104 protein-coding genes and 2 pseudogenes (2 of these 106 only partly in view) are annotated in these 115,343 nt (G+C 53.8%); 56 read left to right on the top strand and 50 right to left on the bottom strand.

Going from position 1 to position 115,343, the window contains the following annotated elements; translation table 11 throughout:
• The 5 genes from ACN28Q_RS07720 to ACN28Q_RS07700 all read right to left on the bottom strand — a co-directional run.
• Positions 1-507 carry the 5' portion of a hypothetical protein gene (locus ACN28Q_RS07720; protein WP_095845814.1) on the bottom strand. It extends 12 nt beyond the left edge of the window, so only the first 507 of its 519 coding nucleotides appear in the window; it begins with the start codon at positions 505-507; the stop codon falls past the left edge of the window.
• 633 nt (positions 508-1,140) lie between these two features.
• Positions 1,141-1,593: an RcnB family protein gene (locus tag ACN28Q_RS07715; RefSeq protein ID WP_095845813.1), complete on the bottom strand. Its 453-nt coding sequence runs from the start codon at positions 1,591-1,593 to the stop codon at positions 1,141-1,143.
• Positions 1,594-1,723: 130 nt separating this feature from the next.
• Entirely contained in the window at positions 1,724-3,103 is a 1,380-nt protein-coding gene (locus ACN28Q_RS07710) for an efflux transporter outer membrane subunit (protein ID WP_095845812.1), read from the bottom strand.
• Positions 3,100-6,210: an efflux RND transporter permease subunit gene (locus ACN28Q_RS07705; RefSeq protein ID WP_095845811.1), complete on the bottom strand. Its 3,111-nt coding sequence runs from the start codon at positions 6,208-6,210 to the stop codon at positions 3,100-3,102. The genes ACN28Q_RS07710 and ACN28Q_RS07705 overlap by 4 nt, the downstream gene beginning before the upstream one ends.
• Complete coding sequence (locus ACN28Q_RS07700) at positions 6,210-7,331, bottom strand: efflux RND transporter periplasmic adaptor subunit (protein WP_095845810.1); 1,122 nt, start codon at positions 7,329-7,331, stop codon at positions 6,210-6,212. The genes ACN28Q_RS07705 and ACN28Q_RS07700 overlap by 1 nt, the downstream gene beginning before the upstream one ends.
• A gap of 607 nt (positions 7,332-7,938) precedes the next feature.
• On the opposite strand from ACN28Q_RS07700, the gene ACN28Q_RS07695 reads away from it, so the two are divergent.
• Positions 7,939-8,571 (top strand): TetR/AcrR family transcriptional regulator, encoded by a 633-nt coding sequence (locus ACN28Q_RS07695; protein WP_095845809.1) that lies wholly within the window; start codon positions 7,939-7,941, stop codon positions 8,569-8,571.
• A gap of 504 nt (positions 8,572-9,075) precedes the next feature.
• Here the strand turns inward: ACN28Q_RS07695 and ACN28Q_RS07690 are convergent.
• The 7 genes from ACN28Q_RS07690 to ACN28Q_RS07660 all read right to left on the bottom strand — a co-directional run bounded on the left by ACN28Q_RS07690 (position 9,076) and on the right by ACN28Q_RS07660 (position 15,059).
• Entirely contained in the window at positions 9,076-9,684 is a 609-nt protein-coding gene (locus ACN28Q_RS07690) for a PqiC family protein (protein WP_095845808.1), read from the bottom strand.
• Positions 9,684-11,330, bottom strand: coding sequence for a PqiB family protein (locus ACN28Q_RS07685; RefSeq protein WP_095845807.1), 1,647 nt, complete (start codon positions 11,328-11,330; stop codon positions 9,684-9,686). The genes ACN28Q_RS07690 and ACN28Q_RS07685 overlap by 1 nt, the downstream gene beginning before the upstream one ends.
• The gene (locus ACN28Q_RS07680; RefSeq protein WP_095845806.1) at positions 11,327-11,947 is read right to left on the bottom strand and encodes a paraquat-inducible protein A; all 621 of its coding nucleotides are present in this window, start codon (positions 11,945-11,947) and stop codon (positions 11,327-11,329) included. The genes ACN28Q_RS07685 and ACN28Q_RS07680 overlap by 4 nt, the downstream gene beginning before the upstream one ends.
• A complete protein-coding gene (locus tag ACN28Q_RS07675; RefSeq protein ID WP_095848951.1) occupies positions 11,940-12,566 on the bottom strand; it encodes a paraquat-inducible protein A in 627 nt (208 codons plus the stop codon). The genes ACN28Q_RS07680 and ACN28Q_RS07675 overlap by 8 nt, the downstream gene beginning before the upstream one ends.
• Positions 12,567-12,735: 169 nt before the next feature.
• Entirely contained in the window at positions 12,736-13,488 is a 753-nt protein-coding gene (locus tag ACN28Q_RS07670) for a MipA/OmpV family protein (protein ID WP_095845805.1), read from the bottom strand.
• A 51-nt stretch (positions 13,489-13,539) separates the two neighbouring features.
• Positions 13,540-14,202 carry a DUF3313 domain-containing protein gene (locus ACN28Q_RS07665; RefSeq protein ID WP_095845804.1) on the bottom strand — a complete coding sequence of 221 codons (663 nt, stop codon included), beginning with the start codon at positions 14,200-14,202 and terminating at the stop codon, positions 13,540-13,542.
• A 458-nt stretch (positions 14,203-14,660) separates the two neighbouring features.
• A complete protein-coding gene (locus ACN28Q_RS07660) occupies positions 14,661-15,059 on the bottom strand; it encodes a helix-turn-helix domain-containing protein (RefSeq protein WP_095848950.1) in 399 nt (132 codons plus the stop codon).
• 74 nt (positions 15,060-15,133) lie between these two features.
• Here ACN28Q_RS07660 and ACN28Q_RS07655 point away from each other — a divergent pair, with 74 nt between their 5' ends.
• Positions 15,134-15,628 carry a DUF2938 family protein gene (locus ACN28Q_RS07655; protein ID WP_095845803.1) on the top strand — a complete coding sequence of 165 codons (495 nt, stop codon included), beginning with the start codon at positions 15,134-15,136 and terminating at the stop codon, positions 15,626-15,628.
• An 81-nt stretch (positions 15,629-15,709) separates the two neighbouring features.
• Here the strand turns inward: ACN28Q_RS07655 and ACN28Q_RS07650 are convergent, their stop codons facing one another.
• The 3 genes and pseudogenes from ACN28Q_RS07650 to ACN28Q_RS07640 form a co-directional block, all read right to left on the bottom strand.
• Complete coding sequence (locus ACN28Q_RS07650; protein WP_230469455.1) at positions 15,710-15,838, bottom strand: hypothetical protein; 129 nt, start codon at positions 15,836-15,838, stop codon at positions 15,710-15,712.
• A complete protein-coding gene (locus ACN28Q_RS07645; RefSeq protein WP_230469454.1) occupies positions 15,832-16,029 on the bottom strand; it encodes a hypothetical protein in 198 nt (65 codons plus the stop codon). The genes ACN28Q_RS07650 and ACN28Q_RS07645 overlap by 7 nt, the downstream gene beginning before the upstream one ends.
• Positions 16,029-16,309: pseudogene (locus tag ACN28Q_RS07640) on the bottom strand (transposase); the annotation flags it as partial. The gene ACN28Q_RS07645 and the pseudogene ACN28Q_RS07640, both read right to left, overlap by 1 nt.
• 168 nt (positions 16,310-16,477) lie before the next feature.
• Here ACN28Q_RS07640 and ACN28Q_RS07635 point away from each other — a divergent pair.
• From ACN28Q_RS07635 to ACN28Q_RS07615, 5 genes and pseudogenes are all read left to right on the top strand, one after another.
• Positions 16,478-17,974 carry a DUF3375 domain-containing protein gene (locus ACN28Q_RS07635; protein ID WP_095845802.1) on the top strand — a complete coding sequence of 499 codons (1,497 nt, stop codon included), beginning with the start codon at positions 16,478-16,480 and terminating at the stop codon, positions 17,972-17,974.
• A 5-nt stretch (positions 17,975-17,979) separates the two neighbouring features.
• Entirely contained in the window at positions 17,980-18,729 is a 750-nt protein-coding gene (locus ACN28Q_RS07630; protein ID WP_095845801.1) for a DUF4194 domain-containing protein, read from the top strand.
• Positions 18,726-18,929 (top strand): annotated as a pseudogene (locus tag ACN28Q_RS07625) (ATP-binding protein); the annotation flags it as partial. The gene ACN28Q_RS07630 and the pseudogene ACN28Q_RS07625, both read left to right, overlap by 4 nt.
• Before the next feature lie 1,716 nt (positions 18,930-20,645).
• The gene (locus tag ACN28Q_RS07620; RefSeq protein WP_329957326.1) at positions 20,646-22,013 is read left to right on the top strand and encodes an SbcC/MukB-like Walker B domain-containing protein; all 1,368 of its coding nucleotides are present in this window, start codon (positions 20,646-20,648) and stop codon (positions 22,011-22,013) included.
• Between the two features lies 1 nt (position 22,014).
• Positions 22,015-23,166, top strand: a complete 1,152-nt coding sequence (locus tag ACN28Q_RS07615; RefSeq protein ID WP_095845799.1) for a DUF3322 domain-containing protein — start codon at positions 22,015-22,017, stop codon at positions 23,164-23,166.
• Between the two features lie 105 nt (positions 23,167-23,271).
• Here ACN28Q_RS07615 and ACN28Q_RS07610 read toward each other — a convergent pair whose 3' ends face one another.
• The 7 genes from ACN28Q_RS07610 to ACN28Q_RS07580 form a co-directional block, all read right to left on the bottom strand.
• The gene (locus ACN28Q_RS07610) at positions 23,272-23,700 is read right to left on the bottom strand and encodes a DUF3828 domain-containing protein (protein WP_095845798.1); all 429 of its coding nucleotides are present in this window, start codon (positions 23,698-23,700) and stop codon (positions 23,272-23,274) included.
• Positions 23,701-23,957: 257 nt separating this feature from the next.
• The gene (locus ACN28Q_RS07605) at positions 23,958-24,863 is read right to left on the bottom strand and encodes a carbohydrate kinase family protein (RefSeq protein ID WP_230469462.1); all 906 of its coding nucleotides are present in this window, start codon (positions 24,861-24,863) and stop codon (positions 23,958-23,960) included.
• A 29-nt stretch (positions 24,864-24,892) separates the two neighbouring features.
• Positions 24,893-26,275 carry a hypothetical protein gene (locus tag ACN28Q_RS07600; protein WP_095845796.1) on the bottom strand — a complete coding sequence of 461 codons (1,383 nt, stop codon included), beginning with the start codon at positions 26,273-26,275 and terminating at the stop codon, positions 24,893-24,895.
• Positions 26,276-26,351: 76 nt separating this feature from the next.
• Entirely contained in the window at positions 26,352-27,371 is a 1,020-nt protein-coding gene (locus ACN28Q_RS07595; RefSeq protein ID WP_095845795.1) for an ABC transporter permease subunit, read from the bottom strand.
• Positions 27,361-28,890: a sugar ABC transporter ATP-binding protein gene (locus ACN28Q_RS07590; RefSeq protein WP_095845794.1), complete on the bottom strand. Its 1,530-nt coding sequence runs from the start codon at positions 28,888-28,890 to the stop codon at positions 27,361-27,363. Before ACN28Q_RS07590 ends, ACN28Q_RS07595 begins: the two co-directional genes overlap by 11 nt.
• A 62-nt stretch (positions 28,891-28,952) precedes the next feature.
• Complete coding sequence (locus ACN28Q_RS07585) at positions 28,953-29,906, bottom strand: ABC transporter substrate-binding protein (protein ID WP_095845793.1); 954 nt, start codon at positions 29,904-29,906, stop codon at positions 28,953-28,955.
• A gap of 152 nt (positions 29,907-30,058) precedes the next feature.
• Positions 30,059-31,120 carry a LacI family DNA-binding transcriptional regulator gene (locus ACN28Q_RS07580; RefSeq protein WP_095845792.1) on the bottom strand — a complete coding sequence of 354 codons (1,062 nt, stop codon included), beginning with the start codon at positions 31,118-31,120 and terminating at the stop codon, positions 30,059-30,061.
• A gap of 602 nt (positions 31,121-31,722) precedes the next feature.
• Here ACN28Q_RS07580 and ACN28Q_RS07575 point away from each other — a divergent pair.
• On the top strand, positions 31,723-32,472 hold the full coding sequence (locus tag ACN28Q_RS07575; protein WP_095845791.1) for a helix-turn-helix transcriptional regulator: 750 nt from the start codon (positions 31,723-31,725) through the stop codon (positions 32,470-32,472).
• Here ACN28Q_RS07575 and ACN28Q_RS07570 read toward each other — a convergent pair.
• Together ACN28Q_RS07570 and ACN28Q_RS07565 are read right to left on the bottom strand one after the other, a co-directional pair.
• The gene (locus ACN28Q_RS07570; protein WP_095845790.1) at positions 32,444-33,076 is read right to left on the bottom strand and encodes an acyl-homoserine-lactone synthase; all 633 of its coding nucleotides are present in this window, start codon (positions 33,074-33,076) and stop codon (positions 32,444-32,446) included. The two genes, ACN28Q_RS07575 and ACN28Q_RS07570, sit on opposite strands and share 29 nt — an antisense overlap.
• Positions 33,077-33,903: 827 nt before the next feature.
• A complete protein-coding gene (locus ACN28Q_RS07565; protein ID WP_095845789.1) occupies positions 33,904-34,347 on the bottom strand; it encodes a VOC family protein in 444 nt (147 codons plus the stop codon).
• A gap of 233 nt (positions 34,348-34,580) precedes the next feature.
• Here ACN28Q_RS07565 and ACN28Q_RS07560 point away from each other — a divergent pair, with 233 nt between their 5' ends.
• On the top strand, positions 34,581-34,976 hold the full coding sequence (locus ACN28Q_RS07560) for a VOC family protein (RefSeq protein WP_095845788.1): 396 nt from the start codon (positions 34,581-34,583) through the stop codon (positions 34,974-34,976).
• 76 nt (positions 34,977-35,052) lie between these two features.
• On the opposite strand, the gene ACN28Q_RS07555 is transcribed toward ACN28Q_RS07560, so the two are convergent.
• The gene (locus tag ACN28Q_RS07555) at positions 35,053-36,036 is read right to left on the bottom strand and encodes a nitrilase family protein (protein WP_095845787.1); all 984 of its coding nucleotides are present in this window, start codon (positions 36,034-36,036) and stop codon (positions 35,053-35,055) included.
• Positions 36,037-36,129: 93 nt separating this feature from the next.
• Between ACN28Q_RS07555 and ACN28Q_RS07550 the strand changes: the two genes are divergently transcribed.
• The gene (locus ACN28Q_RS07550) at positions 36,130-37,032 is read left to right on the top strand and encodes a LysR family transcriptional regulator (protein WP_095845786.1); all 903 of its coding nucleotides are present in this window, start codon (positions 36,130-36,132) and stop codon (positions 37,030-37,032) included.
• A 60-nt stretch (positions 37,033-37,092) separates the two neighbouring features.
• On the opposite strand, the gene ACN28Q_RS07545 is transcribed toward ACN28Q_RS07550, so the two are convergent.
• Together ACN28Q_RS07545 and ACN28Q_RS07540 are read right to left on the bottom strand one after the other, a co-directional pair.
• The gene (locus tag ACN28Q_RS07545; RefSeq protein ID WP_095845785.1) at positions 37,093-37,734 is read right to left on the bottom strand and encodes a glutathione S-transferase family protein; all 642 of its coding nucleotides are present in this window, start codon (positions 37,732-37,734) and stop codon (positions 37,093-37,095) included.
• Between the two features lie 107 nt (positions 37,735-37,841).
• Positions 37,842-38,828, bottom strand: coding sequence for a helix-turn-helix domain-containing protein (locus ACN28Q_RS07540; protein WP_095845784.1), 987 nt, complete (start codon positions 38,826-38,828; stop codon positions 37,842-37,844).
• 126 nt (positions 38,829-38,954) lie between these two features.
• Between ACN28Q_RS07540 and ACN28Q_RS07535 the strand changes: the two genes are divergently transcribed.
• Positions 38,955-39,578 (top strand): cysteine hydrolase family protein, encoded by a 624-nt coding sequence (locus tag ACN28Q_RS07535; RefSeq protein WP_095845783.1) that lies wholly within the window; start codon positions 38,955-38,957, stop codon positions 39,576-39,578.
• A 99-nt stretch (positions 39,579-39,677) separates the two neighbouring features.
• Here ACN28Q_RS07535 and idnK read toward each other — a convergent pair whose 3' ends face one another.
• The gene (idnK, locus tag ACN28Q_RS07530; protein WP_095845782.1) at positions 39,678-40,238 is read right to left on the bottom strand and encodes a gluconokinase; all 561 of its coding nucleotides are present in this window, start codon (positions 40,236-40,238) and stop codon (positions 39,678-39,680) included.
• Between the two features lie 456 nt (positions 40,239-40,694).
• Between idnK and idnD the strand changes: the two genes are divergently transcribed.
• From idnD to ACN28Q_RS07475, 11 genes are all read left to right on the top strand, one after another.
• The gene (gene idnD, locus ACN28Q_RS07525) at positions 40,695-41,729 is read left to right on the top strand and encodes an L-idonate 5-dehydrogenase (protein WP_095845781.1); all 1,035 of its coding nucleotides are present in this window, start codon (positions 40,695-40,697) and stop codon (positions 41,727-41,729) included.
• A gap of 14 nt (positions 41,730-41,743) precedes the next feature.
• A complete protein-coding gene (gene idnO, locus ACN28Q_RS07520; protein WP_095845780.1) occupies positions 41,744-42,508 on the top strand; it encodes a gluconate 5-dehydrogenase in 765 nt (254 codons plus the stop codon).
• A gap of 37 nt (positions 42,509-42,545) precedes the next feature.
• Positions 42,546-43,538 (top strand): DNA-binding transcriptional regulator IdnR, encoded by a 993-nt coding sequence (idnR, locus tag ACN28Q_RS07515; RefSeq protein WP_095845779.1) that lies wholly within the window; start codon positions 42,546-42,548, stop codon positions 43,536-43,538.
• 32 nt (positions 43,539-43,570) lie between these two features.
• A complete protein-coding gene (locus tag ACN28Q_RS07510) occupies positions 43,571-44,524 on the top strand; it encodes a 2-hydroxyacid dehydrogenase (RefSeq protein WP_095845778.1) in 954 nt (317 codons plus the stop codon).
• 46 nt (positions 44,525-44,570) lie between these two features.
• A complete protein-coding gene (locus ACN28Q_RS07505; RefSeq protein WP_095845777.1) occupies positions 44,571-46,079 on the top strand; it encodes an MFS transporter in 1,509 nt (502 codons plus the stop codon).
• A 19-nt stretch (positions 46,080-46,098) separates the two neighbouring features.
• Positions 46,099-46,794: an RraA family protein gene (locus tag ACN28Q_RS07500; RefSeq protein ID WP_095845776.1), complete on the top strand. Its 696-nt coding sequence runs from the start codon at positions 46,099-46,101 to the stop codon at positions 46,792-46,794.
• 95 nt (positions 46,795-46,889) lie between these two features.
• Positions 46,890-47,360 carry a NanQ anomerase/TabA/YiaL family protein gene (locus ACN28Q_RS07495; RefSeq protein WP_183096685.1) on the top strand — a complete coding sequence of 157 codons (471 nt, stop codon included), beginning with the start codon at positions 46,890-46,892 and terminating at the stop codon, positions 47,358-47,360.
• Positions 47,361-47,591: 231 nt separating this feature from the next.
• Entirely contained in the window at positions 47,592-48,308 is a 717-nt protein-coding gene (locus ACN28Q_RS07490; RefSeq protein WP_095845773.1) for a GntR family transcriptional regulator, read from the top strand.
• Positions 48,309-48,493: 185 nt separating this feature from the next.
• Positions 48,494-49,468 carry a 6-phosphofructose-aspartate deglycase gene (fraB, locus tag ACN28Q_RS07485; protein WP_095845772.1) on the top strand — a complete coding sequence of 325 codons (975 nt, stop codon included), beginning with the start codon at positions 48,494-48,496 and terminating at the stop codon, positions 49,466-49,468.
• Positions 49,469-49,531: 63 nt separating this feature from the next.
• Positions 49,532-50,377 (top strand): fructoselysine 6-kinase, encoded by an 846-nt coding sequence (locus ACN28Q_RS07480; protein ID WP_095845771.1) that lies wholly within the window; start codon positions 49,532-49,534, stop codon positions 50,375-50,377.
• 58 nt (positions 50,378-50,435) lie between these two features.
• On the top strand, positions 50,436-51,755 hold the full coding sequence (locus ACN28Q_RS07475; protein ID WP_095845770.1) for an anaerobic C4-dicarboxylate transporter family protein: 1,320 nt from the start codon (positions 50,436-50,438) through the stop codon (positions 51,753-51,755).
• 91 nt (positions 51,756-51,846) lie between these two features.
• On the opposite strand, the gene ACN28Q_RS07470 is transcribed toward ACN28Q_RS07475, so the two are convergent.
• From ACN28Q_RS07470 to ACN28Q_RS07450, 5 genes are all read right to left on the bottom strand, one after another.
• The gene (locus ACN28Q_RS07470; RefSeq protein ID WP_230469453.1) at positions 51,847-52,773 is read right to left on the bottom strand and encodes a carbohydrate ABC transporter permease; all 927 of its coding nucleotides are present in this window, start codon (positions 52,771-52,773) and stop codon (positions 51,847-51,849) included.
• 3 nt (positions 52,774-52,776) lie between these two features.
• Positions 52,777-54,051 carry an ABC transporter substrate-binding protein gene (locus tag ACN28Q_RS07465; RefSeq protein WP_095845769.1) on the bottom strand — a complete coding sequence of 425 codons (1,275 nt, stop codon included), beginning with the start codon at positions 54,049-54,051 and terminating at the stop codon, positions 52,777-52,779.
• Positions 54,052-54,113: 62 nt separating this feature from the next.
• Positions 54,114-54,914 (bottom strand): carbohydrate ABC transporter permease, encoded by an 801-nt coding sequence (locus tag ACN28Q_RS07460; protein WP_095845768.1) that lies wholly within the window; start codon positions 54,912-54,914, stop codon positions 54,114-54,116.
• A gap of 13 nt (positions 54,915-54,927) precedes the next feature.
• Positions 54,928-56,052: an ABC transporter ATP-binding protein gene (locus ACN28Q_RS07455; RefSeq protein ID WP_095845767.1), complete on the bottom strand. Its 1,125-nt coding sequence runs from the start codon at positions 56,050-56,052 to the stop codon at positions 54,928-54,930.
• Between the two features lie 161 nt (positions 56,053-56,213).
• Positions 56,214-57,014, bottom strand: coding sequence for an SDR family NAD(P)-dependent oxidoreductase (locus ACN28Q_RS07450; protein WP_095845766.1), 801 nt, complete (start codon positions 57,012-57,014; stop codon positions 56,214-56,216).
• 151 nt (positions 57,015-57,165) lie between these two features.
• On the opposite strand from ACN28Q_RS07450, the gene ACN28Q_RS07445 reads away from it, so the two are divergent.
• The 5 genes from ACN28Q_RS07445 to ACN28Q_RS07425 all read left to right on the top strand — a co-directional run bounded on the left by ACN28Q_RS07445 (position 57,166) and on the right by ACN28Q_RS07425 (position 62,088).
• Positions 57,166-58,023: a DeoR/GlpR family DNA-binding transcription regulator gene (locus tag ACN28Q_RS07445; protein ID WP_095845765.1), complete on the top strand. Its 858-nt coding sequence runs from the start codon at positions 57,166-57,168 to the stop codon at positions 58,021-58,023.
• A 48-nt stretch (positions 58,024-58,071) separates the two neighbouring features.
• Complete coding sequence (locus ACN28Q_RS07440; protein ID WP_095845764.1) at positions 58,072-58,872, top strand: BtpA/SgcQ family protein; 801 nt, start codon at positions 58,072-58,074, stop codon at positions 58,870-58,872.
• A 25-nt stretch (positions 58,873-58,897) separates the two neighbouring features.
• A complete protein-coding gene (locus ACN28Q_RS07435) occupies positions 58,898-60,409 on the top strand; it encodes an FGGY-family carbohydrate kinase (RefSeq protein ID WP_095845763.1) in 1,512 nt (503 codons plus the stop codon).
• A complete protein-coding gene (locus ACN28Q_RS07430) occupies positions 60,406-61,038 on the top strand; it encodes an HAD family hydrolase (protein WP_165907072.1) in 633 nt (210 codons plus the stop codon). Before ACN28Q_RS07435 ends, ACN28Q_RS07430 begins: the two co-directional genes overlap by 4 nt.
• A gap of 198 nt (positions 61,039-61,236) precedes the next feature.
• Complete coding sequence (locus ACN28Q_RS07425; protein ID WP_230469452.1) at positions 61,237-62,088, top strand: DeoR/GlpR family DNA-binding transcription regulator; 852 nt, start codon at positions 61,237-61,239, stop codon at positions 62,086-62,088.
• Between the two features lie 169 nt (positions 62,089-62,257).
• On the opposite strand, the gene ACN28Q_RS07420 is transcribed toward ACN28Q_RS07425, so the two are convergent.
• A complete protein-coding gene (locus ACN28Q_RS07420; protein WP_095845760.1) occupies positions 62,258-63,637 on the bottom strand; it encodes a diguanylate cyclase in 1,380 nt (459 codons plus the stop codon).
• Between the two features lie 413 nt (positions 63,638-64,050).
• Between ACN28Q_RS07420 and ACN28Q_RS07415 the strand changes: the two genes are divergently transcribed.
• From ACN28Q_RS07415 to ACN28Q_RS07370, 10 genes are all read left to right on the top strand, one after another.
• On the top strand, positions 64,051-65,622 hold the full coding sequence (locus tag ACN28Q_RS07415; RefSeq protein ID WP_095848948.1) for an ABC transporter permease: 1,572 nt from the start codon (positions 64,051-64,053) through the stop codon (positions 65,620-65,622).
• On the top strand, positions 65,619-66,380 hold the full coding sequence (locus ACN28Q_RS07410) for an ABC transporter ATP-binding protein (RefSeq protein ID WP_095845759.1): 762 nt from the start codon (positions 65,619-65,621) through the stop codon (positions 66,378-66,380). Before ACN28Q_RS07415 ends, ACN28Q_RS07410 begins: the two co-directional genes overlap by 4 nt.
• Positions 66,381-66,508: 128 nt before the next feature.
• Positions 66,509-68,290 (top strand): aryl-sulfate sulfotransferase, encoded by a 1,782-nt coding sequence (locus tag ACN28Q_RS07405; RefSeq protein ID WP_095845758.1) that lies wholly within the window; start codon positions 66,509-66,511, stop codon positions 68,288-68,290.
• A gap of 560 nt (positions 68,291-68,850) precedes the next feature.
• Positions 68,851-69,939, top strand: coding sequence for an ABC transporter substrate-binding protein (locus ACN28Q_RS07400; RefSeq protein ID WP_095845757.1), 1,089 nt, complete (start codon positions 68,851-68,853; stop codon positions 69,937-69,939).
• Positions 69,940-70,336: 397 nt separating this feature from the next.
• Entirely contained in the window at positions 70,337-72,601 is a 2,265-nt protein-coding gene (locus tag ACN28Q_RS07395) for a TonB-dependent siderophore receptor (RefSeq protein WP_095845756.1), read from the top strand.
• A 10-nt stretch (positions 72,602-72,611) separates the two neighbouring features.
• Positions 72,612-73,934, top strand: coding sequence for an aryl-sulfate sulfotransferase (locus ACN28Q_RS07390; protein WP_095845755.1), 1,323 nt, complete (start codon positions 72,612-72,614; stop codon positions 73,932-73,934).
• The gene (locus ACN28Q_RS07385; protein ID WP_165907071.1) at positions 73,927-74,082 is read left to right on the top strand and encodes a hypothetical protein; all 156 of its coding nucleotides are present in this window, start codon (positions 73,927-73,929) and stop codon (positions 74,080-74,082) included. Before ACN28Q_RS07390 ends, ACN28Q_RS07385 begins: the two co-directional genes overlap by 8 nt.
• Positions 74,058-74,705, top strand: a complete 648-nt coding sequence (locus ACN28Q_RS07380) for an energy transducer TonB (protein ID WP_230469451.1) — start codon at positions 74,058-74,060, stop codon at positions 74,703-74,705. The genes ACN28Q_RS07385 and ACN28Q_RS07380 overlap by 25 nt, the downstream gene beginning before the upstream one ends.
• 11 nt (positions 74,706-74,716) lie before the next feature.
• A complete protein-coding gene (locus tag ACN28Q_RS07375; protein ID WP_095845754.1) occupies positions 74,717-75,421 on the top strand; it encodes a MotA/TolQ/ExbB proton channel family protein in 705 nt (234 codons plus the stop codon).
• Positions 75,422-75,435: 14 nt separating this feature from the next.
• Positions 75,436-75,837 (top strand): ExbD/TolR family protein, encoded by a 402-nt coding sequence (locus ACN28Q_RS07370; protein WP_095845753.1) that lies wholly within the window; start codon positions 75,436-75,438, stop codon positions 75,835-75,837.
• Positions 75,838-75,850: 13 nt separating this feature from the next.
• On the opposite strand, the gene ACN28Q_RS07365 is transcribed toward ACN28Q_RS07370, so the two are convergent.
• Entirely contained in the window at positions 75,851-76,789 is a 939-nt protein-coding gene (locus tag ACN28Q_RS07365; protein WP_095845752.1) for a LysR family transcriptional regulator, read from the bottom strand.
• Positions 76,790-77,301: 512 nt separating this feature from the next.
• Here ACN28Q_RS07365 and ACN28Q_RS07360 point away from each other — a divergent pair.
• From ACN28Q_RS07360 to ACN28Q_RS07330, 7 genes are all read left to right on the top strand, one after another.
• Positions 77,302-78,120: a winged helix-turn-helix domain-containing protein gene (locus ACN28Q_RS07360; RefSeq protein WP_230469450.1), complete on the top strand. Its 819-nt coding sequence runs from the start codon at positions 77,302-77,304 to the stop codon at positions 78,118-78,120.
• Positions 78,117-78,608: a FidL-like protein gene (locus ACN28Q_RS07355; protein WP_095845750.1), complete on the top strand. Its 492-nt coding sequence runs from the start codon at positions 78,117-78,119 to the stop codon at positions 78,606-78,608. The genes ACN28Q_RS07360 and ACN28Q_RS07355 overlap by 4 nt, the downstream gene beginning before the upstream one ends.
• 1,164 nt (positions 78,609-79,772) lie before the next feature.
• Entirely contained in the window at positions 79,773-80,285 is a 513-nt protein-coding gene (locus tag ACN28Q_RS07350) for a helix-turn-helix transcriptional regulator (protein WP_095845749.1), read from the top strand.
• A gap of 21 nt (positions 80,286-80,306) precedes the next feature.
• Complete coding sequence (locus ACN28Q_RS07345; protein WP_095845748.1) at positions 80,307-80,903, top strand: fimbrial protein; 597 nt, start codon at positions 80,307-80,309, stop codon at positions 80,901-80,903.
• A 55-nt stretch (positions 80,904-80,958) separates the two neighbouring features.
• Entirely contained in the window at positions 80,959-81,654 is a 696-nt protein-coding gene (locus tag ACN28Q_RS07340; RefSeq protein WP_095845747.1) for a fimbrial biogenesis chaperone, read from the top strand.
• 4 nt (positions 81,655-81,658) lie between these two features.
• Positions 81,659-84,091 (top strand): fimbria/pilus outer membrane usher protein, encoded by a 2,433-nt coding sequence (locus ACN28Q_RS07335; RefSeq protein WP_165907070.1) that lies wholly within the window; start codon positions 81,659-81,661, stop codon positions 84,089-84,091.
• Positions 84,082-85,161 (top strand): fimbrial protein, encoded by a 1,080-nt coding sequence (locus ACN28Q_RS07330; RefSeq protein WP_095845745.1) that lies wholly within the window; start codon positions 84,082-84,084, stop codon positions 85,159-85,161. The genes ACN28Q_RS07335 and ACN28Q_RS07330 overlap by 10 nt, the downstream gene beginning before the upstream one ends.
• A gap of 36 nt (positions 85,162-85,197) precedes the next feature.
• Here ACN28Q_RS07330 and ACN28Q_RS07325 read toward each other — a convergent pair whose 3' ends face one another.
• Both ACN28Q_RS07325 and ACN28Q_RS07320 read right to left on the bottom strand, forming a co-directional pair.
• Positions 85,198-86,403 (bottom strand): multidrug effflux MFS transporter, encoded by a 1,206-nt coding sequence (locus ACN28Q_RS07325; protein ID WP_230469449.1) that lies wholly within the window; start codon positions 86,401-86,403, stop codon positions 85,198-85,200.
• 336 nt (positions 86,404-86,739) lie between these two features.
• Positions 86,740-86,946, bottom strand: a complete 207-nt coding sequence (locus tag ACN28Q_RS07320) for a hypothetical protein (protein WP_095845744.1) — start codon at positions 86,944-86,946, stop codon at positions 86,740-86,742.
• 638 nt (positions 86,947-87,584) lie between these two features.
• On the opposite strand from ACN28Q_RS07320, the gene ACN28Q_RS07315 reads away from it, so the two are divergent.
• The gene (locus tag ACN28Q_RS07315) at positions 87,585-88,178 is read left to right on the top strand and encodes a fimbrial protein (protein ID WP_095845743.1); all 594 of its coding nucleotides are present in this window, start codon (positions 87,585-87,587) and stop codon (positions 88,176-88,178) included.
• A 241-nt stretch (positions 88,179-88,419) separates the two neighbouring features.
• Here ACN28Q_RS07315 and ACN28Q_RS07310 read toward each other — a convergent pair whose 3' ends face one another.
• From ACN28Q_RS07310 to ACN28Q_RS07265, 10 genes are all read right to left on the bottom strand, one after another.
• Positions 88,420-89,892, bottom strand: coding sequence for a cysteine desulfurase (locus ACN28Q_RS07310; RefSeq protein ID WP_095845742.1), 1,473 nt, complete (start codon positions 89,890-89,892; stop codon positions 88,420-88,422).
• The gene (locus ACN28Q_RS07305) at positions 89,879-90,823 is read right to left on the bottom strand and encodes a family 2A encapsulin nanocompartment shell protein (RefSeq protein ID WP_095845741.1); all 945 of its coding nucleotides are present in this window, start codon (positions 90,821-90,823) and stop codon (positions 89,879-89,881) included. Before ACN28Q_RS07305 ends, ACN28Q_RS07310 begins: the two co-directional genes overlap by 14 nt.
• A 56-nt stretch (positions 90,824-90,879) precedes the next feature.
• Positions 90,880-92,055, bottom strand: coding sequence for a molybdopterin-synthase adenylyltransferase MoeB (gene moeB, locus ACN28Q_RS07300; RefSeq protein WP_095845740.1), 1,176 nt, complete (start codon positions 92,053-92,055; stop codon positions 90,880-90,882).
• A complete protein-coding gene (locus tag ACN28Q_RS07295; RefSeq protein ID WP_095845739.1) occupies positions 92,052-92,342 on the bottom strand; it encodes a MoaD/ThiS family protein in 291 nt (96 codons plus the stop codon). Before ACN28Q_RS07295 ends, moeB begins: the two co-directional genes overlap by 4 nt.
• 55 nt (positions 92,343-92,397) lie before the next feature.
• Positions 92,398-92,826 carry a M67 family metallopeptidase gene (locus tag ACN28Q_RS07290; RefSeq protein ID WP_095845738.1) on the bottom strand — a complete coding sequence of 143 codons (429 nt, stop codon included), beginning with the start codon at positions 92,824-92,826 and terminating at the stop codon, positions 92,398-92,400.
• Complete coding sequence (locus tag ACN28Q_RS07285; protein WP_095845737.1) at positions 92,823-93,725, bottom strand: PLP-dependent cysteine synthase family protein; 903 nt, start codon at positions 93,723-93,725, stop codon at positions 92,823-92,825. Before ACN28Q_RS07285 ends, ACN28Q_RS07290 begins: the two co-directional genes overlap by 4 nt.
• Positions 93,726-94,060: 335 nt before the next feature.
• Complete coding sequence (gene epsC / locus ACN28Q_RS07280) at positions 94,061-95,026, bottom strand: serine O-acetyltransferase EpsC (RefSeq protein ID WP_095845736.1); 966 nt, start codon at positions 95,024-95,026, stop codon at positions 94,061-94,063.
• A gap of 235 nt (positions 95,027-95,261) precedes the next feature.
• Positions 95,262-95,990 (bottom strand): ABC transporter ATP-binding protein, encoded by a 729-nt coding sequence (locus ACN28Q_RS07275; RefSeq protein ID WP_095845735.1) that lies wholly within the window; start codon positions 95,988-95,990, stop codon positions 95,262-95,264.
• Positions 95,991-95,992: 2 nt separating this feature from the next.
• Positions 95,993-96,835, bottom strand: a complete 843-nt coding sequence (locus ACN28Q_RS07270) for an ABC transporter permease (RefSeq protein ID WP_095845734.1) — start codon at positions 96,833-96,835, stop codon at positions 95,993-95,995.
• A gap of 1 nt (position 96,836) precedes the next feature.
• Positions 96,837-97,814, bottom strand: a complete 978-nt coding sequence (locus tag ACN28Q_RS07265) for an aliphatic sulfonate ABC transporter substrate-binding protein (RefSeq protein WP_095845733.1) — start codon at positions 97,812-97,814, stop codon at positions 96,837-96,839.
• Positions 97,815-98,466: 652 nt separating this feature from the next.
• Between ACN28Q_RS07265 and ACN28Q_RS07260 the strand changes: the two genes are divergently transcribed.
• From ACN28Q_RS07260 to ACN28Q_RS07240, 5 genes are all read left to right on the top strand, one after another.
• The gene (locus ACN28Q_RS07260; protein WP_230469448.1) at positions 98,467-99,393 is read left to right on the top strand and encodes an ABC transporter substrate-binding protein; all 927 of its coding nucleotides are present in this window, start codon (positions 98,467-98,469) and stop codon (positions 99,391-99,393) included.
• A 56-nt stretch (positions 99,394-99,449) separates the two neighbouring features.
• Positions 99,450-100,157 (top strand): M24 family metallopeptidase, encoded by a 708-nt coding sequence (locus ACN28Q_RS07255; protein WP_095845731.1) that lies wholly within the window; start codon positions 99,450-99,452, stop codon positions 100,155-100,157.
• Between the two features lie 40 nt (positions 100,158-100,197).
• Entirely contained in the window at positions 100,198-100,968 is a 771-nt protein-coding gene (locus ACN28Q_RS07250; protein ID WP_095845730.1) for an ABC transporter ATP-binding protein, read from the top strand.
• Positions 100,961-101,758, top strand: coding sequence for an ABC transporter permease (locus ACN28Q_RS07245; RefSeq protein ID WP_095845729.1), 798 nt, complete (start codon positions 100,961-100,963; stop codon positions 101,756-101,758). Before ACN28Q_RS07250 ends, ACN28Q_RS07245 begins: the two co-directional genes overlap by 8 nt.
• Before the next feature lie 103 nt (positions 101,759-101,861).
• The gene (locus tag ACN28Q_RS07240; protein ID WP_095845728.1) at positions 101,862-102,914 is read left to right on the top strand and encodes a LacI family DNA-binding transcriptional regulator; all 1,053 of its coding nucleotides are present in this window, start codon (positions 101,862-101,864) and stop codon (positions 102,912-102,914) included.
• Between the two features lie 188 nt (positions 102,915-103,102).
• On the opposite strand, the gene ACN28Q_RS07235 is transcribed toward ACN28Q_RS07240, so the two are convergent.
• Together ACN28Q_RS07235 and ACN28Q_RS07230 are read right to left on the bottom strand one after the other, a co-directional pair.
• Entirely contained in the window at positions 103,103-104,251 is a 1,149-nt protein-coding gene (locus ACN28Q_RS07235; protein ID WP_095845103.1) for an integrase core domain-containing protein, read from the bottom strand.
• A 221-nt stretch (positions 104,252-104,472) separates the two neighbouring features.
• Positions 104,473-108,678 carry a sulfite reductase subunit alpha gene (locus ACN28Q_RS07230; protein ID WP_095845727.1) on the bottom strand — a complete coding sequence of 1,402 codons (4,206 nt, stop codon included), beginning with the start codon at positions 108,676-108,678 and terminating at the stop codon, positions 104,473-104,475.
• Positions 108,679-108,948: 270 nt separating this feature from the next.
• Between ACN28Q_RS07230 and ACN28Q_RS07225 the strand changes: the two genes are divergently transcribed.
• On the top strand, positions 108,949-109,524 hold the full coding sequence (locus ACN28Q_RS07225; protein ID WP_230469585.1) for an Exc2 family lipoprotein: 576 nt from the start codon (positions 108,949-108,951) through the stop codon (positions 109,522-109,524).
• 106 nt (positions 109,525-109,630) lie between these two features.
• On the opposite strand, the gene ACN28Q_RS07220 is transcribed toward ACN28Q_RS07225, so the two are convergent.
• Positions 109,631-110,614, bottom strand: coding sequence for a LysR family transcriptional regulator (locus ACN28Q_RS07220; protein WP_095845726.1), 984 nt, complete (start codon positions 110,612-110,614; stop codon positions 109,631-109,633).
• Between the two features lie 172 nt (positions 110,615-110,786).
• Here ACN28Q_RS07220 and argH point away from each other — a divergent pair, with 172 nt between their 5' ends.
• From argH to ACN28Q_RS07195, 5 genes are all read left to right on the top strand, one after another.
• Complete coding sequence (argH, locus tag ACN28Q_RS07215) at positions 110,787-112,229, top strand: argininosuccinate lyase (RefSeq protein ID WP_095845725.1); 1,443 nt, start codon at positions 110,787-110,789, stop codon at positions 112,227-112,229.
• Between the two features lie 15 nt (positions 112,230-112,244).
• Positions 112,245-113,111 carry an amino acid ABC transporter permease gene (locus ACN28Q_RS07210; protein WP_095845724.1) on the top strand — a complete coding sequence of 289 codons (867 nt, stop codon included), beginning with the start codon at positions 112,245-112,247 and terminating at the stop codon, positions 113,109-113,111.
• A 15-nt stretch (positions 113,112-113,126) separates the two neighbouring features.
• Complete coding sequence (locus tag ACN28Q_RS07205) at positions 113,127-113,891, top strand: amino acid ABC transporter ATP-binding protein (protein WP_095845723.1); 765 nt, start codon at positions 113,127-113,129, stop codon at positions 113,889-113,891.
• 25 nt (positions 113,892-113,916) lie between these two features.
• A complete protein-coding gene (locus ACN28Q_RS07200; RefSeq protein ID WP_095845722.1) occupies positions 113,917-114,744 on the top strand; it encodes an ABC transporter substrate-binding protein in 828 nt (275 codons plus the stop codon).
• Positions 114,745-114,807: 63 nt separating this feature from the next.
• On the top strand, positions 114,808-115,343 hold the 5' portion of the coding sequence (locus ACN28Q_RS07195; protein ID WP_095845721.1) for a polysaccharide deacetylase family protein. The gene runs 313 nt beyond the window's last position; 536 of the gene's 849 nt are visible here — the first part of the coding sequence; it begins with the start codon at positions 114,808-114,810; the stop codon falls past the right edge of the window.

Here is a 115,343-nt window from a genome sequence, read left to right as displayed (position 1 = left end):
CCACTGTACACTCATGGCGAATATGGTAGGTAAAATGATCCCGCCTTCAATAGCAAAGCGATCGGTAAAATTGTATTGGACCGCATGGTAGATATAGGGGGAGAAGCCTATGCCGGTCAATTTCTTGGCCGTCCTGTATGTCCCCGCATCCCCGCAATGGCTGAATGTACTAAAGAAGAACTCGCCGGTATATGCATATACGCCCTTAAACGTCCAGCCGCTATCCCATGATATCCAGTCCCGCCTGGCCCCCAGGGATAAACAACGATCGTCAAAACTGTTCTTCATCGTGCCAATTAATACGCTGTATTTTGAGTCTGCTGACAGCTTGCGCTCAACGGAGAAAAAGTGGTTGTTAAACATCTCGTTATACTGGCCATGATTCCCTGTCATATGATAGACAAACGAACCCGTATTGACTGAGTATAAATTTATCTCGTTTGCATCAGCTGGCGTCATTGAGAATATGAGTAAAGCATATATTGAACCACTCAATATCTTTAGCATTAAAAGCCCGATGAATAAACTTAGATAAGAATAAAATGCGATATTATCATATATGTTTTAAACAAAACCTCAACCACGGCCAGATACTATTTAAACCGTATAAAACCCGTGAAATAATCCGCGTGTGCTCCCGCATCACGCGGTTTTCGATTTCCCTTAGGACGATTCGCGTTGATTAACCCTAAAGACCGAATGCTTCATAGCTCTCACTGGCAGTATCAGCGCTTTCGGTCATCCGAATGATGGGGGGGATTTCCATGGTTGTCACCATGATGTCTGTCCGGATGGCCGTGCCCGCCGACTATGCAGCCACTCAACAAAAGCACTGAAGTCAGGCAGAGAATAGCGGTTAGTTTTTTCATGATTCTTCCCCGTATAAGGTCTTTATTATCCCATCGTCCAGAGAGTCAGTAGATGCATGATGTCAGTAATAAGCATCTGAACTGCTCGGTACAGTCTAGTCACTGTTTACTGAAAATCAACGGGCTCTGGGATATGAAAAGGAATATTGAGAATATTCTACGCGTGAAAATATAGGGCCACTTTGATTAGCGGCAGCAAATAAAAACGATCGTAGAAGAGGGAGGATGTTTGCGTAACCATCCTCCATCAGCCTATCTGTGATTGTTGCTGTTAATGCCCGTTGACGCTTTCTAACAGGATAGCCGTCACGATGCCGGTAGCGGCGGCGATCAGGACATAATTCCCGTTGATATACGCCCAGTTCTGGCCGCGTGGCGGTTGATAAAGCCCGCGTGCGCGCCAGTCTTTTACCCTGTAGTTATCCGCGCGGAAACCTTGCGGTACGGGTTTCCCTTTGCGGAAGTCATGGCCGCTCCAGGTGAAATGGTCCCTGGATTGTGGATGTTTTACATTTTGTTGCCGGTTATCGGCATGTTTCGGCGCCTGTTGATGTTGCGGAGCCTGTTGATGTTTCGAAGTCTGTTGATGTTGCGGAGACTGTTGATGTTGCGGCTGTTTGATTGGCTGATCGCCAGGGCCACGCCCATCGGCTTGCGCAGTGAACGTTGACAGCGATCCTGCCAAGGCAACACTCAGTATCAGTAGGGAAGCGACTTTCTTCATTTTTACCACCTCTTATTACTCTCACTAACGACCCGGTTTCTTTTGCGGGTCAGCCGATATTCAACACGAACTTCAATGGTAATGACCAGATCCTAGTACATGTCTGGCGTTTGGCTTAGCCAGGTTGTGCTTAGCTGAAACCGCCTCCCAGGGATTGCCAAAGGGTAATACGGTTTTCCAAGTCGGTCTGCTGCAGGGTAATCAACTGTTCCTGTGCTGACCATAGGGATCGCCGGGCGGTCAGAACGCTCAGGTAATCCGCAGAGCCGGCGCGATAAAGGCGCTCTGCTGAATCCAACGCTTGCTGTGCGGCCGCGACATAGTTGCGCTGGGCATCCAGTTGCTCGTTAAGCGTTTCCCGGCGGGCAAGTGCGTCAGCAACATCCCGGAAGGCAGACTGAATGGTTTTTTCATAGGTGGCTATCAGCCCCTGCTGCTGAGCTTGCGCATAACGCAACTGTGCGAGATTGCTGCCGCCGGCAAACAAGGGCAGGGTGACGGAAGGTGAAAATGCCCAGATGCGTGAGCCGTGGCTGAACAGGTTGGAGAGTGAATCACTGCCCACGCCGGCACTGGCGGTCAGGGTAATGCTCGGGAAGAAGCTGGCCCGCGCGGCGCCAATGTTGGCGTTTGCGCTTTTTAGATTGTGTTCCGCTTCCTGAACGTCCGGGCGGCGCAGCAGGACGGAAGACGACACGCCCGCAGGCACCAGAACGATGCTGTCATCTGTCAACGATTCCAGTAAACCCGGTAACAGCGAGGCCGGCACGCTGGCGCCGACCAGCAAATCAAGCGCATTTTTATCCTGCATGACCAGCGTCTGGTAGCTGGCCACGCTCGCCCGCGCCTGTTGATAGACCGTTTGCGCCTGCGCCACATCAGAACTGGCCGCTACGCCGGCCTGCTGGCGGCGCAGCGTGACGGCCAGCGAATCAGCAGCAGACTGCAGCGTGTTTTTCGCCAGGGCCAGGTTACTGTTGTCGGCGGCGAGCGTCAGCCAGGCAGTGGTAGTGTCGGCGATTAGGGTGAGGCGCGTACTCAATGCAGTATATTCGCTGGCAAGCCAGGTTTCCCGGGCGGCGCGCGTCAGGCTTTGATTACGGCCGAACAAATCCACTTCAAAGCTGGATATGGCCCCTTGCGCCTCGGCGCTTTCACTGACGCCGTATGCCAGCGTGCGGCTTCGGGTAAGGCTAAGATCGGCATCCAGCGCCGGAAACAGTGAACCGCGCTGTTCGGCATACAACGCCCGGGCGGCGGCGATATCAGCCAGTGCTTTCTGCAAATCCCGGTTGCTATGCAGGGCCTGGCCGACCAATGTCTGCAGGCGCGGATCGGCAATCACGCGTTTCCAGCCCGCCAGTTCAGCGGCGGCCGGGTTCGCCGATGCCTGCCCGGTGGCGCCCGGCCATACGGCCGGAACCGGTGGGGCGGGGCGTTGCCACTCAGGATCCAGGGAGACACAGCCCGCCAGAAACAGCGCCAGGAAAACAGGGGTGAAACGTATCATTGTGAACCTCCGCTAACCCGACGGCGGAAAACGCCTTTTACCAGTACAAAGAACAGCGGCACGAAGAAGATGGCCAGCAGGGTGGCGGTAAGGGTGCCGCCGATAATACCGGTGCCGATGGCGATACGGCTGTTGGCGCCGGCGCCGGTAGCCAGCGCCAGCGGCACCACGCCGGCGATAAACGCCAGCGAAGTCATCAGGATGGGGCGCAGACGGGCGCGGGCAGCGTTAAGCGCCGCTGAGCCAAGCGAAAGACCTTGCTGCACGGCAGCCTCCGCGAACTCAACGATCAAAATGGCGTTTTTCGCCGATAGCCCGATGGTGGTCAGCAGCGCCACCTGGAAGTAGATGTCGTTATTCAGGCCGCGCAGCGAGGTGGCCAGCACGGCGCCAAGGAGGCCGAGCGGGATGACCATAATGACGGAGAGCGGCACGGACCAGCTCTCGTAAAGCGCCGCAAGGCACAGGAAGACCACCAGTATAGAAATGGCATATAGGCTGATGGCCTGCCCGCTGGCCAGTTTCTCCTGCAGTGACAGGGCGCTCCACGCCCAGGTGGAACCCGGCGGCAACGCGTCGGCCAGCGCCTCCATTTTTGCCATTGCCTCGCCCGAGCTGAAGCCATCCGCATTTTCGCCCTGGATCTCATAGGCGGAAGAACCGTTATAGCGCGACAGGCTTTCCGGCCCCCAGATCCAGCGCGTCGTGGCGATGGCGGAGAACGGCGTCATTGCGCCCGATGAACCACGGACAAACCATTTTTCCAAATCGGAAGGCTTAGAGCGGAATTGGCCATCACTCTGAAGGTAGACGCGTTTTACCCGCCCCCGGTCCACAAAGTCATTGACGTAGGTACCGCCCCAGGCCGTCGAGAGCGTGGTGGTCACATCACTCAGCGCCAGGCCGAGCGCCACGGCTTTCGCGTTGTCGGTATCTACCTGCAACTGGGACGTTTCAGGCAGCGTATTGGCGCGAACGGCGTGCAGCTCCGGGCTTTGAGCCGCCTGCTGTATCAGTTGGTTACGCAGGTTCAGCAGTTCATCACGATCGGTGGAGCCGCTGGCCATCAGCTCAAAGGTGAAGCCGCTGCTCTGGCCCAGCCCCTGAACGGAAGGCGGGGTGAGGGCAAAAATGCGCGCGTCACGGATAGCGGCCAACTGCCGCGTGGCTTTTGCCGATATCGCGGCTGCGGAGTCTTCTTCACCCTTGCGTTGATCCCAGCTATTCAGTTTGACGAAGGCCATACCGGCATTCTGCGCGCTGCCGGTGTAGTTAAACCCGGTGATGGTGAAAATAACGTCGGTATTATCTTTTTCTTCGTTCAGGAACCAGTCGGTGATTTGTTGGTTTACCGCATCGGTGCGGCTGGCCGCCGCGCCGGCCGGCAACGAAGCCTGGAGCATGATTTCGCCCTGATCTTCGTTGGGCAGAAAGCTGGCCGGCAGCCGCCACATCAGCAGCGCCATCACCAGGCCCAGCGCTGCGTAAACCATCATCAGCGCGACCGGGCGCCGCAGCACCCGCAGAACGTTGCGTCGGTAGCCGCGTTCCGTTCTGTCATAAAAGCGGTTGAAGCGGGCAAAGAACCCTTTGCTGCGGGGCGTATTGTGCCGCAGCAACATGCCGCACAGCGCCGGCGTCAGCGTTAGCGCCACGACAACCGACAGCGTCATGGCCGCGATGATGGTGACGGAGAACTGGCGATAAATCACGCCGGTGGCGCCGCCAAAGAAGGCCATGGGAAGGAACACCGCCGACAGCACCAGGGCGATAGCCACCAGCGCACCGGAAATTTCCGCCATTGATTTTTCCGTGGCCGCTTTGGCGTCAAGCCCTTCATCGCGCATGATGCGTTCCACGTTTTCCACGACGACGATGGCATCATCAACCAGCAGGCCGATGGCCAGCACCATGGCGAACAGGGTCAGGGTATTGATGGAATAGCCAAACAGCGAGAGGACGCCAAACGTGCCCAGTAACACCACCGGAACGGCCAGCGCCGGGATCAGCGTCGCCCGGAAGTTCTGCAGGAACAAATACATGACCGCCACCACCAACACGATGGCTTCAATCAGGGTTTTGACCACATCCTCGACGGACAATTTGATAAATTCGGTGCTGTCCTTGGGATAGGCGACGGCATAGCCTTCGGGCATATTGCGCTGGTATTCGGCGATCTTTTCCTTCACCAGCGTAGAGGTTTGCAGCGCATTGGCGCCGGGCGCCAGCATCACGGCGAGCCCCGCCGCCGGGTGGCCGTTAAGCTTCGCCGTCATATTATAGGCCTGGCTGCCCATTTCGACGCGGGCCACATCACCCAGCCGGACGATGGCGCCCGCGCTGTCGTTTTTGATAATAATATTGCGAAACTGTTCCGGCGTCTGTAAGCGCGACTGGGCGTTCACCGTTGCCGTCAACTGCTGTTTCTCCGGCGCCGGGAGGCCGCCGATTTTCCCCGCCGATATCTGCACGTTTTGCGCCTGAATAGCGGCCGCGAGATCCCCCGGCATCAGCGAATACGAAGCCAGTTTGGTCGGATCCATCCAGATGCGCATGGCGTATTCGCCGCCGAATACCGTCAGCTCGCCGACCCCGGCCACCCGGGCCAACGGATCCTGAAGATTACTCACCAGCCAGTCGCCAATATCGGCGCTGGATGACTGATTGGTTTTGTCGTAGAGCGCCAGAATCAGCAGGTAGTTGGACTGGGATTTTGTCACGGTCACGCCAACCTGCTGCACCTCGGTCGGGAGCCGCGATTCCGCCTGCTGGATCTTGTTTTGCACCTGCACCTGTGCGGTGTCGGCATCGGTGCCTTGCGCAAAGGTCACGGTGATGGTTACCGTGCCTTCCGATGTGCTGCTGGAGCTGAAATAGAGCAGGTTATCCAGCCCGGTCAGCTGTTGTTCGATAACCTGCGTCACGCTGTTTTCCAGCGTTTGGGCGGAAGCGCCGGAGTAGGTGGCGCTGATGCGGATAGAGGGGGGCGCCACATCCGGATACTGTGCTACCGGGAGAATACGGATGGCCAGCAGGCCCGCCAGCATAATCAGGATGGCGATGACCCAGGCGAATACCGGATGATTAACAAAGAAACGGGAAAACATCAGGATTTGCCTCCCGCCTGTTCCGCGGCAACGGGGCTGACTGCCTGGCCCGCGCTCACCTTGTCGGTGCCCTCGATGATCAGGCGGTCGCCGTCCTGCAGGCCGTTGACGATCAGCCAGCGATCGCCGACGGCATCACCGGTGGCCACCTGGCGTTTTTCGACTTTATTCTCTGCCGTGACGACCAGCGCGGTCGCATTGCCTTTCGCATCGCGGGCAATGCCCTGCTGAGGGGCCAGAATGGCGTTTTGTACCATCCCTTCGTTAATTCTGGCGCGGATATACATTCCCGGCAGCAGCAGATGTTGCGGGTTGGGGAAGACGGCGCGCAGGGTAACGGAGCCGGTCGCTTCGTCCACCGCCACTTCCGTGAGCTCCAGGCGCCCTTTCTCTGGGTATTCCGACCCATCTTCCAGAACCAGGGTGACACTCAGGGTATCATTATTGGTCGCCAGGGCCTGTTTGCGCAGGCGCAGCAAATCCCCGCTGGAGCGGGTGACATCAACATACATGCTGTCCAGCGCCCGGATGGTGGTGAGCGCCGTATCTTGCTGCGCGGTGACCAGCGCGCCGGGCGTCACGCTGGAAATACCAATTCGCCCACTGATCGGGGCGCTGACCGTTGTCCAGGCCAGCTGGATCCGCGCGCTTTCCAGTGCCGCCTTCTTCTCGCTTTCACTGGCCTGATCCTGTTCACAGGCGGAACGGGCATCATCGGCATCCTGGCGGGAAACGTCGTTGGTTTTGACTAACTGCGCATAGCGGCGGGCTTTGGCGCAGTCACTGCGCAGCAGCGCCTGGGCATTTTTCAGAGCTGCGGCGGCTTGATCAAAAGAAGCCTGGTAAGTGGCCGGGTCAATCTGGTAGAGCGCCTGGCCCGCCTTCACATCATCGCCTTCGCGGAACAGCCGCTGCTGGATTAATCCACCCACTTGTGGGCGCACTTCCGCCGTCATGGTGGAGACGGTACGGCCGGGGAGTTCACTGATAACGTTAAAAGGGGCTGCACGGAGAGTCGCAATACCAACCTGAACCGGCGGCACCGATGAAACGGGAGCCTGCGTGTTGTCACAACCCACCAGCATGACCGCCGCCAGGAGGCAAAATTTTCGAAGAGCCATTAATGTTACCCATAAGCTGAATTGACAAAATCTTGCCCCGATAGCAGACAAAAAATACCTCGCATCGCGTTGTCATCGCGGGTGGTTCGGCCTCGCGGAAATGGCCGTTGCCTGCTTTGCCGGCGAATCGGCAAACTCTTTACCATACGGTACCGTACAGTTTTATGTGCGGGAGGAATTATTGTCAAGGGAAACATCGCGACACATACGTACACATTTTCCCCGGCTGGGGGAAGGTATGGTGTAACGGCTTGCAGATGCAGGAATAATCCTGTCTGATGAACCTTTTCACCGGTCGGCTTTTTTTGGGTTTTTAACGGCGGTGCAATCGGGGAATCGACGACAGCCGGCCGTGCCCTGATTGGTCAGGAGGCGTTTTTGTGCGCACGCCGCCAGGTAAATCTGCCCTCACGTTAAAGGCACGATGCCAGCGCTCACATCTCCGGCTGCTGCTTGCTGGTTTAACCCTTGGTTTATGATGGATAATGGGCAGGTCTTACCTCTTAACGCACAAATATGGCATACTTGGCCATATTAACTGCACTGTTTAGTTATTTATTTGACTTACTGCCGTCCTTGATCTCAGTAAAACAATAGCGAGAGACCGATGAGAAAATTAACAGAAGAACGGCGACAAGCCATCATTACCGCGGCTGCACAGCTTTTTCAGGAAATAGGGTATGAGCGTGCGTCGATGGATGCCGTCGCCAGACGCGTTGGGGGTTCTAAAGCAACCCTGTATAACTATTTCGCCTCGAAAGAAGCGCTTTTTGAAACGGTCGTACGTGCCTACAGCGCGCGTTTTATGGCCGATGCGGCGGATTCACTGACGGAACCCGGCAGTGAGGCGCTTTCTCTGGAACAAAAGCTGACCCGATTTGGTGAACGTATGCTGCAGGTGCTGGCCGGCGATAACCAGGCGCTGCAGATTTACCGGGTTGTGGTGGGCGAGGCCGGGCATTCCGATATCGGTAAACTTTTTTACGAATCCGGAATTCAGGACAGTATGGCAAAACTGGCTCACGTGATGGCCGATGCGATACAAAAAGGTGAGCTGGAGGACGGCGATCCGATGTTCCGGGCGATGCAGTTCGCCACGCTGGTGAAGGCGGAGACGGACATTTTACTGTTTCAGCGTGAATTGCCGCGTTATACCACGGCGCAGATCAAGCAAATGGTCAACAGCGGTGTCCGCTTGTTCCTCCACGGCGCCGTACCGCAGGGCGAAAGTAAAAACTAGCCTGTGGTGGGCTGGGTGAGTACCGGCCCGCCTGCTCTTCCCCATCGCAGGCACCCTTCCTGTCACTAACCCGACGTCAGCAATGCAGCCCAATGATTGATATCACACATGACGGCCTGTATAAGGCTTGACAATTTTTCCCCATTCAATAAACTGAACCGTACAGTTAATTAATCGGTTGGTTATGGAGTGTGGATATGAAAATTGTTGCGTTGGTAGGGTTGGTTTCATCCGTGCTGCTCCTGTCGGGCTGCGTGTCTCTGTTCTGATGAGCAGCGTATTTTTTATTAATCAGGAGCCAGTATGAAGATCCTTGGTTTGATTGGTGTCATCACCACCGTGCTGATGTTAAGCGGCTGCCTTTCTATCGGCAGCCATCTGTAAAAGGCGGCAAGTTGTGTTCTGGCCGGGCCGGGTTAACCTACCCGGCTTTTTTATGCCGTTAATTTGCTGTGTTGAGCGCTGCGCGAAAGGCTGCGCAACGCATTTTGGCTCGTTTTCCCGTTACTCCCCTTGGCAGGTTGCCGCGCTATTGGCTGACCAGCGCGCGGCGGTTTGCGCAATCTGGGTCGCCATCTGTGCCGTCAGGCCCTGCCAGGCGCTAAACAGCTGCGTATAGTCGCCGGTTGCGTTTTGCGTTAAATGGCTGCTGCATACGATCCGGCTGCGTTGCTCCCCGCGCCGGGTCGACAGGCTCCAGGTCGCATCCAGGCTGGCGGCATTGCCCGGCCAGCTATCAAAACGCCTGATTTGCACCAGGATCCGCACCACCGGTTTATCGTCCTCACGCGCCAGCCCCGAGACATCCTGCGTTGCCAGGCGCTGCGTGATGTGTGCCGACAGCGCCGTCTGGAGTTCATCGCCCAGCGGGCTTAGCCAGCGATCGTTATCCAGCACGGCAACGCTGCTGTCCCCCTGGCGGACGATCACCTGTTGCGTATCCAGTTGGGCCGGCACCCCAACCGGCAGCAGCTCAATGACAAACGGCGCCGGCGTGGCCATGCTGGCGAGCGGGGCCGGGCTGACCAGGGTGTGGTAACGCACCTGCGGTGATGAGCAGGCGGCCAGGAATAGCGCGCTGCTAATGATCCAGGGCCGGAACGGGCGTTTCATCAATGTTTTCCTCCAGCGGGCGCGGGGAGATTGCCCGCATTTTCCAATACGGCGGCATCGCGCGGCCGCCCCTGCAACAGCGATTCAGGATGGCGATCGAGTTGATCGGTCAGGCTGCGAACGGCGCGCAACGTCCGGGTGGCTTCCTGCAGCGTTTGCATGAAGTTAATCAATAACGGTGAGTCTTCCGCCAGCAGATCCTGGGCATTTTCCGTGGTCTTCTGCGTTTGCTTCATCAGGCGGTTTGCCGCCGGCAACGTCTGGTTGTTCACCATGCTGAGCGTTTTACTGAGTTCGCTTAGGGTGCCGTTTAAATTATTGCCGATGGATTCCAGCGGCATTTTATTGATTTTCGTTACGATGCCGGCCATCTGTTCCTGAATTTTATCGAAGCCGCCGCTGATGGTGGGCAGTTGCAACGGCTTGGCCGAGATATCGAACTTCACTTTTGGCGCGTCGGGAACAAAATCAATGGCGATATACAGTTGCCCGGTCAGCAGGCTGCTGGGCACCGCCTGTGCGCGCAGGCCGTTAGCGACCAGATCGCGGGTGAACAGGGCCGTCTCATGAGCGACATTGTCTGAGGTGGTCTGTGGCAGCTTGTTCAGCACGTTCCCCATGCGGGATGGATAAACCTCTATGCCCACCACGGTCGGGAACCGGTAACCTTTCGGGTTGTAGTCCAGATTGATGGAAACCACCTTGCCGATTTTTACGCTGGAAAACTCCACCGGCGCGCCGACGGTCAGGCCATGCACCGTGCGCTCAAAACGCAGTTGAAAGGAGATGGCCGGGCCGTCGGCCGGAGACATAGCGGTATCTCGGTCTGGCGCCAGGGTAAATGTAGTCGGTTTGTTTTCGCCGGCCGTTGAATCTGCTTCCGGCGTGGCGAAAGCGATGCCACCGGCAATGATAGCGGCGACGCTCTGGGTTTTTAAACGAAAACCGTCGCTTCCCACGGAAAGATCCACCCCGCCGGCATTCCAGAAGCGGGAATTGGCGGTGACCAGCCGATCATAGGGGGCTTCGATAAATACCCGCAGATCGACGCCCTTACCGTCTTTGCGCAACTGATAGGAGGCAATGCGCCCCACCTGAACCCGGCGATAATAAACCGGTGAGCCGATATCCAACGAGCCGAGATCGTTTGCCGCAATGATGAACTGGCTGCCCGGCGTATCGCTGATGATGGCTGGCGGAATTTCAAGCCCGGTAAATTCGGTGCGGCTGTCGGACGATTCACCGCGATCGACGCCGATATAGGCACCGGAAAGCAGGGTGTCGATACCGCTAACACCACTGACGCCGACGCGCGGCCTGACCACCCAAAAACGGGTGTCGGCACGGGTCAGGTTGTCCGCGCTTTTCGTCAGTTGCACCTTGACCAGCACCTGTGAATTATCGCTGCTTAGCGTAATTTCTTTGACGGTGCCAACGGTGACATCTTTATATTTGACGGCCGTTTTACCGGCTTCAAGCCCGGCGGCGCTGCGAAAGGCGATCGTGATTTCCGGCCCGGCGGCAAGCCGGGCCTGGATGAGCATGGAGAGGGCGATCAGCAGTGCAATCACCGGAACCAGCCAGATAAGGGCATTGCGCCAATGCCGGCGGGCAAGCACTGGTTCGCCAGGTTGCGGACGCATCATTCATCACCTTCCCAGATTAATTTTGGATCAACACTTAAGGCTGACAGCATGGTCAGTATCACCACCAGAGCAAAGAACAGGATGCCGGCCCGTGGCTCGGCTTCGCTCAACGAATGGAAGCGCACCAGCCCGCAGACCACCGCCACAACCACCACATCCAACATGGACCAGCAGCCGATCCACTCGGTAATGCGGTACAGCCGGGTGCGTTCACGCCGGGCCCAGCGGCTTTTTCGGCCGGCCGAGATCAGCAGTACGCTTAACGATAAAAACTTCATACAGGGGATCACTACGCTGGCGATAAAGATAATGGCGGCGATGCCATAGGAGCCGCCACGCCAAAACTCCAACACGCCAGACAGGATGGTGCTTTCGCTACCCCGGCCAAACAGGCTGGTGTACATCACCGGCAGGATATTGGCGGGAAGATAGAAAATCATGGCGGCAATCAGAAAGGCCCAGGCGCGCGTGTGGTTTTCCGCGTGCCCGCCAGCCAACAGGGCACCGCAACGGGGGCAATGTGGGGGATGGCTGGCGCCAGGTTGCGCATCGCAAACCAGCCCACAGAGGGGGCAGCCGCGAACCTGCATTTGCCGGGCAAAAGGGGCGTTATTCATGATGAGCCTCTTCGCGGATAGGCAACAGCGCCCACAGCGGGCGCAGATCTCGGCGGGTGACGAGGATAATCAGCACGGCCGATGCCGCTAGCGCCCAACCGCCGGCGGCGGGCGCAACCTCCAGCAAGGAGGACAGCTTGACGGCGGCGACCAGAAAGCCCAGTACGCCGACTTCCACCATGCTCCAGGGGCGCAGCCAGACCAGCGCTTTCATTATGGTGATAAACCCCGGCGCGGCACGGCGATAGTGGGCAAACAGCAGCAGCCAGGCCAGCAGAATGATCTGCAGGAAGGGGGCGGCAATCAGCAAAAAAAGGCTACACAACGCCAGCAACGGGAATGCTTCCCCTGGCGATAGCGCCCATGCGGCCTGCCAAAGCGTAACGTCATTGGTTACGCCATGAAAACCGACACGCATCACCGGGTAAATACAGGCGATGGAAAAAGCGATGGCGGCGGCCAGGGTCAGCGGCAGCGCACGGTATATGCCGCGGCCGTCGCCCTGCCAGAGTACGGCATGGCAGCGTTCGCACAGCGCGGTGTTGCCAGCCGTATACGGCCGATAGCGGTAGACGCTGTCACACTGTGGGCAGACGGTCAGATGCGGGTATGTTTTCATGTTCAGGCACGGAAAAGCCATTGTGGTAGACGATAAAAGCGCAGCCGGTTCAAAGAACCGGTCTGCCGCTGTGGTTTAATGATGACATTCAGTCATCGGCTTGCCCTGGTGTGGCGTTTTATCATTGGGCCAGCGGGGATAACCCCCGCTTTGCCCGCAACATGGCTGATTAGAAGCTGTAGCTGAAGCCGGCGGAAACCACGCCCACACCGTCTTTATCGACCATTGGGCTGTTTTTCACTTCGTCCGGCAGCGCTTCATAACGGGCAGAGACAAAGGTGGTCCACGCCGGTGTCACGTGGTAACGCACCGCCAGCTCGGCATACGGCGTGAAGCTGTCTTGCGGGTCATACGCGGCCAGCCCGCTGCGCTGCGATTCACGCTGGCTAACGCCAAAGTAATATTTGTTCTGGTCTTTGCTGTCCCAGCGCACGCCCACTTTAGGCACCAGTTCCCAATCGTTGAGCGTTATCGGGTACAGGTAGGCGGCATTGGCGGAAATACCATCGCTGTTGTCCAGGACATCGCCGGCAACCGAAGCGTTGAAATGGCCGAAATCGGTACGCAGGGTGTATTCCACGCCGGCAACGGCGGTGGAGTCACGCCGATCCAGCAGTTTCATGCGGCGATCGTCACTGTCTTTCGGCCTGAACTGGCGTGGGTCATAGGCGGCAAAGACATCAAGCTGATTGACATCATCCTTCCACAGATGCACACCGCCTTTGATGCCATGAAAAAACAGATAGTCGCTGTCATAGCTGATCACCGGGAAAGGGAATACGGTGGGATCCGTTTCACGATACGGGCTTTGGGCCACCCCGGCGGAAAGCCCCAGCGCCAGGCCATCGGCCAGCGCCGGTGCGGAACCGAGCACGGGAAGTAACAGCAACGCATGACATTTCCGAACAGAAAGGCTTTTCATGATATTGTCTCTTTACGCTTGAATCAGTGAATTTCAGCCCCCGATCGGGGGCTATTTCAATATCCCGGCTAGTTCTTCAGCACCTTTGTCGATCCCCACTTCGGCCGCGCTAAGCGAGCCGACGCTGGCGGAGACATTCATGGCGTTCGGATACTGTTTGGCGACATAGGCATGCAGCAGGGTGTTGGTCGCTGCGTCGTAAACTTCAACGGCATAGTTTACTGAACCGCTGAACATCCCCTGACCACCGCGGATTGACTGTACGATGTTATAGGGGCCGCCGGCCAGATCGAATTTGGTTACCGTGCCGACAACCTGGGTGGTGGTATCGGCCCCGGTGAGGGTCAGCTTCAGGCGCAGAGTGCCTGGTGCGGGGGCGGATACTTCGCGAAAGCGTGGGCGCAATTCTTCGGCAAACTTTTTCTGCATGTAGCTGGCGAGCTGCTGGCGCTCTGCTGGCGCCATATCGCCGAACTGGTTATCCGCTCCGTTATAGAGGATGACCGGATCGATAATGATGCTGTTGTATTTCTGCCAGTCCACCTGAGGGGCGTAGCGATAGGGAATACGATCGGCGTTATCGCCGGTATTGGCAGTCAGCTTAGTCGCCGAGTCGATACCGGTATAGCGGACGGGCGGATTACTGGAGCAGCCGGTAATCAGGATGGCAAGGCTTAACAACAAGGGGCTTGCAGCCCGGGATAACGTCATCATCTCAAATGTCCTGTAGTGTTTAGGGAGTAGTTACATGATTGTTTTTGGCATTCAACGCCGCCATTTCCGATGGATAAGGCGCTGCGTTTATCCTTAAAAAGGCCGCCAGGCAAAGCGTGACGACCATGAAGACAATGCATCATAACTGTACGGGATAGTTTTAATTACTCTCATTACGTTGTCAACAAAATGTTTCGTATTTACTTTCGTGTTTGGCTTCGGGGGGAATGGACTTAAGATCGGGAAAGGGATGTTGTGTTGGCGGGGGCGTTAATGTTGGGCTAGTGGGATACGCGGTGACGACAGCCGAGGAAGATCCGCCTGTCGCTGGTCGATAATGATGACGGGGCCTTCGTTGATGTGTAGATGGGGATTTTCCCGATCCATCTCCGATTCTGCGGCTTGGCGTCAGCGCCCTGTTTCTGCGGATTTTTCTAGCGCTTTGCCAGGCTTAATAACTAGTTAGCCAGGCGTAGCCCCCGGGCGACAATCTTCTTGAATTCTGCGCACTGGGTATGCTCTTGTTCCGTACAGTTAGCTGCATGTTTCAGACCATGGCTTAACAACCGGAGTTTGCGAATGGTGTTATCGATCTCCAGTGCCCGGCTATGCAATTTTTCCCGGTCGATAGTCAGCTTATCCTGTGGCCCGAACATCGCGGCCATTTCATCAAGGGTGAACCCTGCAACCTGACCTAATGTTATTAACTGCAATTTAATCAGCACATCTTCATGGTACTGCCTTCTCAAGCCGTTACGGCCAACAGATCGAATAAGCCCTTTTTTCTCATAAAAACGCAGCGTTGAAGGCACTACGCCGGAGAGTTTTGCGACTTGCCCAATATCCAGTTCTTTCATCGTTGACTTAAACCTGACTTCAAGTTGCACAATGACCGCCAGTTTAACATTTACAGGTAAATGAGAAATAGCATATGGGTACTGAACTCATTTTTAGCATGGTTATAACGGGGATCGGCGCAACGCTGATTATGGATATTTGGACACTGTTTCAGAAGCACGTGTTGCGTATTCCAGCGCTGAACTATGCGTGGGTCGGCCGCTGGATTTTATGGATGCCGAGGGGGCGCTTTCGGCATGCCGCTATTGCTTCGGCACCGGCAAGATGTGCTGAAGGTGCGGTTGGTTGGGCAATGCATTATTTAACCGGGGTGGTTTTCGCCAGCATTCCGCTTGGGCTACGTGGCGCTGACTGGTTCTGGTATCCTACGCTCATAACCGGCCTGCTGGCAGGGCTGCTGAGCTTGTTCGCTCCGTTTTTAATTATGCAACCCGCATTCGGTTTTGGCATTGCGGCCGCCAAAACGCCACGGCCAGGGCGAGCACGCTTGATGAGTGTTTTAACGCATTTGGCATATGGTATCGGACTTTATATTACCGCTAAGGCGATCGTGATTTTTTCTTTATAGCGGCAGATGCAGGAGCAGCGTTCTTCGGCCACGGCCAGCAAGCAGCGAGAGGGCCGAAGTTCCATATCGCTCCCAAGATTTTCAACTATACCCATGGCGGATAGCGACAAAGCTATCCATAAGCCACACCTTATTGCTCAAGGCGGTATTGAGCATCAGATGAGCGCAATCTTGCCGCAGTGCTTCCTCGCACAGCGCCTTGATTAGCATACTGCCCAGTCCCTGGCGACGGTCACCAGATCGTCAAGGTAGAGGAACCGGCCATACAGCAGGTTTTCCTGGATGCGGTAGCCTGCCAGCCCCATGACCTGCTGGCTCTGCCACCCAGCCAGCAGGCGGCATTCATAAATTGATTTACCTGTTCCTGTTATTGCCACATGTAATGATACTGATGATTTCACGTTATGGTTTCGTGTAACGACAGCCACAGCCGCTCTATCGGATTCAGCCACGGCGAGTATGTCGGCAGGAACAGCAACTGGAACTTCTTATTCGCTGCCAGCCAACGCTTCACTTTGCGGCTTTTATGGATGATGCAGTTATCCAAGACCAGAGTCATGGTTTTGCTCGCCGGGAGGTGCGACGTAATGTTTCTAACAGATTGATAAATAAATTAGAAATTTTGCTGCTGCCGCCGACGTAGTGGACTCGTCCCGTACCCAAATGTAGCGCACTAGCCAGATCAATAGTGCATTGATTCCTGTTTCCTGCTCGGGAATGAATAAAAATAACCGATGGGAATATTGTGATGAAAATCACAAATTAATGGCGGGGGCTGGAGAAAAAATCCGCAATGGCGAATTATCTTGGTCTGTATACCTCAACGGGCATTCTTGAAGGTTCTGTGACATGGAAGAAAACACAAAGCAGCGTACGGAAAGCTACATTTCGGCAAGAAATCAACATCCTGCCTGGATACTTCTTGCTACTCGTCGTGCTCCGCTGGTGTTGAGCTGCCTGAAAACGCTGTTTGAAAAATCACATGACGGTATCCCGCTTGAAGAAGCAATCCAGTCTCTCGCCGGTATTCTTGTCGAGCATGTGAGCCAGGAGCAGTATGAAATTAACCAGGAAAACCCATCACTTCAAGCCAGCCGCGAATTACGAGAATGGATAAAACGCCGCTTAATTGTCGAACGGGATGGGCGTATCTTTGCCACCGACGCACTTGAGGTCGCCATTACCTTTGTTGAGACGCTGGATAATCGTTTCATGACATCTACGGCTTCCCGTTTGTCTATCGTACAACGAGAAATTGAAAACCTAGAAACCAGGCTGAATCCTAATCCGGCAAACCGAATTTCCACCTTGCGGCGTCGTATTGCCGAACTGGAGCGTGAATTACAGGAGGTGGAAGCCGGGCATATTGAGGTGCTGGAAGCGCATCAAGCGGTTGAGCATATTCGTGAGGTTTTCAACCTGGCTTCCAGCCTGAGGGCTGATTTTCGCCGGGTTGAAGACTCATGGCGTGAAGCTGACCGTGCTCTGCGACAATCAATTATCGGTGAGCCACATCACCGTGGCGATATCGTTGAGCGCCTACTGAACGACCAGGATGCGCTGCTTAATACGCCTGAAGGAAGAGTTTTCGACAGTTTTCAACAACAGCTCCGCCAGTCAGCTGAATTGACCGCAATGAGTGAACGACTGCGCGTGATTCTCAGTCACCCCGTCGCTTCCGATGCGCTCAACCGCGTACAGCGGCACGATCTGCGTTGGTTGGTTAAACGTCTTGTGGATGAATCGCAAACCGTCCTCCAGGCACGGGCCCGTAGCGAGCGAGATGTCCGCGGTTTTATGAAAACCGGCCTGGCTGCAGAGCATCACCGTGTTGGCCAACTGCTTAACGAATTTCTGAATTTGGCGTTAAAGCTCGACTGGCAGCGTCAGACCGTACGCAAAAAAGAGGTTCCGCTTCCTGCTGTTGGCGTGGCTGTAACGGGGGTTCCTGCTATTGAGCGTTTACGTTTTAAAGAAGTGGATGATGAAGCGGAACAAACGCTGGATCTCAGTAACCATGCCGCTGATTTAGCGCAGATTGGCGATGATTTTTGGGCAGCTTTCAACGGTCTTGATCGTGAGGCGCTAATTCATCAGACGTTGCAGGTTCTGGCACAGGAAAAACGCCCCGTTGGTCTTGCCGAATTGGCGACACTACTGCCCCCTGTTCACGATCTCGAAACTTTCGCCGTCTGGATTGGCATGGCAAGAGAAGCTGGCATTGATGTCATTGATTCGCAGCGTGAATTTTCTGAACTTAGTGATGACGAAGGCCGCCGCTGGCGATTTAATCTGCCCACTACCGGGCTGGAACGTCAGACTCTAATCGATATTGACTGGGAGTAGTACGTATGGCGGGTTTTTTTGACAAACTGATTAACCGGCACGTCACGGCATATGTAGACAGTGAACCTGAGCAGTTGGGCGAAGAGGCGGCCGATGAGCTGGTTGAAGCGGTTTCTGTTGGCAGTGAAACGCGAACGTTGAAAAAAATACGCGAAGCGGCCCAAGAACTGCTCAAATACGGCCTGCTGGAAGAGGCCAGTAAACCCAATCTGTACCGCGTTGTACTCACCAATCCGGAAGAGGTTACTCGTATTCTGGAACCTCTCGATTTGGATATCGGCATTGATGAGATTCGCGGGCTACTGTATGTCAAAGTCCGGCTTGATGAAACGCCAGAACAGGATGAATGGTCGCATCCGTTGGTGCGGCGGCAGCGGCTTAATCTTGAACAATCATTATTGGTTGCTATTCTGCGCCAGCATTTTGTTGCCTGGGAGCAGGAGAGTGGAACCGGTGCCAACCAGGCGCAGATCGCTATAGACGATCTCCTTCCCCAATTACAAATCTACCTTGGTGATCCAGGAAGTGAATCAAAAGAACGCAACCGGTTGATGGTTCTGATAGATCAACTAAAGGGCCATGGGGTGGTGACATCACCGGATGCTCATGAACGGATCGTTATTCGCCCGATTATTGCCCATCTTGCAGATCCGATAAATCTTCAGGCATTACTGGCATGGTTGCGGGAACAGATAGCCCAACAAACATCCCCAAATGACGCGCCAGAAAAGGATAACAGCGAGGAGGAAGTATGAATCAGGAGGTTCGTCTGGCAGGAAAGGAATCTTTCATTCTTACCCGTATTGAAGTGTTTAACTGGGGGGGCTTTCATGGGCTGCATCAGGCAGCAATCCACCAGGAGGGTACGGCTGTGATTGGCCCCACTGGGAGCGGGAAGACCACGCTGGTCGATGCATTGATGACGTTACTCTGTGCCAGTCCGCGCTACAACTTGGCTTCAACCGGGGGGCATGAAAGCGATCGCGATCTTATCTCTTATGTGCGTGGTGTATCCGGCCCTGGCGATGGAGGGGAAGGGCAATCGCATATCGCCAGGCCGGGTAAAACCGTGACCGGCATCGCTGCAACGCTTGCGCGAGAAGGGCAACAGGTTCGTCTGGGGGCGCTGCTGTGGTTTGATTCAACCAGTTCCAGCGTATCGGATATGAAAAGGCTTTGGCTGTTCAGTGATAATCCCGAGCAGACATTGGAGCACTGGCTGAACGTTTATCATGACGGCGGCACGCGGCAATTGAAGCAAATGGAAAAAGAAGCGACCGGGATTTGGACATGGCCGAATAAAAAACAGTATCTGGCGCGCCTGCGGGATTACTTTGAGGTGGGGGAAAATGCATTTACGTTGTTAAACCGGGCTGCCGGATTAAAACAGCTAAACAGCATTGATGAGATTTTCCGCGAGCTGGTGTTGGATGATCATTCCGCCTTTGATCGTGCAACGGAGGTGGCGAACAGCTTTGATGGCCTGACTGAAATTCACCAGGAGCTGGAAACGGCACGCAAGCAGCAGCACGCTTTGCAGCCTGTCGCCCTGAACTGGGCAAAATACCAGGAGCAGGAGATTCAGCTTGCCGACAAGCAGGCGCTGGAATCGCTGTTGCCCGTTTGGTTTGCGGAACAGGCAAGCCAGCTCTGGCGGGAGAGAGTCAGTCGTCTTGAAGGCGAGCTTGGTGAGGCAGAGGTTGGCGAAGAACGGCTTCAGGCGCAGCTTGAGTTACAGAGAACGGTGGTTACTGATTGCCTGCAGCGCTATCTCCAGGTTGGCGGTGCAAATATTGATGAGCTGAACGAGCGCATCAAAGATTGGCAAGAAAAGTTAACCAAAAGAGAAAATCAGGCACGCCAGTATCAACAACTGACCCATAATCTTGGCTTATCGCACGACCTGAGCCAGCCACAGCTGGAGGCGAATCAGCATGAAGCTGCAACTCGGTGCGAGCAACTTGCGGATGAAATAAAGCTGAAACGGGATGAGGCGTATCAAAAAGGCGCTCTCAGTCTCAATTTTACTGAAAAACTTCGGGAACTGGAGGAAGAAAGCGCAGAGATCGCGCGTCGTCCAGGCTCTAACCTTCCTGCAAATTATCAGACATTCCGTAGCGAGCTGGCAGAAGCGTTAGGTATTGATGAAGCTGAACTCCCTTTCGTTGCTGAACTGATCCAGGTAAAACCCGAAGAGGCGCAGTGGCGCGGTGCGATTGAGCGCGCTATCGGTAGCAATCGGCTGCGTATCCTTGTCTCGCCAGAATCTGCGCCGCAAGCGTTACGCTGGGTAAATCAGCGCAATAACCGTCTGCATGTGCGGCTATTGGAAGTTAAATTACCGCACTCTCCCGCCCGATTTTTCGACGATGGCTTTACCCGCAAACTGTTGTGGAAAGAGCATCCGTGGCGAGAGGCAGTAAAGGCCTTACTGGCAGACAGCGACAGGCATTGTGTTGATAGCCCAGAACAGCTACGCGATACGCCTTATGCCATGACTGTTCAAGGATTGATGTCTGGTAAGCAGCGTTTTTATGATAAACAGGATCAAAAACGTCTTGATGAAGACTGGTTAACCGGGTTCGATAACCGTGATCGCCTGGATTTTCTCGCAAAAGAGATCGCCGCGCTTCAGGAGCAGGTGAAAACCGCAGACCAAGCGCTTGAGTTTGTGAAAGGCGAGGTGGAGCAGCTACAGAGTCAGGCCTCGTTACTCCAACAAATTGTACAACTCAACTTCGATGATATTGATGTTCCTGGTGTCGCGAGCCAACTGGCGCAACTCCAGGAGCGGCTGGAAAACCTGACCCGCCCAGACTCCGACGTCAGCATTGCAAACATGATGCTAGCTGAAGCACGGCATGTTGCTACTGAGCTTGAGAAGCAACTTCAGAAAGCCAGTAAGACTACCGGAGGGTTGGAAAAAAGCCTTGAAGCGGCCTCCGAGTCAGAGCGGCAGGCCAAACAAATTGCTCAACAAGGTATGTTGGGTGAAGAACGGGAGCTGTGCACCTTACATTTTCCCACTGTGACGATGGAGCGGCTGCTGGATATTCGTGACCTGGAACGCCAGCATGGGCGTAGGCTTCATGAGGATATTGAAGGTGTTAAAGCAAAACTGAATGCCCTTAATGGGGAGCTTATACGACGAATGTCGGAAGCCAAACGGGTGGATACCGGCGCGCTTGCTGAAGCAGGGGCTGATCTGGACGATATTCCCGCTTATTTACAGCGTTTGCAGGAACTGACCGAAGAAGCCTTGCCGGAAAAGCTTAACCGCTTCCTTGACTATCTGAATCGTTCATCCGACGACGGCGTAACACAGCTACTCAGTCATATTGAGCATGAGGTGCTTATGATTGAGGAGCGCCTGAGTGAGCTAAACGCAACCATGTTCCGGGTAGATTTTCAGCCAGGCCGCTACCTGCGTCTGGACACAAAAAAGGTGATCCATGAAAGCCTGCGCACGCTTGAAAAAGCACAACGTCAGTTGAACGCGGCACGGTTTGTTGATGATAACGGCGAGAGCCATTATAAGGCCCTGCAGGTGTTGGTGGCGCAGCTCCGCGATGCCTGTGAAAGGAATCGTACATTGGGGGCGAAGGCGTTGCTGGATCCGCGTTTTCGTCTGGAGTTTGCTGTATCGGTGATGGATCGCCTGAGCGGAAATGTGATTGAGTCACGTACTGGCTCGCAGGGCGGTAGCGGCGGAGAAAAAGAGATTATCGCTTCTTACGTGTTGACCGCGTCACTCAGCTATGCGCTTTGCCCTAAGGGGAGTAGCTATCCGCTGTTCGGTACCATTATCCTTGATGAAGCCTTTTCTCGTAGTTCTCACGCCGTGGCGGGAAGGATCATCGCCGCGCTTAAAGAGTTTGGCCTACACGCGGTATTCATCACGCCCAACAAAGAAATGCGCCTGCTACGTGACCATACCCGCTCGGCTGTTGTCGTCCACCGGCGCGGTCAGGATTCGAATATGGCCTCCCTGAGCTGGGAAGAACTTGAGCAACACTACCAGCGGCGGGAGAAAGAATAGGATGTATTCTCCAGACGAACTGCGCAAAAAAATTGCCCGACAATGGGATAATGCAAAACTCCGGACTGAGCGTTTACTTGTGCCTGGTAACTGGCCGCTGTGTCTGTCCATTGGTAAACCTTCAGCTAAGGTATTCGTAGAGCATACTCCGTGTGTTTTGCGCCATGTGCAGTCATGGCGGCAAGTGGAAGTCGGGCGCGTCGAATGGGAGGAGATAAGTTATCGGGCGAGCGACAGGCCGGTATCAATGCCGTTACGCTGGCTCCTGAATGGCCCTTCAGACTGGATCAACGCGGCGGCGGATCCGGTGGTGAATCGGGAGTTCCGCTTGCTGGAGAGCATAATTGAGCATGTCGATCCCATTTTTCATCCGCTGCTGGTCAGCCACCGTTCTCTCTGGCGGCACAGAGATCCGCAGGACATTATTAATGCAGCCAGACTGGCTTGCCAATTAACGCCTGGCTGCTCAAAAGGGCTACCGTTAAGATTACTTTCGGGGCAAGGGGTAGATACTAAATTTATCGAGAACAATATTCCGTTATTAACTCGACTGCTGGACGTGCGTTTTTCTGGTGAAGCCAGTGAACAGGGATTAACGACTTTTCTCAATGCATTTGATGAAGCCAGTCATTGGGTTCTGGTGGTACCACTGTCGCCTGGATTACTTCCCTTCAAAAAATGCCGAGTCACGACGGCGGAACTGGCGGAAACGGCATTGCCTGCTTCGCGTGTGCTGGTGATTGAAAACGAACGGTGTCTTCATCAGCTCCCGCCCTTACCTGATACTATTGCTATTCTCGGCTGTGGTCTTGATGTGCAATGGTTATCCAGCCCTGTTCTGGGGGAGAAATACGTGGCCTATTGGGGGGATATGGACAGTTGGGGATTACTCATGCTGGCCAGGGCCAGGTGCTGTCTTCCGAGTCTTGATGTTCTGCTCATGAATCGGACATTGTTTGATAAATATGCCTGCCATAATGCCGTTACTGAGCCAGTAAAAGCTCAGGAGGCGATCCCAGATGGCTTGCTTAATGAAGAAGCTGATTTTTATCGTTATTTAACCAGCCTACCGTGTGGTCGCCTGGAACAGGAATTTCTGCCCGCGCGGGTTGTTGAAGAGGCGATTGTTGAGTGGGGGAATTTGTCTCGATGATTGCGACAACGGCGTTACGCGGTGGGGAAACCCATGGCATGGATGATGAGGCCCGTGACGAGCCTGTTACCATGGGCAAGCAGACCACCATATGCCATGCTAGCGTTACTTTATCAGTGTTACGGACCTGATTTTCCATTTGTTGTTTTCCTGTACCATGCAGTCTGCAATGACATGATCTTTTTTATCACCGAAAGCAATATATACGTGGGTACATGCAGCATCAAAATCAGATGAAATGACATTTACTTGATTCCAGTCGTCATTATAATCCTGAGCCTTGGTAAACATATCCGAATCTGGCATGTCCTTATCATTACTGTCACCGGAATAAAGATTTTTTAACGACTTTATGGTGTCACTGGTAACATATTTATTTAACGAGGTAAAATCAGTTAAAGGGGATGCATCTTTTTCAAGCTGTCCGATGTACCACTTGTTAAAATTAAGCGCTGCACGTTCTGGCGGGGTCATTTCAGCAGAGGCCAGAACGATTGGAGAAACGAACAAAAGCGAAATAAGTAAATTCTTCATATTAGTCATGCCTGTAAATTATATAAGCTGGATGTAACCGCCTATAGCCAGATCCGGGATACATCGTGCGTTGCACAATAATGTGCAGAAAAAGTGGACAATGCCTCGCCAAGGCTGGCGGTTGATATTGTCTTAATTTAACCATTTATTTTAACTTATCGGCTTGATAACGTGATTCCGCTGTCATGTTTTTAGCATGGCATAACATTCTAAGCTCTGCCGTCAAAGGCTGATTGCTATGGCGTCATGCCGATCGTTTACGAGCGCTTGAACGATTGGAGTTCGTGATCCCATGGCGGGTTAGCGCCGGGTCTGGAGACGGTAATCGCTGCAGCTTGCATACCAAGCCTGACCGCGTCTCGAACCTGCTCGCGGGTTAAAGCAATAAGCTGACTTTTATCGAGGAGCCCCTCCTGATAAAAATGCGCCAGAATACCGGCATTAACCGTGTCGCCGGCTCCGACGGTGTCGGCAACCGGAACACTGATCCCTGATACATGTATTTTGAAATTTGAGGTCCAGGCATCAGCGCCCTGTGCCCCGCGGGTTACGACAACCAATTTGGGGCCGAGAGTCAGCCATCTGGCGATGATGTGATCTTCGTCTCCCTCTTCAGCAAACCAGGCCAGGTCTTCGTCAGAAAGTTTCACAATATCCGCCATCGCGATCATTCGCATCATACGTGAATAGTGTTTTTCTCGATCTTTTATAAATACTTCACGAATATTTGGGTCCAGAAACATAACCCGATTGGCAGCTTCTTTGGCCATCAGCGCTTCATAAATACTTCCACAGGGTTCGGCGATTAGGCTAATACAACCGAACAAAATAGCGGCAACATCATGACTTAATTTCGGCATGTCGCTATCTAATAACATCCGGCCTGCGCTGTTCTCATCGTAAAATGTGTATTGTGCCTGGCCATTAACCAGCCTCACAAATGCCAGCGTTGTCGGTAGCTTTCTTCGTGTGGAACAGGAATAGTCAACGCAAGCGGCATCAAGAGCCTGGCGTAACATATCCCCCATAAAATCGTCAGAAAGGCCGGAAAAGAGACTAACCGGGATTCCCTGACGGCCAAGGGCAATCGCGGTATTAAATCCTGCACCACCCACACAGGGCACAAATGCCAGCGCATTGTCGCTGGTCTGGCGTGGCAGCATATCGATCAAGGCCTCACCGCAACATAGAATCATAGTTGACTACCTCCATCCGGGTGATAGCGGACCAGTACCGACGGGGATTTTTCCATTTGATCGGAAATGTGAACCCAGTTGTCCGCAAATATGCCATAAGCTGTTTTGATATCGACACCAACCGGCAGTTCTGGGCATTCGTTCTCACTATTACTTCCCCAGTTAACCCATCCGGACTGGCGGCGTTGAACGATCTGAAATGCGCCCGAGGGGCTTGAAGTCCACCACACCATAGCCCTGCCGCTGGCGGAATCGTATTCAACCGTTTTGTTGGCTGGCCCGGGGAATATTGTTTCATGGGGAGCCGCAGAAACATCGACCGGGGATTCAGTGATAATCCAGGGGCGGTCATTCAGATCTGCCCTGACATGTGCCTGGGCGCGGACTAATCCAAGCCTCTCGCCTATCTCGGCATCATTCAGAACGTTTTCCCATTTACAGAACATTCGCCAGTAGAGATCCCAGTGCGCAGCGGCCATATCGGATAACTGCTCCCTGAACTCAGCGAATTTCGGGTTCTGGCTCTCGGATGTTGCGACCGTATGGGCAACCATCGCGACCAGTTCTTCGGCATAGGGATCGCCGGCGCGATAACGAGTACCACCGTATGCAGCAAAACGGTCAAAAACGAGTTTCCCGGGGCCACTTTCAAACTCATCACCTACGGTAATTTTGTTGGTCACAGAACGCCCGTTGATGACCGTCGAGAAGTTGTCGATACGGTAACGTCGCTGAAAATACGGTGTATTCCAGCTGAATTTCCAGTCAATCGAGAAATGCTTATTGCACAGTTCCGGTAGCAGGCCATCAGGAATAACCCCGTGCATCCGGTAGTGATGGTATACCGGGCCTTCCTCAATAACCTCGATATCCACGACAGTATGTTCTGGCGGATTAATAAGGCCGTTCTCCGGTGTAAAGAACGGGCCATAAAAACCCCCGATAGCATTATTGCCTGATGGGAGTAGCTCTATATTGTCTTGTATTCGTCTGAAATGGCGAATCCCCCATTTTGAAGAACCTACGCCTTGAGCCGTGCCGCGGCACATTTCCAAATCAAAACACCCCGTATTCAGACGAACAAAACAGTCTGTTTCTCTGCCCGTGAGTTTTTGGATACCTTGTTCTGCCACGGATTCTGACGCATTACAGGGGCTGTCCAGCCTTAAATTTAGCGTACCTTCAAAATTAACCGTTGCGATAAAAGACGTGGAACCTTCAGTCAGCGAATGTTTAAGACGCTGGCAAAGAATGCGCTCTCCCTTTTCAGTAATGGCCCACCATAAATCCCCCTTCAGCATTTCGGGAACCGTAAACGTTACCGGTTCGTAATGCCGATATCCCTTTATTGGATCGCTCAGTGTGATTTGATATGTCATGACCGTACTCCATCAGAATTTCAGAAAGCAGAGGCCCACCGCCCCTGCGGCGGGTAAAACAAAACCGCATTGGATGCTAACGGGGCGGGGCGGTTTCTTTTCTTCGCCAGAAAGTGAACAGCTCCGGATGCTGTTTCAGGCCATCAATCGCCACGGCAAGAATGATGACGATGCCTTTGATCAGAAGCTGAGTGAAAAAAGGAACGCTGAGGAGAATGAGGCCGGTGCTGAGTACCCCCAAAATGATAGACCCTATCAGGGTACCAATTATCCGTCCACGGCCACCGGCGAGACTGGTTCCCCCTAGAACGACCGCGGCAATCGCATCAAGCTCATACCCTGTACCGGCCGTTGGTTGTGCTGAAATAACCCTTGCGGAAAATATAATGCCGGCAAGGCCTGCGCATACGCCGGCAATCATATAGACAGAGGCAATAACGCGTTTTACACGCACCCCTGCCAACCGTGCTGCTTGCGCATTTCCGCCTACGGCATAGATATGGCGCCCAAAGCGGGTGCGTTCAAGCACGAACCAGGCCAGCAGATAAACCATCGCCATGATAATGACAGGAATGGGAATCCCCGTGAGATAGCCGTTACCCAGTTCACGGAAGCTGAGACTGCTTGAGACAATGGGCTGCCCTTCAGTGATTGTGTAAGCCATCCCCCGCAGGAACGTCATGGTGCCAAGCGTGACGATGAAGGGGGCAAGGGCAAGGTAGGCAGACAATACGCCATTTAACAGGCCGCAAAGCGCGCCCACGCCCACGCCGGCCAGAATCGCCAGGGGGGCAGGAATGCCCGCCATGGCCGCCACGACAGACACCACGCCCGACACCGCCACAATTGAACCAACCGACAAATCAATACCGCTGGTTAAAATCACGAATGTCATACCGGCTGCCAGAATGGCGTTAACGGAAATTGATCTGGCGATATTCAGGAGGTTATCTATACGGTTAAAGTTGGGTGCAAACGTAGACATGAGAACCAGAAGCACCAACAGAACGATCAAAATACCCACACGATCCCACCATTTCGCAAAATCAAATGGGGCTTTAACGGGGTGCTCTGTCACAGGTTTATTATTGTTCATGGCATTCTCCTGATTTACTGACAAAAGTTCCTGTTGCATGCAGCATGACTTGCTCCTCCGTTGCCGATGAGGAAGGTAATTCGTGAACGATACGACCAGCGCGCATGACCAAAAGGCGATCGCTTATTCCGATGGCTTCCGGCAGGTCAGAAGAGATCACCAGGATTGCTTTCCCTGCTCGGGCGAGCTTATCTATCAGTTCATATATTTCTCTTTTGGCGCCGATATCCACGCCTCGGGTGGGCTCATCAAGGATAAGCAAGCGTGAGTCACGTAATAACCACCGGGCCAGCGCCGCTTTTTGTTGATTCCCGCCGGATAAAGCGCTGACAGGCAGGTCAACGGCGTTTTTACGCAGACGTAATTTTTGCATTTGTTCAAGAACAGCCGAACGGACTGTTTTACGCCTGACGACACCGGCAGAAACAAAGTTTTCCAGCGAACTGATATCAATGTTGTGCTCTACGGAATGGCCCAGAAACAGCCCTTGGCTTTTCCTGTCTTCGGTAACCATCCCGATGCCGTCTGCTATGGCAGCGGTAGGATCTGAAGGGTGGCTCTCTTTTTCGCCGATGCGCACCGTGCCATGGGTTCTCTGGTCGGCGCCAAATAACAATCTTGCGACTTCGGTACGGCCAGAACCAACCAGGCCGGACATGCTGACAACTTCGCCGGCCCTGACCTGGAAAGATACCGGTCCGGTCGCTTTGCCTGCGAGTTCTTGGACGTCGAGCAACACTTCCCCGGGAGTGCGGGGAGCATGTTGATACAAATCCACAATTTGGCGGCCAACCATCATGCGCACGACATCGGTGGTGGAAATGTCGCCCATCTTTTCTGTGCCGATGTAGGTGCCGTCCCGGAAAACAGTCACGCGATTGGCTAGCTGCCACACTTCTTCCATTCGGTGAGAGATATACACCATGCCAACGCCGTCCCGCCGCATTTGTTCTATCAGCCGGTATAATTCGAGCGTTTCTGCACGCGAGAGCGCTGCCGTCGGCTCATCAAGCACGAGTACTTTTGCGTTTTCACTGACGGCTCGGGCAATTTCCACCATTTGCTGGCGACCGATGCTCAATGAGCCAAGCGGTAACCCTGGATCGATATCGGCATTGATGCGCTCAAGCTTTTTCTTTGCCTCCTGATACATTTTTTTTCTGTCCAGAATGCCGGCGAAAGATGTGGGTTCTTGCCCAAGAAAAAGGTTTTCTGCGACCGTCATATCGGGAACCGTATTGAGCTCCTGATGAATGATCGCAATGCCATATTTGCGGGCATCTCGGGGATCGCGTATCTCAATTTCTTGTCCGTTCTTAAAAATATGCCCGCTATCACGTTGCTCATTCCCGGAAAGGATTTTCATCAGCGTTGATTTACCCGCTCCGTTTTCTCCCATGAGGGCATGTACCTCTCCGGCATACAAATCAAAACGTACGTTGTTGAGAGCCAGCGTCGCGCCGTAGCGTTTTGATATACCGTCCAGCCGGAGTAAAGGGGGTGATGATTTTTCTGCCATTGTTGTTGCCCTCCGGGATGACCCCGAGCTTCATCCCGTTGCTATGTCTTAGCGTTGTGTATTTACCAACCTGGGTAACTACCCACGTTATCGCGAGTGACCAGCACGCTTGGGATGAGAATCGTACGGGAAGGAACAGGCTTATCTGCTGCGATATCCTGAGCGAGTGTGATTGCCCTACGTACCATTTCCCCTGGATTCTGCGTAGCTGTTCCAATGAACGGGGAACCGTTGCGTTTGAGTTCGTCCACCGCTTCCGGGCTGCCGTCGACGCCTGTGACTTTTATGGCGCCTGCCTTACCTGCCTGCTCCACAGCCAGGACTGCGCCCAGAGCTGATGGATCATTCATGCCGAAAATGCCTGATACATCCGGCTGGGCTGTCAGCATATCTGTGGTTACCATCAGGCCGGAGGCGCGGTCATTGCGTGATGCTTGCTGGCCGACAATCTGGATATCCGGATATTTGCTGGCGACGTTCTTACAACCTTTAATTCGATCGATGATGGTCTGGATAGGGGTTCCGTCAACCAGCAATACCTTTCCTTTTCCGCCCATCTGGCTAAACAAATATTCGCAGGATGTTTCACCAGCCTGAATGGCGTTTGTCATGATTGCAGCATCTGCGCCTTTAGCGGGCGTATCGACAGCAATGACAATAATGCCGGAGGTTTTCGCCCTTTGAATTGCAGGTTCAATCCCGGATTCATCAACAGCTGAAATGATGATGAGATCCATTTTTTGCTGAATGAAGGCATCGATCTGTGTGTTCTGGTTCGCCAGATCAACCTGGGCATCCTGAATATTAATGGTGGCCCCGATTTCAGCGGCAGCTTGCTTGGCATTCCTTTCCATTGCTGAAAAGAACGGGTTGGACATGTCCTGAACCATAAGCCCAATACGTGAGATTTTTTTGCCATTGTGTTCTACCGCACTGGCGGTGGGGGTGAACCCGATCATGGTGGTCATAACTGCTGTAACCGCGACAGCCAGCCATGTTTTATGAAGTTTGGTCATGTTATTCCCCTTTACTTACTTGTTATATGAAGGTACAGATAGGTATGGGTGTGCCTCAGATATAATTCCCTGATGTTTTTTTCAGTATTTCAGGTTGAAAATTCAACCTGATTTAAATGTTATAAATATAAAAATAGATGGAATTAAATTGATTATTCAGTTATTTCTCCTGATTTTTCGCCGGAATTGCAGCACCCACATGATTGACGAATGACAAGTTCAGCCGGAACTCTACGTTGCGTATCTACCGCAGTGAGCCCTTCCGCATTTTCCTCTCTTTTAATCAACCTGATGAGCATGTTAGATGCTTGTCTGCCAATCTCTTCACTGTTCTCATTCAGTACTGTCAGTGGTGGGTTTAATAACGGCGCCCAGTCAAATTCGTCATAACTTACTAATGCAATATCTGTGGGGATGGTAATCCCTCGTTGTTGTAACTGCTTAAGTGAACCCAATAATATCGGGTTGTTACCGGCGATTAATACATCAGGGAGTTTTTCTCGCTGATCTAAATACTGGCCAAGTTTGTCAGAGGCAGATACCGCATCGTTGTCTGTTTCAAGTACCTGTAATTTCGCACCACAACGATGTGCTGCGTCACTGATCCCCCTCTCGCGTTCAAAGCGTGTTGTCCAGCGATCCGGATAAATTAAAAGCAGCCAGTCTTTATATCCATGTTGTGCCAGGTGGTTGCCTACCAGCAGACTGGCATTGTAGTTATCTGTTGTTACGCTTGGGAAGTCATGCTCACCCTGGGGCGGGGAGTCGACAAACACGACAGGGATCTCCCACTTTGCCAGGAGATCAAGACTTTCCGATTGTAGCGTTACGGTAGAAATGATGCCGGCCATACGGGATTCGATAAGGCGGTTTATCATCCGCGCTTCCTGGGCCCGATCATACGTTCCATTAACGGCAATATCACCCAGAACGACAGTCCATTGCGAGGGTTGCAGAATCTGCTGAATACCTGACATCAGGTTAAGGTAATAAGAGTTTGACGCGTGTGCAGTAATGACCGCCACAGAGTCTCTGCTGGAACGACGCAGTGCCTGGGCGGCGCGATTGGGGACATAGCCCAGTTCCCGAGCCACTTTTAATATAAGTTCTCGGCTCTCTTCTGAAACGCCATCTCCGCCATTCAGTGCGCGCGAGACAGTGAACATAGAAAAACCCGTGGCTTCACTGACGTTCCGCATCGTTGCTTTTCGCATTTTCCATACTCTGCATTTATGGGTGTTGAGTGGCTACATAAACGATTATTTCTCTAACCTAAACGTTTATGAGTTAGAACATAAACGTTTAGGTTTGTTTGATCAGTGAGCAGGTTCTCGTTTTTCACACGACCAGAGTGATGAAAATTTCATCACTAGAGGCAATCCCGTCATACTGCGGACTGTCAGGCGCGTAGAGGGGGGAAGCGTTGAATTTGCCAGCGGCGCATTTTCCTGTTTTCAGGCAAGCGATGAGTATCATAAACAGGCGGCAGGGGATAGGATAACCTGTGTCAGGTCCCAATAGCGTCAGGTGAGCCGCAGCAGGAAAGCGGGGTTTGATAGTATTGTTAAGACAGGCTAAAGTAAGAAGCCCGGCCAGCAGTGACTTTTTGTATGCCCTGTCTGGCCGGAAAATTTTCCCTGGTGTTGGCTGAATTAGCGGCCTGGCCTGATTGGTCAGTTTTTTTGGCCATCAACACAACTGAGTTTATTATAGGGTGTAGAACTGCTCGCGTAACTTGTACTTAAGTTCTATCAATACCTGTACTTAAGTGCATACATGCACGCTAAACGGGAAAAACGACCGTCAGGGAGCCTTTATGTTTTCGGTTTTCAGTAAAAATCATGCAATTATGGAGACGCTTCGGGACTATATCGATAGGAAACTGTCCCCGCTGGGCAACCCTGAATACGCCTACACCGTAGTTAACAAGAAAAAACCGTCAGATGTCCTGATTATTTCCAGCTATCCTGATGAGTGGTTTAATCTCTATCGCGCTAACAATTTTCAGCTTACAGACCCGGTGATACTGACCGCTTTCAAGCGTGTATCCCCCTTTGTCTGGGATGAAAACATCACCCTAATGTCAGACCTGAAGTTCACAAAAATATTCTCCCTTTCCAAAAAGTACAATGTTGTTAATGGGTATACGTTTGTACTGCACGATCAGATGAATAATCTGGCCCTGTTGTCTATCCTCATCGGCAGCAAAGGGGACAACAATCTGGAGGCGCGCCTGTCTTCTGAACGGGGGGCTATGCAGATGTTATTAATTGATATTAATGAACAAATGTATCGCCTTGCCGATTCTGTCTCACCTGGCAGGCAGCAGGATAAGTCGGTTGAAGGCAAACCCATTTTTACCCCACGGGAGAGTGACGTACTGTACTGGGCCAGCATGGGGAAAACCTATAGCGAAGTGGCCGCTATCCTCGGCATTTCCGTCAGTACGGTGAAGCACCACATGGGGAATGTCGTCATTAAACTGGGCGTCAGCAACGCCCGCCAGGCCATCCGGCTGGGCGTTGAATTGGAACTGATTACTTCGGCAGCGACAGCGGCCAAGTAACGGCGGATGGGGCAGGGCAGCCCAGCGCGGTGATGATCCCTGCGGCCATGTGATCCTGATCTTGCTGTTCTGTGGGAACAAACACCAAATAGATGCGTTCTTGCTCGCTGAGAAAACCCTCTTTCAGTAGCCTGAAGCGCCATCCGGAACGCTTCAGGATGGTTAGCATCGCCCGGCTCACAATGGTGTAAATGCCGCTATGCGCGTTATGGCGTGCCCAATTGATCATGGCAAGAAATAACGCCCGGCTGATGGGGTAACGCTCACCGAGAAGTTGCCGGGTGCGTTCTTTATCGACAAAAAAGCGGCTTGATTCGATACCCGTATCGGGAAGGCATACCGAGCCAAAGCACGAGTTGAACGTATGGGTTATCATATTGGGCTGCTCAAGGCCGATAAAGCGCACGCTGCAAACTAACTGCCCCTCACATAGCCCGAGAATGTAACGTGTCGCGGGGTTATCGAATTCATCAAACTCCATATCGCGGTTGCATACCACATCCCATCCCAGGCGGTCACTGAAAGTTTTTTTTCTCAGTCGGTAAAGCTCATTTGATCGTGTAATTTTTAGCTCTTCATAGCTGACGTCAAACAGTTCAAGCATTCCATCACCCTGTTTTAATTAGCGGAAACCTGATGTAATTTTTCCATGCCGCGTGTCAGTATTCTAGGATTACCTTTGGAAAAATAAACTATTGTGCGATGGGAAAATACGTATGTTTTTTAACTTATTGATATTATTACATCATAATACTATTTGAATGTAGAGGAAGCTGCTGTTTAAGTTCTTCTGCGCCAGTGGCCGGCTCGGGGAGGTTAAATCCGCAGGGGTAACAACAGTCGGTAAAATGCATGAAAAAAACAGATGGATTTAAAAAATTGAAAAGAAAAGGGCTGTATTTACGTGATTTTTAATCATTAAATCGGCTAATCAGCCCATTAGCAGCCAATTATACAATATATCTGCGATAAACCCGGCGAATGAGGCGACAGCAACGAAAAACAGCCAAAATCTGGAAAAGGCTCTGATCGCGTCTTTACCCGCTGAATAGGTTGTCAGTGCATCGATAAGCAAAACCAGCGAGCTCTTGGCAAACATGCAAACTGTGAATAACACTCGTCGTTCATCCCTATTATCGTATGGCCAGCGGAAACCCCACTTGGCCTTACTGGTGATACTGCCTCAGTAAGCCTTTTTTAACGTTGTTATGCGTACAGCAAATACGCCAGGCTATATGGAAAGCATAATTCGCCGGATTTTCGCAAAAAATTCACTAAAAATGAAGACAAATCATTGCCGGTGGCTTCACTCCGTTTGCTATGCCCTATTTACAAATACAAGGCCTGCCACTTCAGCCAAAATATTAATTATATAATTGGAAATAATTCCAATATGGATGGAATAGGGCAGGCGGTTTTTTCTGCTTTTCATTACGCTTTGTTGCGCAACCAGGGCGTTTCACTCACGGCGACTAACAACCCTTCTGGGCTAAGGAAACGCGTTACCTTTTGCCCCCAAGGTTCTTCGCGGTTTGCGATCAGCAAATGATAGCCCGTCGCGATTAATTTTTCGGTCGCTACCGCAATATCGGCAACGTCGAATTCCAGCCATGCTTGCGGCACGGGCAGATCAGCAGGCCAGTCATCACGGCCAAAGCAGGATTGCGCCGCCTGGTTCAATGGCCAGAGCGCGAAATGCTTTATGCCCTCTAACGCCCCTTCCTCAACCAACAGGTAATCCGGGTTTTCGGCTAACGGCTTGAGCGGTAGCCCCAGCAGGTTGAGGTACAGGGCTTGGCTGCTTTTGCTGTCCGTTGTGATTGGCCCAAAGCCAGCTACAAATAAAACGCCGATATCAGGTAATTGGGGTTCCATCGGTATTGCTCCTTATTTATGGGGAATAGTGTGCAGAATAATACGCCTGGATTTGTGTCTCTGGCAAAACGGTTAAATTTCATAGCAATCCGGTTTTGCAAAAAGAATGCTGGCCCAATATAAGTGGCCGGGCAAGCCGTGCCGCCCCCATCATCCTGCATAGCGATTATTCGAATCGGTGTTATGTTTAACTGGCTATGCAGGCAAGGTTTCTGGAAAACAAGGGGGAATGATTGAGAACGCAAAAAAGGTGCATGGGCTACGTGGCTATCGTTGTCGATGATTACGATCGGGCAATTGATTACTACACCAATAAACTGGGGTTCACGTTGGTGGAAGATACGCCACAGCCGGGGAAACGTTGGGTGGTGGTAACGCCGAACCCGGAAAGCGACTGTAATCTTCTGCTTGCCAGGGCATCTAACCCACGGCAAGAGGCTTTTATTGGCAACCAGTGCGGCGGTCGGGTGTTTCTATTTCTGCAAACGGATGATTTCTGGCGTGATTACCACGCCATGAAAGCGAACGGCGTACATTTTTGCGAAGAGCCCCGTCAGGAAGAATATGGCATGGTCGTGGTATTTGAAGATATCTATGGCAACCGCTGGGATTTATACCAGAATGCCTAAACCTGTTATTAAATAAGCCACGAATGCAGAGATAGCCGCCGGGGCAGTGTGCTGCCTCGGCGGCGTAGCCTGCAGGTTATTTTTTACTGATAGCAGTAGGCTCATCAGAGAAGCGGGCATCGTGCGCATCACGCTCATAGCCCTGCTTTTGCGTCAGTAGCCCATAAAGCTCCGGCCGGCGGCCATATATCCAACGGCGGCCGGTGCTTAGGGGGATTAGCGAGAGATCGATGCTGCATGTCACCATATCATCCGTAATCGCCTCGCTTTCGGCCACGATACGGCCATAAGGATCGATGATCATCGCATTGCCGGTGCGTATTTCATCATCATCCAGGCCCACGCCGTTGCTGAATAAGATAAACATCCCGTTGTCATGGGCGCGTGAGGGCAGCCAGCGCATCAGCCACCCTCGGCCATTTTCCCCGGCAAACGCCGCGCGCAGGCTTTGCGGATCGCGATGGCGGTTTTCCCACAGGGCTTTTGGGATCGGCTTCATACCGTACGGGCTACGGGAATGAGTGCCGCCGGTTTGGTGCGGCGCAATCAGGATCTCTGTGCCCAGCAGCGCCATTGCCCGTGCGTTCTCAACCAGGTTGTTATCCCAGCAAATCAATATGCCAATGCGTGCTCCCCAGGGCGAATCAAAAACGGTGAACCGCTCGCCTTTTGAAAATTCGGGGTGTTCAAACGCATGGATTTTGCGGTGGACGTGCTTTGTGCCGTCGGGCATACAGACCACGTAGGCGTTATATAAACGGCCATCTTCCGCTTCTTCCATCAGGCCAACGCCGATGGCCATATCGTAAGCTTGCGCCAGGTGCGCAACCTGGCCGATCGCCGCGCTTGTGGCCACCGGCTCGGCAAGGGCCCGGACGGCGTGCGCAGGTAATTTGGGCACATGCCAGTAGCCTGTCAGGCACATCTCGGGGAACGCCAGTATTTTTACCTGCTCTTTGGCGGCCTGGTGAATGAAATTTTCCATGGTGGCGAGGTTATACGCTTTATCGCCGGCCTTGTGCTGGAACTGCACGGTGGCCACACGCAGATCTGTCTTCATTATCTTTCTCCTGAGCCAAGTTCAGTCAGGATTTCATCAGATTGATCGATTAAGATATAATCAAATAATTTCCATCATAGATAACAAAACGGAATGGATATCAAGTTACTGAAGGCGATGGCGGCGTTGGCCGATCAGGGGAGCTATCGGCTTGCCGCCGAGGTGCTGTGCATTAGCCAGCCGGCATTGACCAAGCAAATCCAACTGCTTGAGCTACAGTTTGGGTTCCCGGTGTTTATTCGCGGGCGCCATGGCGCGACGCTGACGACGGGGGGCCAGCGCCTCTATGCCAGGGCAAAAAGCCTGCTGGGCGAGTACGATGCGTTGCTTCTTCATGCCGGCTATATTGCGGCAGGCAGCGCGGGGGAATTGGCGCTAGGGTTTGGGCTGTCTTTTTTTGGGCTGGCGCCGCAAGTGATTATGGCGTTTCGTGAGCGCTTTCCTGGCGTAAGTATCCGGCTGGATGATATACCCTCTGACGTGCAGTGCGCAGACATCCGCGCCGGCAGGCTCCATGCCGGTTTTGTCCGTTTGCCGGTGGTGGCGCCGCTGGATGCGGTAGCGCTATTAACCGAGAAACTTCTCCTGGCCGTGCCGGCCATGCCTGCGCTGGCGATCCCCGATAACCAACCTGAATTGGCCATGGCGAAGCACCCTTTGCTCCAGTTGGCGCCACACCGCGGGCGCGGGCTTGCCACGCAGATTAACCGCTTTCTGGCATCACGGGCTATCGCGCCGGCAGTGGGGCAATACGCCTCTGATATCCATACGCTGCTGGCATTGGTTGCCGCCGGTAATGGCTGTGCGCTGATCCCGCAAGGGGCGCTTTCTATCACGCCGCCGGGCATCAGGTTTGTGCACCTTAGCGGCCCCCACACATCCTGGCAGGCCGGCCTGGCCTGGAATAGCGAAATCCGCGATCCGTTAAGGGATAATTTTATTAAAACCGCGCGACAGATCGCCGGGGAACTGACGCCTGGCCGCCAGGATCAGTGAGCTGGGGGCGGCCCCGGTATTTCAAACCCGCAGTGCGGCAGATAGCGCAACGCCAGGCAATCACGTGACTTTTAATTCGTCATAGGAAACCATTACGTGCTCGGCAAATGCCGGCCGCTGCGTCAGCCTTTCATAATAAGCGCGAATAGCGGGGAAGGCGGGCCGGGCAATATCGATATCAAAATAGCGGTAAAGAATATGCCCGAACTGTATGTCTGCCAGCGTGAGCTGCTCGCCGGCCAAAAATGCCTGTTGCGCCAACAGGGATTCGGCGATATCCATTTTGGCGTGCAGAGTCGCAAGGGCCGCCTGGATGGCGGCGGCATCGCGATCCCGGCTGGCGGTTCTGGCAACGCGCCAGAACACGGGCGCGGTAAAGTTAAGGGCGATGTTCAGTTTGGCCCATTCGGCCCATTTATCCACCCTGGCACGTTCCTGCGGCTGTGCCGGCCAGAAGGCGCCGGTGGCATAACGGGTGGCGAGGTAACGCAGAATCGCCCCGGTTTCCCAAAGGGCTTCATCCTCTCCGTCTTTAAGTACCGGCACCGTGCCGTTAGGGTTCATGGCAAGAAAGGCCGGCGTATCGTTGCCGCCGTATTTATGCCCGATGTCCAGGCGTTTATACGGCAAACCTAATTCACCGACGCACCACATTAACGCCTGCACGTTCGAAGAGGTTTTTCTTCCCCATATTGTCAACACGCATACCTCCTTTGGCAATGAATCAACAATGGCTCGCGACAGCTTGCCTGGGGCTGCACGCGGTTCTGGCCCCATGAGTATTACCCTGCAAGGTTTGGGCTGCCAGGTCAATCGTCTTTTTCCGTCAGCGTTGCCAACGGCCGCTCCTGGAATGCGCGGCGGTAGGCGGAAGGGGTGACTTTTAATCGGTGTGCAAAGTGCTGGCGCATGACGGCGCCGGAGCCAAAACCGCACTCTGCGGAAATCGCCTCAACCGGAGCCGTAGACGTTTCCAGGCGCCGTTGCGCCAGAGCGATGCGTTCCTGCAGCAGCCATTCGCCGAGCGTCATTCCGGTCAACCGTTTGAATCTGCGGGTGAAGGTTCGCCGGCTCAGGGCAAGACGGTCGGCCACGGCGTCAATCGGGTGCGGCTGCTGAAGATTGGCCCGCAGCCAATCCAGCAGTTCGGCCATGCGCTTATCGGTCAGTTGCTTTGGCACCGGTTGTTCAATGAACTGGGCCTGTAGCCCCTCGCGGTGCGGCGGCACCACCAGGCGCCGCGCTACCTGATTGGCCACCTCATGGCCATAGTGCTGGCGCACGATATGCAGGCAACAGTCGATACCGGCGGCCACGCCGGCTGATGTCATCACGTTACCGTCTTCCACATACAGCACGCTGGCATCAAGCGCGGTATCCGGGTAGCGGCGGGTGAAATCTTCGGCCCATGCCCAGTGGGTGGTGGCTTTACGCCCGGCGAGCAGGCCGGCGGCCGCCAATACGTAGGCGCCCAGGCACAGCCCGACAATGCGTGCGCCGCGCATATGCGCCTGGCGCAGCGCATCCAGCAAAGCCTCCGGCGGGGTTTCGTTAACGTCGCGCCAACTGGGGACGACCACCATATCCGTCGACGCCAGCGCGGCTAACCCTTCGGAGCAGCTCACTGTGAAACCCGCCGTGGTTTGCAACGGGCCAGTTTCCGCTGCGCAGACATGCAGCCTGAACCAGGGGCGGTTGCCGTTCCGCCGTTCATCGCCAAACACCAGGCAAGGCACAGAGAGATGAAACGGGCTGATATGGTCGAAGGCGACGACGGCAACGATGGGTGAAGTCATTTTCCGGCTCCCGGACGCGGCGGTAGTTTTGGCCCGATTATAACGAATATTGTCACTTGGGCCAATGGCGGCTCTCGCTGGCGTGGCGCACACTAGCCATTCTTTTGCTGATATACGGAGTTCATCATGGCCGCTTGCAAACGCGCGTTAATCGTCATTGACGTACAAAATGAATACTTCACGGGCGATCTGCCCATCGAATACCCCGATCGGCAGGTTTCACTCGCCAACATCGGCAGAGCACTGGATGCCGCCGAAGCGAATGGCATCCCGGTGGTGATTGTGCAGAACTTTGCGCCGGCAGATTCACCGCTGTTCGCTCGCGGATCGCACGGTGCGCAACTTCATCCACAGATAGCAAACCGCCCGCGTGCCCTGGCGATTGAGAAATCCATGCCCAGCGCGTTCTCGGGCACCGGATTGGGGGAGTGGGTGGCCGCCAATGGCATTGATACGCTCACGGTGGTTGGTTATATGACGCAAAACTGCGACGACTCCACCATCAAACACGCGTTGCATGCCGGGCTGGCGGTTGAGTTTCTAAGCGATGCAACGGGAGCGGTGTCTTACGCAAACCGCGCGGGCAGCGCCAGCGCTGAAGAGATTCATCGGGTATTTTCCGTTGTGCTGCAGGCGCGCTTTGCGGCGGTGCTGACCACGGATGAATGGTTGGTCGTGCTGCAAAACGGCAGCCAGCCGGTGCGCGAAACTATCTATAGTTCGAATCAAAACGCGCGCCGTACGGCCTAATTAATTCCGTGTGTCATTAAAAAACGGATATTCGGGATGCCCGGGGCAGCCCGAATATCCGCTTTATGGCACTGATAGCGGAAGCCCGCGCGTTCCCAGCTACGGATTAGCATGCTCTCTGCCCACCGCGGGGCCGGCTTCTCGGGCCTGTTTAATCGAAGCGATGGCGTTTTCACATTGCCGTATTACCTGTTCAATGCCCTCATTGACGTTGATGCGGATAACATCGCGTTCAGTCGCATCCGGCCGCTCCAGCACCTCAAATTGGTTTTTCAGCAGTTCTACCGGCATAAAATGCCCGGTACGATCGGCCATGCGATTAAGAATGACGTGGTAATCGCCGTCCAGCCACAGGAAAACGATATGAGGGCTGCCTTTTCTGAGAACGTCGCGATAGCTTCTTTTAAGCGAAGAACAAACGATAAAGCCCATTTCATTTTTTTTAAAAAGGCTGTAAGAGGCGTCATTAAGCCTTGCAAGCCATGGCAACCGGTCTTCGTCAGTTAACGGGATCCCTTGCGACATCTTGTCAATGTTGCGGGCAGGATGCAGATCGTCGCCGTCTATGAATTTGGCACCGAGTTCATCTGCTAACTTTTTCCCGATCAACGATTTACCACTTCCTGAAACGCCCATCAAAATATAGCTTTCACCCGCCATTTTATTACCCCTGTTAAAGACAAAATCAAAAACATCCTACCCGGTATAACTGAATAAACTGATGTTTTAATCGGCTGGGAATATAAAAATATAACCGGCATCACGTTATGCGTAACATCCTGGTGTAACACCTGTTTAAAATCAACGGTGTTGTTTTTAAATATGGCGATATTTTTCCTGATAAAAATTTTAATAAATAAAAATAAACCAGCGTGAGAAGAATTTAAAAATGTATCGGGATGTTTTACTCTTTCTAATGTATTGATGGCGTAATGGGTTGCCGCTAACAGGTAATAGACATAGCGCAACTATTTCAACGGCTATTTTTTGAATTTTGAGAGCTCGGTAATGATATGCGTAACATCCCAATGTAACATCCCTTTTGTGTGATTTTAATCACAAATTAAACGCGGTTTTGTTCGTTTAATAAGCCGCACATCAATAAAGGGAGCCAATATGAAAATTAACTCTATTGCCTGTGTGGTAACAGGCGAGCGGGCCGTTGCGCTTAAAAAGTATGAACTGGAATATGAGAATAAAGGTACGCTGGTTAAAATCACCCGCGGCGGCATTTGTGGCTCGGACTTACATTATTATCAGCATGGCCGGGTGGGTAGTTATCCGGTGAAAATGCCAATGATTTTAGGGCACGAAGTGATTGGTATTGTCGAGAAATCCAGTGCGCCTTCTCTGGCCCCGGGTATGGCGGTGGCGATTAACCCAAGTAAACCCTGCCTTAAATGCGAATATTGTCTGGAGGGTAATACTAATCAGTGCCTGAATATGCGTTTTTTTGGCAGCGCAATGTATTTTCCTCACGTTGATGGCGGTTTTACGCAATATAAAATCGTGGAGAACGAACAGTGTATTCCTTTTAACCCTGCGGTGAGCGGCAATGTGATTGTTTTTGCTGAACCGCTGGCGGTGGCTATCCACGCGGTCAACCAGGCCGGCAGTGTTAAAGGCAAACGGGTTTTCGTTTCCGGGGTTGGCCCAATCGGCTGCCTGGTTGTGGCGGCCGCCAAGGCGTTGGGGGCCGAAGAGATTGTGGCAACGGACATCAGTGAACGTTGTTTGCAGCTTGCCCGCGCCATGGGGGCCGATAACACCTTTACCGCCGATGCGCCGGCACTGGCAGGCTATGAATCAGGCAAAGGCTTTTTTGATGTGGCATTCGAGGCTTCGGGCCATCCGGCTTCTATCAAACGCTGCGTTCAGGTCACCCGAGCAAAAGGGCACGTCGTGCAGGTGGGGATGGGGGGCGCAACCGCAGAGATCCCATTGATGGCGCTGATTGCCAAAGAAATTAACCTCATTGGCACGTTTCGTTTTACGGAAGAATTTAACACGGCAGTGCAATGGCTGGAGGAGAAAAAGATCAACCCGCTGCCCTTGCTCACCGCGGAGTACCGGTTTGAGGATTTCCAGCAAGCGCTGAATTTCGCGGCGGATAAATCAGCCGCATCAAAAGTACAGCTCGTTTTTGCATAATATGGGGATGGATTGTGGATACTTTATTTTCTCTCAAAGATAGAAAAGCATTAATTACCGGTTCGGCGCAAGGGATCGGTTTTTTATTGGCTCAGGGGCTTGGGCGCTATGGTGCAGAAATCATTATTAATGACATAACCGCAGAGCGGGTCGATCAGGCGGTTACCCGCCTGGAACAGCAGGGCATAAAAGCCTATGGCGTGCCTTTTGATGTAACGGACAGTCAACAGGTGCAGCATGGCGTTGCCACAATTGAACAACGTATTGGCCCGATCGATATTTTGATTAATAACGCGGGGATTCAGCGCCGCCATCCGTTTACTGAATTTCCTGAAGCTGAATGGGATGATGTGATCAGGGTAAATCAGAAATCGGTATTTATCGTTTCCCAGGCGGTTGCCAAACATATGGTTAAACGGCAACAAGGTAAAATTATCAATATTTGCTCTATGCAAAGCGAGCTTGGGCGCGACACCATCACACCTTATGCGGCCTCCAAGGGGGCGGTAAAAATGCTCACGCGTGGGATGTGCGTAGAATTAGCAAGATACAATATTCAAATTAATGGCATCGCGCCCGGTTATTTTAAAACTGAAATGACCAAGGCGTTGGTCGAAAACCGTGAATTTACAGACTGGTTATGTAAGCGCACTCCGGCCGCCCGCTGGGGGAACCCTGAGGAATTGATTGGCGCCGCTGTCTTTTTGTCTTCGAAAGCCTCTGACTTTGTAAATGGTCACCTGCTTTTCGTGGATGGAGGCATGTTGGTCGCCGTTTGATTCTGTGGCTGGGATATAAACTTCATAAAGGGTATCTATGCGTAATAACCGGATAAGTCTCCAGGATATAGCAAGCCTTGCGGGCGTGAGTAAAATGACCGTTAGCCGCTATCTACGTGAGCCCAAACAGGTGGCATCGGAAACCCGGCTGAAAATTGCAGAAATACTGGATGAGATGAATTACATACCAAGCAGAGCGCCCAATATTATGCTCAATGCAAAAAGTAATTCAATTGGCGTGCTGATACCCTCTTTCCAGAATCAGGTTTTTTCAGACATTCTTTCCGGCCTGGAGTTTATCACTAACCAGCATGGCTATCAGTTGTTAATTTCTGAATATAACTACTCCAGGGAGAATGAAGAAAAGCAGATTATCAACCTGCTGTCATATGATATTGAGGGCATCGTGCTGTGCGAAAAAGTACACACCTTGCGTGCGCAAAGCTATTTAAGATCGTCGAAAATACCCGTTATTGAAATCATGGATACGCTGGAATCACAGATCGATATTGAAATTGGCTTTGATAATAAATTAGCGGCTTACCATATGGTGAATGCCATGATCCAGCATGGGAAAAAGCATATTTATTATTTTGGATCACGTAACGATCAGCGCGATAACCAACGCTATCTTGGTTATCGCGCGGCGATGCAAGAGTCCGGTTTACTGGCTCGCCGCATATCACCTAACAGCATTTCATCATTTTCGCTGGGCGCAATGATGCTCAAAGATGTGTTGGCTGGGGCGCAAAAAGTCGACGGGATATTTTGCACCAATGACGATATTGCCGTTGGCGTATTGCAGGAGTGTTTGCGGCGTGGCATTCGGGTGCCGGAGCAGATGTCTATTGCCGGCTTCCATGGTCTTGATATTGGCAAAACGGTGACGCCTGTATTAGCCAGTGTAATCACTCCGCGCTTTGAAATTGGTAAAAAGTCGGCAGAGGTGATCATCAAAAAAATGGATGCTGCGAATGCCACACGTAGCGTTGATCTGGGCTTCAAGATATTTACCGGGGAAACGATATAACCCATTAATTAACGCGTTAAAGCGAGATAATTATGAGCAAAGAAAAAGAACACATCCTGGTTGTTCAACCATTAATGGATGCGTTGGCAAACAGGTTGGCTAGCCGTTTTATCTGCCATAACCTTTATCAGTGTGAAAATAGCGATGAATATTTACGTCAGCACGGCGAAAAAATTCGCGGTGTTGCCACCCGTGGCGATGTTGGCTTATCCGCCGATGTGATGGCCAGGCTGCCTAATCTGGAAATTATTTCAGTTTTTGGCGTGGGGACCGACGGTATTGATTTAGTCACAGCGGCGGAAAGGGGCATTCACGTTACCGTTACCCGCGATATTTTAACCGATGATGTGGCGGATTTGGCGCTGGCTTTTATTTTGGCGCAGGCGCGGCAATTATCCTATCAGGATAAGTTCGCCCGAAGTGGTCAATGGTTAACCACGCCCCCTCGCCTTGCCAGTAAAGTCAGCGGTAAAAAGATCGGGATTTTGGGGCTGGGGAAAATTGGCAAGGCGATCGCCAAACGCGCCAGCGCCTTTGATATGTGCGTGGGCTATTGCGACAGAACAGAAAAATCGTCCGTTGAATATAGTTATTTCCCCGACGTGCAGGCATTGGCGGCATTTTCGGATTTTCTGGTATTGGCCATGCCCGGTAATGAAAGTAACCGGAATTTGATTGATTCCGCCGTATTGCAGGCTTTGGGGCCCGAGGGCACGCTGATTAACATTGCGCGCGGCTCGTTAGTTAATGAGCAACATCTTATTGAAGCTTTGCAATCAGGCACAATTAAGGCCGCGGCTTTGGATGTTTATCAGCATGAGCCGGAAATTCCAGCGCCATTATTGCAGATGAATAATGTTTTACTCACGCCGCATATTGCCAGCGCAACGGTTGAAACCCGCCAAGCAATGGCAAATAACGTTTTTGATAACCTTGATCGTTACTTCACCGAAGGCAAGGCGATAACCGCGCTGGATTTACAGTAAGAAAAATAAATACGTGAAATATTACCCTTAAATAATGAGGTACGTTATGAATAATGAGTCCTCGACCCTGCACTGGAGCCGGCGCATTACGCGGCCGCAGTGGAAAGCATTCTGGGCTGCCTGGATCGGTTATATGCTTGATGGTTTTGATTTTGTCATTATCACCTTAGTGCTAACCGAAATCATGGCGGAGTTTAATATCCCGACGGTTGAAGCCGCCGGGCTGGTTTCCGCCGCTTTTATCTTAAGGTGGTTCGGCGGCCTGGCCCTGGGCGCCATGGGCGACCGGTTTGGCAGAAAGAGCGCCATGATTGCCAGCATTGTGATGTTTGCCGGCGGTACGGTCGCCTGTGGTTTAGCGCCTAATTACACCTGGATGTTCATCGCCAGGGTGATTGTCGGTGTTGGGATGGCCGGGGAATACGGCACAAGTTCCGCCTACGTGATCGAAAGCTGGCCCAAGGACATGCGTAATAAGGCCAGCGCGTTTCTTAACTCTGGTTTTTCCGCCGGCGCTATTCTTTCGGTAATGGCCTATAGCGTCATCGTGCCTTTATGGGGTTGGCGCGTATTATTTTATATCGGGATTATCCCAATCCTGTATGCGTTATGGTTGCGCCGCGCTATTCCCGAAGCCGAAGAATGGGCAAAAAATCGTGCCAAGAGCACCAAGCCCGTATTTACCATGGTTGATTTGTTATACCGCAATGGTAATGCGGCTAAAAGCGGCATGAATATCGCCATGTCTGTTATCGCTGCGGTGGCGCTGTATTTTTGTTTCGATCACAGCCGGCCTGCCGTACTGGTCGCTATTCTGGGGGTGATCACCACACTGATTTTTATTTCCTTTTTGGTACAAAGCGGCGGCAAAAAATGGCCCACCAGCTTAATGCTGACGGTGATTATTTTATGCGTATTTCTGTATGGCTGGCCGATACATGCGCTGTTGCCGACCTATTTAAAAACCGAGCTGCATTACACGCCTGAAATCGTGGCGCTGGTGTTCTCTTTCAGCCGGTTCGGCATGGGGCTAGGCTGCTGTTTTGCCGGTATCGCCGGCGATTATTTCGGCACCAGAAAAACCTACGTCATCAGCCTGCTGATTGCCCAGATCATCATCATCCCGGTATTTGCCTTAACCGGCGGCAGCGTGTGGCTACTGTGCGCTTTGATTTTCTTGCAGCAGCTATTTAGCCAAGGCGTTGGCGGGCTGCTTGCCAAACTGATCAGCGGCTATTTCGATACCGACCAACGTGCAGCCAATTTGGGGTTCATTTACAACATTGGCTCTATGGGCGGGGCGCTGGCGCCTGTTTTAGGCGCCTCCATTGCCCAACAATTCAGCCTGGGAACGGCGCTGAGTGGTTTGTCATTCTCGCTGACATTTGTCGTTATCCTGCTGATTGGCTTAGATATGCCGTCACGATTGCAACGCTGGCTGCGGCCAGAAGCGCTGCGTTATTACGACGCTGTTGACGGAACCCCTCTCACGGGCGCTTTCACGAAGAAGACCACCCCAGAGCAGATCGCTTTGGCCGAAAAAGTTCACAATTAATCACTTAGAGGATATTGGAATGGCTATTGGTAATCGTGTGTTTTTAAAAAGACCGATGGATGCACTCCCTTTGCTTGATGCATTCCGTCAACTCCCCGCGGCGGTGGTCGCCGATTGTATGAGCCGCATGCCGGCGTTGTCATCGGAAATAAAGCTGATGAGCGCGCCCCAAAAAGCCGTTATGTGCGGGTTAGCCGTCACCGTTAAAGCGCGCTCTGGCGATAATCTGATGTTGCATAAGGCCATGGATATTGCCGGCCGTGATGATGTGATTATTCTTTCGAACGAAGGGGACCGCAGCCAGTCGCTGATGGGCGAAGTGATGACCACCTATGCCCGCTACCGTGGTATCGAAGGGATCGTGCTGGATGCGCCGATTCGTGATATCGAAGGTATTTCAAAAATGGATTTTCCGCTGTATGCGGTCGGGCATACGCCAGGTGGCCCATTCAAGGATGGCCCGGGTGAAATTAATGTGCCGATCGCCTGTGGGAAAATTCATGTCTGCCCAGGGGATATTGTTATGGGCGATGCCGATGGGGTGATTATCATTCCGCGCCTGGATGCCGCGCGTATTCTGGAAGAGGCCCAGCAGTACCTGGTTGTGGATAATCACAACTTTGAACTGGCAAAATCCGGCGCCCTGGAGCGCACCTGGATTGATAAATTATTTGCGGCAAAAAACGTCGACGTCATCGACGATGTTTATTTCTGATTGTTCGGCACGTTTTAATACCCGCTAAATATCATGCCGGGGGTTAACGGATGTGGCGGTTAACCCCTGCGTGCTATTTAAAAAAGGAGCATGGCATGATTGTTGATTCATTGGCTTCGATTAAACACCATCCCGGACTGGATGCAGAGTTCCTAACCGCTTTGGAACAGGTAATGGCGCTGGATCTGTTTGATCTTGCGCCAGGTGATTATTCACTGGGAGCGGGAAAGATTCTGGTTAAAATGATGGACCGGCAATTAACGGCGCCAGCGGTTAAACCTTTTGAAATGCATCAGCGCGATATTGATATTCATATTCCGCTAAACGGCCCGGAAACGCTAGGGTATGTCTGCGGGGATGGACGAATGGAAAATATCACGCCCTATGATAAGGCCAGGGATATCTGTTTTGCGCAGGCGCAGCAGGGCGAAGCATGGTTGGTATTGCCTCCCGGCGGGTTGGTGATTTTCTTCCCAGGGGAATGGCATAAGCCCGCTTGTTATTTGGATTCAACTCATTTCCTGAGAAAGGCCGTGATCAAGATCGCCGCGCCCGACCGTTATTAACCATCCCGCCAATACGTAACCGGAGCCGGTTTATTCATACGCGAAAATGTTGTGTATTGTATGCTATACCCTTCATACTTCAAGTTGCAGGTGTGTTGGCTTTCCTCGCTCACCCCAGTCACTTACTGGAGTAAGCTCCTGGGGACTCACTGCGTTGCCGCCTTACTGCAACTCGAATTATTTTGGGTATATATTTTGTGCGCATTATGGCAATACAAAAGGATACTTAGCGTGAATCAGCCGGATCCCACAAGCGCCAAGCCACTGTATAAACAGCTTGAAGAAGCCCTGAAAGCAGCCATTTCAAGCGGCGAGTTTAAGCCTGGGCAACAAATCCCAACCGAAAATGATCTCAGCGCCAATTGGAAGGTCAGCCGGGTGACGGTGCGTAAAGCGCTTGATGCGCTAACGCGTGAAAATTTGCTCACCCGCGTTTCAGGTAAAGGGACGTTTGTCTCCGGTGAGAAATTCCAGCGCAGCATGGCAGGCATCATGAGCTTCAGCGAGTTGTGCCGTTCGCAGGGCTATCGCCCAGGGGCGCGTACCATAAAATCAGTCTTTGAACCGGCGAATGAAGAAATACGCGAGCGGTTTAATATCAGCAAAGATGAGAAAGCCGTGGTGCTGGAGCGTATTCGTTATGCCGACGATGTGCCGGTCTCATTGGAGACGGTCTGGTTCCCGCCGTCTTTTGCTTTCCTGTTGGATGAGGATCTAAACAATAACTCTTTGTATGATCTCCTGCGCGATAAGTACGATCTATGGTTTACCCATTCAAGCAAAGTGATCGAGCTGGTGTACGCCAACTTTGAGGTGGCTCATTATCTTGGTGTCGCTCAGCGCTATCCCTTAATCTCAATAAAAAGCGAGATGATTGATAATAAAGGGAAAATATCATGTATTTCTCATCAGTTGATTGTGGGTGACAAAATCCGCTTCACGGTTTAATCACTGCTTCGCCGTTTAAATACCCCCTGAGATCGGGATCTACATCGTGGATCCCGATTTTTTATGCGCAATTTTATTGATCTAAATGTATCTCAATGTTATATCGTTAATGCAATACATTTAAATACATTAAGGCATCGTCGTGTTGTGGCGCTGGATGTCTGTACAGACCCAAGGAGATCAGTATGAGTATCAAAGAAATTGTGAGCGGCATCGTGGAGAACAACGCGGCGAAAGGGGGGATCACGCATATTTACTACGTTGCCTGTGGGGGTTCTTATGCCGCATTTTACCCCGCGAAAGCCTTTATCGAGAAAGAGGCCAAAACACTCTCTGTTGGGCTGTACAACAGTGGCGAGTTTATCAATAACCCACCGGTTGCGCTGGCCGACAATGCCGTCGTCATCGTGGCTTCGCATAAGGGGAATACGCCAGAAACTATCCAGGCCGCCGCGCTGGCGCAAAGCCGTGGCGTACCGGTGATCGGCCTGACATGGGTCACTGATTCCCCACTGGTGGCCCACTGTGATTTTGTTGAAACCTATAGCTTTGGCGAAGGTAAAGACATTGCGCAAGAGAAAACCATCAAAGGGTTGCTAAGTGCCGTAGAGTTCCTGCAGCAGACGGAAGGCTATGTGCATTATGATGATTTCCAGGACGGGCTGAGCAAAATTAACCGTATTGTCTACCGCGCCTGTGAGCACCTGGAGAAACGCGCGTTGGCGTTCGCTGAAGAATATAAGGATGATAAGGTTATTTATACCCTGGCCAGCGGTGCCGGTTATGGCGCCGCCTATTTACAAAGCACATGTATTTTTATGGAAATGCAGTGGATCCATTCCGCCTGCATTCACAGCGGTGAGTTCTTCCACGGCCCCTTTGAGATTACCGACGCCAACACGCCATTTTTCTTCCAGTTCTCTGAAGGCAGCACCCGCGCCGTGGACGAGCGCGCATTAACATTCCTGAAAAAATATGGTCGCCGTATTGAAGTCGTAGACGCCAAAGAGTTGGGCCTTTCCACCATTAAGCCGACCGTAATCGATTACTTTAACCACTCGCTGTTCAACAATGTCTACCCGGTTTATAACCGTGCGCTTGCTGATATTCGTCAGCATCCATTAACCACGCGCCGTTATATGTGGAAGGTGGAGTACTGATCTTATTTGGCGCGATAATCGGGCAAGGATGCTATTGGCTGGATGATCGGATAAGGAACCACAATGAGCATAAAGGCGATTGGCATCGGCGATAACGTCGTCGATAAATACCTCCATTCCGGCATGATGTACCCTGGCGGCAACGCCCTCAACTTTGCGGTTTATGCCCGCCAGGCCGGGATTGAGAGTGCGTTTCTGGGGGCGTTTGGCAGCGATGCCGCCGCCCGGCACGTACAGCAGACGTTAGACGAATTAGGTATTGATAGGCAGCGTTGCCGGCACTACAGCGGTGAGAACGGCTATGCCTGCATCCGGCTGGTGAACGGCGATCGGGAATTTGTCACCAGTAATAAAAATGGCATGCTGCGCGAGCATCCGTTGGCGCTGGCAGCAAACGATCTGGACTACATCGCACAGTTTGATTTAGTGCACTCTAGCCTGAATGGCCATCTGGAAACTGAACTGGCCAAGATAAAAACATTACCCGTCACGTTATCTTTCGATTTTTCCTCACGCGGTACGGATACTTATTTTAAGCAAGTTTGCCCGTGGGTGGATTATGGTTTTATTTCCTGTGGTGCGCTTACGGAAAATGAAACAAGGCAAAAGATAGATAAGCTATTTGATTATGGCTGCCGGCATATTATCGCCACCCGTGGCCATGAGAATGTTTATTATTTTTCGGGTGAAGAGGTTATTGCATGGCAGCCGGAATATATCGAACCAATAGATACGTTGGGCGCGGGGGATGCTTTCCTAACCGGCTTTATGCTGTCGATACTACAAGCTGGGCAGCCTGAAGCCGATAGAGACATTGTACTTCGCGCCATGGCGGCGGGGGGCGTATTGGCACGCGGCGTTCTGCATCATTATGGCGCATTTGGTTTTGGGAAATCCTATTCCGATTAAACACCGCGCCCTTTAAATAAAAGTCTGGCATTAACTCCGTAATTATCAGGGGGTAAATATGTTTTGGACGGAACTCGGTTTTATTCTTGTCGCTCTGATGTTTGGTGCCCGAGTCGGCGGTGTCTTTTTAGGGATGATCGGGGGATTTGGCGTTGGCATCCTGGTATTTGTTTTCGGCCTGACGCCTTCTTCACCACCGATTGATGTTATTCTGATTATTCTCTCGGTTGTATTGGCTGCTTCTTCTTTGCAAGCCTCCGGCGGGTTGGATCTCCTGGTTCGGCTGGCGGAAAGTATGCTGCGCCGCCATCCTCGCTATATCACGTTGCTGGCGCCGTTTATCTGTTATTTCTTTACCTTTATGTCGGGTACCGGGCACGTTGTCTACAGCCTGCTGCCGGTTATCTCTGAAGTTTCCCGTGATTCGGGCATTCGCCCGGAACGGCCGCTGTCTATATCGGTGATTGCCTCGCAACAGGCGATCACGGCAAGCCCAATTTCCGCCGCGATGGCGGCGATGGTCGGCCTGCTGGCCCCGCTGGGGGTTTCGATTTCCACCATTATGATGATTTGCGTACCCGCGACGTTAATTGGCGTTGCGGCAGGCGCTATCGCAACCTTTAATAAAGGCAAAGAGTTAAAGGATGATCCTGAATACCAGCGCAGGTTGAGCGAAGGGCTGTTAAAACCGATCGGTAAAACGGAAAGGGCAACTGTGCTGGCCCCGCATGCGAAACTGTCCGTGCTGCTGTTTTTGACCGGCGCGGTGGTGATTGTGCTGTTGGGGTTGATTCCAGGGCTGCGCCCGCTGGTGGAAACGGCAAAAGGGTTGCAGCCGCTGTCGATGTCTGCCGCAATCCAAATGGTGATGTTGTCGTTTGCCTGCCTGATCGTATTGCTGTGCCGCCCACCCGTCGATCACATCCTGAGTGGCTCGGTATTTCGCGCGGGTGCATTGGCGATCGTCTGTGCCTTTGGCCTTGCCTGGATGAGCGAAACGTTCGTCAGCAGCCATATCGATCTGATTAAGGCCGAGGTGCAAGTTCTGCTTCAGGAACATACCTGGCTGATTGCCATCATGATGTTCTTTGTTTCGGCCATGGTCAGTAGCCAGGCCGCGACCACGTTGATTTTGCTGCCGTTGGGGCTGGCGCTGGGGTTGCCGCTTTATGCACTCATCGGCTCATGGCCGGCGGTGAACGGCTATTTCTTGATCCCGGTCGCCGGGCAGTGCCTGGCTGCGCTGGCTTTCGACGACACCGGCACTACCCGTATTGGTAAATATGTGCTTAACCACAGTTTTATGCGCCCCGGCCTGGTGAATGTGATCGTCTCGGTCGTGGTCGGGTTAGCCATCGGCAAATTTGTCATACCGTAATGGGGGCCTCATCACACCTGCGAGACAGGGGCATACCGCGTTAAACCAAGGGCCATATTTATTGACCTTGCGCCATGGTGACTGAACACAATTAGCGCCGGCGTTCCAGCATGGCGAAAAAAAGCACGGTCATTACCAGAACGATCAGCAATAGCATTAATGCGGCTGCCGCGCCTTCGTTCAGGGAAAGGCCGAGGAAAGCGCGGCGATAAGCGAAAAAGCTCAACATTTCAGTCGCTGAACCTGGGCCGCCGCGTGTCAGAATATAAGGTAAATCGTACGTACGTAGCTCGTTAATCAACTGAATAACGACGGTAATGGCTGATACCGGTCGCAACATTGGCAGGGTGATATACCAAAACTGTTGCCAACTTCTTGCCCCGTCCATTTGCGCCGCTTCATAGGGATCACGCGGGAGGGCGGCGAGGCCAGCGGCGAGGATCAGAATAACAAACGACATCTGTTGCCAGATATCTATGACGGCCATTGACCAAAATGCCAATGTGGGCGTTCCCAGCCAATCCAGGGCGGGTAAGCCGATATCCTGTAGCAGGTGATTAATAATGCCAAGGTTGGGTTGCAACAACATGCGCCATATTAGCGCCACGCTCACCGGCGACATAGCCATCGGGATCGTCAATAGGGCGAAATATAACGGGCGCATTTTAACCACGCGGTTGAGCATTAAGGCGATGCCCAGCCCGATGACAAACTCGCCCGCCACGGTCAGCAGCGAATAGCGGATAGTTAACCAAGTGGCGGCCCAAAAGCCGCCGTCACTGAGTATAGCGACAAAATTATCTATCCCCACGAAGGGGGCTATTTCGGGGTTAAGTAAGGTATAGGATGAAAATGCCAGGATGAAGGCATAAGCCACCGGGAACCCCATCACGATCGTCAGCGTGGCTAACCCCGGCAGGGCAAACGCCCAGCCGGTAAGACGGAAGCGATCAAAGCGGGCAAACCAGCAGGTTTTAGCCTGGTATGCCGTGGTACAGGATGTTTGCATTGGCATCATAAGTTATTTCTTCATCAACTGTTCGAGTTGTTCGGTGACGTAGAGTAACGTGTCGTCTACAGAGCCATTGCTGGAAGCCAGTTTTGAAAGTTGTGCGCCGAGCACGTCTTCATAATTGGCTGAATAGGTAAAAATGGGGAAGGATTTACCGGATGCGACGACTTTTTCCGCTTCGGCATAGTAGGGGTATTTCGCCAGAATTTCGGCATTTTTATACACATCCTCACGTACCGGCGCATGGCCTTCCCGGGCGCGTGCGATAGACGTTTTTTCGCTTTGCACCCACTGGATGAAGGTCCAGGCGGCAGCTTTTTCTTCATCGGTGATATTTTTGGGAATACCCCAACCCCAGCCGCCGCTTTCACCGTGGCCGCCCGGCATGGTCGTCAAAGCCAGTTTCCCGGCAACGGCAGGGCAGGATTGCGGGTTATCCAATTGTGGCAACATCCACCAATACGTCACCATGCTGAATGCCTCGCCGCTACACATCAGGCGGATGGTGTCATCCAACGTCGCGGAAAGGGCGCCTGTCTGTGCGCCATGTTTAATTGCATCAACATAGAGCGATAGCGCGGTTTTACCTTGTGGGCTGTTGAGTACGACTTTTTTATTGCCATCAAGATAATCCCCACCTGCTGCAAACAGATAGTTAGAGAACTCCATGCTGTTAGGATCGCCGCGTTGCCCTTGCATGGCCGCCCCTGCTTTACCGGTTTGCTGCTTGATAAATTTCACCAGCGTAACGTAATCAGCCAGGGTCGCCGGCGGCGCCAACGGCTTGTTGAATTCAGCCTGATATTTAGCTTGTAGTGTGCTTTCCTGCAGCATATCGGTGCGGTAAATCAGGCCCATGGAATAGTTGTACATGGGGATCAGATCGGTTTTTCCCGCGGTAAGATTTAACAAAGAAACAGTAGAAGGAATGAATGCGGCCATATCAAAGCCGGATTGTTGTACCATGGGCGTGAGATCGGTCAGCCACTTCGCTTTGGAAAACTCCCCGGCCCACAAAAAATCAACGGCAAGCACATTGTAATAGCTTTGTGGTGCGATTAATTGTGAAACCAGTTTGTCGTGCATGTCCCCATAGCCGATTTTTTCAAACTGGACTTTAATGTGGTGTTGTTTCTCAAACTCGGGCAGCATTTTCTCTATGATTTGCGTTTCGGGAACATTCTCCATCAGCGCACGCAACACTACCTCTTTAGCCTGCACGCTTGCGCTAAGGCCTAATATCATCAATCCAGATAACAGCGTGGTCTTCATATCGTTAAACATAATTGACTCCTGATAAATGGATGCCGAAATATCAATGGCTATCCGATGAAAGGATGATTCAGCTACTTAACCCCGCCAAAAGTGAGCCCTTTGACGATATAACGTTGTATAAAATGTGATGCGATAATCAGGGGTAAAATGGCCAGTACAATGCCAGCGGAAACTTTACCTATTTGCACGCCATTAGACGTTTGCAGAGCCGCCAGTGCGACGGGGATAGTTGCGGTTTTTGGGCCGCTTAGCACTAAGGCAAAAAGAAACTCGTTCCACGAAAGGATAAAACCAAGTACGCCTGCTGCAGCCAGGCCGGGCAAAGAGATCGGCAAGATCACATACCAGAAGGCCCCCCAGGCGGTGGTGCCATCGGTCATTGCCGCCCATTCCAGATCGACCGGAATGCCTTCAAAGAAACCCATTAAAATCCAGGTCAGGAACGGCAGATTAAGTGCGGCATATACCAGCGTCAGCCCCACCAGCGAGTTGGTGAGTTCCAGGGCTCTCAATACGGCAAAGGCGGGCAGCACCAGTGCAACGGCCGGTAGCATTTGTGTCGCCAGCATAAAAAAACGGGCGGCGCTTCCGCCCGTTTTAAAGCGGGCAAAGGCATAGCCGGTAGCCGCCGCTAACGGCATGGCCAACAAAACCGAGCAGGAAGCCACGATCAGACTGTTGGCGCTGTAAGTGAGAAAATCGTCATCACCAATCAGGCTGGTAAAGTTTTCACTGGAGAAAGCGGGAAAAATATCGCTGCTGTACGCCATGGATTCTGGAACCAGGCTGGTACGCAGGATCCAAAGAATCGGTAGCACGACGATAATACAGGCTACGATCAGGCCGAAGTGTAATCCTATTTTGCGTAGCATATTCAGCTCCCATTCAGGCAGTGGTGAGAGGGGCAGGGCGGCGGGGGATAACGTCGCCGGTTTCCGCATCAAAGAGATGCAGCGAATGCGGATCCATATAGACGGTAATCCTGTCATCCGGTTGCGGGCGCGCGTGTTGATCCAGGCGTACGACAATCTGTACCTCTCCGATTTTCCCTGTAACAATATTTTCAGCCCCGAGCACTTCAACCGTACTGACCTTCATCTCCAGGGGGCGCCAATGCGCGTGCCGTTGGTGGGAATGGAAATCCTCTGGGCGAATGCCCAGCGTCATATGTTTACCGCCGAGAAGGCGATAGTCTTCTTGCATGCATTCGGCGAGCTCGAATGCAGGCCCATTTTCCAGTTGTAACCGTAGGCCGCCCGGCGCGGGAATAACCTCGCAGGGCAGTAAATTGATCGCCGGTGATGAGAGAAATTTTGCGACAAATGTGTTAACTGGGTTTTGATACACTTCCAATGGCGTTCCGCATTGGATCAGATGCCCATTGCGCATAATGCAGATGCGATCGGCCATGGTCATGGCTTCTACCTGGTCGTGGGTAACATAAATCATGGTTTTACCCAACCGGCGATGCAGTTTGATCAGTTCGCTGCGCATTTCAGCCCGTAATTGCGCATCGAGGTTGGAGAGCGGCTCATCCAATAAAAATGCCTGCGGTTCTCGTACAATGGCTCTGCCAAGGGCCACGCGCTGGCGTTGGCCCCCTGATAACGCCGCCGGTTTACGGTGCAGCAAGGTATCCAGGCCGAGCAGTGCCGCGCTTTCATTAACCTTTTGTTTTATAATTTCTTTTGGCGTACCACGCATTTTCAGGCCGAATGCCATGTTTTCTTCGACGGTCATATGCGGATACAGCGCGTAGCTCTGGAATACGACCGCAATATTACGGGCGTGGGGGGCAACGTTATTCATATTTTGATCGTTGATCATCAGCGTTCCCTCACTGATGCTTTCCAATCCGGCAATCATTCTCAGCGTGGTGGATTTCCCACAGCCTGAAGGGCCCAGAAATACCACGAACTCACCATCGCGAATTTTTAAACTCACATCGCGCACGCTGTATTGGCTATTATTGTAGGTTTTTGAAACGTTAAGTAATTCAATAGAGGCCATGCGCTTATACCTTTGCTATGTGCTGTGTTCTTTCGCCCTGCGGGCAGGCGGTTGCTTAGCGGGTGTATTCATCACGAATGACGGACGTTCCCAGGCATTGTGTCTATCCCTTCATCTTTCAATATGCTGACGTAACATTGCCTGTTTGATTTTGTTTGTTTTTAGCCTGTATACACGCCGCCGGTGACGTTGACGCCCTGCCCGGTCATAAAGCGAGCCGCGTCGGAGCAGAGAAACGCCACCACGTCAGCGACATCTTCGGGCGTTTCCAACCGGCCAAGCGGGGTTTGATTTATGTAGTCCTGTATTACATTCTCGGGGCTGATGCCACGCAGGGCCGCCTCCCATTGCACTTCACGGCTTTGCATGCCTGTTTTTACAAACCCAGGGCAGACGGCATTGACGCGGATGCCTTCTGCGGCCAACTCACGGGCGAGTGCTTGCGTCCAACCGAGCACCGCAAACTTGCTGGCTGAATAGTGCGCCAGCAGCGGTGCGCCGACTTTGGCTGCCAATGAAGCTGTGTTGACGATGGTTCCCTGTTTCTGTTCGACAAAGGTGCGGGCTGCTAACTGGTTGGTAAGAAATACCCCGCGAATATTGACATCAAAATTGAAATCCCATTCTTCATCGGTGATATCCAACGCGCGCTGCATCGTAGAAACCCCGGCGTTAGCGACCAGTACCTGATAGCTGCCCATGTGCTTGATGACCTGTGAAAACCCCGCGGTGATTGACTCGCGTGAACGCACATCAACGCCGAAAGCAAAACAGCGATCACCTAACTCTCGGGCGGCTTCCTGGGCCGTATTTTCGTCAATATCACCTATAGCAACATTCATGCCCTGGGCGAGTAGTGTGCGGCTAATTGCCAAACCAATACCGGCCGCCCCGCCGGTAACGATCGCCGTTTTGCCTTTCAGCCCAGGGTAAAGCCCTGGCACATAGAATTGGTTGCTCATCGTTGGCTCCTTATCGCTGATGATTACTTATTGCACAATAATTCGAACAAATCAAAACAAAATTAGTTTGATTAAAACATTAATATTCGTATAGTGCTTCTACGAAGTTATATTTTGTTCGTTTGTGGGTTTCTGATGGGGAACAACGCGAATGCCGAACAATAAATCTCCCGCTGATGAAGCGGCTGAACATCGCACCTTGCACCGCCAGCGGTTGATGGCAGAGGCGCGGCAACGCGAAATTTTATCCGCTCTGAACGCCAGGGGGACGATCTCGGCGGCCGGGTTGGCTCATGCGTTGGCGGTTTCTGTCATGACTATTCGGCGCGATCTGATTGAGTTGGAAGCGGCCGGAAAACTGACGCGTATTCACGGTGGTGCCGTGGCGCCTGAACATGGGGCCGCAGTGGCCATGGACAGCATCGAGCCGAGTTTTGAAGCTCGTTTGCTGCTACGCAATGAGGCAAAACAGCGTATTGCCATTGTGGCTGCGGCGGTCGCCAGTCATTACCGTTCGGTTGCACTTGATGTGGGAACCACCACCTTCCTGATGGCGCAGCGTTTAGTGGGGTGCTCACGGATGAAAGTTTTTACCAACAGTGTTCGCATTGCCCATGCCTTGAACAATACCCAGCCCGACGTCTACCTGTCGGGTGGCCGGGTACGCCTTGATGAGATGTCGATGGGCGGGCCTACAGCCGTGCAGCGCTTCGCCGCGTTGTGGTTTGACGTGGCGTTTATTGGCGTATCTGGGCTGACGCCTGACGGAATTTACGATTATTCGTTTGAAGATGCCGAGTTGAAAAGGGTCTATCTGCGCTGTTCTGATTTTACGGTTGTGTTGTGTGATTGCGCAAAATTCCAGCGCATGTCACTGGTCCATCTCTCTGCGCTGGATGGCATCAACATGCTGATCACCGAAGACGCGCCTCCTCCCTCCGTGGCGGCGGCGCTTGAGGCAGCGAAGGTTCAGGTGGTGATTGCACCGCCTTTAGCTGGGGACTGCTAAAGCCCCGGCGGCGGCGTCGGGTTTCCTGTTAATCGTCTGGAGTTCGTTATGATTTTTGATTTTTTGGGCACTAAGAAAAAAGCGGTTATCGCCATGGCTCATATTGGCGCGCTGCCAGGTTCGCCGTTGTATAACGCTGATGGCGGTCTCAATAAGCTGATTGATGATGTGCTAAGCGACGTTGAGAAACTTCAGGATGGTGGGGTTGACGCCATTATGTTTGGCAATGAGAACGATCGTCCCTATGTGTTCAATGCCGCGATTGAAGGGGTGGCTGCGATGTCGGCGATTGTGCAAGCGATCAAGCCGGCGTTAAACGTCCCCTTTGGCGTCAACTATCTATGGGATCCAAAAGCCAGCGTTGCCATTGGGGCGACCACCGGGGCGAGTTTTGTCCGTGAAATTTTTACCGGGGTGTTTGCGTCGGATATGGGGATTTGGCAGCCGGATTGCGCGGCGGCTTCCCGCCTGCGGCATAATCTTGGCCGCGACGACATGAAATTGTTGTTCAACATCAACGCGGAGTTTGCACATTCGCTGGATTCGCGCCCGATAGAATTGCGCGCTCGCAGCGCGGTGTTCTCTTCTATGGCCGATGCGATTTTGGTTTCTGGGCCGATAACCGGTGAGCCAGCCGATCAGTCAAACCTGCGTAAAGTCTGTGCCGCCGTGCAGGACGTACCGGTCTTTGCCAATACCGGCACCAATATTGATAACGTCAGCGATATTTTAACGATGGCCAGCGGTGTGATTATCGGCACCCATTTTAAGGTTGATGGGCATACCTGGAATGCCGTTGATGGCGATCGCGTAAAACGTTTTATGGACGTGGTCGAACGTCAACGTTAACCGTATTTGCGATACAGGAGGCGGCATGAACTGTTTGCTGGGTATTGATATTGGCACTACCTCGACGATTGGCATGCTGATTCAGTTGCCGAATAAGGTGCTGGGGATCGTTTCCCGGCCGGTCACATTGTCATCGCCACAGCCAGGCTGGACAGAAGAGTCACCCGATGAATGGTGGCATAATGTTGGCGAGATTTGCCATGAATTGCTAGCGAAAAGTGGCGTGGCGCCAGGCGATATTGCCGGAATCGGCATTACCGGCATGCTGCCTGCCCTGGTATTGTTAGACGATAATAATCGGCTATTAAGGCCCAGTATCCAGCAAAGTGATGGCCGCTGCGGTAAGCAGGTTAGCCAAATGAGAGCCGAAATGGATGCAGATACATTTCTCATGCGGGCCGGAAATGGCATCAATCAGCAACTGATTGGGGCAAAGATCCGTTGGCTGGAACAACATGAGCCGGCGGTGTTTTCCCGTATTGCTACCGTGTTTGGCTCCTATGATTTTATTAACTGGATGCTGACTGGAGAGAAGGCGGTTGAGCAAAATTGGGCGTTGGAGGCCGGGTTCGTCAATGTTTCCGATCATCAGTTAGACGATGAGTTAATTGCGTTCGCTCACCTCAAACGGGCAGCCGTGCCACGGTTGATTAAATCGCACCAGATCCTTGGGCTGGTGACTCACCGGGCGGCTGAATTCACCGGGCTGAAAGCCGGAACGCCGGTCATTGGTGGGGCGGCGGATTTGATTGCCTCGGCCCTGGGGGCTGGGGTGACGGCGCCGGGCGATATTTTGTTGAAGTTTGGCGGCTCGGTTGACATTCTTACCGCAACGTCTTCGATCACGCCGGATCCCCGGCTTTATCTGGATTATCACCTTATTCCCGGTTTGTTTATGCCCAATGGGTGTATGGCCACCGGGGGCTCGGGCTTGAATTGGTTTGTAAACAATTTTGGCGGGCAACATAGCGCCATGGCGGCGGCAAAAAATCTCACGCTGCATCAGTATCTTGATACGTTGGCTGACGAGCGCCCGGCAGGGGCTGATGGGCTTATTTGCCTGCCTTATTTTCTTGGCGAGAAAACCCCACTGCATGATCCTGCTGCGCGCGGGGTCATGTTCGGCCTCACGTTATCCCACGATGCCGGCCACGTCTGGCGGGCGTTACTGGAAGCTTATGCGTATGCTATTCGCCACCATATAGACGTTTTCAACGCTATCGGCTACCCGATTTCGCGTTATTTTGTTTCTGACGGAGGATCTCACAGCCGGCTGTGGATGCAGATTGTCGCTGATGTGCTGGGGGTTCGGGTTCAGCGCCTGGAGGGGCATCCAGGCTCCTGCCTTGGTGCTGCATGGGCAGCGGCGATGGGAGTTGGTGTGAGTGACGATTGGAATGGCGCCAGCAATTTTGTGCGTTTCAGTGATGTGATTGAACCAAACGTTGATAATGCGTCATGTTATCGCGAGGGCTATCGGCAGTTTCGTCAGCTTTATCAGCAGTGTCAGCCGCTAACGCAAGGGGAGGGGGTATGAGCTATCAGGCTATTGCCTGGGATGTGGATGGTACGCTGGTGGATAGCGAACCCTTGCATCATCGTGCGTTGCTCGCCGTGTGTTCGGGCTATGGCATTGATTTAAGTCATATTCCGGAGTCAAGATTTTGTGGGGTGCATATTAACGATGTTTGGTTACAGCTGCGCTCATTACTTCCTGCAACGGCTATTCGCGAGCGTTGGCTGGCGGAAATCGAAACATGGTATATCGCACATAGTGCTGAGTTGGCACCAATTGACGGTAGCGTCGAGACTCTCCGCCAACTGCAGATAAACGGGATGCGTCAGGCGTGCGTCTCTAATTCCAGCCGGCGTATCGTAGAAGCTAATCTGAGGGCGCTGGGGGTTTTCGACACGATGGCGTTCATTATTAGTCTTGATGATGTCGAACGGGGTAAGCCTGATGCCGAGCCCTATCTTAAAGCGCAATCTCGCTTTGGCCTGGCGGCTCACCAGGTGTTGGCGGTGGAAGACAGTGTTACTGGCGTTTTAGCTGCCCGTGCTGCCGGGCTGGATGTGGCTGGTTACAGCCAAGAGCCGCTTTTACATCCACAATGCCTGCCTATTAATCACCTTCCGCAATTAATAGAGCTAGTTACACTCTCCTGAGGCAATGAGTCATCGCGGTGCGCGCGCACTGATGTGGTTCATTCGTTGCACATAACGCACGCATTTTCGCACTCAATTCAAACAAATCCGAACATAATAGATTTAAAAAAATGTGATAACCCCATAGAATGTCATCATCGTCAGGCTTTTTGGGCGCTCGGCGGCCGATGTATTCTTGCTCAACAGTGGGTATCAATAATGGATGTAAAAAACATGACGGTGAATATTGAGCCAAAAGATATCTCCCGTACTGCGAAGGTGCGTTATCTGCCTCAGGAAAGGAAAAACCATATTCTCGAGGCTTTATTCCAGAGTGGTTCGGTCACCGTTGGCGGGATTTCAGAACAGCTTTCTGTCTCGGAGATGACGGTGCGCCGTGATTTGGCTGAACTGGAAGAAGAGGGGAAGTTGGTGCGGGTGCATGGTGGTGCCGTGCTGCCAGAGCCAGACTCTCAACCCGTTATGGACAAAGAGCCCGCCAGTTTTGATGAGCGCCTGCTCCAGCGGACGGAGGCTAAATCGCGTATTGCCGCTGCGGCCGCGGTCATCGCCAGCCGGCATTTGACGGTTGCGTTGGATATCGGCACGACGACATTAATGCTGGCCGAACGGTTAGTTAACTGTAACCGCATGAAGATCTTTACCAACAGCGTGCGGGCGGCTTACGCGCTGGGCAGCGGCCGGGTGTTGCCTGAAATCTATCTGGCCGGTGGCCTGATGCGTGATGATGAAATGGCAATGGTGGGGCCTTCCGCCATTGCGCAATTCGAACAACTTTGGTTTGACGTCGCCTTTGTTAGCGTCTCTGGCCTTACGGCGTCGGGGCTGTATGACAGTTCGTTGGAGGAGGCGGATATTAAACGCGTCTATCTGCGGCGTTCTGGATATAAAGTAGTACTGTGCGATTCAGCCAAGTTTCAGCATATGTCGTTGGTACACATCGCGCAGTTACAGGATATTGATTTATTAATCACCGATAACTCTCCGCCGTTATCCATTCAGATGGCGTTGGATATGGCCAAGGTGCAAGTGCTGGTTGCTCCGGAATAAACGCGTTATACCCAAAATAATTCGAGTTGCAGGAAGGCGGCAACGCAGTGAGTCCCCAGGAGCTTACTCCAGTAAGTGACTGGGGTGAGCGAGGAAAGCCAACACACCTGCAACTTGAAGTATGAAGGGTATATATGGGTTTAATGAAATAGCGCTCCAGCCCCTAAGCTTATTGCGGCTCAATACGGTTTCTGCCGTTGCGTTTGGCCTCATACAGCGCAATATCTGCCTTATTGAGCAACAGGTTATAGTCCGGGAGCCCATTATGTTGCGCATACCCAATACTTACCGTGATGGGCAGCGTTTTCCCGGCAACGCCTTCAAAAGGCGTGCTGTTAATGATCCGGCGGATGCGCTCCAACAGCGTATAGGTTTCCGACTGGCCGGCTTCAACCAGCACAATAAGGAACTCTTCCCCACCGTAGCGGAACAGATAATCACTGGAGCGAATATTATCGCTGAGCAGATTGGCGATGTGCGTCAGCGCGCGATCGCCTACGGTATGCCCCCACTCATCGTTCACCTTTTTGAAATGATCCACATCGATGATGGCGACGCTAAGCGGCAAATGGTTTTCCATCGCCAGGCTGACCTCGTGCTTGAGGACAATCGGCAGGTAGCGCTTGTTGAGCAAATTCGTCAGGGCATCTTTCCCGTCTTGCATATGCGATGCTTCGTTAAACAGCATCTCCATGTGCGTATTAATTTGCTGGCAGCTGCTATGGATGACGCGTAGCAACTCCTGCATTTTTTTTACCGGCATTTCCGCCGTGGTATCAATGCTATCCACTTTTTCATCAATCTGCGTCATCAACTGGCGCATTTGCTGAACCTGCTGGTTTTCGCCAAAGTGGCGCACACATTTATGGCGGAACCACAGGCCATAGCTGGATTCGGAAATGTTGACCAGCGGCTCCGTTTGCCGTGCGCCGCTCACCAGGCTGTAAATCACCGAGTTTTCCCAGTTGGAAAGGGCCGTCTGTTGCTTGCCTTGCTCCAGATGCGCGTTATTCATCAACACATGCAGGCGGTAAGATTCTTCATTGCGCGTTGCCAGGTAATGCGACATCGCATAGGCGTGGCTCATCATTTCGATCGCGATATCAATGGCCATCGCGGCATAGTGCATCACCTGTAAACTGAGGGCGGGATCCAGGCTGCGGCTGGTGACGTAGTCAAAGATGCCGTACTTCAATTGCCGGGCGCCGCGTTGCACAAATTCAACGGGAATGCCGATGCGGGCATGGACGCCGCCCACATGGTATTGCTGTTGCGCCAGCGCTTCGAGCTGGTTTTCGCCATGGGTCAGAACGGCCTTGACCCATTTGGAAAGAGAACGGCTTAGCCGTTCCTGCACCAGTTCATAGGATAAGTGCCGCGCAATAGCCGGATCTTTAAACAAACTTTCATAAAACTTGTTGGCCAGATCGTCAGATTGTTCTTCTGCAATCTGCTGCAAAACCACGTTCGCTGCTTGCGGGAGCTCTGCGCGTAAGGGTTGCCACTCTTGAAGAATAACAGAGATATATTGTTCGATTTCTTTCTGCATCTTTAATTAAGCCAACAGGTTATCTGAAAGTTATGGTGTAAATAATTTCATCTATCGTAGCATACCTGCTGTAATAGGCTTGGATTGCGGCCGAATTATTTTGGCCATATTTCATCACCCGGCAAACCCCCTCATTCTTTTCCACCGCGCCGCCGCCACTGCGCCAGAACAACCCGCGTTACCGTACCCTTTTCGCCATCGGTTCACTCCGTTTAACGGCTGTGCATATACCACCATATTGTTTTAAATGATTTTTTTAGCAAAGCGATGCCGGAATTGAGCTAAGCCAGCCCTGGCGCGGCACAGCGGGATAAATGCGTCTTTTGCAGTGGGTATATTCAAGAAATGCATTAGTCAAGCGCAGCAAAGGACTGTTTGATAGCCACATGTTTTCATTGATTAAACAGGTTGCTATGGCACAACTGCTGCTCTTGAAAAGGCGACTGCTGGCGCCGCCGATGTGGCATATAAATCTGTGGCCTTTACTGCTGCCGGCGGCGCTGTTTGCCCTGTGGCAACTGGCGGCGCAGTACCAGTGGATGCCGGAACAAATCCTGCCGGCACCGCGGATGGTGCTGGCAACGGCGAGCGCGCTTTGGCAGGGCGATCTGCTTGCCCAGTGGTGGGTGAGCCTGCAGCGCCTGGCGCTGGGGCTACTGCTCGGCGTGCTGGCCGGCACGCTGCTCGGCGGGTTGTTCGGGCTATCGCGCCGCAGCGCGCAATATCTGGAACCGCTGTTCTATACCCTGGCGCAAATCCCCACTCTGGGGTGGATCCCGCTGTTTATGGTGCTGTTCGGCATCGACGATGGGCTGAAAATGGCGGTGATCGTCAAGGCGGTTATCGTGCCCGTCACACTGAACACACAGCAGGCGCTGGCCGCGGTGCCGCTCGGTTTAAGCGAAGTAGCGCACGTGGTGCGCCTGAATGGATGGCAGCGTTTTCGCCTGCTGTTGGTGCCCGCCAGCCTGCCGGGGTGGTTTACCGGGGTGCATCTGGCGCTTTCCCAGGCGTGGATCTCGCTGATCGTGGTTGAATTGTTGGCCTCTTCCCAGGGGATTGGCTACCTGATGGTCTGGGGGCGCCAGCTTTTTCAACTCGATATCGTGTTTGTCGCGATCGCCGTTATCGGCATCAGTGGCCTGGTGATGGAATGGGGAACGCACCGGTTGTATCAGCGGCTGGTTTTTTGGCCGCAGCCCGCGCTTAGCCGGCAACTGCACCGCCGGCAGGCACGGCTGGCCGGGATCGTGCTGCCGGTGCTGCTGGTGGCGCTCTGGCAGCTTGCCAGCCGCCATGCCTGGATCGATCCGTTGTTGCTCTCTTCGCCGCTGGCGGTGGTTGAGCGCCTGATCAGCGGCCTGCAAAACGGCGAGCTGTTACAGGCAATGGGGCAAAGCCTGGGCCGTGCGCTGCTGGGGGGCGCGGCCGGGATTGTGCTGGGCTTTGCCGGTGGCCTGGCCTGTGCGTTAAGGCCCACCGTCGGTGCGGTTTTTTCCCCCACGCTGAACGTGTTGCGCCAGATCGCGCTGTTTGCCTGGTTGCCATTGCTCACCGCCTGGGTGGGCAACGACAACCCCGGCAAAGTGGTATTCGTGATGCTGGCGGCCTTCTTCCCGATGTTTTTTAGCACGCTGAAGGCTGTTGCGCAGCGCGATCCGCAACTGGATGAAGTGGCGAAGGTTCTGCGCCTCAAAGGCGCCGACTACCTGCGCTTGCTGATTTTGCCCGGCGCCGCCCCCGGTATTTTCGCTGGCCTACGCCTGGCGTTGCTTTATGCCTGGCTGGGCAACATCGGCGCGGAGTATTTCATGTCATCGGGCGTGGGTATCGGCAGCCTGATGATCAATGCGCAACAGCTTCTTGATATGCCGACGATTTTCTGTGGCATGTTACTTATCGGCATCACCGGTGCGCTGCTTGATAAAACGGGCCGCGTGTTGGAAGCATCCGCCACGCGCTGGCGGCGGCAGGAGCAAATATGACGGCATCCTCTACGGTTGTGGCGTTTCGCCACGTTAAAAAACAGTGGCAACACCTGACGGCCATCGACAATTTTTCGTTGGATATTCAACGCGGTGAACTGGTGGCGCTGGTCGGCAGCAGCGGGTGCGGTAAATCGACGTTGCTGCGCCTGCTGGTCGGCCTGGATGGCGATTTTCAAGGGGAGATCCGCGTTAACGGCCAACCGGTGCGGGGCACCGGGCGCGACAGAGGGATCGTGTTCCAGGAACCGCGCCTGTTCCCCTGGTTGAACGTTGAGCAAAACGTGGCGCTGGGGCTGGCGGATGAACCGATAAGCCAGGCCGAGAAGCGCCAACGGATAAGCCATATTCTTTCACTGGTGCAACTGAGCGAATTCACGCGTTCCCTGCCGGCGCAGCTCTCCGGCGGGATGGCCCAGCGCGTGGCGATCGCCCGCGGGTTGGTGGCACGCCCGGAGATCCTGATGCTGGATGAACCTTTTGGCGCGTTGGATGCGTTAACGCGCCAGCAGATGCAGCAGGAATTGCTGCGCATTCATCAAAGCCAGGGCACCACCACCCTGATCGTTACCCACGACGTGGAGGAGGCGGTGGCGCTGGCAGACCGGGTCGTGGTGCTTTCACCCAGGCCGGGGCGGATTTTGGATGTCGTCACCGTGGCACTGGCCCAGCCGCGCGATCGGGACAGCGCGGAATTTGGCGCCTGCTGCGCCCGCATCCGCAGCCTGATAACACAGCCACACCTCGATTCGCATTAACCCCCAACGCAGGCGGCATTACACGCAATTCCCTGGCGCTATGCGCATACAGAGCAGGCCGCCGCCTGCGGTTTGGGCAACGTTTTAAGCCTGCGGGCATCACTTAATGAAAACAGGAGAAAACAGCAATGGGGCATCCCTCTGTTTACCCAACCGGCACCACGATTTATAACCCGGAAAAAGCCTGGAGCGGTTACACCGTATTTCAGGCGGTGGAAAGCGGCGCCGTGTTGACGGACATGAACGGGCGCGAGCTGCGCCACTGGCCGAATTTGCACGGTTTCCCGAACAAGATCTTCCCCGGCGGCGTGATCCTTGGCCACCTGAGCGAGCGCGATCCTCGCTACGGCATGCAGGATATGGCTGATCTGGTGCAGGTTGACTGGGAAGGCAATATTACCTGGCGCTTTGATCGCTATGAAGAAATACGCGATCCCGGCAATCCGGTGCGCTGGATGGCGCGGGCGCACCATGATTACCAGCGTGCGGGTAACCCGGTGGGGTATTATGCGCCCGGCTTGGAGCCACAGGTTGAGGGGGGCAATACCCTGATACTTGCGCACAAGAACCTGCACAACCCGGAAATCAGCGACAAGCTGCTGCTGGATGACACCATTATCGAAGTCGACTGGCAGGGCAATATTGTTTGGGAATGGCGCTGCAGCGATCACTTTGCCGAGCTTGGCTTTGACGCGGCCGCGCGCGAAGCGATCCGCAACAACCCCAATATGCGCGCCAGCGGCGGCGGCATGGGGGACTGGATGCACATCAACTCCATGTCCACGCTGGGGCCGAACAAATGGTTTGACGCCGGGGATGCCCGCTTCCACCCGGACAACATCATCTGGGACGCGCGTGAATCAAATATCATCGCCATTATTGATAAGCCGAGCGGTAAGATCGTCTGGCAGCTGGGCCCGGACTACAGCAAACCGGAATTGAAACACCTGGGGTGGATTATCGGCCAGCACCATGCGCACATGGTTCCCGCCGGCCTGCCGGGTGCCGGCAATATTCTGGTGTTTGATAACGGCGGCTGGGCCGGGTATGGCGCGCCTAACCCGGCATCGCCGGATGGGGTGAAGAACGCCTGGCGCGATTACTCGCGGGTGCTGGAAATCAACCCGGTGACGCTGGATATTGAATGGCGCTATTCCCCTTATGAAGCCGGTATCCCACAGCCGACGGATTCTTACCGTTTCTACAGCCCGTATATCAGCAATATTCAACGGCTGCCGAACGGCAATACGTTGATCAATGAAGGATCGAATGGCCGTATTTTCGAAGTGACGCAGGATCACGAGATCGTCTGGGAATACATCTCCCCGTATTGGGGCAAGGCGCTCAACAACAACATGGTTTATCGCGCCTACCGCGTGCCGTATGCGTGGATCCCGCAACTGGCACAGCCGGAAGAGACCGCCATCGCCGCGCCAGACGTTTCGCAACTGCGCCAACCGGGCGCGGCGGGGCGCAGCGGTTTTGCCAGCGTGGTGCAGGTTGAGGGCGCCCTGCCTTACAGCAAAAGCGCCGACGCGCTCTGCGTGGCCACCGACAACGATACGCTGCGCCGCAGCCCAAAAGTGTTCCGCATTGATGCCGAAGGCTTTAGCCGGATTGATCACCCAGACAGCGCGCAGCTTGAGCAGGGCAACGTATTGTTGTTTGTCGGCGCCGAACGTTGCATTCACTGCCGCAACCTGTGGCGCAAGCTCAATGAGCCAGGGCTTGCCGCCGGCCTGGCGCAGCGGCCACGTTACTATCTGGATGCCGATCGTTTCCCTGAACTGGCGGCGCGCTTTGGCGTGCGCGGGCTACCGGCGCTGCTGCTGTTGAAAGACGGCGAGGTGATCGATAGGGCCAAAAACGGCTTAACCAGCGGCCAGTTGGCACAATGGTTGGCGCTATAACAACATAAACATAGCCGAGATAATCACCGGGGCCGGTGCCGTATTAATTTATGGCTCTGGCCCGTATTAATTATACCCTTCATACTTCAAGTTGCAGGTGTGTTGGCTTTATTACTCGGCTCATCCTTGGGCCTCGCCCCAAAGGGGCCGCTGCTAACAGCGTTCAAATCTGCTCCTGGCAGATTTGTCGCTCACCCCAGTCACTTACCTGAGTAAGCTCCTGGGGACTCGCTGCGTTGCCGCATGATTCGGCCATACGGCCTCACCCCTTCGGGGCCAGCGCTAACGCTGTTCAAAAACGCTTTTGCATTTTTGTCCTGCAACTCGAATTATTTGGGGTATAGAATTTATAAATTAATGGGGAGGATAATTTAATAATTTTGCGATGATGGCGCATGCGTTAAATCGATGGTGTGCGTGCAATAAATGCATATGTTCCTGTAACGCGGGTAATCACTAATTTATCCCTTTTTCACAAAAGGAAATATAAAAAAGTTATTTATAGTCGCCTATAGCAGTTAGGTAGATTCAATTAATAAATAGACGAATGGAAAAATAAAATGAAACAACGATGGATAGCGGTGGCGCAGGCATTCAAATGGGGCATGCTATTTTGGCTGCTGGCAGCCGGGGTGGTCAGCCAAGCAAACGCGCAAAATGATAAACCCACGGAAATCCGCATTGGCGTGCCCGATCAAAGTGCGGGCAATAAACCGTTTATCGCCGGCCCATTGGGGCTGGCGCATATCCAGCGGCAATTCGAGCAGGCATTTGAACCGCAGGGGATCAAGATAAAATGGTCCTTTTTCAAAGGAGCCGGGCCGGCGGTGAATGAGGCGTTAGCCAACCGCCAGTTGGATATCGCCTATCTGGGCGATTTGGCCGCGATTATCGGCCGCGCCGGTGGCCTGCAAACCCGTTTCTTGCTGGGGGTACGTGGCTCCCATTCTTACCTGGCCGCCACGCCGGAATCGGGCATCAAAACCCTGGCGGATATCAAAGGCAAACGGGTGGCCGTATATCGCGGCACGGCCGATCAGTTAGCGTTTGATCGTGCGCTGGCAAGCGTTGGGCTGAGCGAGCGCGATGTCAGAGTGATCAATCTGGATTGGGCCGCCGGGCGCGCGGCGCTGGCCGCTCGCCGCATCGATGCCGTATGGGGCGGCGTGTCGCTTTTAACGCTGCGCGAGCAAGGCATCGCCATTGTGGCCGACAGCGGGGAACTGGGCCGGGCGAACACCACCCAGGCCGGCGTGGTCGCCACCCAGGATTTCATTACGCATTACCCGCAGATAACGCAGCAACTGGTGGATATCCTGGTGCAAAACGCCCACTGGATCAGCCAGCCGGACAATACGGCGGCGTATGTTGAAAAGCTCGAAGCGCAAAGCCGGATCCCGCAGGCGCTGTTTCTGGCCGAACTGCAGCCGGCGGAATTGAATTTCCGCAGTTCGCCACGGTTGGATGCGTTCTTGAAGGCCAGTCTGCAAGACAGCGTAGACCGGGCCAAAGCGGCCGGTTTAATTCGCACGGCGTTTACCGTTGATAGCTGGTTTGACGGCCAGTTTGTGGAGCAGGCATTGAAAACGTTGCAACTGGAACCGGTCTGGCCGCGCTATGGCGCCGACGGGCAGGCCGCGCTCCAGTAATTTGCTGTTCGCCTGCCGGGTGCATATGCCGGGCAGGCACCGAGTTCTAACCTTATCCCCGTGGAATAATTTATTTTAGCGCATTCCGGTTAGTGAAATATAACGGGAAAGTACGTCTGGGAAATAAAATAACGCCGCCGGCGAAGTATTTCAGCGGAAATATAAAAATTAAATATACCCTTCATACTTCAAATTGCAGATAAATAAAATTGATGTATGCAGGAGCAAATTATATCTATACCCAAAATAATTCGAGTTGCAGGACAAAAATGCAAAAGCGTTTTTGAACAGCGTTAGCGCTGGCCCCGAAGGGGCGAGGCCCAGGGACGGGCCGAGTAACCAAGCCAACACGCCTGCAACTTGAAGTATGAAGGGTATACACCGGAGAATAAACATTATGCCGTCTCTTTATTCCACAATAAGGTTAAAACCGATTTCTTTCGCTATTGCCGCAGCGCTAGCCGGTGGACCCGGCATTGTGCTGGCCGAAACCAATGATACGGCGACCTATATTCAACAGCAGGGAACCGAGGAAAACGAACCCCAGGCCGAAGCCGAAAATCGCCAGGGCCAGCCGCCGGCGGCCGGCGAGGCGCGAGTATTGAGCACGGTAACGGTCAGCGCACAGCGCGGCACCGTCGTCAGCAGCGGCACCTTGGGCACGCGCAGCGATCTGAAAACGCCGTTTGCCACCCACAGCATCAATAGCGAAAAGATCGAGGAACGGCAGGCGAAAACTATCGGCAAACTGTTTGCCGGCGAAGCCGGCGTCGAGGCCAAGGGCAGCACTTACGGGCTGGATGCCTATGCCCTGGCGGTGCGCGGCCTGCCGTTGGACTTCGTCAATGGCTACAAGATCGACGGCCACCCGTTCCAGATGTACGGGGTGGAGCTGCCGCTGGAAATGTTTGAGCAGGTGCAGTTGCTCAAGGGCGCGACCGGCTTCCTTTACGGCATCGGATCGCCCGGCGGCATCGTCAACTACATCTCGAAAAAACCGACCAATACCCCAACGTTGTCGATCGCGGCAGGCTATTCGCAGGACAGCATTTTCAGCCAGCACCTGGATGCCGGCGGCCGCTTTGGCGAAGACGATCGCTTCGGCTACCGCTTTAACGCGGTTAACGAAAAGGGCGAGGCGTATAACGGCACGAAAGTCGATCGCCAGGCGGTTTCCCTCTATATGGATATGCGGATCACGCCTTCGCTGGTGTGGCGTGCCAACGGCTTGTATCAAGAGCGCGATTTGGAAGGCGGCATTACCACGCTTAGCATTAGCCGTGCCGGGAACTATGCCTATTCCGGCAACGCCTTGCCGGCAGCGATCAACGGGCGTAAAGACCTGACCGCCTATGATTCCTCTTATTACAACTCAACGGTGTGGGTGGGCGCCACCGGGCTGGAGTGGTCAATCAACGATAGCTGGATGCTGGACGCCAGTTACTCGCACACCTTCAAACGTATTGATTCGCGCGACGAAACGCTCTACCTGCGCAATGCCCAGGGGGATTACAACGTAGCGCTGCGGCAATTCTATCGCCCGACGCTGAACTACGATTCCGTGCAGTTCCGCCTGGAGGGGGATTTTGAAACCGGCTGGCTGACGCACAATATCGTCACCGGGGTGGAATGGCAGCAGCAAACCCGCGATCTCAACATCGGCGATCCCTCGCTCAATCCGGCCACCAGCACCGGCGGGCAAAACCATCTTTATCCAGCTTCCGGCATTTTCCCGGCTGGCAACCTGTACGGCTCCTCGCTCGATCTGGCCTACGACGGCGATTCGCCGCGCCGTTACTTCCGCATTTCCGACTGGACCACCAAATCGGCCTACTTCAGCGACACCCTGGGGCTGGGCGATAACTGGTCGCTGTTGCTGGGGCTGCGGAAGTTCGATTACGAAAACAACAACTACTACGTTTCCGGGGCGAAGCGCACCGCTTACCGTGAGAAGCCGCTGACGCCGACCGTGGCGCTGATGTTCAACCCACGGCCCGACACCACGATTTACGCCAGCTACGTTGAAGCGCTGGAAGACGGCGGCAACGTCGGGAGCACCTATGCCAATGCCTACCAGCAGTTGGCACCGATCGAAAGCAAGCAGTATGAGCTGGGCATCAAGAGCGAACGCAAGGACTGGTCGCTGGCTTCCGCGCTGTTTCGTATCGAACGGGGCACCGGCTACGCCGCAGCGGATAACTACTACGTCGGCGACGGCACGGTGCGTTACGACGGGCTGGAATTCAACGGCAGCTACCGCCCGCTGCCGGGGCTAACCCTCAATGTGGGCAGCACCTGGTTGCGCGCCGAATATCGCGAAGCCGCGGCGGCGGTCGTCGGTAAAAAAGCGGCGGCGGTGCCGACCTATCAGGGGAGCTTCAGCGTGGAAAAAGAGTTCTTCTCGCTGCCCGGGCTGCGCGTTTACGGCGGCGTAACGCACACTGGCAAACAGTACATTGATACCGCCAACACCCTGCAGACCCCGTCCTATGAGCTTTACAACCTTGGCGCCAGCTACCGCGTTCCGCTGGGCAAAGGGCAGATTACCTACCGTGCCGAGCTGAACAACCTGTTGGATAAAGATTACTGGATCGCCGCGAGCAATGCCCTGGTGGTCGGCGCGCCGCGCACGCTCAACCTCAACGTCCGTTACGATTTCTAAGGGAACCAAGATGAAAAAAGTGCTTAACGTCGCCGCTGCTCTGTTGATTAGCGCCAAGGTATTGGCGGCGCCGACCGTGTTCCCCACCGGCGTCACCCTGTACGATCCGGCCAAAGCCTGGGGCCATTACACCGTATTCAGCGGCGCGGACGACAAAAGCTATCTGATCGACATGAACGGTAATGTGGTGCGTAGCTGGCCATACCGCGGCTTCCCGACGGAAGTGATCGATCCCGCCGTCAACCAGGGGCGCAAGGGGCACGTGTTTGTGCAACTGGCAGAGCGCAAGGACAGCGATCGGCGTACCTTCGGCAATGGCGTGAATAACCATGCCGTGGCCGAGCTGGACTGGAACGGCAAGGTGGTGTGGCGCTGGGCCGGCGAGCCGGCGGTGGGTAACGCTCACCAGCACCATGAGATAACGCGGCTGGCTAATGGCAACACGCTGCTGTTGGCGAACCGCCTGCACAAGGTGGCCGGTTTCAAGCTGGATGCGTTGATCGACGATGCGATCTATGAAGTTGATCCTAACGGCAACGTGGTCTGGCGTTGGCTGGCCTCCGATCACCTGAACGAGCTCGGCTTTACCCCGGAACAGCTGGAACTGGTGCATAACACCGATCTCGCGGATTACCTGCACCTGAACAACGCCCGCCCGCTTGGCGAAAACCGCTGGTATGACGCCGGCGATGCGCGTTTCCATCCGGACAACATCATCATTGACTCCCGGCAGGCCAACTTTATCGCCATCATTGATAAACAAACCGGCAAGGTGGTATGGCGCCTGGGGCCGAACTACCCCTCTGCTGAGCGCAGCAACCCGTTTGCCGCCGGGGCGAAGCTGCCGCGCCCGGTGGATCAGTTAAGCGGCCAGCACGACGCCAAAATAATCCCGAAAGGGTTGCCGGGGGCGGGCAATATCCTAGTGTTCGACAATCAGGGCGGTTCTGGCTACCCGCCGGTGGCTTACCGCATCGCCACCGGCATATCGCGGGTGGTCGAGATAGACCCATCAACCAAACAGATCGTCTGGGAGTATCGCCCCGGCTCGGCGTTCTTCAGCGCGTTCACCAGCCTGGCGCGGCGCCTGCCTAACGGCAACACGCTGATCACCGAAGGGCAAAGCGGGCGCGTGTTCCAGGTGACGGCGGAAGGCCAGACGGTGTGGGAATACGTCAGCCCATTCTACGGCAAAGGGCGTAATGGCTTGTACCGTGCTACGCCAGTGCCTTACGACTGGGCGCCGGCCGGCACGCCGCACAGTGAACAGGCGGTGACGCCGCCGGCCAATGCGCAATTCCGCGTCGTCAACGAGGGGCAACACCGTGGCTGAAGCGTTCGCGTATCGGCGCTACGCCCTACAGGCGGAGCATGCCGCGCCGCCGGCCTGGCCGCCGCAGACGCTGCGGCGCTTTGTCGCGCAGGCGCCCGGCCCTTATCGGCTCCGGGCCTACGAGTGGCTGTTGCTGGGCGTGTGTTGACGGTGGCCTTGCATGCGGCGGTCATCGTGGCGCTGGCGGCGCGCCAGCAGGCGGTCTTGCCGCCGGTGCCGATGCCGGTGGCGGTTTCCATCGAGTTTGCCCAGCCGCCGGCGCCGCCGGTTGAGCAACCGGCAGAACCGCCTGCGCCTGCCGAAGCGCCACCGCCGGTGATTGATGAGGTTGCGCCACCGCCGCCGCCGAAACCGGCGCCAAAGCCAAAACCCGTGGTCAGGGAAAAGCCGCCGGTGCAAAGCAAACCGGCGCCGAGCGCGCCACGGCCGGCGGAGAACTCGCTTAGCACGCTGCCGGCGGCAAAACCCGCCCCCGCGCCGGCGCCGCTGGTACCGCCTTCGGCCAACGCGGCCTATTTACGTAACCCGGCGCCGGATTACCCAGCGGCCGCGCTCAAACGTGGCTGGCAGGGCACGGTGCTGTTGCAGGTTCAGGTGCGCGCCGATGGCACGCCGCAAAGCATCCGGCTGCAGAAATCCAGCGGCTATGGGGTGCTGGACGAGGCGGCCAAAGCGGCGGTGCAGCGTTGGACATTCGTGCCGGCGCAACGCGGCGGCAAGCCGGAAGCGGGCTGGGTTACGGTTCCGATTAATTTCAATTTAACTTCATGAGGCGACAGGCTATGACTTTGGGACACATTGAATTGGCATCGGCGGAAGGCGCCGTCATTTTGCTACTGCTGTTTTTCTCTGTGCTGACCTGGCTGATCGGCCTGACCAAGCTGGTGCAGTTTTCGCGGCAAAAGCAGCGCAACCGGCGTTTCCAGCGGGCATTTTGGCAGCAGGAGAGCATCAGCGGCGCTCTGGCGGCAACGGGGAATGCGCCGGGCGCCTCTGCCAACCTGGCGCGGGCTGGCCTGGATGCCGCGCAGGCGGTAGCGGGGCGCGCCGCTGGCGCGGTTAATTTGCCAGACCGCATTGAGCGCGCGTTGCGCCAGCAGATCCAGCGCGAACGCCGTTCGCTGGAAGCCGGGCTGGCGGTGTTGGCCAGTATCGGCAGTACCTCGCCGTTTATCGGCCTGTTCGGCACGGTGTGGGGGATTATGGCGGCGCTGCAGGAGATCGGCCAGACCGGCTCCGCCAGCCTGGATACCGTCGCCGGGCCGATCGGCAACGCCCTGATCGCCACCGGCGTCGGCATCGCCGTCGCGGTTCCCGCTGTACTGGTCTACAACTATTTCATTCGCCGCATGAAGCTGCATGTGGCCTATCTGGATGATTTCGCCCACGATATTTTCAGCGTGGCCCAGGCGCAGGAATTCCACCTGTTTACCGCCACTGGGGCAGAACAGGCGCCCGCGCCTTATACTGCCCCCCTTAAAATGTAGCCGGTGGTGTGATTATGGCTTTTGTCTCGCAGGATAACGATGAAGTGATGAGTGAAATGAACATCACGCCGCTGGTGGATGTGATGTTGGTGCTGCTGGTGGTGTTCATCGTCACCGCCCCGATGCTGACCAACGCCATCCCGATTAAACTGCCGAAAACCGAGGCCGTAGCGCCGCCGGAACAGCGGGACCCGCTGGTGGTCAGTATCGACGCGCAGGCGCAGCTGTTTGTGAATAAAACGGCGGTGCCGCGCGAGATGTTGATCCCGCGCTTGCAGCAGGCCAAGGCGGAAAACGCCGATCTGATCGTGCAACTGCAGGCGGATGAGGGCGCTAACTACGGCGCGGTGGCCGGGATCCTGGCCGAAATGGAAAAAGCCGGCATCACCCGCCTGGCGCTGTTGACGCAAAAATAGCGCGGTGCGGCTTTTATTCGCCAGCCGCCAGCCAGTTCACCGGATCGTGGCGATCGGTGTCGACGATGGTATCGACCATCAGCTGTGCCAGCGGCGACAGAGGCTTATTCATCATGGAAATAATGCCGAAGTGGGTGCACATCTTTTCCCATTCCGGCGGCGCTTCCGCCAGGTTAATCCGCACCAGCCCGTGGCTTTCCTGAAGCAGCTCAAAGGTATCGGCGCTGGCGAAGCTGATGGCGTTGCTGTGGCGCAGGACGCCGAACAGCGAGTAGACATAGTCGCACTGGATGTGCGGCGTGAAGTCCGGCTGCTGGCTCAGCGCCGCCAGCACCTTGCGGATGCCGGTCGGCAGATAGGGCGCGGCAAAAGGGTAGCTCAGTAACTGTGCCGGCGTGACGCCGCCCTGTTCCGCCAGCGGGTGCGAACGGTGGCAGACAAAAAAGCAGCGCTGGCTGCGCAGCGGTTGCACCCTCAGCTCCGGGTTGATTTCAGCCTGCCAGATATCCGCGATGAAAAAGGAAAATTCATCGGCGATCAGCCGCTGGTGCAGCGATTGCCAGTTATCGACGCTGTAGGTAACTCGCACGCCCGGGCGCAGGCGGTTGAAGTGGGCGATCGCCTGCGGGATCAGCAGCGAAGAGGGCGCCGGGCCGCAGCCGAAAAACAGGCTCCCGCTCTGTTCGTCGCTCATGTCGCGCATCTCTTTGAGCAGATCGTCGGACAGTTCCTGCATGCGCCGCGCCATCGGCAGCAGCTTTTCCCCTTGCCAGGTGAGGGCAAACTGTTTGCTCTGGCGCTCTATCAGTTGGCAACCCACGGATTGTTCCAGCGCCTGAATACTGCGGCTGAAGGCTGATTGCGACAGGTAAACCGCTTCGGCCGCCTGCACAAAACTTTTGTGTTCAGCCAGCGCGAGAAAGTTACGCAGTTGCCGTAGATCCAAATTCATCGCTATGTCGCCCCAAGGATGGTGTTTACGCCATTTTGTGGGGAGATGGCAGGTAAAAGACAATGACATAACGTTATAAGATATGCCGCCGCTCATCCCCCATCTTTGCGGCGTAACTTACGGCAGATTAATTCATTGCCGCCCTAAACGGAAAAACAGCATTAAAGAACACGGTAAATAATTATCCTTCCATTTTCCCTGTATCATTTATGGCAATCAGAATGTGCTGTTAAGATGCAATGGCGGTATCGGCATGTTTTTATCCGTGGAGTAGGTTTGTCTTTAGCCTGCTCTCATTATTCATAATACCGTTGGCAGCAGAATATACTTTATGCCGGCTATTGGTATGTGCCGCTGCGCTGGCGAAAAGCAGTAATAGCCCGATATCGCGTGGATCAGTCTGTTTTTACTCTGCGGCTATATTTTTTCGCCTACATTATCCGAGAAAGTGAACGTACGCATTTGTATTATCTGGGTACTTAAATTCGCTCGCTATAAGAATCTGATTTATAATGAATGCGATCCGCGAGCATAGGGTGATTTTTTGCATGATTTATACGATCGACGGGACCATAACTTATAACTCAGATGATTGCACATTGAGCCATCTGCCCACGCAGGAGACGCTAAGCCTGAGTATTTCATCTGGCCGGCTGTTCGAGCAATTGCTCAACTCTAACGGTGAAATTCTGGCAAGGGACGTACTGTTGACGGAGGTGTGGGATAAATATGGGCTACGCGGTTCGAATAACAATCTTAATCAATATCTCAGCATCGTGCGGCGCGCACTGGCAGCATTTGGCTGTGAAAATTTGATCATCACCGTGCCTAAAATGGGGATCCGCCTTAACACGGATATTCCCATCACGCGGGAAGCGTTTGCCCGAGAAGATGTATCGCAATCTTCGCTGACTGAAACTTCCTCGCCGGTTAAAAGCCGCGCCAAGGTGCACGTCGCCCTTTATGGTTGCCTGCTGCTGGCAGGGTTGCTGATTTGTCTGATTGCAGGCCGAAGCTGGTACTATCTGGTAATAAAAGCGGGTAAACAGGAAATTGCACCGGTTTCCATCTCCCTGGCGGGGGGCTGTCGAGTCGTGTTTTTAGAGGGGGGGGACAGCCCGGCTGAGCCGGAACTGAAGAACCAAATCCAACAAATGATGCGCGAAAATCACCAAACCTGTGATAGCAGCCTGCGTCTCTATTTCGATAAAAATACCGCATTCTCTCCGCAAAATTATGGCAGAACGCTCATCTCTTTCTGCAAGCTGGATAACAGCGGAAATGTTATCTCGTGCGATAACGTCTATTATCTCGACTGGAGAATGAGTTGAAAAGAACCACCACGATAGCGTTGGCCGCCATGATCCTGCTCGCTCTGATTTCCCTAGGGGCAGTGACGTTTATGCGCCACGTCGACGATTTTCCATTTCGTTGCTCCACCTTTACGCGTTATGACCTAAGCCGTAAGGAGGGGGTGAGTATTGAGTTTGCGCTGAAGCATGATCTGCGTTTCCAGGATAAATCCTCAGGCTATTTATTGCTCAATGGGCAGGTGGCCTACGGCGATAAGGTTACCACCCTTAATCGTCGAATTAGCCTCAATCAGGGCGATAAAATTGATTATGATACTTATCGCTATCATATTGATAATATTATAAAATCATCGACCGACAATACCCCTGACGCGGCTTTTAATCACCTATTGGCAGAGTTGATGCTTGATCCCTCTTCTTTACAACTGAATGTGGTGCAGCTCGATAAAAAAACCTATCTGATTGGCGGTCCCCTCTCTCATTTGTTCACCTGCCAGCGCTACTGAATCGATAATTTTCGCTCATCATGCCGAATATCCGTACGGCGTTCGGCATGATTACACCCACCTTCAATCGCTGTATCGGCACATGTAATTCGGTTAAATCAATCCGCGAAGATATTCTAGAGTAAAAACCTATAAATTTATAATTTATAGGTTTTTACTCTATTTTTGGTACCGTTAATTGGATAATATTTTATTTTGACGATGACGCCTCCAAGGCTGCATGGGTAAAAAGGGGAAAGTGGCTTCCTTTCCGCCCGCAACTTCTAGTTCAACGGCCAATACGATATTGTGCAAACAAATCAGACTGCCGTGTCGATAAGCGGGTTGTTGGATTATACGTCACCGCTTATGAATGGGGATAAATCTATAAATGGATTTTAAATGGAATTTTAATCCAAAAATTATATTTTATTAGCACATTTATCTACTGAGCGGTTCCGATGTGCATAATGGAGCCGTACCCTTCGGTTTATCGTAGTGACTCATCTTTTTAGTGTGTGATTCTTGTTTTATTTAATTTAATGGAATAATAATCTAATTATTTGGTTTTTACATCTTTAAATTGCTGTTTTAGACGGTTTGCGCGTAAATTTAATCCGAAGCAAAGGTAGTGCGTCTGGACGGATATTAGTCAGCATTGAGTATAAACAGGATGTAAAGCGATGCTGGCAGCTCGGGGTTAAGTGGATATTATTCGAGGTAAGGGGAATCAATGCAGTCAAGTTGTTTTCTTGAGCCAAATTGAAAATAAGGGGTTAGATTGATTTTGATCAATTTATTGCTCTTTATGGTTAAAATTTGAACTTGCGTGAGGGCGCGATAAAATAGGTTGTGTCATCTAGGATTAATCCGTTCCTTGGTAAGTTTATTTGTAAAGAAAAATCATAACTTATCCATTTAACTGGAGGGGTGGTAATGAAAATATATATATATCAAATGGATGCTTATTGTTTTTTATTGGCTTAATGTCAAGCTGTGCATTTATTTTTTTAAGACATATCCACTTAATAAATTATTAACATTCATGCTCAATCTGGGTAAAAATAGCCTCATAAAATTTATGCAAAACTGAATTACCGGTTAAAAGTAGGTACGTGGTGCGCACAAATTTTATTGTTCGGCAAGCCCGGAATAAACAGTACCGGGAAAAATAGGTTGGTTGTAATGGGGGAGATTAGAGTTATTATTCTCGGCGGTGATGCATTTATGACCGCAGGTGTGAAGCGTATTATTTCATGCCTCGCCATGCCTAAGAATATGTTTGAGGTTAGAAATGGTGGGGTTGTTGACTGCTTGACTGCTAATCGTACTGATTATCAGAGGACCATCGTTATTGGACCAAGACACTTGTTAAATGTTATTAGCTTGTTTCCGAACGACATTAGCGTTATTGCGGCATGTAACCGGATTAGCGTCGATGAGTTTGTGCAGCTATTGAGTGGTCGGTCAATAAGTAGGGTTCAAATGCGGTTATCTTATATCCCCAGGTTGACCAAAGTCGAAAGACGCTATTGCTTGCTGTTGGCTCAGGGCGTCTCAGTAGAACAGATGGCAATTCTTTTTCACTGTGGGCGAAAGAACATCAGCAACATTAAAGCAAAAGTGATGATGAAGTGGAGGTGTCAGAATACTTTAGAATTTTATAAGTTATTACTCACTCTTTTAGAAATAATATGAATGACCAAGGAAATAATGTAAATGGAAAATCGTAATTTTAATAAAGTTACTATCGGATTAGTTGCTTTTTTATTTTGTAATCTTGCTTCCGCTACCACCACTTCTGGCGTGGGTGGCGGCACTATTACCTTCTCCGGAGCAGTCACCGATGTAACCTGTAACGTTACCACCAACAACGGCAGTGATTTCACTGTGGACATGTCCCCGGTTACCGCCACAGATGTTGGTTCTACTATTGGCGTAGTGACGGCGAACCCACAACAATTCAGCCTGACGGTTGACGGTTGTACGGGGTTCAACAGCACCAGTACCACAGCCCAAGCGCTGAAGATCACATTCTCCGGTTCAAATATTTCGGATGATGGCATTTATCTGAAGAATTTATCCGGTACCGCCACGGGCGTAGGCATTGGTATTACCTCCGACGGTAGCTCGCTGGTGGCGTTGAACAGTGCGCTGAATACCGGTCTGGCGACTACGTCGTCCGACTCGTCAAAATATGACACCGCGGCGAACGGCACTCTGAGCTACTACGCCAACTATTACAATTACGGCGGGAGTTCCGCCACTACCGGTTCTGTGATCACCACGGCAACCTATACCTTTGAATACGAGTAATCGTTAACGCTATTTGGATGAAATAACAGGACAAGGATGTCCTCCCAGGAAAAACATGATCAGTAAGATAACTTTGCTGTGCTCTTTATTGCTGACGAGCACATTTTATGCCCATGCCAGCGTAGTGGTGAATAACACCCGGGTCATTTTTGATGGTGGGAAGAAAAGCACCAATGTGCAGTTAATGAATAAATCGTCAGAAGCGCATCTGGTGCAATCATGGATTGATGACGGCAATCCGGAGGCCAGACCTGAGAATTTGAAATTAGCGTTGGCGGTCGTACCCGCGGTGGTCCGTATTGATGCGGATAACGGCCAGGTACTGAATATCGTTAAAAATGATCTGGCAGCGAGTCTGCCAACCGATCGTGAAAGTGTGTTTTGGCTGAATATTATTGATGTTCCCCCCGTTCCGCAGAACAAAAGCGGTAACTATTTACAATTTGCGGTGCGGAGCCGCTTAAAAGTGTTCTATCGCCCAGCAGGATTAGCGATAAGCCCAAACAGCATCAATCAGCATATCCGTGTTCAGGGCGCTTGCATTAAAAATGAGACGCCCTATTTCGTTACCGTGATAGGCATTGAGGATAAGAAAAGCAAAGGGGGTAATCTCCTTGATAAGACGTTGTTATTAAGACCATTCTCTTGTCATGAGTATGATAAACGCCATCTGCTGAGCGAGCGGAAATCCTACACTTTTAAAATTATTGATGATTTTGGCACGCAAAGAGACATCGATATCAGCAACTGAGATTATGAAAATTTGCAATCGATTGACCATCATCCTGTTGCTATCTGGCGCTACATTTTCATGCTCCGTTTTAGCCGCTGCTGAATTTGACCAAAGCTTCATGGTTGGCACCAGCGCCAAAGCGCTCTCACAGGCACAAAAGAGCACCATCAGTCCTGGCATTTATTCCGCTGATGTTTTTGTCAATAAAGAGTGGAAAGGGAAATATGATGTAAAAATCGATGCTGATGGCGCGGTTTATGTCAATGCAGGCTATCTGAATAATCTTGATATTAAAACGCTGTTGCTGGCGGAACAGCGCAACGCGGCGGAGTGGGTTTTGCTGGTGCAATATCTCGAGCAGCGCGCCGTTGTGTTCCACCGCGATAGTCTGCGCCTCGAGATTACCGTACCGCAGGCGGATATCATCGCGCATGATAAAAATTGGTTGCCCCCCGAACTCTGGGATAAGGGGATCAGTGGCCTGTATACCAACTACAATATGCTCTATTCACAGAGTCGCTACCGTAATAGCGGTGACGACCAATCTTATTTATATCTGTCGCTCAATAGCGGCCTGAATCTGGCTGACTGGCATTTCCGTGATAACTCTTACTACTATCGTCGCCAAAATGCCGAAGCGAAGTGGGTGAACCGTAGCCGTTATCTGGAGAAATCACTACCGGCGATCAACGCGATCGCAACGTTGGGCGACAATTACAGCAATGCCGACTGGTTCGATAGCTTCGATTTTCGCGGTCTGGGCGTGAAAAAAGATCTGACGATGCTGCCGGACAGTTATCGCACCTATATGCCAGTAATTAAAGGCACTGCTGACAGCAACGCAGTCATTAAGGTACTGCAGGACGGCAAAATTATTTACCAGCAGAGTGTGCCTGCCGGGCCGTTTATCGTCGCCGATCTGATGCCAACCGGCTCACGCTCCGATCTCAACCTGGTGATTGAGAATGCGAATGGCACCACCAGTTCGTCTTTTATCCCTTATTCAGCGGCTTCGAGCATGTTGCGTAGCGGTTCTTCCGACTGGTTGTTTAACGCCGGTCAGTTACGCACCGACTCACTGTTGGATAAAAGCTACTTCTCACAGGCGGAGTATTCGTTGGGGGTGAATAACTACCTGACGCTGGCGGCCGGTTCGATTTTGAGCAGCAGATACAAATCGGGTTTGATCGGTGCATCGGTGTTGGTGCCCTATGCCGGAACCCTCTCAGCCAGCGTTGAACAGGCCGCCCTGCAAGCTGCGCAGAACAAAGCCAGCGGCAGCAAAAGTAGAATTGCCTGGAACCGCTATTTTAGTGCCAATACCAATGTTACTGTCAGCCTGATACATAAAAAACCGGATTATCTGACGCTGAATGAATCAGACTCCATCAGCCAATACATCAGCAACAAGATCGGTTATCAGGCGCAGGAAAAAAACAGTCTGAGCATTTCGGTGGATCAGCGTTTGCCTGAAGGTTACGGCACGCTGTCAGCTAGCATTTATACCGTTGACTACTGGAATACCCAAGATAAATCGAAGCAATATTCATTGGGGTGGAGCAATAGCTATAATAATATTTCCTGGACATTAAATGCCGGAAGACGTCTGTATAGTCAGGGCTATACTTTCGGACTGGATGATGCTCAGGATATAGACGTAAAATATTATGACGAATCGTACGCCAGCCTGTCTTTAAGTATTCCGATCTCCATTTTTGAGCGTGCAAGCAGTATTAGTTCCTCTCTGACGACGGAGGGAAGAAAATACAGTTCATCATCTTTGAGCTGGAACCAGCAATATGCAGACAACCTGCGCTATAATCTGTCGGTGAAAAATAGCCAGCAAGAAAAAACCACGGCTGGCGGTTATGTTTCCTATGATTCGCCGTTCGCCAATCTTACCGGTAATGTCACTAAAGGCAGTAACTATAGCCAGTATGGCGTTGGGGCCACCGGCAGCATTTTGGCTTCACAGTATGGCGTGTTGACATCGCCAAGAACGGGCAGCAACTTCGTTATCATTGATGCGCCAGGCGTTTCCGGTGCGAAAGTGAATGGCAATGAAAGTTTTACAACCAACAGTTCTGGTAAAACGCTTATTCCTTATGCTAAAGCCTGGCGGAAAAACAGCTACTATCTACGTTCCGAAGCCGGCAATGATGTGCTAGGTAATATCAAACAAATTGCCCCATGGAAGGGCAGTATTTCCTATGTTAAATATATTACTGATACGCGACAGACGTTTTCTTTACGTGCCGTTGATAGCAGAGGGGAACCATTGTCTTTTGGTTCATCTATTTTTGACAAGAAAGGGCGTGAGCTCGGATATGTAGCACAAGGGAGCCTGATTTATATAAAGGCGAACACGTTGCCTGATTATATTTTAATTAAAGCAGAAGATGATTCTTGTGTTGTAAGGAACGCGACTATTACAGGCAAAAACATATGCAAATAATCATGTTTAAAAAGTATTTACTCAATGTGCTCTTGGCACTCTTTGGGCTTTTTGCTGGGGGGCAGGTACATGCTGCCTGGTGTGATCCATATGGCATTTTGATCGGTGACCGTTCAATGGCGGTCACCAGTAACGGTTCCACTGATATTAGCGATATGCTTTCGTTAAGTAATAGCTATTCCTACACCCAAAGCTCAAATTTTTCAAATTATACGTTACAGTGCTGGTCCGGTTCGACAACGTTGTATTATCGTAATGGTATAAATGGCGGTTACACGGTTAAATTCACTAATGGAGATCTGGATACCTATATCAAATTTACCGCATCGCTATCAAAAAGCAGCCAAACGTTTACGGGCTTTGTAAACACGACTATTGCGGCAAGTACTTTTGATGCCGATATGACGCTTAACGCCGAGGTCGTGAACGGTACCACCTATGATGCCACGACCTCGGGTTCCAGCATAGAGCTACCGGTCTTGTACTTGGTGACCTCAAGCGGCAATTCCACCTATGCAACCGCAAGCGCTTTGCGCAATGTTGTCTCTACTTCTGCTCAGGCAGCCTCAGCCTCATTCAGTTATGTCAAAGCATTTGCGTCGATGACGGTGAATTTCTTGCCGACCACTACGACCTGCGTCATTGAGAACCTTGCGTTTTCCTTGCCCAACACTACTGTTTTTGCGTTGAAATCCGGTGATTATTCGGACAGCCAGTTCACGATCCCGGTGAGCTGTAGCGGCAGCGTGAATAGCCTCGCCACGAAGACGTTTAATTTACGCGCCTACAGTAACGATCTGGTCGATACCGGCAATTACATAATCAGAAATCCCTCCTCAACTTCATCCGGCATTGGTTTTCAGTTATTTAACAGTGCTGCGGATCCCATCAAAATGAGCTCAACGTTTGATTCCAGCGCCACCTCGTTGGCCTCAATGACCAAAAGCAGTAGTTTGGTCTCGTCACTCACTGGCATAGATATCGGCGCACGCTACAAGATTTACGACAGCAGTAATCTCTCGGCTGGCTCGGTGGTTGGCACTATGGTGATTTATATGGAATATGAGTAGATATCGATACTGGCCGCTCTGCTAATTAGCCGTTCTTCATATTCCGCAGCCGGAAGATGTTCGGCTAAATGACCAGAGTATCAGCGCGGTAAGGGCTGGGATCAGTATCCCGAGCGCCAAAGGTAAAGCGCTTGAGCTGATCGCTGAAGCCACCATGGCTGAACAGATGAAGGCGACGCCGAATTGCATGGCGCCGACCAAGGCCGAGCCCACACCCGATTGCCCCCGTGCCGCCTCCATGGCAATGGAGGTGGCGTTCGCGCTCAGCAAACCGACCATGGCGATTGAGAACCAGAGTGGGGCGATCAGCACCCAAAGCCGATGAGTTTGCGAAACCAGCAGCAGTACGAAGCTAATAGCCACAAACAGCGGCAGTACGATGCTGATAACCGTTTGTACCTGCAACTTTACCAACAACCGACTGTTGACGAACGAGGCGACGACCAACCCGAGCGCGACAAAACCGAAGGCCAGACCATATTCAATCTTGTTGAGGCCGAGCACGCCCTGGAAAACGCTGGATGAGGCTGTGATAAAGGAGAACATGGCCGCCTGGATCAATGAACTGACTAAGGCCGGGACGACGAACGGGCGGGAAGCCAACAACTGCCAGTAATCGCTGAATACGCCTGTCAGCGGCGTCTTGAGCCGTTTTGTGGCAGGTAAGGTTTCTGGCAGCAGCAAGGATGCCAGCGCCAGCGCAAGAGCACCGATCGCCAACATAGTGATAAAGACCATTTTCCAGCCGAACTGCGTTACGATAACACCGCCCAGCAGCGGCGATACGACGGGCCCGAGCGTCATCAACATGACCAGTAGCGTCATGGTTCGTGCCGCTGCGGTACCCTCATAGAGATCTGAGACCACCGCGCGCCCCACCACCATGCCGCCACAGGCGCCAAGCGCCTGGATGAACCGCAGGCCGACGAATATCGAGGTTGAGCGGGTCATAAGCAACAGCACAGTTGCAACGCAGAACAGCGCGGCTCCGACCAGCAGCGGCCCCTTGCGGCCGAAGCGGTCGATTAAGGGGCCGAACACCAGTTGGCCGGCGCATAGGCCAAGGAAGAATACCGACAGCGACAGCTCTAGCGCGCCATCCGGGGCATTGAGATAAACCTGGATGTCGCCGAAGGCCGACAGATACATGTCGGTAGCCAGCGGCGGAAAAATCGAAAGAACAGAGAGCACCATGATGATCGTCAGCGTGTTTGATCCGGCGGGGGCAGCTCCTGTGCTCATTCGCACTCTCCTTTATTTCGCCACTTCACGGTGGACGAATGGTTAGCCTGCATATCTGCGCTTTTGTGTACCTTCGTCTGGGCATCAAGGGCGTGGTTGAGGTTCCCGTCCCCCCAAAGGCGCATAACAATTTGTTCAATCGCAGCATGAATAAATATTGTTGATTATGGCAAAAAAAACGGGGTTTGAGACCGGTTTCTGCTTTGGTTTTGATGGGTATCAAACATGATGATAAATCATACGATAACTTACTGAGCGTATGCTTACTGGGCAGGGGGAGCGAACTCCGCGCCGCGTGCTACCTAATAAAAACCAGAAAGAGAATAAGCCGTTAGGTTAAATACCATCGCCATCTTTAAATGGGCTTTGTAATAAACTGGCCTGCCGAATATTACTGTCCGGCGGCGTGTCGCGGGTTAACCAGACATTACCGCCGATGCTCGAACGGGCGCCAAAGCCAAAACCCGAGGTCAGGAAAAAGCCGCCGGTGCAAAGCAAACCGGTGCCGAGTGCGCCACGGCCGGCGGAGAACTCGCTTAGCACGCTGCCGGCGTGACGCCGCCCTGTTCAGCCAGCGCGAGAAAGTTACGCAGTTGCCGTAGATCCAAATTCATCGCTATGTCGCCCCAAGGTATGGTATTCACGTCATTTTGTAGGGATATGGCAGGTAAAAGACAATGACATAACGTTATAAGATATGCCGCCGCTGCCGGCGGAAAGAAACTTTTCTTACCCAGAAAGACCCTGTGGCGATCGCGCCAGGCGGTCTCTTTTTGGCTTAATTATTTAACAGCCTTACCTGCAATATTATTCTCCGCATCAAAACAACAAAGGCGAAAAACAATAGATTTAATATATGAAATATTTATCCGCCTGCCAGAATTAATAAAATAAAAAGAACGGGAGTGAACTGAGCACGTGTTTACCGCCCCATTAAAAAGCGCAAAGTGTTCTCGGTAGAGGGCACCGTGAAAAAGGTCGTGTGGCTGGCAATGCGCCGCTTTATTATTGATTTCGGTAACGACATTGATAGTCAATTCTGAGAAAGGCATGTACACAGAATGCTGTACAGGCTCGATTAGACTTAGGTATGATATCATAGGTATGGCGGTATCCTATAAAATAGGCCAGGTCGTTCTGAATAGGAAAATCGCTTTGAATGGAAAAGGAGAATCCAGTTTATGTCAGTAGCCCGTTATTTTAAGTTATCCATTGTAACTCTTCTGGCCGTAGGGTGTTTGCTCCCAAAGGAGTCTGCCGCTGTTACCACTTCTGCGTCCGGGGGCGGTACCATCACATTCAGCGGGGCTGTAACAAAGGGTACCTGTAATTGGGAAGGGGATAGCCCAGATTTTACCGTCAAACTCGACCCAATCACCCGTAGCGAATTGGGGACGACGGTGGGGTTGGCCGACGCGAAAAAGGTAGCGTTTGATTTAGTCCTGTATAATGCATGTGAGTTTCCCTATATGACTACGATGGTAGACGGCGGTATCTATTTTACAGGCTCAAATGTCTCTGATGATCGGCTATACCTGAAGAATGATTACGGGACAGCACGGGGAGTAGGCATAGCTATTACTTCAGACGGCGCAACCATACTGCCAATGAATAGGATTTCCAGTACACAGGATGGAACAGTCCACTTCGATTACGATTATACTTTGGCCAAGGGCACGATACATTTTTACGCTCATTACTATAACTACGGCGGTGAAAATATCTCTACCGGTTCAGTAATTACCAGCGTAATTTATTATATGGACTATGTGTAATCTGTTTCTTACACCCATTCGGTCGCATTTTGGCGTGAGTTAACCGCGCCTTCAGAGGCCGTAGTGCATTTGTCACTCAGGCGCAACTGACCAGGCGATAGCATTTGGAAAACCCGCTTCTTCCGTTGCCGCCTGATAAATTGATCTACAGGCGTCCCTGCCTGTTCCGCCTTCATGCCGCCGTGCTCCCGCATCCGGTGCTGAACATCGGTTTTCCCCTGCCGATCGCGTGAAAACGCCGTTAGCGCCGCGAGCCTGTTGCCAACAACGTGATTTTTTCTGCCAGAAAATCAATTTCCTGTGGGGTATTGTAAAAGGCGAGCGAAGGCCGCACCGTCGTTTCGTAGCCGAAGTGGCGCAGGATCGGTTGTGCGCAGTGGTGCCCGGCACGCACTGCAATCCCGGCCTGGCTGAGGTAGCGCCCGATCGCTTCATTTTCATGGCCTTCCAGCACAAAAGACAACACGCTGGTCTTTTGGGCGGCGGTGCCAATCAGCTTTAGCCCAGGGATCTGCGTCAGTTTCTCAATGCCATATTCCAGCAGCGCATGCTCATACTGGGCGATATTGGTGATTCCGATTGCGGTGACATAATCAATGGCCGCGCCAAGCCCAACGGCATCGGCAATGTTGCCTGTCCCGGCTTCGAACTTATTTGGCGCCGGTTGGTAACGCGTCAGCTCAAAAGTGACATCGGCGATCATATTGCCACCGCCCTGATACGGGCGTGCTTCGTCCAGTACCTCCTGCTTGCCGTATACCACACCGATGCCGGTAGGGCCGAACACCTTATGGCCGGAAAAGACAAAGAAGTCGGCGTCCAACGTGGTCACATTTACCGGGATATGCGAGATTGACTGGGCGCCATCAATGGCAATACGCACGCCAAAACGATGGGCGATCGCCACCAGTTCCTGCACCGGTGTCACGGTGCCGAGAGCGTTGGATACGTGGGTGGCCGAAACAAAACGCGTTTTGTCATTGAACAGGCGACTATATTCTTCAAGAATCAACTGGCCGTTTTCATCTACTGGCGCCACGCGGAGCACCGCGCCAGTCTCTTGAGCCACCAGTTGCCACGGCACAATGTTGGCGTGGTGTTCCAGCAGGGTCAGGATGATCTCATCCCCCGGGCGCAGCAGGGGTTTGACATAGCTTTGCGCAATCAGGTTCAGCCCTTCGGTGGTGCCACGCACGAACACGATATTGGCCGAACTGCCCGCACCGATAAAGCGCGCCACCTTGTCCCGCGCGGCCTCGTAGGCATCCGTCGAGCGTGCGGCCAGCGTATGCGCCGCCCGATGAATGTTTGAATTTTCATGCAGGTAAAAGTGGCTGATGCGCTCAATAACCTGCCTTGGCCGTTGGGTGGTGGCCGCGTTGTCCAGCCAGACCAGCGGTTTGCCGTCAACCTGTTCAGCAAGGATCGGGAAATCGGCGCGGATATGTTCCACCGGCACTTGGCCGACGCGTGCCAACGGCGCCGGGACTGATGATGGCGTTACGCCAGGCCGTGGTGCGACGGCGGTGGCGCTATTCTGGCCGTAAGGCACTACCTGCGGCGCATAGGCCGGATCCGGCGCGTGCGGCTTCGGGGCACGCTCCCCCAGCAGCGCGTGCAAATCACGTTCGTCCGGCAGGCCGTAATCACGGGCTGACGGTGAGCGCTCGCCGCTGCCTGGCCAACCCGGCAGCGAAAGATTATTCGTAGTCATAATATTCACCTACTTCAACGTCTTCCAATACGGCGATGGCATCATCGGCCAGAATGGCGGCGGAGCAATAGAGTGAAAGCAGGTAGGAGGCGACGCCGTTGTCGTCAATGCCGCGGAAGCGCACTGACAGGCCACGGGATTGTTCATTTGGCAGCCCGGACTGGTACAGGCCCAGCACGCCGCGTTTGCTCTCGCCGGAACGGATCAGCAGGATATTGGTTTTGCCGCCTTTGCCTTTCGGGTTTTTCAACCCGTCGACAAACAGTTTATCCGAAGGGATCAGCGGGATGCCGCGCCACAAAATAAAGGTACCGCCGTGCAGGTTGACGGTGACCGGCGGCACCCCGCGGCGCGTGGCTTCACGGGCAAACGCCGCGATGGCGCGCGGGTGGGCGAGGAAGAACGAGGGCTCTTTCCACACCTTGGCAATCAGCTCATCCAGATCGTCCGGCGTTGGGCGGCCGTTGCGCGTCTGGATACGTTGGGCATCGGCAACGTTCTTCAGCAGGCCATAGTCATCGTTATTGATTAGCTGGCTTTCCTGGCGCTCGCGCAGGCTTTCAATCGCCAACGCGATTTGTTCGGAAGCCTGATCGAACGGCGAGCTGTAAATATCAGCGATTTTGGTATCGACGTTAACGATGGTGGCGATGGAGTCCAACTGGTATTCACGCGGCTGCGTCTGGTATTCGATATAGCCTTTAGGGATTTCAATGCGGGTGGGATCCTGGCTGCACAGCGCATCCAGCGGGGTATCGCCTTCCACCACTTTGTTAACGCGATAGATCCCGGCCTCAAGCCCTTTGTAGTCCAGAAAATAGCTGACCCAGCGCGGCGTGATCGCCCCAAACTGCGGCGCCGTTTTGGTCACGTTGGCCAGTTGATACGCGGCGTCACGCCCCAGAGCGTTAAGAACGTTTTTATCTGTCATGGTGTTTCCCTTAATTTTTACTTTCAGTGAGTGTTTTTTTACACAGGTCAACGTTTTCAGTACTGGGGCAGGCTGGTATCCACATCCTGCGCCCACGCGTTAATGCCGTCTTTCAAATTCAGTACCCGGCCGGTGTAGCCGGCGCGCTGCAGCGCACGGATGGCGAACAGACTGCGCTGGCCGATCTTGCACAGGAACACTGCGTCCACGGCAGGATCAAACTCGGCAATACGGCGCACGATCTGCCCCAGTGGGATCACCTTGGCATCTGGGAACTTCACAATCGCCCGCTCGTGCGGCTCGCGAATATCAATCAACTGCAGCGGTTTTTTGGCATCCAACCAGGTTTTCAGCTCGCGGGCCGTGACGCTTTCGATCGGTGTTTCCTCTTCCGTGGGCTTCAGGCCGCAGAACTCCTCATAGTCGATCAGCGCATGGATCGTTGGGTGCTCGCCACAGACAGGGCAGTTGGGATCTTTTTCCAGCTTCAGCTCACGCTGTTTCATCTGCCAGACATCGAACAGCAGCAGGCGGCCGATCAGGCTGTCGTTGCCGCCGATGATCAGTTTGATGGCCTCGGCGGCCTGAATGGTGCCAATGATGCCGGGCAGCACGCCGACGACGCCGCCTTCGGCGCAGGAGGGCACCAGCCCTGGCGGCGGTGGCGCCGGGTAAAGGCAGCGATAGCACGGGCCGTTTTTGGCGTAGAACACGCTCGCCTGGCCTTCAAACTGGAAGATGGAACCGTATACGTTAGGCTTGCCGAGCAGCACGCAGGCATCGTTGATCAGGTAGCGGGTAGGGTAGTTATCGGTACCGTCGACGACGATGTCGTAATTGCGAATGATCTCCAGCGCGTTTTTACTGCTGAGCTGGGTGTTGTAGGTCACCACCTCGATATCCGGGTTAATGGCGCGGATTTTATCTTTGGCGGAGGCGACCTTGGGGCGATCGATGTCTTTGGTGCTGTGGATGATTTGCCGCTGCAGGTTGGAAACCTCAACAAAATCGAAATCCACAATGCCGATCGTACCCACGCCGGCGGCAGCCAAATACAGCGCCACCGGTGCGCCCAGGCCACCGGTACCGATCAACAATACCCGCGCGCTTTTCAGCCGCTGCTGCCCTTCCAGCCCGACCTCCGCCAGCAGCAGGTGGCGGCTGTAACGCGCGATCTCGGCATGCGACAACGTTGCCAGGCGATCGTCAGGAATAATGCTGGGAAGGCTCATACCCGCGCCCCTGCGCCGCCTGCGATGGCGGGCACCAGAATCACGTCATCGCCGTTTTTGACCGGCGTATCCAGGCCGCCGGTGGTTTTGATATTGGTTTCGCCCACGTACAGGTTGATAAACGAGCGCAGCGAGCCATCGTCTTCATAGAGGTGCTGATGGATATCGGGATAGCGTGTTGCCAATGCGGCCACCAGTTGCCCAACGGTTTCTCCCTCCAGGCTCACTTTCCCCTGGCCATCGGTAAAGGCGCGTAATGCGGTCGGAATCAATAATGTTGCTGCCATTGTTATGCTCTCTCTGCCATGTTCAACATCGGGGCGCTTTGCCCCGGTTATCGGGTTACTGCGCCACGCTGACCGTTTCCTGATCAAAACGCTGGCGATCCTGCGCCAACCGCCAACTGGTGAGATCGCCAGATTGCCCCTGGGCCACGGCGACAATGATGTAGGCGTAAAACGGCAGGGCGTGCTCGCGGTCATAATCGGAAGGGATCGCCGGGTGATCCGGGTGTGAATGATAGAATCCGACCACGTCAACGCCCTGCGCCCGTGCGGTACGCTCTGCCAAGAGATAATCGTCGGCGGTGATGACAAAGCGGTGATACTGCTCCTGCGCTTCGCGTGCATTGACGATCGGCAGCAGCGCCGCCACTTGCGCATCGCCGTTCTTGTCGAAGTTGCCCAACAGCGCGCCGCAGCACTCGTTAGGGTAGGTTTTTTCGCCTTCTGTGCGGATCAGGCGTTCCGTTTCCGTTGTTAATCGAATCATTCGCGTTCATTCCAAAAAGGGTCTGCCAGATAGCGAGAACCGGTATCGCAAAGCAGTGTGACCACCACTGAGCCGCTGGGCAGCGTTTGCGCCAGCCTGAAGGCCGCCGCCACGTTGGCGCCGGAAGAGATGCCGGCAAAAATGCCTTCATGTTTCGCCAGACGGCGGGTTGCGGCATAGGCTTCTTCCGTCGTTACCGTCACCACGCCGTCTAGCAAGGTTTCATCCAAAATGCCGGGTTTGATGCTGCTGGCCATGTGCTTCGTGCCTTCAATGCCATGCAGTGGGGAAGCCGGCTGCACCGCCAGCGTTTGAATTCGTGGGTTTTCTTGCTTCAAGCGCCGGGCACTGCCGACAAAGCTGCCGGAGGTGCCCATGCTGGCGATGAAATGCGTGATGCTGCGCTGCGTTTGCTGCCAGATTTCCCAACCTGTGGTGGCAAAATGCGTGCGGGGGTTTACGGGGTTGTTGTACTGATCGGGATAAAAATAGCGCTCGGGATCGTGCTCTACCTGCGCTTTCACCGCCAGATAGGCACCGTCGGAACCTTCCAGCGGATCGGTTTCCACAATGGTGGCGCCGTAATGGCGGATGATCTGTTTACGCTCAATGCTGGTGTTCTGCGGCATATACAGCACCACCTTGTACCCCAGCGCTGCGCCTATCATGGCGTAGGCAATGCCGGTATTGCCGCTGGTGGCGTCGATGATGGTTTTTCCACGCACCAGTTTCCCTTGGGCGATCCCGTCAAGTACCATGGCCTTTGCCGCCCGGTCTTTTACCGAACCGCTGGGGTTCATGAATTCCGCTTTTGCCAGCAGTAAAACGCCCGGCGTTTCTTCAGAAAAATGCGGCAGGGCTAATAATGGCGTATTGCCTACCATATCAAGAATACTCATGCTCATTTCCGTACGCTGGGGATTTATACTCGTCATACTTCAAGTTGCAGATGTGTTGGCTTTCCTCACTCACCCCAGTCACTTACCTGAGTAAGCTCCTGGGGATTAATGAGAGACATCCTTGTCTCTCACCGGAGGCTGGCCAGAGGCCAGGCAAATTCGTTCCTGACGAATTTGTCGCTGCGTCGCCGCCTTTCTGCAACTCGAATTATTTAGAGTATTTTGAATAATATGATTTATTATGATGTTCCTATTATTTTTTACGCACTCGGCAATGTTTAGGTGTTGTTGATATGCCTTTGTAATAAAAACCAGAAAGAGAATAAGCCGTTAGGTTAAATGCCATCGCCATCTTTAAATTGGCTTTGTAATAAACTGGCCTGCCGAATATTACTGTCCGGCGGCGTGTCGCGGGTTAACCAGACGTTACCGCCGATGCTCGAACGGGCGCCGATGGTAATACGCCCCAGCAGCGTTGCCCCGGCATAGATCACAACATCGTCTTCAACGATCGGGTGGCGCGGATAGCGTTTTTGCAAATTGCCATCGGCGTCGGTGATAAAGCGCTTGGCGCCCAGCGTGACGGCCTGGTAAATGCGCACACGCTTGCCAATGATCGCCGTTTCGCCGATGACTACACCGGTGCCGTGATCGATGAAGAACCCTTCGTCAATTTGCGCGCCGGGGTGAATGTCGATACCGGTCTGGCTATGCGCTTTTTCCGTCATCAACCGCGCCAGCAGCGGCAGTTCTAGCCGGTACAGCTCGTGGGCCAGGCGGTAATGGATAACGGCGTGAATACCGGGGTAGCACAGCAGCACTTCATCCATACTGCGGGCGGAAGGGTCACCCTGATAGGCAGCCAGAATATCGCTGTCCAGCAGTTTGCGTATCGTTGGCAACTGTGCGGCGAACTGCTTGATGCGGTTGATGGCTTCTTGCGCCTCTGGCGCCTCATCGCCAGGATGGGATTGTTCGCCGGCGCTATAGCGTAATTCCAGCGTGGCTTCTTCCGCCAGGCGTTCCAGCGCGTTGCCCAGCAGGTATCCCACATAATAATCTTCGCTCTCTTTTTTGAGATCGGTTGCGCCTAATCGCATCGGATACAAGACTTTTGATAGCGTATCGGTAATATTACTGACGTTTTCTTTCGACGGGAGCAAACGTTTATTTTGATAATTACCCTGCTGGTATTTATCACGCCACTGCTGACGAACATTTTTTAATTCGTCAACGATGCTGTCTAAATGCCAGTTGATATTTTTCTGCGGGATATAAAACAATTCACCCAATTCCGGCATAGTGGTTTACCTCTTAAAACAGCATCACAATAGGGATATCACAGTAACGCTATATACCCTTCATACTTCAGGTTGCAGGTGTGTGGAAGCAAATTCACGCACAACGGGTATATAAGTTTGGATGAATTCATTAGGTTATAGCTATGATAGTGTGCTCCCGCGTTGCCCGAATCAAATACTTTTATAAGCTTTCTATAGTCACTCTGTGAATATACCCGCCGTCGCTCCAGCGGTATCAGGCGTGGATTTTAATCAGCTCCGTGAGCGCCCCGGCTTTCAGATGGGCTAATTGATCGTCGCGCCGATCGCGCGGCCTGGCGACGGCCACGTTGACCTCCTGGATGATATGCCCGGGGGTGCCGCCCAGGATCAGCACGCGATCGCTTAGGTAAAAAGCTTCATCCAGATCGTGCGTGACCAGCAGCAGGGCAATGTGGTACTGGCGGGCCAGTTGTTCCACCAGCTCTTGCAAATGCATGCGGGTGAAGGCATCGACGGCGCTAAAAGGCTCATCCATCAGCAGTACCTGCGGCTTGCTGTAAAGGCCGCGGGCAATCGCCACCCGCTGGGCCTGGCCGCCGGAAAGCTGTTTGGGCAGGGCGTGCTCATGCCCGGCCAGGCCGACGTCGGCAATCAGCTGGTTTACCCACTGGCTATCGGCGTTGTTGCCGTCTTCAAACCCGACGTTTTGCGCCACCGTCAGCCACGGCATCAGGCGCGGCTCCTGGAACACCACGCCGATGGCGTTTTTGGCGTTCCCCGCCGCGGCGTGGGCGATGTCCAGGCTGCCGTGAAAGGCGCGATCCAACCCGGCGGCAATCCGTAGCAGGGTGCTTTTGCCGCAGCCGCTGGGGCCGATCAGGCTGATCACTTCCCCCGCCCGCAGTTCAATGCTGACGTTGCTCAACACGGTGCGCTGGTTGTAGGTTTTTTTGATGTTTTCAAGGCGTAACAGGGTACTCATGATCACTCCTCACCGGCGTAACCGTCGCGCCAGGACAGGGCCTTGGTTTCTAATGATTTGAGCAGGCTGTCGGTTATCTTGCCCATCAGGGCCAGGGTAATAATGGCGACCAGCACCAGATCCGGCCGGGAGGTTTCCCGCCCGTCGGTGAGCAGGTAGCCAATACCCTGGGTGGCCGCCAGCAGTTCCGCCGCCACCACGCACAGCCAGGCCATAGACAGCCCCGCGCGCAGGCCGGTGAAGAGGTACGGCTGGGCGGCCGGGATAATGATCCGGCGCACCAGCCTGATTTTGGAAAAACCGTACAGGGTGCCCACTTCGACCAGCTTGCGATCCACATTGCGCACACCGGCGACCAGGTTCAGATAGACCGGGAAGAACGAGCCGATGGCGATCAGGGTGATCTTGGCGCCTTCGTCTATCCCGAGCCAGATCAGCAACAGCGGCACCCACGCCAGGCTTGGCACCGCCCGCAGCGCCTGGAACATCGGATCAAGGTAGGCTTCCAGCACTTTGCTTAACCCGACCAGCGCACCGAGTAACAGTGCTAGGCCGGCGCCTAGCGTAAAGCCGGTGAGCACGCGCAGGGAACTGGCCAGAATATGCTGCCAAAGCGGGCCTTGGGCCAGTTCGGCAAAGCTTAGCCAGATTTCGCTCGGCGGCGGCATCACATAGGCCGGCACCCAGCCAATGCGCACAATGCCTTCCACCGCCAACAACAAAGCAATCGGCAGTAAGAACCCGCGCAGATGGCGATAATAGCCTCTGGGCCGCTGCGGGGGGGCGCCCAGTTTTACGGTGGCGCCAGTCACTGTTCTTTCATTGGGGGTGATATCGCAGGTCATGCTATTTTTCCTCAACGATCGGCTTGGCCAGGGCGCTGTCGATCAGGGTATTTAGCGCCGTATCGGTGTCTGCGCCGGTGCGTATCACCCGATCGGCCTGCAGCAGCGGGATCACTGCCTTGATGGCATCCAGGTGCTTTTGCCCCGGCAAGGGCTGGGTAAAGTCATAACGGCCCAGTTGTAGCGCAATCACGTCTTCCGGCAGTTGGGTTTCAGCGGCAATCAGTTTTACTGCTGCATCCGGGTTGGCGATGATCCAGCGGCGCGCCTTGTCATAGGCCTGAATAACGGCCGAAACCGCATCGGGGTGTGCTTTCAGGAAGGCTTCCTGGGTATTCAGGAAAGCGGCAACGCCAAAGGCCGGGTTTTCATACAGCGTTTTCGCCCCGGCAAGCTGGGCCGCCGCCAGATGGGGATCCAGCCCGGCCCAGGCGTCGACGCGCCCTTGTTCCAATGCCGTGCGTCCATCAGGGTGTTGCAGGTGAACGATGCTCACGTCACTGGGCTTCAGGTGGTTGGCGTCCAGCGCGCGCAGCAGGAAAAAGTAAGGGTCGGTGCCTTTGGTGGCGGCAATTTTCTTTCCTTTCAGGTCCGTAACCGTTTTCAGCGGTGAATCCTTCTGCACCAGCAAAATGCTGGGCACGTACCAGAGGTAACTGTAAACCGCTTTCACCGGTTGCCCATTGGCGCGGCTGACAAACGCGGAGATGCTGGAGGTTAGCGCAAAGTCGGTCGAGCCGCCGTTGAGGAACTCCAGTGAGTTGTTGGAGCCGCGGGACAGTACCCAGCGCACCTGGGTGCCCTTGGGGTTGAAGGTATCTTCAAGCCAATGGTTTTTCTTCACCACCAGGCTTTCCGGCGAATAATAGGCAAAGTCCAGCCGGATTTCTTTCAGATTTTCCGCCAGCGCCTGCAGTGGCGCCAGCACAAAAAGCAGCGCTGCCAGTGAGATAGGGTATAGCCGGTGCGTGAATCGCATATTTTTCCCCGAGGTTGATTAAAGCAAAGTCAGTGTTTTTCGTCGGTCTTAGAGGTTTTCCGCCGCCCGCCTGCGTAGCCGGTTTTTGTTATTGGCGTGGTGCAGCCAGGATCGTCGCCGAATTGTTAAAATTAATGCGCGGTAGTTAAACAACACAAATAACTATTAATGATTTGTTTATATTTTAACTGGAATAGGCGATGGCCCGCTGACGGGCGCAGTGTGAATGGATGGCATAAACGGGTTGGCGCTGTGAGTGGGCGCATCCGTGTTAGCGGCCGCGCCGTGAATGTTATAAAGCGGTTAATAGATGAGAGGTGTTGAAGGGTTATCTGACGTATTTCCCGCTTATATTCACCATTTTTATCTGTAGAGTGCGCTTTTGGCCGGAAAAATTCCTGCCGCCGGGTGCTTAAAAATAAACATACAAAATGAACCGTTTTGATTACAACTATCAATGAATTTATTATTGATATTCAATGAATAGGATGTGGGGTAAATATATTTGACATGAAGGATTGAACCGGTTCAATATTGCCGGGTTCAGCAGTTTTATCAACAGAAAAACAGGATTGCAAGGATGAAAGGGCGTTTATGGTTGTGCGGTGTCGCTGTGATAGGAAGCGTTATTTTTTCTAATGTCACGGTGCCGATGGTATCGGCAGCCCCCCGCACATTGGCGCCGGTTACCTTCGTTCAGGAATGGCCGGTAGCGGATGGATTCTGGATCCCTTGGATCCTGGGGAAAGACAAAGGTTTCTACGCGGATGAAGGCATCGATCTGAACATCGTCACGCCACCGACGGTTGCCGATACCATGAAGTATCTGGGCACCGGCCGGGCGGACGTTGCCTTCACCACCGTGATGGACATTGTTTTCGCCAAAGAGCAGGGGGCACCGGTTGTCTCCATTGCCCGCTACGGCAAAAACAATAACTGGGGCATCATCACGCCGCAGGGGAAAAAGTACACCGTGGCGGAGCTGAAAGGTAAAACCATCGGCGCTTATAACGATGCCTGGACACAGGCGCAACTGGTGATGATGTTGCAGCACGCCGGGCTGAGCCTGAACGATGTCAACATCGTGATCGCGTCTGATGATACCGTGCCGCTGCTGCTGCAAAAACGGGTGGACGCCATTACCGGCCTGACCAACGCCGAAGGCACCGGGATGGTTACCGCGGGCAATATGCAAACGGAGTTCATCCCGGCCATTGATAATGGCGTGCCGAACGCACCGGTGCTGATGCTGGCCGGCAACCAAAAGTGGCTTGAGCAAAACCCGCAGTTGGCCAAGGCGTTTATGCGCGCCACGTTAAAAAGCATCGCTTACGCTGTCGATCATCCGGATGAGGCCGTTAACGCCTTCACCAAAACCTACAGCAAAGCGTATGACGAAGCGTTTATCCGGCAACAGTGGCACGACACCACGCCGCTGCTGTCACCGGTCAATAGCGCTGCGCTGGCGCAAAATATTGATAGCTGGAATGCATTGTTAACTGCCGTACAGGCACAAAAAATCATGAAAGAAACGCTGCCGGCAGAGCAGTACTTCACGAATAAGTATTTACCAGAATAATTAATCAGATTTATTACGTTTAAAACACCAAATACACCAACACCAGGGAACCCTTTATGGCTGCTTCGTTTTCGATGAAACCCGCCTGGGCCTATCGGCCGGGGCCGGATGTCGCGCCCAGCGCGCCGCCGGGCCTGTGCCGAGCACAGGCGTTGGCGCGGGCGGCGGCACAGTTCGGCGTCAGCGTGGCTAAAGCGGGGATCAGCGAAGCGGAAATAGAACAACAGGTGCATGGGTATCTGCACCGGCACGGCGCAACCGGGGTCTGGACGATCACCACCGTCGGCGCCGGGGAAAACGCCCGGGTTTGTTTCCCCACGCAAGGCCCCGGCGAACAGATCGCCGCCGAGCAGGATATTGTGATTATCGATGTCCACCCGATTACGCAAGAGGGCTTTTGGGGGGACTGCACGCGCACGGCCATCGTCGGCGATGCGCCGCAGGCGCAGGCTACGTTGAACGATTTGCAAGCGATTCATCATGCCATGCTTAGCCGTTGCCGGCCGGGCATGCCGGCCAATGAACTGTTTGCCATGACCGCTGAGCGTTTAGCCGCCGAAGGTTTTATCTTACTGGATTTACTGGGCAACATCGGCCACTCCCTTAGCGCCGGGGCCGCCTATACCCACGGTTTTATCGATGCCGACAACGCCAGCCCAATGTGGGGTGCCTGGGCCATCGAGCCGTTTGCGCTGCGTGATGAGATGGCGGTTAAAGTGGAAGACGTCGTGTGGTTTGGCCGGGATTGCTGCACCGTTCTGTAGGCCCTAAGACTTCACCACACGGTGCATGATGAGGAAAGCTATGCCTGCGCCTAAGCTGTCAATTCGGCAGGTGACCAAACGTTTCGGCACGATGACGGCGCTGGCGCCCACAGATTTGGACGTCGGCACCGGTGAGTTTATTTGTATTGTCGGCCCTTCCGGCTGCGGCAAAAGCACCTTGTTCAACCTGATCTCCGGCGTGCTGGCGCCGGATGACGGGCAAATCCTGATTGATAATCAGAACATCACCGGGCAGGCGGGGCACGTGGGCTATATGCTGCAAAAAGATCTGCTGCTGCCCTGGATGACGGTGCTCGAGAACATTGTGCTCGGCGCGACGCTGAAAGGCGGCGCCAGCCGCGCGCAGCGGATCGAAGGCGCACGGTTGGCGCAGCGCTACGGCCTGGGCGAGTTCATCAACCACTACCCGGCCGCCCTGTCCGGCGGTATGCGCCAGCGCGTCGCCCTGATGCGCACCCTTGCCATGCGGCACGACGTAATTCTGTTGGACGAACCTTTTGGCGCGCTTGATTCGCAAACCCGGCTGTCGATGCAGCAATGGTTGCTGCAGGTTTGGCAGGAACAGCGCCGCACGGTGATTTTCGTCACTCACGACATCGACGAAGCCATTTACCTGGCCGATCGCGTGGTGGTGATGTCGCCGCGGCCGGGCAAAATACAGACTGTGTTGCCGGTGGGTATTGCGCGGCCAAGAACCATGGCCAGCTTAACCAGTAGTAGATTCAGCGCGTTGAAAAAAGACATTCTGCAACTTATCTTTGCCGGGCAGGGGGCCAGCACCGATGCGTAGCCCAAAAAAACTGCTGTTGGCTGTTCTGGGGCCCTGCGTCGCACTGGTTTTGGTGGTGTTGGTTTGGGGCGCGCTGGTGCGTTTTTATGCTATCCCGGCGTATGTGCTGCCCTCGCCGGCCATGACCTGGCAGCATATTTGGGCCGATTGGGCTGTGCTCTGGCAGGGTTTCGCTGGCACCTTCACCACGTTTATGCTCGGCTTTTGCCTTGGCGCCGGCGCCGGTTTCCTGTTCGCCGTTTTGATGGACAGCAGCCGGTCGGTGCGCAGCGTGCTGTACCCGATCCTGATCGCCAGCCAGGCGGTGCCGGTGATCGCCATTGCCGCCGCGCTCACCATTTGGCTGGGTTTTGGCCTGGCGCCCAAGCTGGTGATCGTGGCGCTGGTGGTCTTCTTCCCGGTGGTGGTTAACGTGCTGGACGGCCTGAACTCGGTCGATCACGATATGCTGAACCTGGTGAAATCCATGGGCGGCTCGCGCCTGGCGGTGTTCCGCTACGTTAAGCTGCCGGCAACCTACACGCCGCTGTTTTCGGCGCTGAAACTGTCGGCCACCTTCAGCGTTACCGGCGCGGTGATCGGCGAATGGACGGCATCTACCAGCGGCGGGTTGGGGGCGTATCTTCTGCAGGCCAACTCGCGGCTGAATACGGCGGGTACGTTCGCCGCCATTGCCTTTTTGGCCCTGCTTGGCGTGTTCAGTTTTATGCTGGTGATGCTGCTGGAATACCTTGTTACGCCATGGCGCACTTCGTCACGGGCCCGCTTCTGGGCGCGATATCGCGATTAACCTCCCGGCGCCGGCGAACCACATCCAACCCCAGGTCAGTCCTGCCCCACGCCGGGCGCTGTGTATAATGTCGTCTTTCTACTGACCGCACACAGGATTTTTCATGACAGAGGAAGTTACCCCGCAACCCAAGGCAAAATGCACCATTCGTGACGTGGCGCGTTTGGCTGGGGTTTCCGTCGGTACCGTCAGCGCCGTAATCAATAACAACCAACGGCCGGTTGCGCCGGCCACGCGCGAGCGGGTGCTGCGTTGCATCGCCGAACTCAACTTCGAACCCAACAGCGCCGCCCGTGGGCTGAAGTATCAGCGCATCTCTTCCATTGGTCTTATCGTTCCCGATCTGAGCAACGCCTTTTTTACCGACATCGCCGAAGGGATACAGAGCGTGCTGGATCATCTCGACTGCCTGCTGGTGATGTGCATCACTTGGTCGGATAAGCAGCGGGAGGCGTATTACGCCAAGGTGCTGCGCACGCAAAGGCTGAACGGTGTGATCTATTTATCCGGCACCGGGCTGCCCAGCCCTTCGCTGCTGGAACTGGCGGATAAAAATGCCGTGGTGTTTGTCGATGAATGCCTGCCCGGCGTTGATATCCCGTTTGTCAGCTCGCAGAATCTGAACGGCGCGCGCGAGTTGGCGCGCTATGTGTTGGCGCAGGGGCACCGGCGGTTGTTTATCGTCAGCGGCCCACAGGGGATGTGGACCAGCGAGCAACGGCTGGCCGGGTTCCGCGAGGCGTTTGTCGAGGCGAATATCGCGCCGGATTCGGTGCCGTTTATCCGTGGTGATTACACCGAGGCCGCCGGCCATTATGCGGCACAAACCTTGCTGGCGATGCCGGTGGAACAGCGCCCTACCGTGGTGATGTGCGCCAACGATCTGATGGCGATGGGCTTTATCCGCTATTGCGAGCAGCAGCATGTGCGCGTTCCGGAGGATATTAGCGTGACGGGGTTCGATGATATTGCCCAGGCCAGCCATATGCATCCGCCGCTGACTACGGTACGCCAACCCGGCCGGGAGATGGGCCGGGCGGCGGCTACGTTGTTGTTGCGGCGTATTGGGGTGAGCGTTGAGGCGATGGATTCGTATGATTTTGCCACGGAGTTGCGTATTCGCGATTCTGTTAGCAATTTGAATGGCGTGGACTAAGTTTTTCGCTGGTGGTAGCGGGGTGGGGCGGCAACGTTTTTTGTTGAGGTCGGGGAGGGTTTCGGTCGCCATAATATCGTGGCTTTTTGCAACACCGTAGCCCGCGCCCGAGTAAGGGGCCGTAGGCTGTATGAACCGGGCACATAGGTTACAGATCTGACCAGCCTCATAGGTAACGCATTTATTCTTTAATCAGCCCGGATTATACGATGGTTCTGTCTATCGTACCGGGCCAATACCAACTCCCCGAACCCTATTTCGTCCGTGTCATCGTCAACTTCTTTCATCCACACCCATTCATACCTGAGGGCCTCCGATAGGAAGATTCGTCGGCCGTTGAACCATAAATCACCTTTCACTTCCACACGCAGTAACTTCGCCCCCTTTGGTACCGGCATCTCCTTTTGTGCCCCAGTATAAATCCGGGGGGAAGGACACCAGACTGATTGGGGCGTTTTTCCTCCCAGAGCCTTATGTGGCCGAACTTCATTAAATTCTTTTCTCCATGTGTTTAGCCATGTCTGTTGTTCCTCCAGAGAGGCAAATTTATGACACTGTTTCATTCCCTCTTTCATTGTTCTGTGCATTCTTTCATGACGTCCATTCTCTGTCGGTTTCCCTGGGCGAATTCGCTCGGGAGTAACACCACATTTGATTAGCCAGATAGACATCTGGCTTAATCCCCACAGCCCGGCACCGGCAAAAGGTGGACCGTTATCGGTGCGTAGAACCTGGGGCAAACCACATTCGTGGAAGACTCGCTCGAGGCAGGGAATGACAAATTTCCCATCGGGTAAATACGTGGCATCACAGGCAAGTACCATTCTGCTGTAGTTATCCGTCAGTGTGAAAGGATGACACCAACGTCCGGTTGTATGGGTGAACTTGCCTTTGAAATCCGCGCTCCAGACATCATTTGGCTGGTTTATCTTATGGAGCACATAAGACCGTTTGGGTTTGTATTTCAATCGATTACGTTTTTTTGTCAGGCCATGGATCTTAAATATGCCCCCAATAGTACTGGCAGCGGGCACATCCGAAACATCCATATTCAAAAGTAATTGTCTTATCTTTTCCGGGCCCCATGTAGGGTGCTGCTGTTTCTTCTCAAGAAGCAATTCCACCGTTGGCAGCGGTATGGAAAGTTGATGATGGCGAGCTCGGGAATGGTCAGAAAGAGAGGAAATATCATCAGGAGAAAATCGGGACAGCCACTTATAGCCAGTTTTGCGACTAATGTTGAAACGGCGGCATAGCTCAGCGACAGAAGTATCGCCCTTCAGACAAGCGGTGACAAATTGCAAACGTTGCATGGTAACACTCTCAGGCCAAGGCACAGTAAACCTCCCTATCTCGTTAACTGTGCCAGTTATAACCTGTTACCCATGTGCCCGGTGTAAAGTGTTACCCATGTGCCCGGTTCATACAGGCCTTCGGCCCTGACAATTGCCAGCCACTATTGCCGCAAAGGAACTCGATACGATTAAGGCAATTCCACTTACACGGTGGGTTACAAATACTGTTTCACCGACATTCTTTGTCGAGTGGCAGAGGCCGTCTAATAAACATCCCGCACGTAGCGCTTTTCCTGCGCCAGCCGTGTGACCCACTCCGCGGCGGCTTCCGCCTTCATGCCGCCGTGTTCCTGCACCACCTGGCGCAGCGCGGCGTCCACGTCTTTGGCCATGCGCCCGGCATCACCGCAGACATAAAAATACGCCCCCTGTTGCAGCCACGCCCACAGCTCGGCGCCGTGCTCCAGCATCCGGTGCTGAACGTAGATTTTCTCCTGCTGATCGCGAGAGAACGCCGTCTCCAGCCGGTGCAGATAACCGTTTTGCTGCAGTGCGGCAAACTCCTCCTGGTAGTAGAAATCCGTTTTGGCGCGCTGTTCGCCAAAGAATAGCCAGTTTTTGCCGGTTGCACCGGTGGCCTGGCGCTCCTGCAGGAAGGCGCGGAATGGGGCGACGCCGGTGCCGGGGCCGACCATGATCATCGGTGCATCCAGGGCGGTGGGCGGTTTAAAATGCACGGACTTCTGCACGAAGATGGGGATCTCGGCCTGCGCCGCACGGTCGGCCAGGAAAGTGGAGCATACCCCGCCGCGGCGTTTATCCCCCTGGCCGTAACGGACGGTCGAGACGGTTAAATGCACCTGATCCGGCGTCGCTTTGGGGCTAGAAGCAATCGAATACAGCCGCGGCTGCAGCCGTTTCAACACCGTCAGCCACTCGGTAGCGCTGGCCTGCACCGGGCAGGTCTGGAGCAGATCGACGATCTGCCGCCCCCACAGCCACTGCTTCAGCGCCTCTTTTTGATCCTCATGCAGCAGCGCGGCCAGCCAATCGCTGCCGGCACGCTCTTTGACGAACTGCAGGATATCGGGGGTGATGCGCGCGATATCCAGATGATTTTCCAACGCTTGCGCCAACGGCATCTCGCCGCGATCCGCCACGCTGATCAACGTATTGGGAGCAAGGCGCATGGCGGCCAGCAGTTCATCAACCAGCGCCGGGCAGTTGCGTGGCCAAACGCCCAGTGCATCGCCCGCTTCATAGCGCAGGCCGCTGTCGGTTAAATCGAAAGCGTACTGGCGAGTTTCTTTTTCTGCACCGGGCGCGTTCAGCAGGCGGTTTGTCATCAACCGGCTATGCAGCGGGGCGTTGCGGCTGAAGCCGGCGGCCGGGACCGCCGTATCCGCCGCCGGGGCGCAGTCGGCAACCGGGGCCGGCGTGGCTGTGGCGAGCGCCATTTCGGCCTGAGTAACGTTCGCCAACACCGGAAGCAGGCTAGCCAGCCAGGCGTTGGCGGTGGTCTGATAGTCAGGCTCGCAATCGGTGCGCGCCAGCAAGCGCTGTGCCCCCAGCGCGGCCAGCCGCTCATCCAGTTTGCGGCCAAAGCCGCAGAACTGATCGTAACTTGAATCGCCAAACGCCAGTACGGCGAAGGCCGTGTTTTCCAGCTGTGGGGCGCTGTCGGCCTGCAAGGCGGCCCAGAGCGCGCTGCCGTTGTCCGGCGGATCGCCATCGCCGAAGGTGCTGGTGATCAGCAGCAGTTGCGAAGCGGCGGCCAGATCACCCGGCTGTGCGTCGCCCATGTCGGCTAAGGTCACCTGGTGGCCCGCCGCCTTAAGTTTCGCTGCGCATTGCCCGGCAAATTCTTCCGCATTGCCGGTTTGCGAAGCCCAAAGCAGGGTGATGGCCGGTGTGCTGCCGGCTGTGCTTTCCGCCGGAGACGGCAAGGCTGTTGCGCCGGCGTTGTTGTCCCCAGCCAGCCAAGTGCGGGCGAACAGGCCGGCCAGCATGCCGTCGACCAATAGCCGTTTGGTGGGTTCGAACGGCGCGGTTGCAGGCAACACCGGCACGCCGCCGGCCTGGCGGGCGGCATCGGTGCGCAGCGCGGCCAGGTAACCCTGGAGATAAATTTTTTCCTGCGTCTCAAGCGAGACGGCGGGCGCAGTATCAAGGCCGAGAAGCGTGGCCAGCGCGTCGATGTGTTTCATATCGAGGACTCTGGTTTGATTCTCCGATGTGCCTGCGCTGGCACTTGCCTGGTGGTTGGCCGCAAGAACGCCATTGTTCTCGCTGTCCGGATTGGGGGTTGACGGTTTTTCTGCAACGCGCGTCAGGGCCACGGCGCAGAACTTGAATTCAGGCTGGAGCGACAGGGGATCGATGGCATCGCTGGTTACCGCATTGATCGCCAGCTCCTTACCAAAGACATCGTTCCAGTGAAAGGGGGCAAAACAGTTGCCGGGGCGTACCCGGTCGGTGACGACGGCGGGCAGCACCGACCGCCCGCGGCGCGAAGTAATCGCCACCGGGTCTTTATCGTGAATGCCGAGCGCCGTGGCGTCTTCAGGGTGAATCTCAACAAACGGGCCGGGGTTGAGCTTGTTCAGCGTCGGGATTTTCCCGGTTTTGGTCAGCGTGTGCCACTGGTGCTGCAGGCGGCCGGTGTTCAGCACAAAGGTAAAATCCGCATCCGGCATTTCCGCCGGCGACATGTGGGGGCGCGGCAGAAAAACGCCTTTGCCGCTGGCGGTGGCGAACACGATGTTTGGGCGTTCGCCCGTTTCACTCACCTTCAGCGTTTGGCTGACGCCGGTATTCAGATAGCGTATCGGGTGCCGGTCCTGCTCGTCATCCGGTGGGCAGGGCCACTGCAACGGGGTTTCGCGCAGCCTGGCGTAGCTGGCGCCGCGAATGTCATAGCCGGTTTTCGGGTTCCAGGTGCGTTTGATCTCCTCGAAAACCGCTGATGCATCGGCATAGCTAAACGCGGCGCGGTAACCCATCTCACAGGCGATCTCGGCGATGATTTGCCAGTCCGGCATGGCGTCGCCGGGCGGATCGATGGCTTTTTGCATCAGCGTCAGGTTGCGTTCGGAGTTGATCATCACACCTTCGGCTTCGGCCCACAGTGCGCCAGGCAGCAGAATATCGGCGTAGCGGTTGGTTTCGGTATCCAGAAACGCGTCCTGGGTGATGACCAGCTCCGCCGCCTGCAGGCCGGCGATAACATTTTTCCGGTTGGGCACGGTGGCGACGGGGTTGGTGCAGATGATCCAGCAGGCCTTGATTTTGCCCTGTTGCATATCCTGGAACAGGGTAATGGTGCCGCCGCCGCTGTCGGTGCGCAGCGTTCCGCTGGGGATGCCCCACAGTTCTTCGATAAAAGCGCGATCCTGCTCGGCCAATACCGAGCGCTGGCCGGGCAGGCCCGGCCCCATATAGCCCATTTCCCGCCCGCCCATGGCGTTGGGCTGCCCGGTGAGCGAAAAGGGGCCGCTGCCGGGGCGGCATATGGCGCCGGTGGCAAGGTGCAGGTTACAGATGGCGTTGGTATTCCAGGTGCCGTGGGTGCTTTGATTCAGCCCCATGGTCCAGCAGCTCATCCATTCCGGCGCCGCACCGATCCACTCCGCCGCCTGGCGGATATCGGCCTCCGCCAGGCCGGTGATCGCGGCCACTTTATCCGGCGGGTAGTCTTCCAGGAAAGCGGGCATTGCCTCCCAGCCTTCGGTATAGCGGGCGATAAAATCATCATCGGTATGGCCGTTCTTCACCAGCAGGTGCAGCAGGCCGTTGAGCAGGGCCAGATCGGTGCCGGGCTTGATCTGCAAAAACAGCTGGGCTTTGTCTGCCGTGGTGTTACGGCGCGGATCCACCACGATCAGTTTTGCGCCGGCCTTCACCCTGTCCATCATTCGCAGGAACAGGATAGGGTGGCAGTCGGCCATGTTGGCGCCAATCACGAAGAACACATCGGCCCGATCGAAATCCTGGTAGGAACCCGGCGGCCCGTCCGCACCTAACGAAAGTTTATAGCCGCTGCCGGCGCTGGCCATACACAGGCGCGAATTGGATTCAATGTTGTTGGTGCCGATAAAGCCTTTGATCAGCTTATTGGCCAGATACTGGGCTTCCAGCGACATTTGGCCAGAGACATACATCGCCACCGCATCCGGGCCGTGGGTATCGATAATGGCGCGCAGGCGGCGGGCGGTTTCCGTGATGGCGTGGCGCATCGCCACTTTCACCGGCTCATGCTGGTGCTCGTTGCGCAGGTAGGCGTGTTCAAGCCGCCCGCTGCCCGCAATGGCCTGGGTGCAGGTGCTGCCCTTGGTGCACAGCCGGCCAAAATTAGTGGGATGCAGCTTGTTACCCGTTACCTTGATGGCTCGGTTGTCTGCGACGTCGATAATGATGCCGCAGCCTACCCCACAGTAAGGGCAGACGCTCTTGATCGTGTTTGGCGGCATGGCCTGCGATACATCCCTTGGCAATGAAATCGGTCATGCCATAGTGCAGCAATATCCGTGCCAGCCTGCTATGCCGGTGTACCAAGGGGTTTTGTGGCAAAGCACGGCAGAATGCACCGTGGCGGCGCATTCTGCCGTTTGAGCGCTTCATGATGATTCCAGCCGGTTTGTTTTCGGCTTACTTTAAAATAATCAAAAAGGGATTAACGCAGTATTCGTTGTTTGGCGATATGTATATAATATTTCCCGTGTGGAATTTTATTTTTCTTGATGAGCGAATATTTTCCACTTGTACTGAAATATAAAGCCGCATCACTGGGGATGTGGTTTTTTCATATCAAAGATATCTCTGACGTTGTTGAGTTACAGGCGGTTAGCCTGCGCAGTAAAACGTATGTTCCAGGAGATAATGGTTTTTATTTAGGGATAAAAATGAATAACACAAGTTATAACCTCACCTTGTTACTGGCAGCAGCATTGCTGTGTGCCTGCACCACGCAAACCAGCAGCCCGGAACGGCATGCCAAACATGCCATCTATCAGATAGACAGCGATCATTTTGATCCCAATTCCAGGACGCTAATTACGGATACGATTCGCATGAGCGTGCCATTTTTTGATCAGTTTTACCAAGAGGGTAAAAAAGACCGCGCCAACGGATTAACGCCGCAGCAGGCAAAGGAGAAAGAAAATTATTTTCGCAGCCCAGAGTTTGCCAAAATGTGGGAAAGAAAACAGCACTTTATCAATACCGAATACAGCCCCAGCGATTCACAAAAGCAAAAGAATATCCTGATGAATGAAGCCATCGCGGCCTACTACGATGGTTACGAAGGGCGCTCCTGACAGTACAGCTCACCTTGCCCCAGCGGGAAGCTGGGGGATACGGGGTTGCACTGTTTTGCATCGGATGTTTATTCACGGTGCACCTGTTGGTGCGCCGTGAGGCAAGTCAGTGATTCGCTTCCACTGGTGCAGCGGTTGATGGCCTATCTTTCAATGCATTGAGGAATAATTTAACCACCGAATTTAGCGCTGTACCGCGTTTTACCACAAGATTAATGGGTGTCTTAACGCTAATGGCATCTGGTAGCAAAGCTTTAATTTCTCCATCGGCAGTGAAACCATTAATATAATGATCGGGTAAGAAACCGATATAATTCCCTGTCAGGATTAGCATGGTCACGGCTTCGACCTGAACGGCAATCGCATTGGATGACGAAAAATGCAAAGCGGGATTCTTATGGCTGTGGTTGGTATAAAAATGATTGACCAGGCTAGCGTTTTCGATGCGTTCAAAGGTTAATTCATCCGGCGTCAGCGAGAACAGTTCATGCTGATTTGAACAACACAGGTACGCGATTTCATCATAAAGGAAAAAGTAATCTAAATCTGGTTTTTCCTGGTAGACAGGAATAATGCCACAGGTAAATCGGCCATCGATTACGCCGCGTTCGATCTCCTCCAGTTGCGTAGCATGTAGGCGCACACTAACCTTGGGCGCCTGGCGGTGTATGGTGCGCAGGGCGCTAACGACGGGCGATCGCCGGTCGGTAATGGTGTTATCAATAATGCCGATATTTAATTCGCCGAACAACTCATGCCGTGCATTGTTTAATTTGTCGCGGAATTGATTAATCGATGAGAACAAATCAAGGCATGCGCTGTAGGTTATTTTTCCGTGATCGGTAAGGTAAAATCCTTCGCGCCCACGCGTGCAAAGTTTCATGCCGAAACGCACTTCTAAATCAGAAATTTGCTTACTGATAGCAGCTAGTCCAATATTTAGCTCACCGCAGGCTGCGGTAAATCCTCCGGCCTCAACTACCGTTTTGAATACCTTAAGAAGCTTTAAATCTGCGACGCCTATAGTCTGCTGATTAATATCACCTCGGCATGATGATGTGTTTCCGGATTTGGAAAGTTGACTTTCCATAATAAATATTTACCCCCGCATAGACGTTCTCCATTATTAATTTAACTGCATCATCTTTTTTGTCCCGTTATTGCGTGATCGCTTGGGTGCCTTATTTGCTGCCGCTAAAAATTAACCCGGTTGTCACCAGTGAAAGGTTGCAACATCCATGCCATAAGAGAAGGAATATGTTATGTCACATCCGGTAGATCGCCTTTGGGGGGCGCGTTTTAAACACGGCCCATCTGCAGCGCTAAGCGCATTGTCCCGCAGCCCCGAGGCCTATTTTTCTCTCGCCGCCTATGATCTGGAAGGTTGCCGTGCCCATGCGTATGAGCTGCAGCGCGCAGGGTTGTTGGACGAACGTGAGACGGGGCTGATGGTATCGGCCATCGGTCAACTGGCGCAGGATTATCAGCGGGGCACGCTGCAACCCAGCCCGGACGATGAAGATGTGCATACTTTTATTGAACGTGTGTTGACCGAGCGGCTGGGAGAATTGGGCGGCAAATTGCGCGCTGGCCGCTCGCGTAACGATCAGACCGCCAACGATTTGCGGCTTTACCTGCGTGACAACGCACGCAAAATCGTTGCTGCACTGCTGGCATTGCAAACGGCGTTAGTGGCGCAGGCGGAACGGCACACTGAAAGCATTGCGCCTGGTTTTACGCATTTACAGCAGGCTCAACCTATCGTATTTGGCCACCAGTTAATGGCTCATGCCCAGTCTTTTGCCCGGGATGTGGAGCGTATTCAGGATTGGGATAAACGCTGTGCCTTTTCCCCATTGGGTGCGGCCGCTATGGCGGGATCGGCTATCGCTATGCATCCTGAATTGGCGGCGAAAGATCTGGGGTATGACGGCGCTTGTGAAAACTCAATCGATGCCGTCGCCAGCCGCGATCACGTGGCGGAGTTTCTGTTTGCCGGCGGGATGCTAGCCGTCAATCTTTCTCGTTTGTGTGAAGAAGTGTGCCTGTGGGCATCCCGCCAGTTTCGCTGGGTGGCGCTTGATGACGGCTACGCCACCGGCAGCTCGATTATGCCGCAAAAGAAAAACCCGGATATTGCCGAATTAACGCGTGGTAAGAGCGGCCGACTGATCGGCAATGTGACGGCCATGTTGAGCACCATGAAAGGGTTGCCGCTCTCTTACAACCGCGATCTGATTGAGGATAAACGTAATGCCATGGATACCGTCGAGCAGCTGTTGCTGGTTCTGCCTGCCATGGCCGGCATGATTGACACCATGAGCGTCAATGTTGACCAGTTGCGCGAGCAAGCGCCGCAAGGATTTACTCTGGCGACGGAAGTTGCGGACTGGCTGTCACGCCGCGGCGTACCGTTCAAAGAAGCCCATGAAATCACTGGCCGGTTGGTGCAAATTTGCGAGCAGCACCAACTGGCGCTGCATCAGCTTAGCGATCGGCAATTGTTCGAGGTTGATCCCCGCCTGACGGGCGATGTGCGTGAGTGTTTGACGCTTGAAGCGGCGATTAACGCCCGTAGTGCCTGGGGCGGTACTGCACCTGCGCGGGTCAGAGAACAAATCGTTCGTCTGCGGGGCAAGCTGGCGGCGCAAGCAGCCTGGGTGGCGGAATATACCGGCCTGACGATAACTACCGCATGTTCATAACGGGGGAAGCAACGTATGAGCCATCTTCGTCATCCGGGCGGTGAGCAGCCCATCAACAGCGATTTAAGTGAGTACCATCATGTGCCCCGGCGTTATTACGGGCGGATTACCGCGTCAGCGATCATTCTGGTGCTGTTGGCATTGTTGGTTAACGCCTTTGCCCACGGGAAAATCGAGTGGAGCTATGTCGGACAATTCCTGACCGCGAAGGCCATTCTGTTTGGCCTGGTGAATACCATCGTGATGTCGATTTTAGCGATGCTGTTGGGCGTTATCTTCGGCGTGATCATTGCGGTGATGCGTATGTCGCAAAACCCGGTGCTAAGCGCCGTGGCGGTGGGGTATACCTGGATATTTCGCGGCACTCCGTTGATTTTGCAGCTATTGCTTTGGTTTAACCTGGCGCTGATTTTCCCGGTATTGGGCATACCCGGCGTATTCAGTATCAACACCGTCGATCTGATGACGCCATTTACCGCGGCGCTGCTGGGGCTGAGCATCAATCAGGGGGCTTATACCTCGGAGGTGGTGCGCGCTGGCCTACTGTCGGTGGATCTGGGGCAGTATGAAGCGGCGAAAGCCATCGGTATGACCCGCCTGCATGCCCTGCGGCGCATTATTTTACCGCAGTCGATGAAGGTCATTATTCCCCCTATCGGTAACGAATTTATCAGCATGGTCAAGACCACCAGCCTGGCCAGCATGATCCAATATTCCGAACTGCTCTATAACGCCCAAACCATTTATTTCGCGAATGCGCGGGTGATGGAACTGCTGTTTGTCGCCGGCATTTGGTATCTGGCGGTAGTCACTCTGTTGTCGCTTGGGCAAGGGCAATTGGAGCGCCATTTCGGGCGTGGCACTCAGCGCCGCAGTCATTAACCGGAGGAGCTGTTGATGAAAAGCATTATCAAAGCGGTCAACGTGAATAAGTATTTTGACGATTTCCAGGCGCTGAAAAACATCAACCTGGACGTGAAATACGGCGAAGTGATGTGCGTCATTGGCCCGTCCGGTTCAGGCAAAAGTACCTTTTTGCGTTGTGTTAACCAGCTGGAACGCATCGATAGCGGTGGTATCTGGGTGGACGACGAACTGATCGGTTTTCGCATCGAAGGGAAAAAACTCTACCCCCTCAACGATCGGCAAATCTCACGCCAGCGGCTCAAGACCGGCATGGTCTTCCAGCGCTTCAACCTGTTTCCCGATAAAACCGCCCTGGAAAACATTATTGAAGGGCCAACCCAGGTGCTTTTGCGCCCTCTGAAAGAAGCAAAAGAAGAGGCGATGGCCCTGCTTGAGCGGGTGGGGTTGGCCCATAAGGCTGATGCTTACCCCCTTGAACTGTCCGGCGGCCAGCAGCAGCGGGTTGCCATCGCCCGGGCGCTGGCGATGAAGCCCAAGCTGATGTTGTTTGACGAGCCGACCTCCGCTCTCGATCCCGAGATGGTGGGTGAAGTTCTGGCGGTGATGCGCGGCCTGGCCGCAGAAGGCATGACGATGATTGTGGTGACGCATGAGCTGGGCTTTGCCCGCGAAGTGGCCAATCGCGTGGTCTTTATGGACGAAGGCAGCATCATTGAAAGCGGTAATCCCGAAGACGTTCTACTCCAGCCACAGAATCCGCGGACGAAGAATTTTATTTCTGCCGTCCTGATTTAATCACCTTAACGATGAGAAAACGACGATGAAAAAAACGCTGTTGTCCGTATTCACCGCTGGCGTTGTGCTCAGCACATTGGCTGGTGTCCAGACGGTTTGCGCCGCGGAGCTAACGCAGAAAGATGAAATCAAAGTTGCCATGATGCCTAACTACCCGCCGCTGGAATTTAAAGATCCGGCGACCGGCCAGCTCACCGGCATGGATTACGATCTCGGCATGGAAATTGGTAAACGCCTGAACCGTAAAATCAGCTGGCATGAAATCGGCTTTGAACAGATGGTCAACGCAGTGGCCACCAAACGCATTGATATGATCCTCTCCGGCATGACCGACACCAAAGCCCGGCAGTCAGTCGTCACGTTTGTCGATTACTACCACAGCGGCCCGCAGTTCTATACCACCGTTGCCCATAAAGAGATTAACCAAATGCTGGATTTATGTGGCAAGAAAGTCGGTACCAGCCGGCGCACCACCTTTCCGGCTGAAATTACCACCTGGAGTAAGGCCCATTGTGAAGCCGCCGGCAAACCGGCCATCGTGGTGGTAGGGGCTGAAGGGACGGCCGATGCGCGCACGCAGCTGCGCCAGGGCCGTATTGACGGCGTGGTGCAGGGCAGTGAAACCCTGCCTTACATCATGAACCTGGAGAAAGATACCTATAAACCACTGGGTAAGGCATTCGCGTATCAGGTGACGGGCATCGGTATCGGCAAAGACGACACGGCGTTAATTGACGGCGTGAAAGGCGCGCTGACCGCGATGATTGCCGATGGCACCTATCTCCAGATCCTGACCAAATGGGGCATGCAGGACGGTGCGGTGAGTGACGTCACCATCAACAGCGGCAAATAACCGCAAACCGAGGTTGCCGCATAAGCCGCCCGGCTGTGCGGCCCACACAACGGGAAACTCATCATGTCTGCAATATCAACCCTCTGGCCAGAGGGGAAAATGGGCTGCATGGCGTTGGCGTTTGATCTTGATGGCCCTACCGGCGACGCGATGCTCAATGGCAGCATCTGGCAAAAAGCGGACTATTTCACTTTCGGCGGCTACGGCCCGTTCCGGGCATTGGGGCGTATTCTGGATTTGCTGCGCGCCTATCAGTTGCCCGCCACCTTTTTTGTGCCGGCCTGGATAGTGGAAAACTGGCCGCAGGAATGCCGGGCGATTGTCGAACAAGGGCATGAAGTGGCCTATCACGGCTACCGGCATGAATCTTTTTACGCATTGAGCGCCAGCGAGCAGCGCTGGGTGATGGAAAAGTCACGGGATATTTTTTGGCAGGTGCTGGGCATTCATGCCGAAGGTTTTCGCACCCCTTCAGGCGATTGGCACCCGGATACGCCAGCCATGTTATTGGCGGCCGGGGTAACTTATTCCAGCAGTATGCGCGGCGACGATCGGCCTTATCTGATCGGCGTCGCCGGGCAGGAACGGCAACTGGTGGA

The sequence above is a fragment of the Gibbsiella quercinecans genome (assembly GCF_002291425.1).
Classification (GTDB): Bacteria; Pseudomonadota; Gammaproteobacteria; order Enterobacterales; family Enterobacteriaceae; genus Gibbsiella; species Gibbsiella quercinecans.
This window is presented reverse-complemented; position numbering and strand designations above follow the sequence as displayed.

Coding starts and splice junctions, on each gene's coding strand:
- ACN28Q_RS07470 (WP_230469453.1), bottom strand. CDS start 52,773: ATGATGCCAATGCAAACATCCTGTACCACGGCATACCAGGCTAAAACC.
- ACN28Q_RS07505 (WP_095845777.1), top strand. CDS start 44,571: ATGAATAATGAGTCCTCGACCCTGCACTGGAGCCGGCGCATTACGCGG.
- ACN28Q_RS07330 (WP_095845745.1), top strand. CDS start 84,082: ATGCAAATAATCATGTTTAAAAAGTATTTACTCAATGTGCTCTTGGCA.
- epsC (WP_095845736.1), bottom strand. CDS start 95,026: ATGCCGGAATTGGGTGAATTGTTTTATATCCCGCAGAAAAATATCAAC.
- ACN28Q_RS07660 (WP_095848950.1), bottom strand. CDS start 15,059: ATGAAAGAACTGGATATTGGGCAAGTCGCAAAACTCTCCGGCGTAGTG.
- fraB (WP_095845772.1), top strand. CDS start 48,494: ATGAGTATCAAAGAAATTGTGAGCGGCATCGTGGAGAACAACGCGGCG.
- ACN28Q_RS07260 (WP_230469448.1), top strand. CDS start 98,467: ATGGTATCGGCAGCCCCCCGCACATTGGCGCCGGTTACCTTCGTTCAG.
- ACN28Q_RS07205 (WP_095845723.1), top strand. CDS start 113,127: ATGAAAAGCATTATCAAAGCGGTCAACGTGAATAAGTATTTTGACGAT.
- ACN28Q_RS07440 (WP_095845764.1), top strand. CDS start 58,072: ATGATTTTTGATTTTTTGGGCACTAAGAAAAAAGCGGTTATCGCCATG.
- moeB (WP_095845740.1), bottom strand. CDS start 92,055: ATGAGCCTTCCCAGCATTATTCCTGACGATCGCCTGGCAACGTTGTCG.
- ACN28Q_RS07310 (WP_095845742.1), bottom strand. CDS start 89,892: ATGACTACGAATAATCTTTCGCTGCCGGGTTGGCCAGGCAGCGGCGAG.
- ACN28Q_RS07535 (WP_095845783.1), top strand. CDS start 38,955: ATGGCCGCTTGCAAACGCGCGTTAATCGTCATTGACGTACAAAATGAA.
- ACN28Q_RS07405 (WP_095845758.1), top strand. CDS start 66,509: ATGGGGCATCCCTCTGTTTACCCAACCGGCACCACGATTTATAACCCG.
- ACN28Q_RS07350 (WP_095845749.1), top strand. CDS start 79,773: ATGGGGGAGATTAGAGTTATTATTCTCGGCGGTGATGCATTTATGACC.
- ACN28Q_RS07435 (WP_095845763.1), top strand. CDS start 58,898: ATGAACTGTTTGCTGGGTATTGATATTGGCACTACCTCGACGATTGGC.
- ACN28Q_RS07270 (WP_095845734.1), bottom strand. CDS start 96,835: ATGACCTGCGATATCACCCCCAATGAAAGAACAGTGACTGGCGCCACC.
- ACN28Q_RS07295 (WP_095845739.1), bottom strand. CDS start 92,342: ATGGCAGCAACATTATTGATTCCGACCGCATTACGCGCCTTTACCGAT.
- ACN28Q_RS07555 (WP_095845787.1), bottom strand. CDS start 36,036: ATGAAGACAGATCTGCGTGTGGCCACCGTGCAGTTCCAGCACAAGGCC.
- ACN28Q_RS07375 (WP_095845754.1), top strand. CDS start 74,717: ATGACTTTGGGACACATTGAATTGGCATCGGCGGAAGGCGCCGTCATT.
- idnK (WP_095845782.1), bottom strand. CDS start 40,238: ATGGCGGGTGAAAGCTATATTTTGATGGGCGTTTCAGGAAGTGGTAAA.
- ACN28Q_RS07635 (WP_095845802.1), top strand. CDS start 16,478: ATGGAAGAAAACACAAAGCAGCGTACGGAAAGCTACATTTCGGCAAGA.
- ACN28Q_RS07245 (WP_095845729.1), top strand. CDS start 100,961: ATGCGTAGCCCAAAAAAACTGCTGTTGGCTGTTCTGGGGCCCTGCGTC.
- ACN28Q_RS07370 (WP_095845753.1), top strand. CDS start 75,436: ATGGCTTTTGTCTCGCAGGATAACGATGAAGTGATGAGTGAAATGAAC.
- ACN28Q_RS07455 (WP_095845767.1), bottom strand. CDS start 56,052: ATGGCCTCTATTGAATTACTTAACGTTTCAAAAACCTACAATAATAGC.
- ACN28Q_RS07465 (WP_095845769.1), bottom strand. CDS start 54,051: ATGTTTAACGATATGAAGACCACGCTGTTATCTGGATTGATGATATTA.
- ACN28Q_RS07475 (WP_095845770.1), top strand. CDS start 50,436: ATGTTTTGGACGGAACTCGGTTTTATTCTTGTCGCTCTGATGTTTGGT.
- ACN28Q_RS07675 (WP_095848951.1), bottom strand. CDS start 12,566: ATGAAAACATACCCGCATCTGACCGTCTGCCCACAGTGTGACAGCGTC.
- ACN28Q_RS07715 (WP_095845813.1), bottom strand. CDS start 1,593: ATGAAGAAAGTCGCTTCCCTACTGATACTGAGTGTTGCCTTGGCAGGA.
- ACN28Q_RS07480 (WP_095845771.1), top strand. CDS start 49,532: ATGAGCATAAAGGCGATTGGCATCGGCGATAACGTCGTCGATAAATAC.
- ACN28Q_RS07510 (WP_095845778.1), top strand. CDS start 43,571: ATGAGCAAAGAAAAAGAACACATCCTGGTTGTTCAACCATTAATGGAT.
- ACN28Q_RS07655 (WP_095845803.1), top strand. CDS start 15,134: ATGGGTACTGAACTCATTTTTAGCATGGTTATAACGGGGATCGGCGCA.
- ACN28Q_RS07415 (WP_095848948.1), top strand. CDS start 64,051: ATGGCACAACTGCTGCTCTTGAAAAGGCGACTGCTGGCGCCGCCGATG.
- ACN28Q_RS07600 (WP_095845796.1), bottom strand. CDS start 26,275: ATGACATATCAAATCACACTGAGCGATCCAATAAAGGGATATCGGCAT.
- ACN28Q_RS07680 (WP_095845806.1), bottom strand. CDS start 11,947: ATGAATAACGCCCCTTTTGCCCGGCAAATGCAGGTTCGCGGCTGCCCC.
- ACN28Q_RS07395 (WP_095845756.1), top strand. CDS start 70,337: ATGCCGTCTCTTTATTCCACAATAAGGTTAAAACCGATTTCTTTCGCT.
- ACN28Q_RS07695 (WP_095845809.1), top strand. CDS start 7,939: ATGAGAAAATTAACAGAAGAACGGCGACAAGCCATCATTACCGCGGCT.
- ACN28Q_RS07430 (WP_165907072.1), top strand. CDS start 60,406: ATGAGCTATCAGGCTATTGCCTGGGATGTGGATGGTACGCTGGTGGAT.
- ACN28Q_RS07345 (WP_095845748.1), top strand. CDS start 80,307: ATGGAAAATCGTAATTTTAATAAAGTTACTATCGGATTAGTTGCTTTT.
- ACN28Q_RS07305 (WP_095845741.1), bottom strand. CDS start 90,823: ATGACAGATAAAAACGTTCTTAACGCTCTGGGGCGTGACGCCGCGTAT.
- ACN28Q_RS07575 (WP_095845791.1), top strand. CDS start 31,723: ATGTTTTCGGTTTTCAGTAAAAATCATGCAATTATGGAGACGCTTCGG.
- ACN28Q_RS07285 (WP_095845737.1), bottom strand. CDS start 93,725: ATGAGTATTCTTGATATGGTAGGCAATACGCCATTATTAGCCCTGCCG.
- ACN28Q_RS07580 (WP_095845792.1), bottom strand. CDS start 31,120: ATGCGAAAAGCAACGATGCGGAACGTCAGTGAAGCCACGGGTTTTTCT.
- ACN28Q_RS07670 (WP_095845805.1), bottom strand. CDS start 13,488: ATGAAAAGCCTTTCTGTTCGGAAATGTCATGCGTTGCTGTTACTTCCC.
- ACN28Q_RS07390 (WP_095845755.1), top strand. CDS start 72,612: ATGAAAAAAGTGCTTAACGTCGCCGCTGCTCTGTTGATTAGCGCCAAG.
- ACN28Q_RS07445 (WP_095845765.1), top strand. CDS start 57,166: ATGCCGAACAATAAATCTCCCGCTGATGAAGCGGCTGAACATCGCACC.
- ACN28Q_RS07450 (WP_095845766.1), bottom strand. CDS start 57,014: ATGAGCAACCAATTCTATGTGCCAGGGCTTTACCCTGGGCTGAAAGGC.
- ACN28Q_RS07705 (WP_095845811.1), bottom strand. CDS start 6,210: ATGTTTTCCCGTTTCTTTGTTAATCATCCGGTATTCGCCTGGGTCATC.
- ACN28Q_RS07210 (WP_095845724.1), top strand. CDS start 112,245: ATGAGCCATCTTCGTCATCCGGGCGGTGAGCAGCCCATCAACAGCGAT.
- ACN28Q_RS07240 (WP_095845728.1), top strand. CDS start 101,862: ATGACAGAGGAAGTTACCCCGCAACCCAAGGCAAAATGCACCATTCGT.
- ACN28Q_RS07615 (WP_095845799.1), top strand. CDS start 22,015: ATGTATTCTCCAGACGAACTGCGCAAAAAAATTGCCCGACAATGGGAT.
- ACN28Q_RS07265 (WP_095845733.1), bottom strand. CDS start 97,814: ATGCGATTCACGCACCGGCTATACCCTATCTCACTGGCAGCGCTGCTT.
- ACN28Q_RS07365 (WP_095845752.1), bottom strand. CDS start 76,789: ATGAATTTGGATCTACGGCAACTGCGTAACTTTCTCGCGCTGGCTGAA.
- ACN28Q_RS07685 (WP_095845807.1), bottom strand. CDS start 11,330: ATGATGCGTCCGCAACCTGGCGAACCAGTGCTTGCCCGCCGGCATTGG.
- idnD (WP_095845781.1), top strand. CDS start 40,695: ATGAAAATTAACTCTATTGCCTGTGTGGTAACAGGCGAGCGGGCCGTT.
- ACN28Q_RS07255 (WP_095845731.1), top strand. CDS start 99,450: ATGGCTGCTTCGTTTTCGATGAAACCCGCCTGGGCCTATCGGCCGGGG.
- ACN28Q_RS07340 (WP_095845747.1), top strand. CDS start 80,959: ATGATCAGTAAGATAACTTTGCTGTGCTCTTTATTGCTGACGAGCACA.
- ACN28Q_RS07460 (WP_095845768.1), bottom strand. CDS start 54,914: ATGCTACGCAAAATAGGATTACACTTCGGCCTGATCGTAGCCTGTATT.
- idnR (WP_095845779.1), top strand. CDS start 42,546: ATGCGTAATAACCGGATAAGTCTCCAGGATATAGCAAGCCTTGCGGGC.
- ACN28Q_RS07595 (WP_095845795.1), bottom strand. CDS start 27,371: ATGAACAATAATAAACCTGTGACAGAGCACCCCGTTAAAGCCCCATTT.
- argH (WP_095845725.1), top strand. CDS start 110,787: ATGTCACATCCGGTAGATCGCCTTTGGGGGGCGCGTTTTAAACACGGC.
- ACN28Q_RS07250 (WP_095845730.1), top strand. CDS start 100,198: ATGCCTGCGCCTAAGCTGTCAATTCGGCAGGTGACCAAACGTTTCGGC.
- ACN28Q_RS07335 (WP_165907070.1), top strand. CDS start 81,659: ATGAAAATTTGCAATCGATTGACCATCATCCTGTTGCTATCTGGCGCT.
- ACN28Q_RS07225 (WP_230469585.1), top strand. CDS start 108,949: ATGAGCGAATATTTTCCACTTGTACTGAAATATAAAGCCGCATCACTG.
- ACN28Q_RS07410 (WP_095845759.1), top strand. CDS start 65,619: ATGACGGCATCCTCTACGGTTGTGGCGTTTCGCCACGTTAAAAAACAG.
- ACN28Q_RS07325 (WP_230469449.1), bottom strand. CDS start 86,403: ATGAGCACAGGAGCTGCCCCCGCCGGATCAAACACGCTGACGATCATC.
- ACN28Q_RS07665 (WP_095845804.1), bottom strand. CDS start 14,202: ATGATGACGTTATCCCGGGCTGCAAGCCCCTTGTTGTTAAGCCTTGCC.
- ACN28Q_RS07690 (WP_095845808.1), bottom strand. CDS start 9,684: ATGAAACGCCCGTTCCGGCCCTGGATCATTAGCAGCGCGCTATTCCTG.
- ACN28Q_RS07495 (WP_183096685.1), top strand. CDS start 46,890: ATGATTGTTGATTCATTGGCTTCGATTAAACACCATCCCGGACTGGAT.
- ACN28Q_RS07200 (WP_095845722.1), top strand. CDS start 113,917: ATGAAAAAAACGCTGTTGTCCGTATTCACCGCTGGCGTTGTGCTCAGC.
- ACN28Q_RS07420 (WP_095845760.1), bottom strand. CDS start 63,637: ATGCAGAAAGAAATCGAACAATATATCTCTGTTATTCTTCAAGAGTGG.
- ACN28Q_RS07275 (WP_095845735.1), bottom strand. CDS start 95,990: ATGAGTACCCTGTTACGCCTTGAAAACATCAAAAAAACCTACAACCAG.
- ACN28Q_RS07230 (WP_095845727.1), bottom strand. CDS start 108,678: ATGCCGCCAAACACGATCAAGAGCGTCTGCCCTTACTGTGGGGTAGGC.
- ACN28Q_RS07590 (WP_095845794.1), bottom strand. CDS start 28,890: ATGGCAGAAAAATCATCACCCCCTTTACTCCGGCTGGACGGTATATCA.
- ACN28Q_RS07290 (WP_095845738.1), bottom strand. CDS start 92,826: ATGATTCGATTAACAACGGAAACGGAACGCCTGATCCGCACAGAAGGC.
- ACN28Q_RS07220 (WP_095845726.1), bottom strand. CDS start 110,614: ATGGAAAGTCAACTTTCCAAATCCGGAAACACATCATCATGCCGAGGT.
- ACN28Q_RS07500 (WP_095845776.1), top strand. CDS start 46,099: ATGGCTATTGGTAATCGTGTGTTTTTAAAAAGACCGATGGATGCACTC.
- ACN28Q_RS07630 (WP_095845801.1), top strand. CDS start 17,980: ATGGCGGGTTTTTTTGACAAACTGATTAACCGGCACGTCACGGCATAT.
- ACN28Q_RS07425 (WP_230469452.1), top strand. CDS start 61,237: ATGGATGTAAAAAACATGACGGTGAATATTGAGCCAAAAGATATCTCC.
- ACN28Q_RS07565 (WP_095845789.1), bottom strand. CDS start 34,347: ATGGAACCCCAATTACCTGATATCGGCGTTTTATTTGTAGCTGGCTTT.
- ACN28Q_RS07570 (WP_095845790.1), bottom strand. CDS start 33,076: ATGCTTGAACTGTTTGACGTCAGCTATGAAGAGCTAAAAATTACACGA.
- ACN28Q_RS07650 (WP_230469455.1), bottom strand. CDS start 15,838: ATGCTAATCAAGGCGCTGTGCGAGGAAGCACTGCGGCAAGATTGCGCT.
- ACN28Q_RS07540 (WP_095845784.1), bottom strand. CDS start 38,828: ATGACTTCACCCATCGTTGCCGTCGTCGCCTTCGACCATATCAGCCCG.
- ACN28Q_RS07550 (WP_095845786.1), top strand. CDS start 36,130: ATGGATATCAAGTTACTGAAGGCGATGGCGGCGTTGGCCGATCAGGGG.
- ACN28Q_RS07315 (WP_095845743.1), top strand. CDS start 87,585: ATGTCAGTAGCCCGTTATTTTAAGTTATCCATTGTAACTCTTCTGGCC.
- ACN28Q_RS07360 (WP_230469450.1), top strand. CDS start 77,302: ATGAATGCGATCCGCGAGCATAGGGTGATTTTTTGCATGATTTATACG.
- ACN28Q_RS07700 (WP_095845810.1), bottom strand. CDS start 7,331: ATGGCTCTTCGAAAATTTTGCCTCCTGGCGGCGGTCATGCTGGTGGGT.
- ACN28Q_RS07585 (WP_095845793.1), bottom strand. CDS start 29,906: ATGACCAAACTTCATAAAACATGGCTGGCTGTCGCGGTTACAGCAGTT.
- ACN28Q_RS07605 (WP_230469462.1), bottom strand. CDS start 24,863: ATGCTGCCACGCCAGACCAGCGACAATGCGCTGGCATTTGTGCCCTGT.
- ACN28Q_RS07710 (WP_095845812.1), bottom strand. CDS start 3,103: ATGATACGTTTCACCCCTGTTTTCCTGGCGCTGTTTCTGGCGGGCTGT.
- ACN28Q_RS07400 (WP_095845757.1), top strand. CDS start 68,851: ATGAAACAACGATGGATAGCGGTGGCGCAGGCATTCAAATGGGGCATG.
- ACN28Q_RS07610 (WP_095845798.1), bottom strand. CDS start 23,700: ATGAAGAATTTACTTATTTCGCTTTTGTTCGTTTCTCCAATCGTTCTG.